The organism is Paenibacillus camelliae, assembly GCF_023715345.1.
In the GTDB taxonomy this organism is placed as follows: domain Bacteria; phylum Bacillota; class Bacilli; order Paenibacillales; family Paenibacillaceae; genus Pristimantibacillus; species Pristimantibacillus camelliae.
Window position 1 is genome coordinate 57,672 of record NZ_JAMBNY010000008.1, and the last position, 115,343, is coordinate 173,014.

At 43.1% G+C, this 115,343-nt stretch carries 97 protein-coding genes, 1 pseudogene, 1 riboswitch and 1 other annotated feature (2 of these 100 cut by a window edge); of the genes and pseudogenes, 81 read left to right on the plus strand and 17 right to left on the minus strand.

The features are described from left to right. From cysT to M3180_RS13920, 3 genes are all read left to right on the plus strand, one after another. On the plus strand, positions 1-366 hold the end of the coding sequence (cysT, locus tag M3180_RS13910) for a sulfate ABC transporter permease subunit CysT (protein ID WP_251668510.1). 462 nt of this gene lie to the left of the window's left edge; the window shows 366 of its 828 coding nt (coding positions 463-828); the start codon falls outside the window, past its left edge; it ends in the stop codon at positions 364-366. A gap of 12 nt (positions 367-378) precedes the next feature. Then, complete coding sequence (gene cysW, locus M3180_RS13915; RefSeq protein ID WP_251668511.1) at positions 379-1,254, plus strand: sulfate ABC transporter permease subunit CysW; 876 nt, start codon at positions 379-381, stop codon at positions 1,252-1,254. Positions 1,255-1,929: 675 nt separating this feature from the next. Further along, positions 1,930-2,148: a YezD family protein gene (locus tag M3180_RS13920; RefSeq protein WP_251668512.1), complete on the plus strand. Its 219-nt coding sequence runs from the start codon at positions 1,930-1,932 to the stop codon at positions 2,146-2,148. 82 nt (positions 2,149-2,230) lie between these two features. Here M3180_RS13920 and M3180_RS13925 read toward each other — a convergent pair whose 3' ends face one another. After that, positions 2,231-2,374: a YqzM family protein gene (locus tag M3180_RS13925; protein ID WP_251668513.1), complete on the minus strand. Its 144-nt coding sequence runs from the start codon at positions 2,372-2,374 to the stop codon at positions 2,231-2,233. 156 nt (positions 2,375-2,530) lie between these two features. On the opposite strand from M3180_RS13925, the gene uvrC reads away from it, so the two are divergent. Further along, the gene (gene uvrC, locus M3180_RS13930; protein ID WP_251668515.1) at positions 2,531-4,372 is read left to right on the plus strand and encodes an excinuclease ABC subunit UvrC; all 1,842 of its coding nucleotides are present in this window, start codon (positions 2,531-2,533) and stop codon (positions 4,370-4,372) included. On the opposite strand, the gene M3180_RS13935 is transcribed toward uvrC, so the two are convergent. Together M3180_RS13935 and M3180_RS13940 are read right to left on the minus strand one after the other, a co-directional pair. Continuing rightward, complete coding sequence (locus M3180_RS13935; protein ID WP_251668517.1) at positions 4,332-6,011, minus strand: CPBP family intramembrane glutamic endopeptidase; 1,680 nt, start codon at positions 6,009-6,011, stop codon at positions 4,332-4,334. The two genes, uvrC and M3180_RS13935, sit on opposite strands and share 41 nt — an antisense overlap. A 148-nt stretch (positions 6,012-6,159) precedes the next feature. Then, positions 6,160-7,056: a LysR family transcriptional regulator gene (locus M3180_RS13940; RefSeq protein WP_251668520.1), complete on the minus strand. Its 897-nt coding sequence runs from the start codon at positions 7,054-7,056 to the stop codon at positions 6,160-6,162. 219 nt (positions 7,057-7,275) lie between these two features. On the opposite strand from M3180_RS13940, the gene M3180_RS13945 reads away from it, so the two are divergent. The 4 genes from M3180_RS13945 to M3180_RS13960 all read left to right on the plus strand — a co-directional run bounded on the left by M3180_RS13945 (position 7,276) and on the right by M3180_RS13960 (position 12,674). Then, positions 7,276-7,947: a succinate dehydrogenase cytochrome b558 subunit gene (locus tag M3180_RS13945; RefSeq protein ID WP_251668522.1), complete on the plus strand. Its 672-nt coding sequence runs from the start codon at positions 7,276-7,278 to the stop codon at positions 7,945-7,947. A gap of 23 nt (positions 7,948-7,970) precedes the next feature. Next, positions 7,971-9,728: a succinate dehydrogenase flavoprotein subunit gene (gene sdhA / locus M3180_RS13950; RefSeq protein ID WP_251668525.1), complete on the plus strand. Its 1,758-nt coding sequence runs from the start codon at positions 7,971-7,973 to the stop codon at positions 9,726-9,728. A 2-nt stretch (positions 9,729-9,730) separates the two neighbouring features. Further along, on the plus strand, positions 9,731-10,495 hold the full coding sequence (sdhB, locus tag M3180_RS13955; protein ID WP_251668527.1) for a succinate dehydrogenase iron-sulfur subunit: 765 nt from the start codon (positions 9,731-9,733) through the stop codon (positions 10,493-10,495). 304 nt (positions 10,496-10,799) lie between these two features. Continuing rightward, on the plus strand, positions 10,800-12,674 hold the full coding sequence (locus M3180_RS13960; RefSeq protein ID WP_432806939.1) for an SLC13 family permease: 1,875 nt from the start codon (positions 10,800-10,802) through the stop codon (positions 12,672-12,674). A 51-nt stretch (positions 12,675-12,725) separates the two neighbouring features. On the opposite strand, the gene M3180_RS13965 is transcribed toward M3180_RS13960, so the two are convergent. Next, positions 12,726-13,037, minus strand: a complete 312-nt coding sequence (locus M3180_RS13965; RefSeq protein ID WP_251668531.1) for a winged helix-turn-helix transcriptional regulator — start codon at positions 13,035-13,037, stop codon at positions 12,726-12,728. A 281-nt stretch (positions 13,038-13,318) separates the two neighbouring features. On the opposite strand from M3180_RS13965, the gene M3180_RS13970 reads away from it, so the two are divergent. The 3 genes from M3180_RS13970 to M3180_RS13980 all read left to right on the plus strand — a co-directional run bounded on the left by M3180_RS13970 (position 13,319) and on the right by M3180_RS13980 (position 18,684). Then, a complete protein-coding gene (locus tag M3180_RS13970; protein WP_251668533.1) occupies positions 13,319-16,381 on the plus strand; it encodes a hybrid sensor histidine kinase/response regulator in 3,063 nt (1,020 codons plus the stop codon). Next, entirely contained in the window at positions 16,362-17,447 is a 1,086-nt protein-coding gene (locus M3180_RS13975; protein WP_251668536.1) for a response regulator, read from the plus strand. The genes M3180_RS13970 and M3180_RS13975 overlap by 20 nt, the downstream gene beginning before the upstream one ends. 301 nt (positions 17,448-17,748) lie before the next feature. Then, positions 17,749-18,684 carry a sensor domain-containing diguanylate cyclase gene (locus tag M3180_RS13980; protein ID WP_251668539.1) on the plus strand — a complete coding sequence of 312 codons (936 nt, stop codon included), beginning with the start codon at positions 17,749-17,751 and terminating at the stop codon, positions 18,682-18,684. 44 nt (positions 18,685-18,728) lie between these two features. Here M3180_RS13980 and M3180_RS13985 read toward each other — a convergent pair whose 3' ends face one another. The 3 genes from M3180_RS13985 to corA form a co-directional block, all read right to left on the minus strand. After that, a complete protein-coding gene (locus M3180_RS13985; RefSeq protein WP_251668542.1) occupies positions 18,729-19,556 on the minus strand; it encodes a histidinol-phosphatase in 828 nt (275 codons plus the stop codon). Positions 19,557-19,573: 17 nt separating this feature from the next. Then, positions 19,574-20,476 (minus strand): LysR family transcriptional regulator, encoded by a 903-nt coding sequence (locus tag M3180_RS13990; protein WP_251668545.1) that lies wholly within the window; start codon positions 20,474-20,476, stop codon positions 19,574-19,576. 133 nt (positions 20,477-20,609) lie between these two features. After that, positions 20,610-21,545 (minus strand): magnesium/cobalt transporter CorA, encoded by a 936-nt coding sequence (gene corA, locus M3180_RS13995; protein WP_251668547.1) that lies wholly within the window; start codon positions 21,543-21,545, stop codon positions 20,610-20,612. A 551-nt stretch (positions 21,546-22,096) separates the two neighbouring features. Next, a riboswitch (SAM riboswitch) is annotated at positions 22,097-22,202 on the plus strand. A gap of 79 nt (positions 22,203-22,281) precedes the next feature. On the opposite strand from corA, the gene metA reads away from it, so the two are divergent. From metA to ytxC, 3 genes are all read left to right on the plus strand, one after another. Beyond that, a complete protein-coding gene (gene metA / locus M3180_RS14000; protein WP_251668549.1) occupies positions 22,282-23,199 on the plus strand; it encodes a homoserine O-acetyltransferase MetA in 918 nt (305 codons plus the stop codon). A 34-nt stretch (positions 23,200-23,233) separates the two neighbouring features. Next, positions 23,234-24,388 carry an aminotransferase class I/II-fold pyridoxal phosphate-dependent enzyme gene (locus tag M3180_RS14005; protein ID WP_251668551.1) on the plus strand — a complete coding sequence of 385 codons (1,155 nt, stop codon included), beginning with the start codon at positions 23,234-23,236 and terminating at the stop codon, positions 24,386-24,388. Between the two features lie 204 nt (positions 24,389-24,592). Then, positions 24,593-25,555 (plus strand): putative sporulation protein YtxC, encoded by a 963-nt coding sequence (gene ytxC, locus M3180_RS14010; RefSeq protein ID WP_251668552.1) that lies wholly within the window; start codon positions 24,593-24,595, stop codon positions 25,553-25,555. 856 nt (positions 25,556-26,411) lie between these two features. Here the strand turns inward: ytxC and M3180_RS14015 are convergent. Continuing rightward, the gene (locus M3180_RS14015) at positions 26,412-27,107 is read right to left on the minus strand and encodes an AIM24 family protein (protein ID WP_251668554.1); all 696 of its coding nucleotides are present in this window, start codon (positions 27,105-27,107) and stop codon (positions 26,412-26,414) included. Positions 27,108-27,614: 507 nt separating this feature from the next. On the opposite strand from M3180_RS14015, the gene thrS reads away from it, so the two are divergent. From thrS to M3180_RS14130, 23 genes are all read left to right on the plus strand, one after another. Beyond that, complete coding sequence (gene thrS / locus M3180_RS14020) at positions 27,615-29,552, plus strand: threonine--tRNA ligase (RefSeq protein WP_251668556.1); 1,938 nt, start codon at positions 27,615-27,617, stop codon at positions 29,550-29,552. Positions 29,553-29,721: 169 nt separating this feature from the next. Further along, complete coding sequence (locus tag M3180_RS14025) at positions 29,722-29,892, plus strand: hypothetical protein (protein WP_251668558.1); 171 nt, start codon at positions 29,722-29,724, stop codon at positions 29,890-29,892. Positions 29,893-30,090: 198 nt separating this feature from the next. Continuing rightward, the gene (locus M3180_RS14030; RefSeq protein ID WP_251668559.1) at positions 30,091-31,416 is read left to right on the plus strand and encodes a uracil/xanthine transporter; all 1,326 of its coding nucleotides are present in this window, start codon (positions 30,091-30,093) and stop codon (positions 31,414-31,416) included. Between the two features lie 187 nt (positions 31,417-31,603). Then, positions 31,604-31,780, plus strand: coding sequence for a hypothetical protein (locus M3180_RS14035; protein ID WP_251668560.1), 177 nt, complete (start codon positions 31,604-31,606; stop codon positions 31,778-31,780). 256 nt (positions 31,781-32,036) lie between these two features. Further along, positions 32,037-33,416, plus strand: coding sequence for a methyl-accepting chemotaxis protein (locus tag M3180_RS14040; protein WP_251668562.1), 1,380 nt, complete (start codon positions 32,037-32,039; stop codon positions 33,414-33,416). 224 nt (positions 33,417-33,640) lie between these two features. Continuing rightward, positions 33,641-33,793, plus strand: coding sequence for a hypothetical protein (locus tag M3180_RS14045; protein WP_251668563.1), 153 nt, complete (start codon positions 33,641-33,643; stop codon positions 33,791-33,793). Between the two features lie 255 nt (positions 33,794-34,048). Beyond that, positions 34,049-34,840, plus strand: coding sequence for a cell wall-active antibiotics response protein LiaF (liaF, locus tag M3180_RS14050; RefSeq protein WP_251668565.1), 792 nt, complete (start codon positions 34,049-34,051; stop codon positions 34,838-34,840). A gap of 2 nt (positions 34,841-34,842) precedes the next feature. Further along, the gene (locus tag M3180_RS14055; protein WP_251668566.1) at positions 34,843-35,880 is read left to right on the plus strand and encodes a sensor histidine kinase; all 1,038 of its coding nucleotides are present in this window, start codon (positions 34,843-34,845) and stop codon (positions 35,878-35,880) included. A gap of 1 nt (position 35,881) precedes the next feature. After that, positions 35,882-36,532, plus strand: coding sequence for a response regulator (locus tag M3180_RS14060; RefSeq protein ID WP_251668567.1), 651 nt, complete (start codon positions 35,882-35,884; stop codon positions 36,530-36,532). Between the two features lie 164 nt (positions 36,533-36,696). Then, entirely contained in the window at positions 36,697-38,334 is a 1,638-nt protein-coding gene (locus tag M3180_RS14065) for a S1C family serine protease (protein WP_251668569.1), read from the plus strand. Positions 38,335-38,428: 94 nt separating this feature from the next. Continuing rightward, positions 38,429-39,121 (plus strand): response regulator transcription factor, encoded by a 693-nt coding sequence (locus M3180_RS14070; protein ID WP_251668715.1) that lies wholly within the window; start codon positions 38,429-38,431, stop codon positions 39,119-39,121. A gap of 4 nt (positions 39,122-39,125) precedes the next feature. Then, positions 39,126-40,595: a sensor histidine kinase gene (locus M3180_RS14075; protein WP_251668571.1), complete on the plus strand. Its 1,470-nt coding sequence runs from the start codon at positions 39,126-39,128 to the stop codon at positions 40,593-40,595. A gap of 367 nt (positions 40,596-40,962) precedes the next feature. Further along, the gene (locus M3180_RS14080) at positions 40,963-41,907 is read left to right on the plus strand and encodes a 4-hydroxy-3-methylbut-2-enyl diphosphate reductase (RefSeq protein ID WP_251668573.1); all 945 of its coding nucleotides are present in this window, start codon (positions 40,963-40,965) and stop codon (positions 41,905-41,907) included. A gap of 239 nt (positions 41,908-42,146) precedes the next feature. Then, complete coding sequence (gene aroF / locus M3180_RS14085; protein ID WP_251668575.1) at positions 42,147-43,211, plus strand: 3-deoxy-7-phosphoheptulonate synthase; 1,065 nt, start codon at positions 42,147-42,149, stop codon at positions 43,209-43,211. Positions 43,212-43,381: 170 nt separating this feature from the next. Beyond that, positions 43,382-43,723, plus strand: a complete 342-nt coding sequence (locus M3180_RS14090) for a zinc ribbon domain-containing protein YjdM (protein WP_251668578.1) — start codon at positions 43,382-43,384, stop codon at positions 43,721-43,723. Positions 43,724-43,933: 210 nt separating this feature from the next. Beyond that, entirely contained in the window at positions 43,934-45,082 is a 1,149-nt protein-coding gene (locus tag M3180_RS14095) for a serine hydrolase domain-containing protein (RefSeq protein ID WP_251668580.1), read from the plus strand. Positions 45,083-45,183: 101 nt separating this feature from the next. Further along, entirely contained in the window at positions 45,184-46,371 is a 1,188-nt protein-coding gene (locus tag M3180_RS14100; RefSeq protein ID WP_251668581.1) for a serine hydrolase domain-containing protein, read from the plus strand. Then, positions 46,362-47,177: an ABC transporter permease gene (locus tag M3180_RS14105; protein WP_251668583.1), complete on the plus strand. Its 816-nt coding sequence runs from the start codon at positions 46,362-46,364 to the stop codon at positions 47,175-47,177. The genes M3180_RS14100 and M3180_RS14105 overlap by 10 nt, the downstream gene beginning before the upstream one ends. Further along, a complete protein-coding gene (locus M3180_RS14110) occupies positions 47,174-47,956 on the plus strand; it encodes an ABC transporter permease (RefSeq protein ID WP_251668585.1) in 783 nt (260 codons plus the stop codon). The genes M3180_RS14105 and M3180_RS14110 overlap by 4 nt, the downstream gene beginning before the upstream one ends. Positions 47,957-47,992: 36 nt before the next feature. Then, entirely contained in the window at positions 47,993-48,985 is a 993-nt protein-coding gene (locus M3180_RS14115; RefSeq protein WP_251668587.1) for an ABC transporter ATP-binding protein, read from the plus strand. 160 nt (positions 48,986-49,145) lie between these two features. Next, positions 49,146-49,721, plus strand: coding sequence for a DUF6434 domain-containing protein (locus M3180_RS14120; RefSeq protein ID WP_251668589.1), 576 nt, complete (start codon positions 49,146-49,148; stop codon positions 49,719-49,721). Between the two features lie 322 nt (positions 49,722-50,043). Further along, positions 50,044-51,810, plus strand: coding sequence for an ABC transporter ATP-binding protein (locus tag M3180_RS14125; RefSeq protein ID WP_251668592.1), 1,767 nt, complete (start codon positions 50,044-50,046; stop codon positions 51,808-51,810). Next, positions 51,810-53,645, plus strand: a complete 1,836-nt coding sequence (locus M3180_RS14130; RefSeq protein WP_251668594.1) for an ABC transporter ATP-binding protein — start codon at positions 51,810-51,812, stop codon at positions 53,643-53,645. Before M3180_RS14125 ends, M3180_RS14130 begins: the two co-directional genes overlap by 1 nt. A gap of 94 nt (positions 53,646-53,739) precedes the next feature. On the opposite strand, the gene M3180_RS14135 is transcribed toward M3180_RS14130, so the two are convergent. Continuing rightward, complete coding sequence (locus M3180_RS14135; protein ID WP_432806944.1) at positions 53,740-55,446, minus strand: sugar-binding protein; 1,707 nt, start codon at positions 55,444-55,446, stop codon at positions 53,740-53,742. Positions 55,447-56,236: 790 nt separating this feature from the next. Between M3180_RS14135 and M3180_RS14140 the strand changes: the two genes are divergently transcribed. The 3 genes from M3180_RS14140 to serC all read left to right on the plus strand — a co-directional run bounded on the left by M3180_RS14140 (position 56,237) and on the right by serC (position 60,567). Next, complete coding sequence (locus M3180_RS14140; RefSeq protein WP_251668599.1) at positions 56,237-57,268, plus strand: LacI family DNA-binding transcriptional regulator; 1,032 nt, start codon at positions 56,237-56,239, stop codon at positions 57,266-57,268. 473 nt (positions 57,269-57,741) lie between these two features. Then, positions 57,742-59,166, plus strand: a complete 1,425-nt coding sequence (gene glnA, locus M3180_RS14145; RefSeq protein ID WP_251668600.1) for a type I glutamate--ammonia ligase — start codon at positions 57,742-57,744, stop codon at positions 59,164-59,166. Between the two features lie 309 nt (positions 59,167-59,475). Next, a complete protein-coding gene (gene serC / locus M3180_RS14150) occupies positions 59,476-60,567 on the plus strand; it encodes a 3-phosphoserine/phosphohydroxythreonine transaminase (RefSeq protein WP_251668602.1) in 1,092 nt (363 codons plus the stop codon). A 49-nt stretch (positions 60,568-60,616) separates the two neighbouring features. Here the strand turns inward: serC and M3180_RS14155 are convergent, their stop codons facing one another. Next, entirely contained in the window at positions 60,617-61,333 is a 717-nt protein-coding gene (locus M3180_RS14155; RefSeq protein ID WP_251668604.1) for a response regulator transcription factor, read from the minus strand. 134 nt (positions 61,334-61,467) lie between these two features. Here M3180_RS14155 and trmL point away from each other — a divergent pair, with 134 nt between their 5' ends. The 3 genes from trmL to M3180_RS14170 all read left to right on the plus strand — a co-directional run bounded on the left by trmL (position 61,468) and on the right by M3180_RS14170 (position 63,172). Continuing rightward, on the plus strand, positions 61,468-61,932 hold the full coding sequence (trmL, locus tag M3180_RS14160) for a tRNA (uridine(34)/cytosine(34)/5-carboxymethylaminomethyluridine(34)-2'-O)-methyltransferase TrmL (RefSeq protein WP_251668606.1): 465 nt from the start codon (positions 61,468-61,470) through the stop codon (positions 61,930-61,932). Positions 61,933-62,057: 125 nt separating this feature from the next. Beyond that, positions 62,058-62,309, plus strand: coding sequence for an AbrB/MazE/SpoVT family DNA-binding domain-containing protein (locus M3180_RS14165; RefSeq protein ID WP_251668716.1), 252 nt, complete (start codon positions 62,058-62,060; stop codon positions 62,307-62,309). Positions 62,310-62,674: 365 nt separating this feature from the next. After that, the gene (locus M3180_RS14170) at positions 62,675-63,172 is read left to right on the plus strand and encodes a hypothetical protein (RefSeq protein ID WP_251668608.1); all 498 of its coding nucleotides are present in this window, start codon (positions 62,675-62,677) and stop codon (positions 63,170-63,172) included. A 38-nt stretch (positions 63,173-63,210) separates the two neighbouring features. On the opposite strand, the gene M3180_RS14175 is transcribed toward M3180_RS14170, so the two are convergent. Next, on the minus strand, positions 63,211-63,915 hold the full coding sequence (locus tag M3180_RS14175; RefSeq protein ID WP_251668610.1) for a DUF2161 family putative PD-(D/E)XK-type phosphodiesterase: 705 nt from the start codon (positions 63,913-63,915) through the stop codon (positions 63,211-63,213). A gap of 220 nt (positions 63,916-64,135) precedes the next feature. On the opposite strand from M3180_RS14175, the gene M3180_RS14180 reads away from it, so the two are divergent. Next, on the plus strand, positions 64,136-66,031 hold the full coding sequence (locus M3180_RS14180) for a PrkA family serine protein kinase (protein ID WP_251668611.1): 1,896 nt from the start codon (positions 64,136-64,138) through the stop codon (positions 66,029-66,031). 272 nt (positions 66,032-66,303) lie between these two features. Here M3180_RS14180 and M3180_RS14185 read toward each other — a convergent pair whose 3' ends face one another. Both M3180_RS14185 and M3180_RS14190 read right to left on the minus strand, forming a co-directional pair. Next, complete coding sequence (locus M3180_RS14185; RefSeq protein ID WP_251668717.1) at positions 66,304-67,581, minus strand: glycoside hydrolase family 27 protein; 1,278 nt, start codon at positions 67,579-67,581, stop codon at positions 66,304-66,306. 133 nt (positions 67,582-67,714) lie between these two features. Next, a complete protein-coding gene (locus M3180_RS14190) occupies positions 67,715-68,608 on the minus strand; it encodes an AraC family transcriptional regulator (RefSeq protein WP_251668613.1) in 894 nt (297 codons plus the stop codon). 279 nt (positions 68,609-68,887) lie between these two features. Here M3180_RS14190 and M3180_RS14195 point away from each other — a divergent pair, with 279 nt between their 5' ends. The 12 genes and pseudogenes from M3180_RS14195 to M3180_RS22930 all read left to right on the plus strand — a co-directional run. After that, a complete protein-coding gene (locus tag M3180_RS14195; protein ID WP_251668615.1) occupies positions 68,888-69,709 on the plus strand; it encodes a polysaccharide deacetylase family protein in 822 nt (273 codons plus the stop codon). Positions 69,710-69,856: 147 nt separating this feature from the next. Further along, positions 69,857-70,162 (plus strand): hypothetical protein, encoded by a 306-nt coding sequence (locus M3180_RS14200; RefSeq protein ID WP_251668617.1) that lies wholly within the window; start codon positions 69,857-69,859, stop codon positions 70,160-70,162. Positions 70,163-70,426: 264 nt separating this feature from the next. Beyond that, positions 70,427-70,675, plus strand: a binding site (T-box leader). Positions 70,676-70,744: 69 nt separating this feature from the next. Further along, a complete protein-coding gene (gene leuA, locus M3180_RS14205; RefSeq protein ID WP_251668619.1) occupies positions 70,745-72,409 on the plus strand; it encodes a 2-isopropylmalate synthase in 1,665 nt (554 codons plus the stop codon). 189 nt (positions 72,410-72,598) lie between these two features. Beyond that, entirely contained in the window at positions 72,599-73,141 is a 543-nt protein-coding gene (locus M3180_RS14210) for a hypothetical protein (protein WP_251668621.1), read from the plus strand. 129 nt (positions 73,142-73,270) lie between these two features. Then, positions 73,271-75,586 carry an AraC family transcriptional regulator gene (locus M3180_RS14215; protein ID WP_251668623.1) on the plus strand — a complete coding sequence of 772 codons (2,316 nt, stop codon included), beginning with the start codon at positions 73,271-73,273 and terminating at the stop codon, positions 75,584-75,586. Positions 75,587-75,827: 241 nt separating this feature from the next. Beyond that, a complete protein-coding gene (locus M3180_RS14220) occupies positions 75,828-76,736 on the plus strand; it encodes an ABC transporter permease (protein ID WP_251668624.1) in 909 nt (302 codons plus the stop codon). Positions 76,737-76,750: 14 nt separating this feature from the next. Then, positions 76,751-77,635 (plus strand): carbohydrate ABC transporter permease, encoded by an 885-nt coding sequence (locus M3180_RS14225; protein ID WP_251668625.1) that lies wholly within the window; start codon positions 76,751-76,753, stop codon positions 77,633-77,635. An 80-nt stretch (positions 77,636-77,715) separates the two neighbouring features. Beyond that, the gene (locus tag M3180_RS14230) at positions 77,716-79,290 is read left to right on the plus strand and encodes an extracellular solute-binding protein (RefSeq protein ID WP_251668626.1); all 1,575 of its coding nucleotides are present in this window, start codon (positions 77,716-77,718) and stop codon (positions 79,288-79,290) included. A gap of 104 nt (positions 79,291-79,394) precedes the next feature. Further along, positions 79,395-80,672 carry a hypothetical protein gene (locus M3180_RS14235; RefSeq protein ID WP_251668627.1) on the plus strand — a complete coding sequence of 426 codons (1,278 nt, stop codon included), beginning with the start codon at positions 79,395-79,397 and terminating at the stop codon, positions 80,670-80,672. Then, positions 80,672-83,029: a glycoside hydrolase family 88/105 protein gene (locus M3180_RS14240; protein ID WP_251668628.1), complete on the plus strand. Its 2,358-nt coding sequence runs from the start codon at positions 80,672-80,674 to the stop codon at positions 83,027-83,029. The genes M3180_RS14235 and M3180_RS14240 overlap by 1 nt, the downstream gene beginning before the upstream one ends. Next, positions 83,026-84,645 (plus strand): exo-rhamnogalacturonan lyase family protein, encoded by a 1,620-nt coding sequence (locus M3180_RS22925; RefSeq protein ID WP_349774486.1) that lies wholly within the window; start codon positions 83,026-83,028, stop codon positions 84,643-84,645. The genes M3180_RS14240 and M3180_RS22925 overlap by 4 nt, the downstream gene beginning before the upstream one ends. Before the next feature lie 15 nt (positions 84,646-84,660). After that, positions 84,661-85,746: pseudogene (locus M3180_RS22930) on the plus strand (exo-rhamnogalacturonan lyase family protein); the annotation flags it as partial. An 891-nt stretch (positions 85,747-86,637) separates the two neighbouring features. Here the strand turns inward: M3180_RS22930 and M3180_RS14250 are convergent. Continuing rightward, positions 86,638-87,072 carry a hypothetical protein gene (locus M3180_RS14250; RefSeq protein ID WP_251668629.1) on the minus strand — a complete coding sequence of 145 codons (435 nt, stop codon included), beginning with the start codon at positions 87,070-87,072 and terminating at the stop codon, positions 86,638-86,640. An 805-nt stretch (positions 87,073-87,877) separates the two neighbouring features. Here M3180_RS14250 and M3180_RS14255 point away from each other — a divergent pair. The 11 genes from M3180_RS14255 to M3180_RS14305 all read left to right on the plus strand — a co-directional run bounded on the left by M3180_RS14255 (position 87,878) and on the right by M3180_RS14305 (position 97,237). Then, positions 87,878-88,333, plus strand: a complete 456-nt coding sequence (locus tag M3180_RS14255; RefSeq protein ID WP_251668630.1) for a LytTR family DNA-binding domain-containing protein — start codon at positions 87,878-87,880, stop codon at positions 88,331-88,333. Between the two features lie 4 nt (positions 88,334-88,337). Continuing rightward, positions 88,338-88,748 (plus strand): DUF3021 domain-containing protein, encoded by a 411-nt coding sequence (locus tag M3180_RS14260; RefSeq protein WP_251668631.1) that lies wholly within the window; start codon positions 88,338-88,340, stop codon positions 88,746-88,748. Positions 88,749-88,753: 5 nt separating this feature from the next. Further along, complete coding sequence (locus M3180_RS14265; RefSeq protein ID WP_251668634.1) at positions 88,754-89,674, plus strand: ABC transporter ATP-binding protein; 921 nt, start codon at positions 88,754-88,756, stop codon at positions 89,672-89,674. Beyond that, positions 89,674-90,558 carry an ABC transporter permease gene (locus tag M3180_RS14270; RefSeq protein WP_251668636.1) on the plus strand — a complete coding sequence of 295 codons (885 nt, stop codon included), beginning with the start codon at positions 89,674-89,676 and terminating at the stop codon, positions 90,556-90,558. The genes M3180_RS14265 and M3180_RS14270 overlap by 1 nt, the downstream gene beginning before the upstream one ends. A 240-nt stretch (positions 90,559-90,798) precedes the next feature. Beyond that, positions 90,799-91,932, plus strand: coding sequence for an ABC transporter substrate-binding protein (locus tag M3180_RS14275; protein WP_251668638.1), 1,134 nt, complete (start codon positions 90,799-90,801; stop codon positions 91,930-91,932). 80 nt (positions 91,933-92,012) lie between these two features. Further along, positions 92,013-92,885: a branched-chain amino acid ABC transporter permease gene (locus M3180_RS14280; protein ID WP_251668640.1), complete on the plus strand. Its 873-nt coding sequence runs from the start codon at positions 92,013-92,015 to the stop codon at positions 92,883-92,885. Positions 92,886-92,894: 9 nt separating this feature from the next. Beyond that, positions 92,895-93,854 (plus strand): branched-chain amino acid ABC transporter permease, encoded by a 960-nt coding sequence (locus tag M3180_RS14285; protein ID WP_251668642.1) that lies wholly within the window; start codon positions 92,895-92,897, stop codon positions 93,852-93,854. Next, on the plus strand, positions 93,854-94,627 hold the full coding sequence (locus M3180_RS14290) for an ABC transporter ATP-binding protein (RefSeq protein ID WP_251668719.1): 774 nt from the start codon (positions 93,854-93,856) through the stop codon (positions 94,625-94,627). The genes M3180_RS14285 and M3180_RS14290 overlap by 1 nt, the downstream gene beginning before the upstream one ends. Then, positions 94,624-95,355 (plus strand): ABC transporter ATP-binding protein, encoded by a 732-nt coding sequence (locus M3180_RS14295; RefSeq protein ID WP_432806940.1) that lies wholly within the window; start codon positions 94,624-94,626, stop codon positions 95,353-95,355. The genes M3180_RS14290 and M3180_RS14295 overlap by 4 nt, the downstream gene beginning before the upstream one ends. A gap of 75 nt (positions 95,356-95,430) precedes the next feature. Continuing rightward, positions 95,431-95,976: an L-2-amino-thiazoline-4-carboxylic acid hydrolase gene (locus M3180_RS14300; RefSeq protein ID WP_251668643.1), complete on the plus strand. Its 546-nt coding sequence runs from the start codon at positions 95,431-95,433 to the stop codon at positions 95,974-95,976. Positions 95,977-95,992: 16 nt separating this feature from the next. After that, on the plus strand, positions 95,993-97,237 hold the full coding sequence (locus M3180_RS14305; protein ID WP_251668722.1) for a Zn-dependent hydrolase: 1,245 nt from the start codon (positions 95,993-95,995) through the stop codon (positions 97,235-97,237). 72 nt (positions 97,238-97,309) lie between these two features. On the opposite strand, the gene M3180_RS14310 is transcribed toward M3180_RS14305, so the two are convergent. Beyond that, positions 97,310-98,101 carry an IclR family transcriptional regulator gene (locus M3180_RS14310; protein ID WP_251668646.1) on the minus strand — a complete coding sequence of 264 codons (792 nt, stop codon included), beginning with the start codon at positions 98,099-98,101 and terminating at the stop codon, positions 97,310-97,312. Between the two features lie 224 nt (positions 98,102-98,325). Here M3180_RS14310 and M3180_RS14315 point away from each other — a divergent pair, with 224 nt between their 5' ends. The 6 genes from M3180_RS14315 to M3180_RS14340 all read left to right on the plus strand — a co-directional run bounded on the left by M3180_RS14315 (position 98,326) and on the right by M3180_RS14340 (position 103,665). After that, on the plus strand, positions 98,326-99,186 hold the full coding sequence (locus M3180_RS14315; protein WP_251668648.1) for a manganese catalase: 861 nt from the start codon (positions 98,326-98,328) through the stop codon (positions 99,184-99,186). A 179-nt stretch (positions 99,187-99,365) separates the two neighbouring features. Beyond that, positions 99,366-99,800, plus strand: a complete 435-nt coding sequence (locus M3180_RS14320; RefSeq protein WP_251668650.1) for a helix-turn-helix domain-containing protein — start codon at positions 99,366-99,368, stop codon at positions 99,798-99,800. Between the two features lie 27 nt (positions 99,801-99,827). Then, positions 99,828-100,562 (plus strand): ABC transporter ATP-binding protein, encoded by a 735-nt coding sequence (locus M3180_RS14325; protein WP_251668652.1) that lies wholly within the window; start codon positions 99,828-99,830, stop codon positions 100,560-100,562. Then, positions 100,559-101,290 carry an ABC transporter permease gene (locus tag M3180_RS14330; RefSeq protein WP_251668654.1) on the plus strand — a complete coding sequence of 244 codons (732 nt, stop codon included), beginning with the start codon at positions 100,559-100,561 and terminating at the stop codon, positions 101,288-101,290. The genes M3180_RS14325 and M3180_RS14330 overlap by 4 nt, the downstream gene beginning before the upstream one ends. A gap of 144 nt (positions 101,291-101,434) precedes the next feature. Beyond that, positions 101,435-102,478: a copper amine oxidase N-terminal domain-containing protein gene (locus tag M3180_RS14335; protein WP_251668655.1), complete on the plus strand. Its 1,044-nt coding sequence runs from the start codon at positions 101,435-101,437 to the stop codon at positions 102,476-102,478. Between the two features lie 143 nt (positions 102,479-102,621). Then, entirely contained in the window at positions 102,622-103,665 is a 1,044-nt protein-coding gene (locus tag M3180_RS14340) for a hypothetical protein (RefSeq protein WP_251668656.1), read from the plus strand. A gap of 207 nt (positions 103,666-103,872) precedes the next feature. Here M3180_RS14340 and M3180_RS14345 read toward each other — a convergent pair whose 3' ends face one another. Both M3180_RS14345 and M3180_RS14350 read right to left on the minus strand, forming a co-directional pair. Further along, on the minus strand, positions 103,873-105,327 hold the full coding sequence (locus M3180_RS14345; RefSeq protein ID WP_251668657.1) for a SpoVR family protein: 1,455 nt from the start codon (positions 105,325-105,327) through the stop codon (positions 103,873-103,875). 80 nt (positions 105,328-105,407) lie between these two features. Beyond that, a complete protein-coding gene (locus M3180_RS14350) occupies positions 105,408-105,839 on the minus strand; it encodes a DUF1878 family protein (RefSeq protein ID WP_251668658.1) in 432 nt (143 codons plus the stop codon). Positions 105,840-106,048: 209 nt separating this feature from the next. On the opposite strand from M3180_RS14350, the gene M3180_RS14355 reads away from it, so the two are divergent. The 8 genes from M3180_RS14355 to M3180_RS14390 form a co-directional block, all read left to right on the plus strand. Continuing rightward, the gene (locus M3180_RS14355) at positions 106,049-106,312 is read left to right on the plus strand and encodes a YfhJ family protein (RefSeq protein WP_251668659.1); all 264 of its coding nucleotides are present in this window, start codon (positions 106,049-106,051) and stop codon (positions 106,310-106,312) included. A 124-nt stretch (positions 106,313-106,436) separates the two neighbouring features. After that, complete coding sequence (locus tag M3180_RS14360) at positions 106,437-106,997, plus strand: LOG family protein (protein ID WP_251668660.1); 561 nt, start codon at positions 106,437-106,439, stop codon at positions 106,995-106,997. Between the two features lie 218 nt (positions 106,998-107,215). Further along, positions 107,216-107,737 (plus strand): zinc ribbon domain-containing protein, encoded by a 522-nt coding sequence (locus M3180_RS14365; protein WP_251668662.1) that lies wholly within the window; start codon positions 107,216-107,218, stop codon positions 107,735-107,737. 20 nt (positions 107,738-107,757) lie between these two features. After that, the gene (locus tag M3180_RS14370) at positions 107,758-108,177 is read left to right on the plus strand and encodes a hypothetical protein (protein ID WP_251668663.1); all 420 of its coding nucleotides are present in this window, start codon (positions 107,758-107,760) and stop codon (positions 108,175-108,177) included. Between the two features lie 86 nt (positions 108,178-108,263). Beyond that, complete coding sequence (locus M3180_RS14375; protein WP_251668665.1) at positions 108,264-109,940, plus strand: hypothetical protein; 1,677 nt, start codon at positions 108,264-108,266, stop codon at positions 109,938-109,940. Then, positions 109,937-113,875 (plus strand): vWA domain-containing protein, encoded by a 3,939-nt coding sequence (locus M3180_RS14380; RefSeq protein ID WP_251668667.1) that lies wholly within the window; start codon positions 109,937-109,939, stop codon positions 113,873-113,875. The genes M3180_RS14375 and M3180_RS14380 overlap by 4 nt, the downstream gene beginning before the upstream one ends. A 12-nt stretch (positions 113,876-113,887) precedes the next feature. After that, positions 113,888-114,628 carry a hypothetical protein gene (locus tag M3180_RS14385; protein ID WP_251668668.1) on the plus strand — a complete coding sequence of 247 codons (741 nt, stop codon included), beginning with the start codon at positions 113,888-113,890 and terminating at the stop codon, positions 114,626-114,628. 18 nt (positions 114,629-114,646) lie between these two features. Next, positions 114,647-115,343, plus strand: partial view of a hypothetical protein gene (locus tag M3180_RS14390; protein WP_251668671.1) — the start only. 887 nt of this gene lie beyond the right edge of the window; only the first 697 of its 1,584 coding nucleotides appear in the window; it begins with the start codon at positions 114,647-114,649; the stop codon falls past the right edge of the window.

Consider the following 115,343-nt stretch of genomic DNA (forward strand, 5'->3'; position numbering starts at 1 on the left):
ACGGTACAGCCTGTAATTGAGGACTTAGAGAAGGAGATGGAGGAAGCAGCCGTCATGCTTGGCGCATACCGTCTTAGAACATTTCTTCGAGTGGTACTGCCAACGCTGTATCCCGCGCTGCTTACAGGCTTTACGTTAGCCTTTGCCCGTGGAATAGGCGAGTACGGATCTGTCGTTTTCATTAGCGGTAATATGCCGCTTGTTACAGAAATATCACCGCTTTTAATTATGACGAAGCTGGAGCAGTATGATTATGCAGGCGCAACGGCCATTGCAGCTGTGATGCTTATTGTATCCTTCCTACTTCTATTGCTCATTAATTTGCTGCAGTGGTCGATGAATCGCCGCATGACGGCTAATTCTTAGGGAGGGGAGCATATGGCTGGAGTCGTTAGATATCATGCTACCACGAAGAAGCAGACCCGAGAAAAGCATATCGATGAATCGCTCGTCGTACGGTGGACGCTGATCTCTATAGCAGTTCTGTTTATTACAATTATGATCATATTACCGTTGACGGTCGTTATGACAGAAGCTTTAAAGAAGGGAGCATCCGTTTATTTTGCGGCAATTGCTCATGAGGATGCGATGTCTGCGCTGAGGCTCACATTAATCACTGCCTTTATCGCCGTACCGCTTAATACCGTATTTGGCGTACTCGTTGCTTGGGCGATTTCAAAGTTTAAGTTTCGCAGAAAACAGCTGCTGCTAACGCTTATTGATTTACCTTTTGCAGTATCACCTGTTATCGCTGGCTTAGTGTTTGTGCTCATGTTTGGCGCGCAGAGCTACCTCGGTCCTTGGCTTTCCGAGCACGACATTAAAATAATATTTGCAGTGCCTGGTATTATCATTGCGACGTTGTTTATTACTGTTCCATTTGTAGCCAGAGAAATTATTCCGCTTATGCAACAGCAAGGAATTACCGAGGAAGAGGCGGCTGTAAGCTTAGGCGCAAAGGGCTTTCAGGTGTTCTGGCGGGTAACCCTTCCCAATATTAAATGGGGCCTGCTATATGGAATTATTCTGTGTAATGCCCGCGCAATGGGCGAGTTTGGGGCTGTATCGGTCGTCTCGGGTCACATACGTGGACGCACCAATACACTGCCGCTGCACGTAGAGATTTTATACAATGAGTATCAATTCTCAGCGGCATTTGCGATTGCTTCCTTGCTTATGGTGCTTGCGATTATTACGTTGATTGTTAAAGCGATTGTGGAGTGGAGAGAGGAAGTTCAAAACATTCACCTTTGATCACGAAGTATTCTGCTGTAGATTATTCGACATCGAATCTTGAATTCAGCCGAGCTTTCCGATGCTCACGTACCAATTGCGTACGCTGCGCTTCTCAATCTCTAGCTTCTTTCAACCTTCTCGGTGCTGAAAGGTGAACATTTTGAACACATATTGGAAGAGGAAGTTCAAAAAGTACACCTTTGATCACGAAGTAACTCGCTGTAGCTTATTCGGCATCGAATCTGAAGTGCTAGCGAAAATTCTGTTGCTCACGTACCAACACCGTACGCTGCGCTACTCATTATCTACTAGCCCATCAGCTTCTCGGTGCTGAAAGCTGAACTTTTTGAACTCATATTGGAAGAGAGGAAGTTCAAAAAGTAAATCTTTGATCACGAAGTAGCCCGCTGTAGCTTATTCGGCATCGAATCCTGAATTCAGCCGAGCTTTCCGATGCTCACGTACCAACACCGTACGCTGCGCTACTCATTATCTACTAGCCCATCACCTTCTCGGTGCTGAAAGCTGAATTTTTGAACACATATTGGAGAGAGGAAGTTCAAAAAGTACATCTTTGATCACGAAGTAGCCCGCTGTAGCTTATTCGGCATTGAATCTTGAATTCAGCGGGGCAATCAGGCGCTGGAAGCTGTACGTTTAACTGCATAATGTATATTTAAGGAGGTATATAAAATGACACAAGAAATGGATAATATTTGGCAGCAGCGCATAACGGAGCAGCTTGCAGGTATGCAATACGGTCAAGTCATTGTAACGGTGCATGATGGTCAAATCGTGCAAATTGATCGCATGGAGCGCACCCGATATCCATTAGCCTCCGCCAAGGAAAGTGAAGGGCCACTATCAGCTTCTAAGAAGAAGTCAGCCAGCCCTAGACTTGCCTCAAGCTAGCTCACGTGGATAACGATGAAAAAGCCCGCAACCATTCTCATGACGAGAAAAGGTTGCGGGCTTTCATGTTGATACCGCCGCATTACATCATTGCTTTCGCAATAACAGCAGCAGCGAACACAACGGTCATAAAGCCAAGCATTACAGCAAAGCCTACAATAACGTCTTTAAGATCGTCACGTGGTTCTTCGTTGATATGTTGACGTGGATCGCGTACATTTTCCATCCTGCAGTCCTCCTTGACAGACCAATTGCTTTTCCTAGTATACCCAATAATTTGCTGTATTGTAAAGCTGCAAGTCAATTATAGATAAAAAGCTAGATAGCCTCAAATTATGCTACAATAATGAGAGGATTGTTTCAAGCAAGAAAAGGGGGAAGAATGGTGACACAACATGATCAAGAGGCTGCTGTTAAAGAGCATATTCGCAATAAGCTGGCACTTCTTCCTGATCGGCCAGGCTGTTACTTAATGAAGAACAGTGAAGATGTGATCATCTATGTTGGAAAAGCGAAGGTGCTTAAAAATCGCGTTCGCTCGTACTTTACAGGAAGTCACAATGCTAAAACTCAAAAGCTCGTCAGTGAAATCGTGGACTTCGAGTTTTTTATAACCGATAGCAATATGGAGGCGCTCATTCTTGAGTGTAATCTGATAAAGCTTCATAATCCTAGATACAATGTATTGCTAAAGGATGATAAAACGTTCCCATACATCAAAATTACGAATGAAAAGCATCCGAAGCTGGAGATCACTCGTCGTGTAACTAAGGATAAAGCGAAGTATTTTGGCCCGTATCCGAATGCATATGCGGCGCAGCAGACGAAAAAGCTGCTGGATCGGCTCTATCCGCTTCGCAAATGCGGCAAGCTGCCGGACAAGGTTTGCTTATATTATCATATCGGGCAATGCTTGGCTCCTTGTGAGTATCCGGTTGAGCAATCACAGTATGAGCAGATGATTCATGAGATTACTAGATTTCTTAACGGTGGTGAGGATTCCGTAAGACAGGAGCTTCAGCGCAAGATGGAAGAAGCAGCAGAAAAGCTGGAGTTTGAGAAAGCGACGGAATATCGTGATCAAATTACGGCGATCGATACGATTATGCAGAAGCAAAAAATAACGCTGAACGATGCAATGGATCGAGATATATTTGGCTATGCAGTCGACAAGGGCTGGATGAGTGTTCAAATTCTATATATGCGCAAAGGGAAGCTCATTGAGCGTCATGGGACGGCCTTTCCGTACTATGGCGAGGAATACGATGATTTCATAAGCTTCGTTACGCAGTATTATAGCGACAATCCAGCGCTGCCACGTCAAATCCTGCTGCCGATTCCTAGCAATGACAGCAGCATGAGTGCTGAAGAGGTTACATCATGGCTGCATGAATGGCTAAAGGTGAAGGTCGTTATTCCGCAGCGCGGACAAAAAAGTGAAATTGTATCGATGGCGACCCAAAATGCGCAAAATGTACTGGATGAGAAGTTCAGGCTTATTGAGCGTGAGCAGGAACGCAGTGTCGTTGCTGCTAGGCAGCTTGGCGCAGCATTAGGGCTTGAGCATTTGCATCGCATTGAAGCGTTTGATAACTCGAATATCCAAGGCAGTAACCCAGTATCTGCGATGGTTGTGTTTACAGATGGGAAGCCGGATCGAAGAGAGTATCGTAAATACAAAGTTAAAGGGATCGAAGGCCCAGACGATTATGGTACGATGCGCGAGGTCGTAAGAAGACGTTACGAGCGTGTATTGAAGGAAGGCTTGCCGCTTCCAGATCTTATCATCGTCGATGGAGGAAAAGGCCAGATCTCAGCGGCAACAGAAATTTTGCAGGATGAGCTTAATTTATATATCCCTGTATGTGGACTTGTTAAAGATGAAAAGCATCGTACGGCAGAGCTGATGGGGGGAGATCCGCCACAAATTGTGCCGCTCATGCGTGATAGTCAGGAGTTTTATTTGCTGCAGCGTATTCAGGATGAGGTGCATCGCTTCGCAATAACGTTCCATCGTCAGCAGAGAGCAAAGTCGATGGTCGAATCGAAGCTGGACAGCATACCTGGCATTGGGGAAAAACGGCGTAATCAGCTGCTTAAACATTTTGGCTCGCTGAAAAAAATAAAAGAGGCTAAAGTCGAAGACTTTAAGCCTCTGTCAATCGGAGAAAAGCTTGCAAGTACTATTCTTGCGGCGCTACAGGAGGATACGGAGGAGCATTAGTCTCCTTCGTGTCCTTTTTTCGTCCATGCAGCCATCTAATAATACCAGCGATAATGACTGGAAGTACAAGGAAGAAGCTAGCTGAGATCATATCTGCAGCTGTGCCGCTCACATACATGGAGATACTAATTAAGATCGTATTGAATACAGCATGCATGAACATGCCTGTAATAAATCCGAATCGAATCATTACCCATGTAAACATATACCCGATGATGAGCAATTCAATGACTCTTGTTGATGCCGGGTATAGCGGATAGAGCGTATGCCCTGCTGCCCAAACCAGAGTAGGAATAAACGCTGCAATCCAAGTGTTTTTGAACCAGCGTCGGAATAAGCCGACACCGAATAGTCGGAAAATAACCTCTTCAGTAATCGCTGCAAACCAAGCGATTAATGGGAACAGCCAGCTATACTCGAAATTAAGCAATGACTGGGAAGTATCGTTAGCTGACCAAGTGCCAAGAAGATTCGTAAGCAACAAGAAGATGATGGTTTGCACGCCAAGTGCAATGATGGCCGTCAAATAGCCCATCTTCATTGAATCCCACACATGCTTGCCATAATTCGCCTCCCTGAATCGAGGCCACAGATTAAAGCCCTGTGCTCGCCATAGACCATCACCAGCTACAAATGAGAAGTAGTAGCTGACTGCACCTAAAATAATCGTTATGATTGTAACAATGATCGTAAAGAATAGTAAGAATCCTGAATCAGACAACATTTGTCCTTCTAGACCCAACTGAGAATTCATCAAGCCGGCATTAACGATGATGCCAATGATTGATGCAATAATCGTCAGTACAATACCATATTTGAATGATGTATGCTGGCGATAGATGATCGCATAGATGATAGCAAGGATGCCGAGTACGAACGACATAAAGGTATAGACCGCGAAGGTCCATATGTTAGCGTACAGATCCTGCTTGTCGATGAGCTCGGTATAATCCCCCGGCAGCATAAACTCAGTTACCATACGGTTAACGATAATAGAACCATTATATTCGATAACGCTGGCATCGAGCTGCATCACCGCATCTTTAATAACAAACTGATCATTAGATACATAATAACCTATCGTCGTTCGATTACCTGCATCGAACAAATCTAGACTTTCAACTTGCTCATAAGTATCAATGTAGGTTTCCTCAGTCAACGGGAAATTTCTCTGCTCAAGCTCAGCATAGATTGCCTGATGGGCTGTCTGCTCATCGACAAGCTGTTGATTAGCGTATGTAAAATCCCAACCGACAACCTCGCCGGTATATAGGTTTAAGAAAACAGAACCTAAGAGCAGCTCATCGCCAACGGTTCTTACATTGACTCGATATTGATCGATCGGTAAAAATTCCTCAAACGTTTTTTTATGCGATTCTTCTAGCTTATATTTCGCTAGATAACCGGTATAGTCCTTATCAGAGTCATGGTAGGCTTCAGCTTTATCAACTAAAAAGCCGGTGCGATCATTTACAAATGCAGTTGCAGTTTCGATTGCTTTCTCTTTGCTAATCGGTCGTTGTGATGTCGTCTCATATGAAAGAGTAGGTAGAAATTGCATAAGTACGAAAACGACCGCAGAGATTAGGGCAGCAATACATGCGACCCGCCAAGCCTTCGAAGAAATTGGATTAATCATACTTCACCTCTTCAATTGATGTCCTTCCTAGTATACCGCACAGACAAAGCCTAAACAACGCTCGCAGATTATGCTAAAGCCGTGCACAAGAGATATGACAGCTCGATGCTGTTCTATATATTGTAATATTAGGAAGCTTTAGTATATATTACGATTGTTTTTGGTAATGGGTTGCAATTTCATATATACAGCTGCGAACGGCAGCATCTAAGCTTTTCGGATCAGCATGAATTAATGATGTCGAGCGCTTTGTTGCTTCCAGCTCTGGTATATGATACGTTACGAGATCATTCACAGTAACAAGCTGAGGACGAAGATAGGATTTGGGTAATAAAGCACCTGCCCGGAATGTATGGAGCAGACGCAGAATGGCTTCAAATGAATCGATCTCCATCCGTATTTCTGGAGACAAATGATATTGCTCGAACAGCTCATCGGTAAGCAGACGATACCAAGTCCCCTTAGAAAACAAGATCATTGGAATATGATTGAGATCACTCAAACTAATATGATGAGCTTCATCCTCTGCAAGCGTACGAGGCAGCGCAAGGATAAGGTGATCATCAAACAATGGCGTACAGTGAACCGAAGGATCGTGTAGCCGAGAGGCGATCACGGCAATATCGACCTTATGCTCCCTTACATAATTAACAATTTCATGTGTCTTTCCTGTGACGGCATTGATATCAATTTCAGGATGTGACTCTCGGAGCAGTGTAATTAAATCAGGAAGTGTCGATTGCAGCGTCGTTAAGCTCGCTCCAATCGTAACCGAGCTCCTGCCTGTTTCCTTGAACTCTGCAACGGTATTCATGAATTGCCGGTGAAGCCGCTCACCTTCAGCCGCGTAATCATAGGTAAGCTGCCCAATGCGGGTAAGCTCCAGGCGTTTACCGACACGCCTGAACAGCGGTGCGCCTATATCCTGCTCAAGCTTAGCAATTTTGCGAGAGAGCGCAGGCTGTGATAAATTTAATAGCTGCGCTGCCTTATTCATGCTTGATTGCTCTACAATACATTTAAAAATGAGGTATGCTTCGTTCATGGCTTCTCCTTATGTTAAAAAGTTATAAGTATTAATAATAAATATGCAGTTCCATTATAAGCGAAAGTGGAGTAGGATTAAAGTATGGTAGAAATGTGTCGACAGTAGTCTGCTCAGCAGAATACAAGTTGACGAGATGTGGTGCGTGGAGTACAATTTGAATGGTTTTATGGAGTTGGATAAGTAAGCACTTACAGTTTGAAAGGAGAAAACAAAAAGATGAAGGGAAATAGCTATTTCTCTCGCAAGCTGCACTCTTTAGTGGGGATTATTCCACTAGGCGGTTTTTTCATCGTGCATGCATTGACGAATTTCCAAGCTTTCGAGCGCGGACCTGAAGGGTTTCAAAATGGGGTTAAATTAATCAATAGCTTGCCGCTATTGCCAGTCCTGGAATTCATCTTGATCTACATCCCATTGCTGTTCCATGGCATATATGGTTTATATGTAGCGTTTCAATCGAATTCTAATCTAGGACGCTTTAAGTATGGACGAAATTGGGCATTTACCGCTCAGCGTATTACCGGTGTCATTACGTTCGTCTTTGTATTCTGGCATGTGTATCAAACTCGATTCCAAGTGTACATCGGCAATATTTCACATGAAGAGCTTGGCTCTACGATGCATAAGATTGCTACCGATCCACTGATTTTTGTGCTTTATCTGATCGGTGTCCTTGCTGCAACCTTCCACTTTGCTAACGGCCTATGGGCATTCCTCATTAGCTGGGGCATTACAGTAGGAGAAAGAGCGCAGCGTATTTCTTCTAAAATTTGTATGGGTGTATTTGTTGTAGTAGCAGTGTTGTTTATTTTGTCCCTTGTTGGGTTTAGAGGCAATGAGTTCAAAGAAGTGGCAGATGCCGTCATGGCAGTGCGCTCAATTCTTTAGTATAGAACAAGGAGCGATTTCTAATGGCTAAAAATAAAATTATTGTTGTCGGAGGCGGACTGGCAGGTCTTATGGCTACTGTTAAAGCTGCCGAAGCCGGTACGCACGTCGACTTGTTTTCACTCGTTCCCGTTAAGCGCTCTCACTCCGTTTGTGCTCAAGGCGGTATTAACGGTGCTGTAAATACGAAGGGTGAAGGCGACTCTCCGTGGGAGCATTTTGATGATACAGTTTATGGAGGCGATTTCCTTGCGAACCAGCCGCCAGTTAAAGCAATGTGTGAAGCAGCACCTGGTATTATCCATCTGATGGACCGTATGGGTGTAATGTTCAGCCGTACATCTGAGGGCTTACTAGACTTCCGCCGCTTTGGAGGAACGAAGCATCACCGTACAGCTTTCGCAGGTGCAACAACAGGGCAACAGCTGCTTTATGCACTAGATGAGCAGGTTCGTCGCTGGGAAGCAGCAGGACTTGTTACAAAGTATGAGCATTGGGAGTTTCTAGGTGCGGTCATCGATGATGATGGCGTATGCCGCGGAATTGCTGCTCAAGATCTACGTTCGATGGAAGTTCAGACGATGCGTGGTGACGCAGTTATTCTAGCTTCCGGTGGTCCTGGTATTATTTTCGGTAAAACAACAAACTCCGTTATTAATACAGGTACGGCAGCAAGTGCTGTGTACCAGCAAGGTGTTAAGTACGCGAATGGTGAATTCATTCAGATCCATCCAACAGCGATCCCAGGGGATGACAAGCTTCGCTTAATGAGTGAGTCAGCACGTGGTGAGGGCGGACGTATCTGGACATATAAAGATGGTAAGCCATGGTACTTCCTAGAGGAAAAATATCCAGCTTACGGAAACCTTGTACCACGCGATATTGCAACGCGTGAAATTTTCAGCGTCTGCGTCGATCAGAAGCTTGGAATTAATGGCGAGAACATGGTCTACCTTGATCTATCTCATAAAGACCCGAAAGAGCTTGATGTTAAGCTTGGCGGTATCATTGAAATCTATGAGAAGTTCATGGGCGATGACCCTCGCAAAATTCCGATGAAAATATTCCCTGCTGTTCATTACTCTATGGGCGGAATGTGGGTTGACTATAATCAGATGACGAACATCCCTGGTCTTTTCGCTGCAGGGGAATGTGATTATCAATATCATGGTGCAAACCGTCTTGGCGCAAACTCCTTGCTATCAGCTATCTATGGAGGAATGGTAGCCGGACCAAAAGCAGTCGAGTACATTAAAGGCTTGAGTAAATCTGCTGAAGATGTTTCATCCTCTGTATTTGAGCGTGCGACTAAAGAGCACCAAGCAAAATACGATCGTATTCTTGGCATGAACGGCACAGAAAATGCGTATGTGCTTCATAAAGAGCTTGGAGAATGGATGACGAACAATATGACGGTTGTTCGCTTTAATGACAAGCTGCAAGAGACGATTCATAAAATTAAAGAGCTGAAGCAGCGTTATAACAATATTAACATTAACGATACAGCGCAATGGAACAACGCAGGTGTTGCGTTCACTCGTCAGCTATGGAATATGCTTGAGCTGTCCGAGGCAATGACGCTTGGCGCGTTAATGCGTGATGAGTCACGCGGTGCGCACTACAAGCCTGACTTCCCTGAGCGTAATGATGAGCAATTCCTAAAAACAACGATTGCAGACTGGACTGCAGAAGGTCCAAAAATTTCTTATGAGGATGTTGACGTTAGCTTAATTCCTCCTCGAAAACGCGATTATACATCGGACAAAAAGAAAGGAGAATAACGATGGCTGAAAGTACAGTAGCAAGCAAAACGGTTACATTTATTATTACCCGTCAAGATAAGCCGGACTCAGAAGCCTATACCGAAACGTTTTCTATTCCGTATCGTCCGAATATGAACGTCATAAGTGCACTGATGGAAATACAGCGAAACCCGGTTACAGCTGAAGGCAAAAAGACAACACCAGTTGTTTGGGATTCTAACTGCCTGGAAGAGGTTTGTGGTGCTTGCTCGATGGTCATTAACGGTAAACCACGCCAAGCGTGTAGCGCGTTGGTCGATCAGCTGGAGCAGCCGATTAGACTTCAACCTATGCGCACTTTCCCAGTCGTTCGCGACCTTGTTATTAATCGTGAGCGTATGTTCGCTGCATTGAAAAAAGTAAAGGCATGGATTCCAATTGACGGAACCTACGATCTTGGCCCTGGACCACGTATGGCAGAATCCAAGCGTCAATGGGCATATGAGTTATCGAAATGCATGACCTGCGGTGTATGCTTAGAAGCATGCCCGAATGTTAATGATCGTAACAGCTTTATCGGTCCGGCAGCAATCTCCCAAGTTCGCTTGTTCAATGCTCATCCAACAGGTGAGATGAATCAGGATGAGCGCTTGGCTGCATTGATGGAGGATGGCGGGATTGAAGGCTGCGGTAACTCACAAAACTGCGTACGCTCTTGCCCGAAAGGCATTCCTCTTACGACTTCGATCGCTGCGATGAATCGCGATACGACGAAGCTATTATTCAAAAAATGGCTTGGTGTCTAAATACGAAATAAGCTATTAGTCAAGATTTTGTTATTGTTAGCGTCAGAGTAGTTACCTATTCTGACGCTTTTTTTATGGACCAGCTCATGATTTTATCAGTTTGTTAATAGTGATAATCATTATCAATTACTTTACAATCAATATTATCGAAAGCTGATGGTTCTGTCAATGGCTTCGAATAAATTTGATTATTCGAGTGTAATGAAAATCACATGCAAAGCTGTAGTGCTATGGTAAGCTAAGCTTTGAATGATGCCAGTTTTAATGAACATACTACAACAATTATATGTCGATGCTTGAGGTGATGCTTGTGAGTTTAGATATGGTGTTAACGCTAGCTATACTAGCGATTGCATCATTACTGTTTGTAAGTGGGCGAGTAAGATCGGATCTAGTTGCAGTCGGTGCCTTAACGCTGCTAGTTATGCTTGGAATATTAACGACCAATGAAGCATTATCAGGCTTCTCAAACTCTGTCGTTATTATGATGATCGGCTTATTTGTCGTGGGAGGAGCTATTTTTCAAACGGGTCTTGCTAAAGTAGTTAGTGGCAAGCTCCTTAGGCTGTCGGGCAATCATGAAACGAGACTGCTGTTAACTGTCATGCTGTCAGCATCGTTCATTGGTGCATTTGTCAGTAACACGGGTACAGTCGCTGTCATGCTGCCTATTGTAGTAAGCTTAGCGGCTAGCACAGGTGTGCATCCTGGCCGATTACTCATGCCACTAGCTTTTGCAAGCAGCCTGGGAGGCATGCTTACACTGATCGGGACACCGCCTAATATGGTCATTAGTGAGACACTAGAGCAGGCGGGCTATGGTGCGCTTACTTTCTTCTCCTTTACTCCCATTGGATTGATTTGTTTAGCTGCGGGCACGATCCTTATCGCATTGTTCAGCAAGCTGCTAAACAGAAAAGATAAGCGCAACAGCTCTAAACGTCCACACCAGCGCTCTCTGGAGGAGCTGGCGAAGCAATATAGTCTAGGTAATAATTTATATCGATTGAAGGTTAATGAGGGTTCTACAATTGTAAATATGACCCTTAAGCAATTATCCGTAGCAAGCCAATTCCATGTACATATCCACGAAGTGAGACGCCGACAATCGAATAAAAATCCTTTCTTGAAGACGATTAATACAGAGCTCGCAGGTCCTAACACTACTTTTCATACAGAGGATGTCATATATGCAGCTGGAGATTACGAGCATATCGTTGAATTCTGTGAAGCTTATCAATTAGCGTTAATGAGTGAGGAGGCAGTAGAGAAGAAGGAAGGTGCGAAGCTGGAGGATCTGGCAAATTCGCAGATCGGCATTGCAGAGGTGCTTATTCCTTCAAACTCTAAGCATATTAACCAGCTCGTTAAGCATTCCGGCTTCCGTGAAAATTATAGCGTGAATATTTTAGGTATTCAGCGTAAAGGCGTTTATTTACTGCGTGAGCTAAAGGAAGAGAGAATGAGGGCAGGTGATGCACTGCTTATTCAAGGGGAATGGAAGCATATATCAAGACTTGCGTTAGAGCATGAGGATGTTGTTGTCGTAGGTCAGCCAGCTGATGCCGCTGCTACGATGCCATTGCGTCATAAAGCACCAATAGCAGCCGCTATTATGGTATTGATGATTGCTGCTATGATTATTAATGTCGTGCCTGCAGTCGTCTGCGTCATGGTTGCAGCGATTCTGATGGTTGCAACAGGCTGCTTGCCTAATATGGAGGCTGCCTATAAAACGGTAAATTGGGAAAGCATCGTTCTCATAGGTGCGATGATCCCCATGTCTACAGCAATCGAAAAAACAGGTGCAGCAGCGATGATCTCTGAGGGACTTGTTCAAAGCATAGGAGGGTTTGGGCCGCTCGCGCTATTGGCTGGGATCTATTTTGCAACCTCGTTTATGACGTTATTCATTAGCAATACGGCATGCGCCGTTTTATTTGCACCTATTGCGTTAGCTGCTGCTATATCTATGGACGTTAGCCCTATTCCATATTTATTTGCGGTATCGATTGGCGCAAGCATGTGCTTTGCAGTGCCATTCTCAACCCCACCTAACGCACTTGTTATGGCAGCAGGGCGCTATAAATTTCTCGATTATGTTAAAGTAGGACTTCCTGTGCAGGTGCTGCTAGGTATTGTAATGGTTATTGCTCTACCCTTTGTATTTCCACTCTAAACAAGTAGAGCGATAGACGGATGCTAAGCATTCATCTATCGCTCTATTGATTTAATCTATCCATTTTTCAGCCCATTCTTGAATTGAGCAGATGACTGGCTCGAGCGCGAGGCCCTTTTCAGTTAGTTCATACTCAATACGCACTGGCATTTCAGGATACACATTACGCTTAACAATTCCTACACATTCCAGCTCTTTCATACGATCAGTGAGCATTTTATCGCTCATTTCTGGAATTTGCTCCTTAATGTCCTTGAAGCGTTTCGATCCACCGAGTAGTACGTGAATGATTTTTCCTGTCCACTTTTTCCCAAGAATATCTGTGGCTGATTCAAATCTTGGACACATAATGGAATAGTCCATTCGAATCACCTTCCTTTGCTTTATTGTACCATAACTACTTAAAAAAAGTAAGTACACATAAAGTTGCAATTTTAATGAATAATCATTCAAGTTCGATAGATCTCAATTTCTAGGAGATAAAAAACATACGTACAGCATCATGTGAATGTATGGAAGCGATTGGTGTTAGACGAACTGGGATACAGCGATTATACTAATACCAAGTACATAGTGCATAAGACCTTCATTCTGTATTAAGCACTTAGTATGGAGTGAAACAGCAGAGCGAAGAGGTGGAAAGTTTGCATGATGCATTAATAAAAAGACATCTTGCTCCACTATTGTTAATGTGTGGGGTGTTTGTTGTCGGGATTTCTGTTCTTATTATGAACTGGATCGAGCCGAAAGATACTTACCCCATCGCAATTAAAGGGGAGCTGGATGCAACAGGCTGGGATTTTTCGCAGCAAGGAGTTATTCCGTTAGCTGGGGAATGGGAATTCTACCCTGATGTCCTGCTCGAGCCTAATCATTTTACTCAATCAAAGACTGGACCAATGCAATGGGTAAAGGTTCCCAGTAATTTTTCTGAGCTGTCGAATAATGGACAGACAGCGGCTGGCACGTATCGACTGTTTATTCAAATCGAAGAAGAGGCCTCTTACAGTCTTCGAATGAAGAAGGTCAGACTCTCTAGTCATATCTTTATCAATGGTGAGGATAAGGGAGGCCACGGTACACCCGCAACTCAAGCAGATTCCTTCCAAGCAAGCAATCAGCCTATCATTGCGATGACTGAAGCTCAACCGGGCTCCATTGAGCTCATTATTCAAGTTGCTAGCTTTAATAATGTAGAGGGCGGAATTGTTCAATCCCCCGAGTTCGGGCTAACAGAGGATGTACTTGTACGACAGGATATTTCTCGCTTGCTAGATATGTCGTTAATTACAGCATTATTTATGTTTGGTTTATATTATGTTGGAATGTTCAGACATTGGCGGAGAGAACCGCACTTAAAATATTTCAGCTATTTTTGTATTACACTAGGACTATTTTTTTGCTTTGATAATGAAATATTGATTCTTAGTTTATTCCCTTCTTTATCGTTTTATTGGCTCCAGAAGATTCTATTTATTGGTCCAGCACTTACGATCTTTTTCTATGGTCAATATGTTCTAAGCTACTTGCACAAAACAAACTTAAAGTTTTCCAAAGTAACGCCATGGATTATTACGGTCTATCTTTTCATTGAACTTCTCATACCTAATCATATGCTAGTTGATTATTTGATCGTACACGTACTGCTCGCTTCAATATATTTATGCACGCTATTAATCGTCATATTTAGAAATCGAGAACGAGGTGTTCAAGGCAAGGGCTTTTTGCTGCTTGGCTTTCTCGCTCTGATTGCGATGTGGGTATTCGCTCAGTTCCGCTATCAAATGGCGCTCGATACTCCGTATTATATGATCTTCTCTCCGCTCATGCTTGTATTGTCTCAAGCGCTTCTAATGGCGGACAGGCTCCATGAATCCTATCTTCATAATGAAAGAATGAATCAACAGCTGGTCGCATTTGATCGTCAAAAGGATGAGTTTTTAGCGAAAACCTCCCACGAGCTCAGAACACCACTGCACGGAATAATTAATTTAACGCAAATTATGCTAGATGACGAGAGTTCTCAGCACATATTGCCACCCAAGCATTTGGAGAATATTCGATTCGTTCATGCGATTGGTAATAGACTTGCCGGATTAGTGCATGATGTGCTTGATCTAAATAAAATTAGATATGGACAATTGAAGCTCAATGTAAAGCCAGTAGATCTGGCAATGACCGTCGATTTCGTTGTTCAGACCTTATCTGTTGTTATTGATAAGCCAGGTGTCACGATTGTTAACGATATGCCTGAGGGAATCCCGTATGTAAGAGCCGATGAGGATCGATTACAGCAGATTCTTTATAATCTAATCGAGAACGGGCTGAAGTTTACAGAGAAAGGGATTATCCGGATTCAAGCAGAAGTGGTCGGTGAAAAGATCAAGGTTTCAGTCTCCGATACCGGAATTGGTATTTCGGAGGAACGACTAATGCATCTGTTCGAACCATTTACAACTTATGATGAGCATGATGGTTGGATTAGTGGACTAGGGTTAGGGTTAACAATTGTCAAGGAGCTCATTGATCAGCAGCAAGGCAGACTAGAGGTAACGTCAACAGCTGGATTAGGCACTACGTTTACATTTACTCTACCACTAGCAACAGCTAATGATAAGCCGCAGATAGATTCAAGTGATAAGCAGCCAGTATTCGTTGATCATGTTGCAGCTGGAGCTGAAGATGCAGTACTTGAGCAAGCTTCCGATATACATGTCTATATCGTTGATGACGAGCCAGTAAATCGCAAAATACTCATACATGTCGTTAGCTCGCTACAATTTCGATATACTGCGCTCAGCAGTGGTGACGAAGTGCTTACATTGTTAAAGGAAGGACCAGTTCCCGATCTAATTTTATTAGATCTAATGATGCCGGGTATATCAGGGCTTGAAGTGTGCAAGGAGATTCGTAAAACACATGGTATGGCTGAGCTGCCAGTATTAATGCTTACGGCATTTGGTCAGAAAAGAGACCTTTCGGCGGCATTTGCAGCAGGAGCTAACGATATTCTTCTGAAGCCGTTTGAAATGACCGAGTTGAAAGCTAGAATGCAATCTCTGCTTGCGATGAAGCAATCCTTTCAATTATCAATTCGCAAGGAAATTGATTTTTTACAGGCACAGATTACGCCGCATTTTTTATACAACAGCTTAAATGCTGTTGTGGGCTTGAGCTATACAGATACAGAGAAGCTGCGTGAATTAATCGTTAACCTAAGCACCTATCTACGTGCAAAATTCATGTTCTTATCGGAGAACGGGGTTATACCGTTTGAGCGTGAATTAGAGCTGATCGAAGCGTACTTAGCGATAGAGGTGGTTCGCTTTAGCGGCCAATTCCGTGTCGACTATGAGATTGAAGAAGGGTTTCATTGCATGCTCCCTCCATTAATATTGCAGCCTATAGTGGAAAACGCAGTGCGCCATGGCTTGGCGACGATAGCGACAGGAGGTCGAATCCTCATAAGTGCTTCTATGACGGAGCAGGGAGCTAAAATTGTCGTAGATGATAATGGAGCTGGGATGGAGACAGATCGCCTACGAGCTTTACAAGAAGGGCGAACGGGAAGAGTTGGCATGCAAAACGTTAATCGTAGACTGTTTATGATATATGGTCAAAAGCTCCAGATTGAGAGTGAGCTGGGAGTAGGAACTCGAGTAACTTTGTTAATAAGGAGGGTGGTACATGAAAGCAATAATCATTGATGATGAACAGATTGCACTTGATGTTATTGAGATTTTTTTAGGTGAAATCGGCGGAGTTGCGGTTGTGGGAAAATATAAACGTGTTCGAGATGCACTAAATGATGCTGTCTCGCTACAGCCAGATCTCATCATTCTAGATATTGAAATGCCTGAGCAGAATGGCTTATCAGCTGCTGAGCGGCTCAAACAGAGCTGCCCAAGTGCGGAAATTATATTTGCAACTGCACATGCTAATTATGCAGTTGAGGCCTTTGACCGTGAAGCGTTGGCTTATCTTCTAAAGCCAGTGGACAAGCAGCGACTGGCAAAAGCGGTTGCGCGTGCTTCCATGCTGCTTACAGGTAAATCAACGGCCCTCGTTCAAGGCACGGAAGCTGCCCAACCTGAACAGCTGAAACATGAAGACTCCACTGTTACCCCATTAAAACTAAAAACATTAGGTAGTCTGGAGCTCTATACAACGGATGGTAAGCTAATAAAGTGGAGAACGAAAAAAACGAAAGAACTATTTGCTTATCTATGGCATCATCAAGGAAATCCAGTATATAAATATGCGATCTTGGATGATTTGTGGCAAGAATACTCGGCTCAACAAGCACAGCGTCTGTTTCATACAACGGTATACTATTTACGCAGTATGTTTAAAGCAGAGGGCTATCCAGAGATTCTATCATACGGAGATGAACGATATTGGCTGAATGTATCCGTGTTATCTAGTGATATTGATCAGCTAGCCACTTTAACCAATGATCACAGCTTAGAGAGCAGAATCACTGATCTAAAATCTATCTTATCGTTGTATGGCGGAGATTACTTTGAAAAAGAGCATTACACCTGGGCTGTCTCTCGAAAAATGACGCTGCATACTGATTATGTGAATGTGTTGCTGCGTCTGAAGAAAATTGCCAGCAAAGAAGATCAAATCATGCTCCTCTATAAATTAATTGAGCTAGATTCGGATAATGAACGTTACTACGATGAGCTTACAAGCTGTCTGGAGGAACAAGGGGAGACGACAGGAGCAAAGCAAGTTCAGCGCATGAAGGAAGAGCTGCAATTAAGTTGAACTAAAAAGTTGATAATCCTCGCATGATGTTCAGAAATTGTTGAGTGGCTACATGCTATGATGTAATATGACAAAACGCAGTATCGTGCAGTGACTGACGTGGAAATATCAATTACTCGGCAGCACTTGATGTTTCTTAGAAGTTAGTAGATCTTATATAAAAACTTTGGATTTATGCTTAAATATGCTTGCAACAGTGGTTTTTATAGAAGTTTAGATGTGGTCTGTCGGAACGATTATCCGGCAGACCTGTTTTTTAAATTTCGTTGAATTGATATGAAATGGCTATTGGAGTGATGAGATGATTTACGGTAAATCAATTGAAGAAGCGGGACAGTACGCAATTGACATGATTAAAGAGTTTATATCTTCTGATCGTATATTCATTATGTCTCATCTTAGAGATACATTCTCTATAATTAACGCGTACCCTCATGATAAAGGTACATCTGAATTTGAACAAATGAACGCGATAGACTCGCTTTGCCGCATAGTCATTGAAAGTAAAAAAGCAGTAAATCTTTCAAGCTTAGATAAAAATAAAGATGCTACACTTACAGGTTTAATGGGAGATAAAGCCATCTATTCATTCGTTGGTGTTCCGATCTTTAGCAAACGAGATATATATGGAGTAATATGCATTATTAGCACCACACCGGTTCAATATAATTATAGAGTTATAAAGCTATTAGAAGGAATGGCATTAATGTTAGGGTATATTGTCGAATTAAAATATGAGACATTGAAGGACGGGTTAACGGGCTTATATCAACGCAGCTATATCGATCATATCAGTCAACAATGGAACCTACGTGAAAAGAAACCACATTTATCGTTGATGTATATTGATATTGATAACTTCAAGCAAATAAATGACAGGTATGGTCATATTACTGGAGATGCAGTGCTTCAGTGCATTGCGAAGCGATTTAAGCAAGTACTAGGCAGCGAGGCTGTTATTATCCGTATGGGTGGAGATGAATTCGTTGTCATGCTTGAAGCAACCGAGAGTGGAGCCGAAAAGCGAGCAGAGGATTTGGCAGAATCGCTGCTGGATGTAATGCGTAAGCCAATTCAGTCCGAGCGAGGCGTGGTTATAGCATCTATTAGCATAGGGATTTGCTGTGGATCTCTAGAGCAACTAACAATCGATGAGCTTATCCAAGAAGCAGATCTTGCTATGTATGGTGTAAAGCATAACGGAAAAGGAGCCTACAAGCTAACTGCCTGTAAGTGACAGGATAGCTTGTAGGCTCCTATAATATTTGTGGATTTAATTAACTATAGAGGTACTACAACTTCTTGACGGTTTTTATAGTACACCCAGCTCTTGTAACCGATGTCACGTAGTGTTTGGGCAACCTTATCAAAATCTTCACCGAATCGACGTGGAGTATGTGCATCAGAGCCAAATGAAATCTTAACACCAAAATGATAAGCACGTGCCAAAATATCATGAGATGGGTACCAACCGCCTGCATCCTTTGTTCCGCCTGACGTATTTACCTCGATCGCCACATTGCAGTCAGCGATAACCTTCAGTGTTTCATCAATTTTACTATGGGCAGGAATGTCAGAAAATTCAGGATAATAGCCTTTCATCGCATCGATATGCCCTAGTATATGGAATAACCCAGTTCGAGCTGACTGTGCAATGAGATCATAATACAGTTCCTTAATTTCGATTTTCTCGGCGTCAGTCTTGCCCTTCCAGCGGTTTTTATTAAATATGCTTACCCCGGAAACCTGATGAACGGAACCGATAATATAATCGAACGGTACGCTATCTAGCGCTTTTTTATAGGTCTCAAAATGCTGTGGAAAGTAATCAGATTCAACGCCAAGCAATACATCAATCTTTCCCTCATATTTTTTCTTTAGCGCAAGAACCTCTTGTACATAATTAGGAAATTCACTCGTTGCCATAGCGATCCCAGGAAATGGCTGGTCCTCCTCATGCGCAAAGTATGGCGTATGATCGGAGATTCCAATAACCTGAAAACCTCTATCTATCGCTTCTTGAATGTATTGCTCAATGACGCCATCTGCATGCCCACAGCGAATATGATGGGTATGTAAATCGAATTTAACTGCGGTTTGGTTAGTCATATTCACTCACTCCTTATTTATTCTGCACTCATAAATTGATACTCGGGCATACCCTTTAGATCGTTTAGAAATTGCTGCATGGCAGAGCTTAAATAACGGCCAGATTTATATACTACACCAACGGGGTGTGTCGCCTGCAGCTCATCAACACGAATGGCCTTCAGCGTTCCTAGCTTTAATTCCTGCTCGATGGACAGCTTAGAAACGAATGCAGCTCCAAGATTGATCTCTACCATACGTTTTACCTCTTCACTGCTTGAGAGCTCCATCACGATATTCGGCTGTATGCGGTGATCTCGAAAGATTTGATCGACGAAGCGTCGACCAAGCGTATCAGGTGCTAGCATAATGATTGGAATATGCTGCAGCTGTTCTATCGTAATAAAATCATATCGACTTAAAGGATTTTCTGGAGCTACGATAAGCTGGAACGTATCATAATATAGGATAGAGGAGCTGATCGTTGTTGATTTTTCATATAGATAGGTTATCCCAATATCAACGTTTCCATGTTCGACGGCAGTCATTACTTGTGCCGATGGCATCGTATGAATTGTTGTCTTAATTAATGGATATTGATTTTGAAAATACGAGAGTACACGAGGCAGGATTTGAACTGCGATAGAGGCAGTTGTTCCTAATACAATATGGCCCTGAGGATTATCGTTGAGATCAGATAGCTTCTGTCTGAGCTCCTCGACGATGGCTAGCATACGTTCCGCATGCTCAAGAAAGACCTTTCCGTGGTCTGTCAGGGTAACAGGTTGATTTCGATCGATCAGAATCGTATTAAACTCTTCTTCCAAGCTTTTGATTTGTGCTGAGACGGCTGGTTGTGTTAAATTAAGCAGCTCGCCAGCTTTACGAAAGCTCATCGTTTTCGAAATTGTAAGTAAGGTTTCTAGCTGACTTATATTCAATTTCGTCAAACCTCCTTTTCGAATGGATTCATCCGATGAAGCTATTATTTATTATAACGAACTTAAAGGATTTGGGCAAAGTACACGCAAAAAGGCAGCGGAGGAGTTTGCATTCCTCTCGCTGCCCATATAGCTATAGCCAGTCTTTTTTTCTGAAAATAAAATAAAGACCTATGCCGATAATTAGCATAATGCCAATCATCAGATCTCCACCATGCTCATAACTTAGTAACGGCAGATCATTAAAGTTCATTCCATAAATACCAGTAATAAAAGTTAGTGGCATGAATATGGTTGTTATGGCTGTAAATATACGCATAATTTCATTGGAACGAGCCGTCAATCCAGATTGATACGCCTCTCTAAGGTTCCCCATCAAATCTCGATACGTATCAAATGATTCTGAGATTTTAATTGCATTTTCGTATACGTCACTAAAATATTTTTGTAGCTGGTCATCTATTAATTTTAATTCTTTTTTAATTAATGTAGCGATGAGCTCCCTTTGAGGACCTAGCACCTTTTTTACCCACATTATTTCACTGCGCAGACCAATTATTTCACTTAAATGAGCTTTCTTTAGATGAACGAGCAATTCCTCTTCAAGCTCATCAATACGCTGTTCGATTCGATCGCCTACAGAAGCATAATTGTCTATAACAAGGTCAATTAAATGGTACAAAAACTGATCAGGTCGACTAGCCTCTTGCTCCCATAAAATAGGCTTGAGCGTTCTTAGCTCATTAATTTTTTGCTTTGTTATGGTAATAATGAAATGGGCGCCTAAAAACATATTTAATGCGCGTAAAAAGAATTCTTCGTCATCAAAACGAATACTGTTAATTACGATAAAATAATGATTTTCATAAATTTCTATTTTAGGACGTTGCTCTTCCTCATTTAAACAATCCTCAACTGCAAGATCATGCATATTGAATAAAGGCTGCAACGTAACAAGGTCATCGATACTGGCATCAATCCAATAGAAGCCTTCTTCAGGTGGAATCAAAGTTTTGTGTACGTCATCAATAATTGTAAAATTTCCAGAAATTACATGTCTAATTTTCATTGCGCTGTCTCCTCTCTCATCTCAGGAGCTGTTGAACAACTTACCTATTGGATGGAAGGCACATAAACAACATAGGAGTGTGTATGTGCAATGAAGAAATTTCCCCAATAAGTGCGCTTAGCTAGCAGCATCCATATGTCTACATCATCGGGGCACGGTCGGTCATCTCCCATTACGCCACACACTCCTTCACAAAAATTTCAATAATTAATTGGTTAGAACAATTAGTACTTGTCTAGTATACGCCCTGTGTACTTTATCATTCAACATCAAAATGCAATTGTCAATGATCCTCATCTGAGGGATGGTATATAGCATCGGATCACTATGTATTAACAGCATATGTTGGCACGTGCACTTCGTTCGTGCCATGGAAGGTAATATTCATATGCAAGTACAATGAAATGTAAAAGTAGCGAACATGTCATGTTAATGTGCTGATTCATAAACACGAAAGTAGGATGGAGGCAATAAGGTGGTAAGCTATCTTGACGATTGACGAAATATGGATTAAAGTAATGATACGAAGACCTACAATTAAATAAACTACTTTCTTATCAAGAGCAGGCGGAGGGACTGGCCCGATGAAGCCCGGCAACCGGCATGTAATGTACGGTGCTAATTCTTGCGGAAACTTTAGTTTCTGAGAGATGAGAGAGAGGTTCCGATAGATAGACCTTTTCTCACATCAGGAAGGTCTTTTTTTGTATTTATTTTGACATAAGGAGTGAACAATATGCCAATTAAAATTCCGGATCATTTGCCAGCTAAGGAAGTATTGATGAGCGAGAATATCTTCGTGATGGATGAGAGCATTGCTTACAAACAGGATATTCGGCCGCTGCGAATTGTGATTCTAAATTTAATGCCAACAAAGGAGACAACGGAGACTCAGCTGCTCAGATTAATTGGTAATACGCCGCTACAGGTAGAGGCAGTTCTATTACATCCCAAAACACATACATCAAAAAACACTTCTGCTGAGCATCTATCTAGCTTCTATAAAACATTCGATGAGATCGAATCTCAATATTTCGATGGTATGATTATTACCGGAGCACCCGTTGAGATGATGGAATTCGAGGAAGTCAATTATTGGGATGAGCTAACGCAAATTATGGATTGGAGCAAATCCCACGTTACTTCGACTTTCCATATCTGTTGGGCGGCACAGGCTGGCTTGTACCATCATTATGGAATTAAAAAGTATACACTGGAAGAAAAAATGTTTGGCGTGTTTCCACATACTTTGAGTCGGCGCAATGTTCCGCTTTTGCGAGGCTTTGATGAGCAGTTTTATGTTCCACAATCCAGACATACAGAAGTACGTCGTGAGGATATAGAAAAGGTTGAAGAGCTAGAGATTTGGTCAGAATCTGAACAAGCTGGAGTGTATATCGTAGCCTCAAAGGGCGGCAAGCAAATTTTTGTAACGGGTCATTCCGAATATGATGCGACAACATTAAAATTCGAATATGATCGTGATCAAGTAAAAGGCCTGCGCGTCAATGTTCCTGTTAATTATTTTCCTAATAATGATCCATCGAAAATTCCTTTATCTACATGGAGAGCACACGGTAATTTATTGTACTCGAACTGGTTGAATTACTACGTATATCAAATTACGCCTTATGAGCTTGGAGCAGGTATATAGCAGTTGGATAGATTAGAATAGGAGTGAGCATGAGATGAAAATTGAAAGTCGTTTAGCACAAATTGGTTCACAGAAGGATCATGTTACTGGAGCGGTTAGCTTTCCGATATATCAAGCAACTGCGTTCCGTCACCCAGCCTTAGGCGAAAGCACAGGCTTTGATTACTCCCGGACGAAAAGCCCGACTCGCTCGGTGCTAGAAGAAGCTGCTGCTGAATTAGAGAGTGGAGATGCGGCGTTTGCCTGTAGCTCTGGAATGGCAGCACTTCAGACGATTTTCGCGTTGTTTAGCTCTGGAGACCATCTAATCGTTTCTCTTGATTTATATGGTGGAACGTACCGCTTATTAGAAAGAATTATGTCTCGTTTCGGTGTGACGGCAACCTATGTTGACACGAATGATCTGGATCAGCTAGGTGCAAGCATTACGCCTAGCACGAAGGCTGTTCTTATCGAAACCCCAACGAATCCACTGATGATGATTACAGATGTTAAGAAGGTAACGACATGGGCGAAAAGCCATGGGCTATTGACAATTGTTGACAATACGCTGCTAACGCCTTATTTTCAACGTCCGATCGAGCTAGGTGCGGATATCGTTATTCATAGTGCGTCGAAATATCTTGGCGGACATAATGACGTGTTAGCCGGTCTTATTGTTACAAAGGGTGAAGAGCTATCTGCGCAAATGGCCGTGCTGCACAACTCCATCGGAGCAGTTTTAGGCCCTCAGGATTCCTTCTTGCTTGCTCGCGGCATGAAAACTTTAGCACTGCGTATGGAGCGTCATCAAAGTAATGCTACCGCAATCGCAAAACACTTGCAGAAGCATCCGGCGATTACTGAGGTTTTTTATCCTGCGCTGCCTGAACATCCTGGTCATGAGATTCAAAACAGACAGTCTTCGGGAAATACAGGAATTTTTTCATTTAAGGTTAAGGATGCCCGATATGTTGCGCCTATCTTAAGAAACGTAAAGCTGATTGCATTCGCTGAAAGTCTTGGCGGTGTTGAATCGTTGATGACTTACCCTGCCGTTCAAACTCATGCTGATATTCCTGAACATATACGCCAAGCAGTAGGGGTAGATGATCGCTTGCTTCGCTTCTCTGTTGGTATTGAGCATGTTGATGATTTAATTGCTGATTTGGATCAGGCATTAGAGAAAGCAATGCAAGAATTTAAATAGTTAATGGTAAATAATATTATTTAATAAAATTAATAATAAAAGAACGAGCTGCACAATCGATTTTAATGAAATTAATCGATTGTACAGCTATTTTTTTGTTTTATTCGTACAAGTTGGGATAATTTATAGCATGTATTCCAATCTCTTCATTGTATATACAGTGTCCATGAACCATATACTTTAGGGGAGAAGGGAGTGAGATCAATGACTATTTTAACGATTAATTTCAATGGGATTGACAATCAAGCCTATATGCAAATAATCGAGCGCTTTGACCAGGCAATCGACGAATTACATAATCAAGATCGTCTGAATCAACAGCAGCTCAGTAAAAACTTAAACACTTCTCTTTGCCCAATTTCGCTGGAGAAGGTAGCTGAGGAGTACAAAGTAAAATTTGTTCCCTTGCTACCACATTTTCAATTGGTTCAGCATGGTCCAATTCTGTTTACGACGGTAGCTCAAGTCATTGCTCAATATATTGTTGAGGAGTGGGAAAGCAGAGTTATTGCAGAGCTGTTGAACCGTAGATGTAAGCATACGAATCTTGATACTAAACGAATTGAGAAGTATTGTCATAACCTGCTAAACAATGATCCATGGGAGCCCTTAGGCAAAAAGTTTTCGGATGAGGATCGCCTGAGACGTAGAAACAAAATTGTCGATGAGCTAGTTGAGTTTCTTGAGGAACAATCGGAGCTGCAGTTAGCAGGGTATATGTCCTTTAGAATGCACAGCTATAAGAAAGAACTAAAAGAAGTCATTGAATATGCGATTGATGAGTACATCCTCGATCAGCAATATGAGGAGTTCATGACACTCTTAAAGTATTTTGTACAGCTGCAGGAGACGAGAACAGAGCTGGTACACCTAGTCCAACAGGAAGGCAGTAGCTTTATAGTCTGCGATCATCAGATGCAGCCTTTAGAGCATAAACATGAGCATGATCGGATCGTAGCAGAAATGCTGGAAACGGAAATTAATATTGAGGACATTGTCATTAGCTCCCTGATCTCGGCATCACCTCAGAAAATCATCGTGCATACAAAGCATGAGGACTATCAGGTCGTTCGTTCCGTAAAATCCATCTTTGGAGATCGCGCTCAAATCTGCAAAACATGCCCGATGTGCAGAACAAAGCATAATGAGCTGCTACCGTTTCAATAGCTAGTTTTTAATTAATATTGAAAATAATAAGAGCTATGCTCTTATCACTATATGAAGTTCAAAAAATCCAACTTTGATGACGATGTAAAATCACTGAAGCTAGTTCGGCGTCGAAGCTTGGACGCTAGCGAAAACTCCGTTGCTCACGTAGTAAGTACCTACGCTGCGCTACTCGTTATCTACTAGCGTCCGATCTTCTTGGTCCTGAAAGCCGAACTTTTTGAACCCTTATTGGAAGAGGAAGTTCAAAAAATCCGACTTTGATGACGATGTAATTTACCAGCGTAGCTTCCAGCTCTAAGCGACCCTCCTTCCGTAGGAAGGTTCGAGCGCAGAGATGGTAAGCGGAGAGCTGAGTGTTCTTAAGCAGCGAAGGATATGCAAACTAAATCATTAGCATGTAACTAGCATCAGCGGAGCTTACCATCTCAATAGCGACCTCCTGACGGAGGAAGGTTCGAGCGTTGAGATGGTTAAGCGGAGCGCTGAGTGTTCATAAACCGCGAAGGATATGCAAACTAAATCATTAGCATGTAATCAGCATCAGCGGAGCTTACCATCTCAATAGCGACCTCCTGACGGAGGAAGGTTCGAGCGTTGAGATGGTTAAGCGGAGCACTGAGTGTTCATAAACCCCGAAGAATAAGCAAACTATGCATTAGCATGTAACTAGCATCAGCGGAGCTTACCATCTCAATAGCGACCTCCTGACGCAGGAAGGTTCGAGCGTTGAGATGGTTAAGCGAAGCGCTGAAGGTTCGAGCGTTGAGATGGTTAAGCGGAGCGCTGAAGGTTCGAGCGTTGAGATGGTTAAGCGGAGCGCTGAAGGTTCGAGCGCTGAGATGGTTAAGCGGAGCTAAGATTGTGATTGCTGAAAATACACTTCCTCATAAGGCTGGATAATAACGAAGCCGGAGCCTTCGAAGCGCATTTGAATTGATTCTCCACTCGCTCTGCCGATAAAGGTCTTAAAAGATATATCGGTTTGAAATTCTGGAGTTAAATTGCCTGACCAAGCAATCGTAGCGTTAGGATCTGTGAATACTGGGTTTCCTGGTGTAACATGCAGCGTCAGTGGTTCATAATGACTCGTAATCGCGACCAGACCGTAGCCCGAGCAACGAATATTAAACAGACCGCCTGCCATCATGCCAGCAACTTTACGCATGAATTTGATTTCATGTTTAACGGTTGGTTCAAACGCTAGCAAGTCGTTGCCATTAACAAAAATGGTTTCATTATTGAGCTCGAGGACAATAATTTTTTTCCCCCGATCTGCCAAGTAAAGTGAACCTGCACCTGTCGCCTTCATCAAGGATGCGCCTTCTCCAGTAAAAGCTTTCTTAAACAGTGTGCCTAGCCCATGCTCTAAAATTCCTTCACGTTCAAATTTAATATTGCCATTGTAGGCAACCATTGAACCTGCTTTTGCCCATACGAAATTTCTTAAGTTCACTTCAAGCATGCGCGGTGTTTCTAATTCAAAGAATTCTTTTTGCTGATCATTTTGTTCCGTTTGCCTAATGAACTCAGTAATTGAATATTTACTCATTTACATCACCCCTTTAGATTAGATTCTAACAAGTTTTACTGGGAATAGCTTCTAATTTCTATTAATCATTCAACTCAGTTATGACAACGGTTGATACAATTGGAGTTAACTACACTTGACTCACATGCATGATGGTTTTATAATGTTGAATATATTAAGAGTTGATCTCTTATCGATATGCTTTAATAGCAATGAGGAAGACACGCAACTATGAACGCACGGGCTCAGAGAGAGGAATCAAGGCTGAAAATTCCTTCCACGCTGCACATAGATGTACCACTTCTAAGCTGTACCGCAGAACTGCGCATGCATAGTAAGCTGTACCGGGTATCTCCGTTAACAGATCGTACGAGGACTGCAATATTGTAGTTGAAGTAGGGTGGAACCACGAGATGACAAGCACTCGTCCCTTTTTTGGGATGCGTGCTTTTTTTGTGTCTCAAGCTTTTGCTTGTCGAATCGCAATCGCTTGTTGATTAGCATAATTCATTGCAGGAGGTAAAAAACATGAGTATTAATATTAAGTTTCCAGATGGCGCAGTTCGTGAATATCCGTCTGGTGTAACAACTGAGGAAATCGCAGCTTCCATTAGCCCAGGTCTTAAAAAGAATGCTATAGCGGGTAAGGTAAATGGAAAAGTAGTTGACGTTTATGCACCTATTGAAGCGGATGCGAGCGTTGAAATCGTAACAGTAGATAGCGAGGATGGACTTGAGGTTTATCGTCATAGCACAGCGCATCTAATGGCACAAGCAATTAAACGCCTGTATAAGGATGCTAACGTGAAGCTTGGCATCGGTCCTGTTATCGAGGATGGCTTCTATTATGATATCGACATGGAACAATCGCTAACTCCAGAGGATCTAGTGAAGATCGAGAAAGAAATGAACCGCATTGTTGGCGAGAATCTTTCTATTCGTCGTCGCGAGGTTTCTCGTGAGGAAGCATTGGCAATTTATACAGAGATCGATGACAATCTGAAGCTTGAGTTGATCAATGATCTGCCAGCAGATTCTGTGATTACGATGTATGATCAGGGAGAGTTTTTTGACCTATGTCGTGGGCCTCACTTGCCTAGCACTGGCCGCATTAAAGCATTCAAGCTGCTTAGCGTAGCGGGCGCTTACTGGCGTGGTGATTCAAAAAATAAAATGCTGCAGCGTATTTATGGAACAGCTTTCCCTAAAAAAGCACAGCTCGATGAGCATCTTCACTTGCTTGAGGAAGCGAAGAAGCGTGACCATCGTAAGCTAGGTAAAGAGCTTAAAATGTTTACGTTCAGCAAAGAGGTTGGCCAAGGATTACCGCTATGGCTGCCAAACGGCTCTAAAGTGCGCCGTACGATGGAGCGTTACATCGTTGATCTAGAGGAGCGTTTAGGCTACCAGCATGTATATACACCTGTACTAGCGAACGTTGAGCTATACAAAATTTCTGGTCACTATGCCCATTACAATGAAGATATGTTCCCGCTTATGCAGATGGACAACGAGGAGCTAGTGCTTCGTCCGATGAACTGTCCGCACCATATGATGGTATATAAGAGTGAAATGCATTCCTATAGAGATCTACCATTTCGTATTGCGGAGATGGGTACAATGCACCGCTATGAAATGTCTGGCGCATTAACAGGCTTGCATCGCGTTCGTGCAATGACATTGAACGATGCACATATATTCTGTCGCCCAGACCAAATTAAGGAAGAGTTCTCTCGTGTAATTAATCTCATCCGTAAGGTTTATGAAGACTTCGGAATTAAAGACTATCGCTTCCGTTTGTCATATCGTGACCCTCAAGATACAGAGAAGTATTTCCAAAACGACGAGATGTGGGAAATGTCTCAACGTATGCTTCGTGAAGTAGTTGAAGAGCTAGGTTTGCCGTTCTTCGAGGCAGAAGGCGAAGCTGCTTTCTATGGTCCGAAGCTCGATGTACAAATTAAAACTGCACTAGGTAAAGAAGAAACGCTGTCGACAGCTCAACTAGACTTCCTGTTGCCTGAGCGTTTTGAGCTTGAATATACTGGTGAAGACGGTAAGAAGCATCGTCCGGTAGTTATTCATCGCGGTATTATTAGTACAATGGAGCGTATGACTGCTTATTTGATCGAAAACTTTGCAGGTGCTTTGCCACTATGGCTGTCACCAGTACACGCTAAAGTCATTCCTGTTTCAACAGCTTTTGATGAATATGCATCTAAAGTTACTGAGCAGCTGCTTGACGCAGGTATTCGCGCAGAAGTTGATCTACGTAATGAAAAGCTTGGCTACAAAATTCGTGAAGCTCAGCTTGAAAAATCACCATATATGCTTGTAGTGGGTGAAAATGAACAAACTGCTGGCTCCGTATCCGTTCGTAAGCGCGGAGAAGGAGATATTGGCTCCATGCCGCTTGCAGAATTTATTGCTTTAGTTCAGAAGGATATTGCAACTAAAGTCCAATAACATTAATTACTTGCAAATTATTAAAGAGACTAACGATTCCAATCAGCGCTGCTGAGTATGGTAATCGTTAGTCTTTTTTTATCTTATACATACTTCCATTTTTAGGTTATTTGGATAATTTGAATAGGAAGCGTGAAATTAACCATACTATCTCTTGGAGGTGATAAACATGGCTAAACGAAACAGAAACCAGCTTAATAACAATAACAATCAAAACCAAAATGCTGAATTTGCACAAGAGCTTAACAACCAGAACAATCAAGAAAACAATCAGCAACAAGTTAACAACCAGCAACAGCAACAAAACAATAAGCTTCACAACAATAATCAACAACGTTAATTAGATCTACTTAGATCTGCCCAGCACTACTTAGCATAGAGGCGACCAATCTTTGTTACACAGAGGCTGGTCGCCTCTTAATCGTTTGATGAACTTATTCATATTCTATGGTACGATAAGAAGATTAACACAAGGGGAAGAGTTATAAGGTCATGTTGTTCTAGCATGTGACTAAGAATAGGGAGAGAGAGAAAACTCATGAATCAAAGTAGCAACAAAGTAACATTCTTTGCATCGATTCAATGGATGTTTTTTATTTTTGTTAATGTTGTTGTCGTGCCCATTTCCATAGGGGCAGCATTTGAATTATCAACTGGTGAGATTGTGTCCATCTTACGAACCTCCTTAGTCGTTACTGGAGCCGCTTGTATATTACAAGGCTGGATTGGTCACCGTTATCCACTGCTGGAGGGTCCATCGGGCATTATTTGGGGGGTCATGCTTACACTGGGAGCTTCTGCACCGAGTCTTGGGTTAAGCTTAAAGGAGGTAGGTGGCGGGATAGCGACTGGTATGCTGCTAGCTGGTGCAGTAACGATATTGCTAGCACTTTTTGGTGCGGTGTCATTTATTAATAAAATATTCAAACCGATGGTCATGAATGTTTTTCTTATGCTGCTATCTATCCAGCTCGCTATCATATTCTTTGACGGAATGATAAGTGTAGCTGAGGATGGATCAATGAACGTCACGATTACATTGTTTTCCCTCGTTATCGTCATATTTGTAGCCTTTCTGAAAATTAAAGGAAATAGGCTAATAAGTAACTTTTCTTTGTTGATAGGGATCGTCGTTGGCTGGCCCATATTTAAGCTATTGTTTCCTGACGCGGGTTCCATTGCATCGATGTCTGAGGGTAGTGGAGGGTTGATACTTTTTCCACTTGGACCGCCTAATCTGCAGCTTAGCATCGTCATCATGACATTTATTGCATGCTTACTTAATATGAGCAATACATTTGCGTCAATACAGGCGGCAGCGGTCATATATAAGGAATCGCCAGAACGTAATCGATATCGCAATTCCATGCTGCTCACAGGCGGATATAGTATGATAGGCTCCCTGTTTGGATTAGTTGCCTATGCGCCATTTGCGTCATCGATCGGTTTCTTAGAAAGCACTCAAATTTATGAGAAGAAGCCGTATTATTGGGGGGGAGTGATGATCATTGCGCTTGGTGTTGTTCCTGGCCTGGCGGTGATGCTTGCACAGCTACCAATTACGGTCGGCAATGCAGTGTTATTTGTTGCTTACTTGCAGCTGTTTGGTACGGCACTGAAAAGTGTACGAAATTATGCTTTTAACTCGGTTACTGTGCATCGCTTCGCTGCACCAGTTTTGTTAGGCGTCAGCATTATGATGGCTGATCCTAAGCTGTTTACTAGCTTGCCCTCAGTCATTCAGCCTTTAGTGAGCAACGGATTTATTATAGGTGTACTTTTGTCCATTGTCCTGGAGCATACGATAAGATGGCAGGAGGATTCAGGGACAGCTGAAAAAACTGAACAACTGAACAGTAAATAATGTAGAAATTTTCGGATGTCTGTAGACATATCAACGAAACGAAATACGAAATAAACGAACTTCGATCTGCACGGTAGGTGCCAGCGTAAGTTCGTTTTTTTCATATAATTATGTGAAAAAAATCACATAATTATATGAATCTACAGTATATACTTAAGACATAACAAAGATATCTGAGGTGAGAAAGATGAAAGCAGATCAAGTAACAACAAATTTACTAATGTATTGCTACCATTGTGAAAACGCCTATCGCTGTGAAACAGAAGAAAAGTGTAAAGATTGCTGGGCTAATGACCAATTTGTAACGAAGCAAGAAACGAGAGAGCTTACGACTGAGGAGCTATTACGAGAATATGCACTCTAGCAGCTTAAAAGAAAAAAATAGCCGGTGGCGGTGTTGGTCGATCTTACAGCAAGAGAAAAATCCACCTTGGTACATGGAACTTGTACAACAGGGGTGGATTTTTTGCGTTATGAAAGCTTTTACGTATTTTACTGCAAAAATTACGTCATATAATATAACATAAATATGACTTACCCTTCTTGTGCACCACTATTATACGGCGTAAAATTGTAGTATAAGACTTATACATAACGCAGGGTGTGGGAGTGAGTGACATATGATTAACGTATTTTCATTGTCAAAAAAGCGTGATACTGAGCAGGATAGCTACATTCACCAGATGAAAGGCTTATATAATGAATCGATCGTGATCTCCGACCAGCTTGTGGCGGCAGTAGATGAAGTGGATCAAGCAATGATACATTTAAGCTCGATCACTGATAAGAGCCAGCAGCAGGAGCGTTTATTAACAAATTGCAGTAAGCAGGCTAATAGTAAAATTACGGAGGTTTTCTCTTCCTTACAGCAGGTATCTGCCGCTGCGGATCAGATCAGCTATGGCGCGATGCATCTAACGAATCAAAGCTCAGAAACTAAGCAAGTAACACTTGATCTGCAGAAGTCTTTAACTGAAATGGAAAGTAGAATGCAGCAGCTGCAAAAGAGTAATCTCGACATGACGCTGCAAATTAATTCGCTTATTGAACATACATCAAAAATATATGAGCTGAACAAGCTAATTCAGCAAATTGTGTCACAAACTTCATTGCTTGCTCTAAATGCTTCGATTGAAGCAGCCCATGCTGGTGAATATGGGAAAGGCTTTGCCGTCGTAGCACAAGAAATTCGTAGACTAGCGGATCAAAGCAATGCAACGGTTAAGCAGTCATCAGAGTTTGTTGCCCATATCGAACAAGGCGTTAAGCTTGTGACAAGTGCAGTCGCACAGGAGCGCACCTTCGTAGAGCAAAGCGTACAGGAAATGGGGATGAGCTGCGAACGAATGGATATGATTGCTGAACGTATCGTTGAGGTCGATCAGCTTGTTTCCGATATGAAGGCATCGAGTGATAGCCAGAAGATTCAAACCGCGTATGTGACAACTCGTTTACAGGAGGCGGTAGAGTACGTCAATGAAACGTTGATTGCAGTAAAGGATACGGTAAGTATGAATGAAGCCCAGCGTAGCCAAATTCATAAGCTCGATCGTATACGTAGTAATATGGGGAAAGCCTCTAACGAATTGAAGCAAGCAATCGAATGTGTAGAGATAGATGTCGTTAAGAAGGCGACTAACGCGAATACAGACGCAATGATCAAGTGGTTGACTGAGGCAGCGAGTCGCAGTTCAATTACATCGCTCGACCCAATAGAGCATTATGAGCAATTGAGCGCTCTGCTAAGCAGTGAACCAGAGGTCGAAGCGATCTGGTCTAATCATGCGGACGGCTCGTTTATCGTATCGATCCCCGATGCAGGCTTGCTAAATGCGAAGGGAAGAGAGTGGTGGAAGCAAGCGATGAGGGGGGAAAGCTATCAATCCACCTATTATGTATCAGCCATTACGAAGCGCTTGTGTCAGACATTGTCAGTCCCTATCTATAAAGACGATAGCATTGTCGGTGTATTAGGTATTGATTTAACGATTGGCAGCTAACTGCAATCGTTTCAACAAATTAGCGATTACAATAGTAGCAATATTTACAAGCTTCCATTAAAATAAAATGAGTCATTGGTTTCACTCCTGCTGGTTTGCTTAACACATACCAATACGGAGGTACCGATGACTTTTTTGTTGAGAATTTGTATCTGATACGAGATTTATTTGGTTTAGCCTTGCACTTGGATGATTAAATTGATCTACAGGTTAGGAGGGAAGCAATGAGAATATTAGGATATATGATTTTGGGCATGGTTATTGTATATATGTCATTATTCCTTGGAGAAATGGGATTGATATTGATGGGAGGAGCAGTCTTTGGCTTGCTTTTATACATTGCCATAATGCTTTCGGATAATAGCAAGAAGGAGTAATATGCTGGGCCAAGCTTGATAGAATTGCGAAAGGATCTCCTTATTTCTCTAGATGCTCCAGATACTCCAGCTGAGCCTTAAAATCTTAACATCTCGGTCTACAGACCGAGACAACTTCAATCCTACGTCGCTTATAGAGAATCGTAAGCTGCGCTATACTTTGAATATAGAAAAGGCTCACTGAATCTAACACTGGTCATGCAGCTAACAGCTAGCTATGGAGCAGTAACGATAAGAATGTAAAGGAGAATTCCGATGAAAAGATCTTTTTTTGATAAGTATGGGGTTGCGGTAATAATTATCGCTGTTGGCGGCTGGTTTATTACGAAACAGCTAGGCATTGTTTCATTTAGCCTTGGCAAGCTAATTCTAGTCTTAGTTGGCGCAGCGATCATTATGCATGGCTTGCAGATGATTCGAAGCTCTAAGAAGCAGGATGAAAAGCAGCAAGAACAGCAATGGGATTATTATAATCCGAATGTAGCTCCGCCTCCACCGCCACCGATGGATGAACCATTTTCGTCTGTTAACGTTGATCAGCAAGCGAAGGCTGAATCGAAGCAAAGCTATACCTACGGCTCATCTACAGCTTCAAGCCATACCGGTCAAAGCTACAGCTACGGTCAAGAAGCGAATACAAGTAAAAAAAGCTATGGCAGTGACTATGATACGATAAATCGTTCAGTTTTTATTGGGGACATTCACTATGGCAGGCAGCACTGGGAGCTTAGACCGATGAATCTGTCTGCATTCATTGGAGATATGACCATCGACTTATCGAAAGCGCATATCCCTTACGGCGAGACTCGTATTCAAATTTCAGCATTTATAGGGGATGTGAAAATCTTCGTCCCGAACGATGTGACATTAGGGGTATCGGTTCAGATGAGTGCATTTTTAGGCGATACGAAGCTTATTGATCAGAAGGAATCAGGCATTCTACGCTCTTCCGAAATGAGCACGCCTCAATATCATGAATGTGAACGCAGAATTCTAATTACAGTATCTACTTTTATTGGCGATGCAAAAGTGAAAAAGGTAGGGTAACAATGAGTAAAAACAGCAGGCTGATTATAGGCAATCTAGGATTAAACCTTCATTCTATTATGGTCGGAGTGCTGACCGCAGTATTCGCTGTTGTATGCTTTGTACTGCTGCAGCCACTAGTGAATTGGCTCACACTTATTATGATTGTATTGTTCCTTTCCGTCATTGTAAGTGCGATTCTTGCAAAGCTACTTATACGTAATGAGCGTGCAGCACTAGAAAAACTAGAGTATACACTTAAAAATGCATATAACGGTGACTATTCTGCGAGAGTACAGTATGATGAAGGCGACCCTTATGAGGCATGGTATCGACAATTCAATGACTTTCTAGAGCAAACCGAGCAGAAGCTTGCCTACATTCAGGTGCTTGGAGAAGCCAAGGTTTTACAGGAGGCCGCGAGTGTAGAGGCTGCAGTGTTCGAAGAGAGAAAAAGGCTGGCGCGTGATCTGCATGACAGCGTCAGTCAGCAGCTGTTTGCTATTCATATGAGCGCCTCCTCGCTGCAAAAGCTACAGGAAGTTAATCCTGAGCATGCGAATGAAGTGATGAAACAGCTCGTAACGATGTCGAGTAATGCACAGCAGCAAATGCGTAAGTTTATTGCGCATCTTCGTCCCATGGAGCTGGAAAATCGAAGCTTGTCCGAAGCGCTGCATTACTGGTATCCTGATTATTGTAGACAGAATAATATACAAGGTAGACTGGACTACCGAATACAGTCGGAGCTGACAGACGCGAAGGAGCACCAGCTGTTTTTAATTATTCAAGAAGCGATGGCCAACGTTGTAAAGCATGCGCAGTGCAAAAGCTGTCAGCTAACGCTTTATGAGACGGAGCATCGAGTAATTGTTACATTAGAGGACGATGGAATCGGCTTTAAGCAAGAAGCACTTACTAGAAAATCATATGGGTTATCAACGATGCAGGAGCGCGCACAGAAGCTGAGCGGTGATACGGATATTATTAGCAAGGAAGGCCGAGGCACGATCGTAAAGGTAACGATTCCGAAATTAATAGAGAAGGAGCCGAAGCTATAGCATGGATCAGGTTGTTAACATAATGATCGTCGATGATCATGATATGGTACGTTTAGGTTTGAAAACTTATTTAATGCTGGAGCAGTCATTCCGCGTCGTAGCAGAAGCGGGCAACGGTGAAGAGGCATTAGCTTATTTAAGCAGCAGTGAGCAGCTGCCAGATCTCATCTTAATGGACTTAATGATGCCGATTATGAATGGAATTGAAGCGACGAAAGCAATTAGTGAGAAGTACCCGAATATAAAAATTGTCATGCTTACTAGCTTTCTGGAAGATGATAAGGTGTATTCCTCAATTGAAGCAGGTGCAATCAGCTATGTGCTGAAAACCGTATCAGCTGAAGAGCTTATCTTTGCTATTAAGGGCGCATTGAAGGGGATGCCCGTTATGTCTGCAGAGGTCTCCCAGTCCTTAACACGTGGGCTTCGCGTACAGCGTAGTCAACAAGGCGACGAAGGCTTTACGGAGCGAGAACGCGAGGTGCTGCTGCTTGTCGCTGACGGCTTGTCCAATAAAGAAATTGCTGATGAGCTCCATATTAGTATTAAGACAGTAAAGACACACGTCAGCAATCTGTTAATGAAATGCGAGCTAGAGGATCGAACACAGCTAGCAGTGCTTGCACATCGTAAAGGATGGGCGAATAAATAATCTAACTAAAATGAGAATCAATCCGTAATTCGCTGAAGGCGCGAAATGCGGATTTTTATTTATATTATTTTTAGATTTTTTTAAGTTTGTTTTAAGGTACATTGTGCAAGATAGAGATATCAAAAACGCGATGATTGCTTGATATAGACAGGAGGAGTTATGCTATGAGCAACGAAAATGATCAATACTATAAAGACGGCCAGTCCTTTAGCAAAGAGCCATTCGAGCATACGGATAGCTCTCATAAAGAGCGTGAATATCGCGCAGGTGACAATAGAACTTCCACAGAGGATGCGCAATTTACACCTATTGTCGATCATAGCAGTGATCAACAAAGACCGAGTGGACCAACCTACTACTCGTATGGGAATACACGGCCGATGGAAGCGGTGCAGCAACCGACTAATCATCAACAGGCTGCAGCTTATCCTCGTAGTAGTGAAACATATGAAGGCAGCGGGATTTACGGCGCTACATCTCCGCAGCCTAACCAATCAGCCTATCGTCCATTTACAACAAGTGGCGGAGGTGATCCATTATCTGCCAAGAAGGAGAAACGAAGCTCTAGTGGATTCGGCAAGATGTTTTTATCCTTTATGGCAGGCGTAGTTGCGGTGGGCTTGCTTATGTATACCGCTGATGTGCAGAACTGGTTCTCGAAGGATGTGATCTCAACGCAGAATAGCTACAAAAGCGATGTAACTAATACTGGTGGAAGCTCAAGCAGTAGTGGTACAACGAATACAGCGACTTCGTTGATGATGGATCGACCAGACAATATCGCAGAACTATTCAACACAGCAAGTCCTGCAGTAGTTAAAATAGAAACGTTCTCCAAACGATCAAGAAGCAGCTCCAATTCGTTATTCAATGATCCTTTCTTCAGACAGTTTTTTGGCAATAATATTCCAGGTACAGAGGATCAAAATTCTAATGAGCTAGAGCAGTCCGGCATGGGAACAGGCTTCTTCTTCGAGGCAGACGGCTATATCTTAACGAATCAGCACGTTATTGCAGATTCTGATGAGATACGAGTTATCGTTGAAGGCTATGATGAGCCGCTTGTTGCAACATTGCTTGGCGAAAGCTATGAGCTTGATCTCGCTGTCTTAAAGGTAGAAAGTGATAAGCCGTTCCCAGTATTGCCGCTTGGTAACTCTGAAAATACGAAAATTGGAGACTGGGTAATTGCAATCGGTAATCCATATGGCTTCGATCATACATTAACAGTCGGTGTCATTAGCGCGAAGGAGCGCCCAATCGATATTCCTGATTCGAACGGAGTGCGAAACTATGAACATCTGCTGCAAACAGATGCTTCAATTAATCCAGGTAACTCTGGCGGCCCGCTGCTTAATATGAATGGTGAAGTTATCGGCATTAATACAGCGGTAAGCTCAACAGCGCAGGGCATTGGCTTTGCCATTCCGACCTCTACCATTACTGAGGTATTGGATGCGCTGAAAAACAATGAGCCGATTCCTGAGAAGCCAGCACCATTTATCGGTGTGGACCTGCAGGATTTAACGGATGGCTTGATCGAGCAGCTCCAGTTGAGCAGCAAGGAAGGTACCATCGTCCGGAGTGTAGCTTACAACTCTCCAGCATATAAGGGTGACTTGAAGCAATATGATGTTATTACCGAAGTAGATGGCAAAAAAATTAGAAATACAGACGAGCTGAAACAAATTATTGTGTCACAAGAGATCGGTGACGTTATAGAGCTAACGGTCATTCGCAATGGTCAGACCTTGCAGCTTCCAATTGAAATTGGCGATAAGAACGAGTTTGGCTTAGAATAGTTTGATAGATATGTAACGAACCGAGAAACGCAGGGAGTGAATCTCTGCGTTTCTTGTTCTAACTAGAGTATGACCGAATAGAGGAGGAACTATGATGAGACAATCGATATTGGTTGTTGATGATGATGATCGGATTACATCAATGCTTCGTCGCTCGTTGGCATTTGAAGGATATGAGGTAACCATTGCTAATAATGGAGCAGATGGCTTGAAGAGCTTTATGCAGAAGGAGCCAGACCTCGTTATTCTTGACGTCATGATGCCTTACATAGATGGGATGGAGGTCTGTCGTCGCATTCGAGAAAGCGGCAGTCAGGTTCCTATTCTGATGCTAACGGCGAAGGACGAAATCTCAGATCGAGTGAAGGGTCTCGATCTTGGAGCGGATGATTATGTTGTAAAGCCCTTTGCGCTGGAGGAGCTGCTTGCTCGAGCAAGAGCACTGTTTAGGCGTAAGGTGGAACGCACGGATAAAGAGGAGAGCGTGTTAGCATTCGAGGATTTGGTGCTGGATCTAGATGCAAGGGAAGCGATTCGCGCAGGCCGACGCATTGAGCTGACCTCGAAGGAATATGAGCTGCTGCTGCTGTTTATGCAAAACCCGAAGCGGGTGTTGACTCGTGATACGATTATGGAAAAGATATGGGGCTTTGATTTTAGCGGTGAATCGAACGTACTTGAGGTATACATTGCGATGCTGCGTCAAAAGCTTGAGGAAGGCGGATTACGACGTATTATTGTAACGGTGCGCGGCACAGGCTATGTGCTTAAAGGAGAGGCAGGTTAGAGCATTGTCACTGCGATTAAGACTAACGCTATGGTATTCTGCAATGCTTGCAGGAGCTTTGTTGATTTTTGGTGGTATTGTTTACTTTTTTATAAGCTGGAATACGTATTCCGAGCTAAAGGATCAGGTTCGTGCGCAAAATGAAAAGCTGAATATTGTTGGGACATCCTTCTTTAATTCGCTTGATCTTAATCTTGATCGGCAGTCACGGATAGAGGGCAAGGATATGTATGTGCAGCTCGTAAATTACAGCAACGGATTGATACGTCGATCAAGTAACCTTATTGAGCAGGATATGCATATTCCCTATCAAGATGCAGCATCATCACCTCAGATTGGTTTTGTTGAGACACAGGTCGTTATCGGATCTAAAAAATACAATATGATTACGTATCAGAGACCACTGCACATTCAAGATGAGCTAGTCGGGCTGCTACAGGTCGGAGCCATTCCATACAATGAGGAGCAATTTCTAAAAGGGCTGTTGAATAGCTTACTGCTTGCTTCGATTGTCACCGTGCTCGTAGCCTTTTCAATCGGAATGATTATTGCGCGCCAAGCACTGCGCCCGATTGAGAAAGTAATCGATGCGACAAGAAGCATCGAGCGCGGCTCCGACCTCAGTGTGCGTATTGCTGACCCGCCTGTAAAGGATGAGATCGGCACCTTGGTCGATACTCTTAATCTGATGCTATCAAGACTAGAGAAGGCCTACAATGAGCTGGATGAAGCATATAAAGCACAACGCCGCTTCGTCTCGGATGCTTCGCACGAGCTGCGTACGCCATTAACTACGATAAGAGGCAATATTGATTTGCTAGAAAAGATGTGGTCGCAAACGAAGGATCAAGCTCAGTTAGATAACGCTGTGAACAGCATCATTCCAATATCGGAGAATCATTTTGCGCTGTCACAGGAAGCGATGACAGACATATCAGCAGAAGCTAAACGCATGTCAACGCTTGTGAATGATTTGCTGGCACTAGCACGTGCTGACGCGGGCTATGTTATGGAAAAGGAGAGAGTTGACGTCTATTCCTTAACGGAAGCGGTTGTCCGACGTGCGCAGCTGTTGCCACGACAAGCAAGCTGGGAGGTTGGCGATCTTAGTCCACTTAAGGATGTAGCGGTACACGGTAATGAGGATTATCTACAGCAGCTGCTGTTCATCTTCATTGAGAATGGATTCAAGTATACGCCAGAGGGTACCGTTACATTGAACGCTGTACGCAAGGATGATTTTATGGCCTGGATAATAAGCGATACGGGTCTAGGTATGAATCCAGAGCAGGTGCCGCATATATTTGACCGCTTCTACCGGGCGGATGAATCACGCGGTGTAACAGCTGGCACAGGGCTCGGTCTTGCCATTGCAAAGTGGATTTTAGATGAGCATCAAGGCAGCATTGAGGTAACGACTGAGGAAGGAAAAGGCTCGACATTCACCATCTGGCTGCCGATAGACTTTTCCTAAGCGATACAATGGGCTATAATGGTTAGAACAGACTGCTTAAGAGGAAGTTCAAAAAGTACAGCTTTGATCACGAAGCAGTAACTGGATGCGTTTTCGACATCGAATATTGAATTCAGCCGAGCCATCCGGTGCTCACGTACCTTTATGTACGCTGCGCTCCTCTGTCTCTAGCTTCTTTCAATCTTCTCGGTGCTGAAAGCTGAATTTTTGAACATCTATTTAAAGAGGAAGTTCAAAATCCAACTTTGATCACAAGTAGCACTGAAAGATTATTCTCGGTGCTGAAAGCTGAACTTTTTGAACACTTATTTTACGTTTTAAGCAGAATGTTGCAAGACAAGCATTGTATAGAGAGTAGGTGCAAAGATTGGAAATCGTTAAAATATCTCCGCGCGGCTATTGCTATGGTGTTGTTGATGCTATGGTACTTGCTCTGCAAACGGCAAAAAATCAAAATTTGCCAAGACCGATTTATATTCTTGGAATGATTGTTCATAATGCTCATGTCACTGAGGCATTCGAGACGGAAGGTGTAATTACACTGGATGGACCGAATCGTCTTGAAATATTAGATCAAATCGAAACAGGTACCGTTATTTTTACAGCTCACGGTGTATCGCCTGAGGTTCGTAAAAAAGCACGTGAAAAGGGCCTGACGGTTATCGATGCAACATGCCCAGACGTCACAAAAACTCATGATATCATTAGAGAGAAAAGTGAAGAGGGCTTCCATACCATTTATATCGGTAAGAAAGGTCATCCCGAGCCAGAGGGCGCAATTGGTGTGGCGCCGGACATGGTTCACTTGATTGAAAAAGAGGATGAAATTGCGAGCTTAAGCTTTAGCTCCGATGTTCCGCTTCTTATTACGAATCAAACGACGATGTCGCAATGGGATATCCGTCATATTATTGAAAAGCTAAAGGAAAAGTTCCCGCATGCTGAAGTGCATAATGAGATATGCTTAGCAACACAGGTGCGTCAGGAAGCAGTTGCTAACCAAGCTGGAGAGGCACAGCTATGTATCGTAGTCGGTGATCCTCGTAGCAACAACTCTAATCGTCTAGCTCAAGTATCAGAGGAGATTGCTGGTGTTAAAGCTTACCGCATTGCTGATCTGTCGGAGCTGAAGCAGGAATGGTTGAAGGGCATTGATCGGGTCGCTGTTACGTCCGGTGCATCGACGCCTACTGCATTAACGAAGGAAGTTATCGATTATTTAGCACAGTATGAGCATGACGATCCATCTACCTGGCCGATTACACGTACGGTTAATATGGAGAAGATTTTACCAAAAATTAAAACGAAATAATATTATTTCCTAAGATTAAGGCATAAGTCTAGAATACAACTAGGCTTATGCTTTTTTTATTGCAGGCCTTTTTATGGTTGACATTTGCAAGGGAAGCGATTATGATTACTTTATTAGATAAAAGCATAAAAGCGTCGAAGCACATAAGCATTAAAGCATATAAGCGTGAAAGTGTTATGTGTTATACACATAGGCTGATATAAGTAAGTACAGTTGCCGAAGTAAAGGAGAGAAATAATATGATCGTTATTACAAAAAATAATGTACCAGAAGAAAGATTGCAGGAAATTGTACAGTTTATCGAGCGTAGAGATGGGATGAAGGCCCATATCTCTAAAGGAACTGATCGGACAGTTATTGGTATTATTGGGCAAGCAGATCCTCAGCTCGGAGAACAATTAAAATCGATGCGCGGCGTTGAGAATGTCATTAAAATCTCAAAATCCTACAAGCTGGCAAGTCGCGATTTTCATCCAAATGATACCGTTATTGAGATTAACGGTGTAAAAATAGGCGGTAGTCATGTCGTAGTGATGGGCGGACCTTGTGCGGTTGAAAGCCCTGAGCAAATCGATGAGATTGCTAGACTAGTAAAAGCTGCTGGTGGCCAAGTGCTGCGTGGTGGTGCTTTCAAGCCAAGAACAGGACCTTACAGCTTCCAAGGAATTGGTGTTGAAGGTTTAGAGATGATGGCAGAAGCAGGGAAAAAGCACGGGCTGCTTACGATCACTGAGGTAATGACGCCAGAATATGTGGATGTATGTGCACAGTATGCTGATATATTGCAGGTTGGTACGCGCAATATGCAAAACTTCGATCTGTTGCGCAAGCTAGGTACGATTCAAACGCCTGTGCTGCTGAAGCGCGGATTTAGTGCTACTTATGATGAGTTTTTGAACGCAGCAGAGTATATTCTAGCTGGTGGCAATCCAAACGTCATGCTGTGTGAGCGTGGTATTCGCACATTCGAAACGTATACTCGAAATACGCTAGATCTATCTGCCATTCCAGTGCTTCAATCATTAAGTCATCTGCCAGTTATCTCTGACCCGAGCCATGGAACAGGTCGACGCGAGCTTGTAGAGCCGATGAGTAAGGCATCACTTGCTGCTGGTGCGAACGGCTTAATTATTGAGATGCATACGGATCCAGACAATTCAATGACTGGGGATGGTGTTCAATCGTTGTTCCCAGATCAATTCGCTGCATTGCTTAAGGATCTGGAGAAGCTAGCACCTATTGTAGGCAAGGAGTTCAATACAGAGAAAGCACCCGCTGAAGCATTTAAAGAATGGATTAAATAGTACTACACAGCTACAGCTGCTTACCTCAAGCTTTGAGGCTAGCAGCTGTATTTTTACATAATTTTGCTATTATGGCTTGAGTTTTGACAATTTGCGATTCATCAGCTACGATAGGGACTTATATCGTCCACTATGCTTTGGACCAATATTGATAGAAATGGAGAATCGCTATGTCAACGAATTTACCAAATTGTCCGAAATGTAATTCCATCTACACGTATGAGGATGGCACACTGTTTATCTGTCCTGAATGTGCACATGAATGGTCGCCTGCTAACGATCAGCAAGCTGGTGATGAGCTAGTCGTGCACGATGCGAATGGCAATCTACTTCAGGATGGAGATACGATCACGATAATAAAAGACTTAAAGGTGAAGGGCAGTTCTTCTACCTTGAAAATTGGTACGAAGGTTAAAAATATTAGATTGATCGACGGTGATCATAATATTGATTGTAAAATCGACGGCTTTGGAGCAATGAAGCTGAAAAGTGAGTTTGTGAAAAAGGCATAACCCAGAAAGATTTTTTAGGACAGCATATTGAAGCTGTCCTTTTTATTTTTACGCAAGCAAGACAACCAAGCGATTGAACCATGCGATACAACCAAGCGTTCTATTCTTACACACGATAAAAAAATGAGCTAGACAGAATAGAAGGATTTACATATAATTTCTAAGTAATTCCAATTTTTATTTTATTATCTTATTTTTAGGGGGGATCATATGCTTCAAGCAATGTATGATGGAAATTTGAATGCTAAGCCTGAGGATGTAGGATATGACAGAAAAAAGCTAGAAGCACTGAATGAGCACTACGAGAAGCTGATTGAACGCGGAACATTGCAAGGAGCGAGCTATCTGATCTCCAAAAACGGACATATCTTCGCCCGCTCTGCGATGGGCAAGCTTCGGTATGCTTCGGACAGCCAAGACCTGCTTCCTCAGTCCATCCGCAAGGTTTATTCCATCACGAAAGCGTTTACGGCAGTGGCTATCGGACAACTCATTGACCGTGGTTTATTGTACCTTCATCAGTCGGCTAGCAGTATATTACCCGAGATGGATAACGATAAGCATCGACAGATTACCATATTTCATTTGCTAACCCATACCTCTGGTTTAAATGGAGACCCAGGGTTTTACAACGAGCCATATGGACTACCTTGGTTCGAGTGGACGGCAGAAGAGATTCGCAAGCAAGATCCATCAATCAACTGGAAGAAAGTGATCTTGGCGGGACCACTACAACGAATGCCTGGTAAGGAGTGGATATATTCAACGAGCGCTTACGCGTTGCTTGGTGCAATTATTGCAGCCGTATCGGGTAAATCCTATGAGCAGTACATTTATGATGAAATTTTGCAGCCGCTTGGCATGAGTCGCACCTTCTTTACGGTGCCAGAGGCAATGCACGATGAAGTGTGTGTAACGAGCAGCTGGCAGGAGGAAGAGCTTTCTCGTTCAAATCTAGCAAGTGACGACGATCCACCGAAAGCTGGTAATGGCTTATACTCAACGCTGGATGATCTGTGGATTTTCGGCCAGATGATGCTGAATGGCGGACAGTATAATGGTAAGCGCATTCTATCTCCCCGTGCAATCCAGCTGCAAACCACCAATCACCTACACAATGTTCCTCATCAAGGCTGGGGCAGCAATCATAAAAACTATCCCTATGGGCTCGGTTGGTCGCTAGAACACTATGATCTTTGCTCGAAAGGCACCTATTCTCACGAAGGCTTTGGACATAGCGGGCTATATATTGATCCTGTTGAACAGCTTGTATTCGTATTTTTCGTTCCTTCTCAGCAAGGCTACACGCATGAATCCGTTTTGCTTCCTCGCTCCATCGTGTGGTCAGGCATCCTCTAGTATCTGGTATCATATGCCGCAAGCTTCATGTCTACTAAATCTATTGAAATCATATGATTGCTTGTATAGATAAACCTATAATCCTATGAAATGGAGGAAAGATGATGTCCTTAACGACAGAACCATCAAGAATGGACTGCAAGGAGGCAGGGTTTTCGGAGGAAGTGTTAGAACGGTTAAACGATCACTTTGCCCAATTAATAAAAGCAGACAAAATTCAGTGCGTATCTTATGTGCTAGCTCGACATGGAAAGGTTTTTGCGGATGGTGCGATGGGGCGTCTGCGCTTTGATCGTCCAGAATCCATCATGAATAAGGATTCTATTCGGCGGATCGCCTCGGTTACGAAGCTGTTTACTGCCGTAGCTATATTTCAGCTCATTGAGGAGGGTAAGCTGTTTCTACGTCAATCTGTAGCGGATTGGATCGAGGAATTTAAGCATCCATTATATGAGTCAATCAATATTATGCATCTGCTTACCCATACATCTGGCCTACGTGCAGACCCGTTTTATTACTTGGAGCCATATCCCGCAGGCTGGGGATCAGTACTGTTCGCTTACCAGCCGGAAACAGAGGGTCCGCATGCGATTACGGATTCTGAGGAGCTTGCAAAGCAGCAGCGTACAGCATGGATTCGTGCACTGCTGTCAGGCAAGCCGCTATCCAAGCCCGGTGAGGAGTGGAATTATTCATCGGCAGGCTATACAGTGCTAGGAGAAGTAATTGCAAGGGTGAGCGGCATGAGGTATGAGGAGTACGTTATGGAACGTATTGTTAAGCCGCTAGGCCTCGAGCGTACATTTTTCGTAGTACCTGAAGAGCTTCAAGATGAAGTGTGCATCATCAATGAGTGGGAAAGCTCCCGTCTAAGCAGTAAGCTTGGTCCGAATGATGCACCAAGAGCAGGCGGCGGCTTGTATTCGACGCTATCGGATCTCAATCGATTTGGTCAAATGCTGTTAAATGGTGGTGCCGTTGATGGCGTAAGAATCTTGTCTCGCAAGTCCGTCGAAAAAATGATCAGCAACTGCTTAGATAAAGGGATCGATGCCTTTAGCTGGGGAGGAAGGCTGAAGGATAAAGCATATGGTCTCGGGCCGCTTCTAATCGCGCCTGGTGAATGGATAGAAGAGGACACTTACGGTCACGAAGGAGCAGGACGCTGTATTCTGCTGCTCGATCAAAAACGACAAGCAGTCATTCTGTTTTTCGTGCCGTCTAACAGTGATTGGTGTCCTGAATCGATGATTGGTACTCAAAATGTGATCGGAGCGGGATGGCTTTGAACAAGCAATGGGCGATCATTCGAGCGATCGGCTTCGTAACCTATAAGGAATGGGCGGCCTTCCGTTCCCATATGCTCGCCTCTCTTTTTGTAGGACCTGTATTGTTCCTCGTACAAGTATTTATATGGCAGGCGATGTTCGTGGGGAAGGAAACGATTAACGGATTAACCTTCGAACAGATGCTGACGTATTACGGAGTCGTAACGTTGATCCACTATATTACATTTGATTTTGCTGATTGGAATTTGCAGATGCTCGTACGCAGTGGCAAATTCGTTACATTCGCCTTGCGTCCTTTGCCGCACTGGGTATTTGCTTTAGCACAAAAGCTAGGTCATCGCACGCTCGCGTTAGGGTTTGAGGTGCTGCCGGTGCTGCTGCTGTTTGTCTTATTGTTTCAGGTGCAGCTTGTCCCAGTTGCCCCGGGCTGGGCAGTGGTATCGATATTACTAAGCTTTCTAATGAGCTTTATGATCAATTATTGTGTTGGCCTCACTGCATTTTGGCTAGTCCGAGCGGAAGGCGTTAGACGCGTATTTCTACTGCTGAAGGATGTAAGTGCAGGGGTGTTTCTGCCCCTGTCCTTCTTCCCAGAAGTGGTGCAGAAAATACTGTTTTTTCTGCCCTTTCAATTTATTACGTATTTGCCGACGCGCGTGTTTATTGGCGACTATGAGCTGGCTGGCATACGCTTGTCCATTGCAGAAGCAGTTGGCTTGCAGGCATTGGCCGTCGCAGTGACCGCGGCCCTGATGCTTCTTATGTATCGCGCGGCACTTAAACGGTTTACGGGGGTTGGCGTATGAAGGGAATACTAGCATGCTGGAGTTCCATGATGAGAGTAAAGCTTGCAGAGATGATGGCATATCGCAGCCACTTTATATTAAGTGTGCTGCTGCTCATCGTAGGTGATCTTGTTGTTCCTCTCGTGACGCTGCTCGTCTATCGTTCTGGAGCATCGTTTCCGGGATGGACATTGCATGAAGCGCTCCTTGTACAGGCAGTATTTGTACTAGCCAAGGGAATTGCCTTCCCATTTTTCTTCGGCATGGTCGGAACGACACTTTCTCAGGTTCGTGAAGGCACCTTCGATCTGCTTCTGTTAAGGCCGAGACCTGTTATGTTTATGTCGATGCTTTCTGGGTTTGATCCTGATGATTTTGGCAGGCTCGTTAGCGGCTCGGTGTTGTTTGCCTTTGCAATGCAAGGCATCGTTATTCCTGGAGGAGCGGCATGGGTTCAATTTAGCTTGTTGTTTATTGCCTCGATTGCGATTTTATTTTCAATGTCATTGTTTTTGTCGGGGATATTGTTTCGCTGGGTAGGCAGCAGTCGAGTATTTGATATTTTTGATGCGGTGTCAGGCTTTGGTATGTATCCGGGTACCATTTTCTCTAAAGCGCTGCAAAATGTGTTTACGTATATATTGCCGATTGGATTAATTGCATTTGTGCCAGCCTCCGCATTGCTTGGCAGAGAGGGCTGGGGCTCGCTATGGACACTAGCTTCAGCCGCAGCGCTGGTGCTGCTCGGAATAGTATATTGGAATCGAATGCTGAAAAATTACACGAGTGCAGGCGGCTAATGATGTGCATAGGAACGGAAAGCGCGGTGTTAATCGATGATAGAAGTAAATGAGCTAAGCAAGAAGTATTATACCTTTGAGCGCGGCCATACGATGCGAGAGGTGATCAAAACACTTGTGCATCGGCCGATGAAGGAAATATGTGCGGTGAATCGCATCTCATTTAAGATAGAGCAGGGTGAGATGGTGGCCTTTCTCGGGCCAAACGGCGCTGGAAAGTCAACAACGCTGAAAATGCTGACCGGGGTTTTACATCCTACCTCCGGTGAAGTTAGAAGCCTTGGTCTTGTGCCATGGAAGCAGCGTAGGGAATATGTACGCCGTATTGGAGCTGTATTTGGCCAGAAGTCGCAGCTCATATGGGATATTCCACCCTCGGATGCATTCTATATGAATAAAGCGATTTATAGTATTTCAGATAAGGATTACGCTGAAACGCTAGATGAATTGGTTGAGCTGCTTCAGGTTGGTGATGTGATGAGAAAGCCGACTCGACAGCTATCTCTTGGTGAACGAATGAAGTGCGAGTTTATTATGGCGATGCTTCATCGCCCTGAGCTTGTGTTTTTGGATGAGCCAACAATTGGTCTAGATATGATCGCCAAGGAGAATATACGAAGCTTTATACGAAGCATGAACAAGCGTAAGGTGACTTTTATTCTTACGACACATGATCTTGAGGATGTCGAGCTTCTGGCGGAGCGAGTAATGGTCATCAATCACGGCCAGATCGTTGTTGATGACAGCTTAAACGGTTTAAGAAACAGACTTGGCAATAAAAAGTCAGTTCGACTAACTACCGAGCAGCCTGTGCCTGATTCGCTGCCTGCTGGCCTGAAGCTGCTAGAGCGTATCGGACCGCTTGAGGTGGAGCTGGAGATAGATACGTCAGCTCTAGCGCTAAAACCGTTTATATCTCAGTTTAACGAGTCCTATGGCATCATAGATATGGCAATTGAGGCTCTACCTATCGAAGCCGTAATGAAGCAATTATACGAGCAATCTCATACTCCCGTTCACAGCGTATAACGGATGTATAATGCAGACCTATGCCCAAGAGGTGTAGGTCTTTTTACAATGGTGCTGTTTTCAGATTCATATAGCTTGATGTAACATTTGTTTTGATTAATAGGAACGTATGTTCTATAATGAATAATAGTGAAACTACATAATAATTGAGGTGTTGTTGTTGAGACCTGCTTTAACGAAAGATATTCATATTCAAAGCTTTAAAGATTACTACTGGCTTAAGGAAGAGCTGCAAGCCTTCTGCAGAGAACACGGACTAAGTGCTAGCGGCTCAAAAACGGAGATTTCTGAAAGGATCGAGTTTTTTCTTCAAACTGGGGAAATAAAAAAGCCTACACGAGCATCGAGCTCCATGAAGAAGGCTGTATCTTCAGCGGAGCTTACACTGGATACGGTCATTACTGAAAATCATCGCTGCAGTCAAGAGGTGAGAGCATTTTTCAAGTCAGTGATCCCGAAGTTTCACTTTTCTACCTATATTCAAAATTATTTTAAAGAAAATGTAGGCAAGACATACCGTGATGCAGTGGATGCGTGGGTTGAGGAAGAAAAACGAAAGAAGGAGCCTACATATAAGAAAAAGATCGCTCCTCAATTTGAATACAATCAATTCATACGTGATTACTTTGCAGATCCGAGTAATCAAGGGAAAAACCGTGAAGCAGCCATTGAAGCTTGGAATGCGATAAAGAAGCTTCCTGGCAGCAACAAATATATTCCAAATCAGCATGGATGATTGAGGGAATAAATGGGTGATCTCATTTATGAGGAATAATCTGCTGAACATTTTAGTATACATGTGCAGGATTGGATAGTTATAGAAGCGAAGGAATATATATGGCAATGAATCGAGCGAAGCGTTGCATAAGGTTTAGAGTGATCTGAGCCTTGTGCAATGCTTCTGTCTGTACTAAGCGCTGTTGAGCCGGAGAGGGGGGACATGAAGGGGAAGATAGATTTCACCGGCGTAAACCTTAAATAGATAATAAGTAAAACGTATAGAGGATGGGACTGGTTGAGACATGGCTGCTCAAAAACAACTAGGAAGTGATGATTAATTGGATTCCCCGAAAATACTATCGCAGTTCTTCAAAAAGACCTGGATTGCTTATGTTATTTCAGTTACCTTGCATGCGATTGCCAACATTATTCAAGTCCAATTTCCTCGCGTTCTTGGTGATTTTACGGACGCGCTGCAGCTGGGACAATTAACTTGGGATGGTGTATTACAATCAGGCTGGGAGCTGTTAGCAATCGGTATTAGCTTTACGGTGCTTGGGGGCATTGCACAGTACCTTGTGATGTATACGGGAAGATACTTTGAATATATGAATCGCTCGCGGCTATATCAGCAATTTTTACAGCTAAGCGAACGATTTTATGCGAGCAATGGCGTTGGCAAGCTGTTAAGCTACTTTATGAACGATGTGACTGCGGTAAGAGAATCGATCTCGATGGGTGTAAATCAGACGGCAGGTGCATCAATGCTGCTGATCTCTACCATTGTTATGCTGCTGCTCTCTAATGTTCCGCTTTATCTTGTTATCGCATGTATTATTCCGCTGTTATTCATTCCTGTTATCGTCGTGTGGATTGGTCCGAAGATTAAGCGTCGATCACTTAAGGTGCAGGAAGCTCTCAGCGCGATGACTGCATCTGCAGAGGAGCAGTTTGCCGGTATCCGCGTAACAAAGAAATTTGCTGTTGAGTCAATTATGATCGAACGATTTGGTGCAACAGTTGATGAGATACGCAAGCGACAGCTGCGATTAGTACGTATTTCCTCATTGTTCCAAGCTACGATTCCATTTCTCGGCGCACTATCGCTTATCGTTGCTATGGTGTATGGAGGATATTTAACGGTACAAGGGACGATTACGCTTGGAACCTTTGTTGCATTGACGCTATATGTACGTATGCTGATGAATCCGTTGCAGCAGCTCGGCAACGTTATCAATGTCGTGCAGCGAGCACGGGCTTCACTCGAGCGATTGAATGATCTGATGAGGCAGAAGCGAGAAATCGTTGAGCTGGAGGATGCTAAGCCACTGGATCCAAACGATGCAGCTATCGAGCTGCGCAACCTTTCATTTAGCTATGAGGCAGCTCACAATGGAGAGTTGGATAAGCAAGGACGTTTGGCGCTGAATAATTTGTCGCTAACTATTCCGCAAGGAACGACCTTAGGCATTATCGGGCGTACAGGCAGCGGGAAAACGACGCTGATGAAGCTGCTATTGCGACTCTATGATGCTCCTGTTAATTGCATTCGATATGGTCGACATGATATACGTTCAATAAAGCTGTCGAGCTTAAGAGAAAGCATCGGCTACGTGCCTCAGGACGGATTTTTATTTAGCACGACCATTCGTGATAATATTGCTTTCTCAGATCGCAGTATGGACGATAAGAAGGTATATGAAGCAGCTCAGCATGCTAGAATTTATGACAACATCATGGATTTTCCTGAGCAGTTTGACACAAAGCTCGGAGAGCGTGGGGTGACGTTGTCTGGTGGACAGCGGCAGCGCACAAGTCTAGCAAGAGGTATGATTAAGGATGCACCTATCTTAATTCTGGATGATAGTGTTAGTGCGGTTGATGCGATTACAGAAACAGAAATATTAAGCAATATTGCAAAGCTTCGCTCCGGTCGAACAACGATTATTATCGCGAATCGAGTAAGTGCGTTGAAGCACGCAGACCATATCATCGTTCTTGAGCAAGGCAGCATTATTCAGCAAGGCAAGCATGAACAATTGCTTAGCGAGGATGGATTATATCGCAGGCTGTATGAGCTGCAGGAGGAGGGGACGCGCGCATAATGGCACAGGCGATACGTAATTGGGAGATGGATCAAAAGTCAGAATCGAATGATCCCAATACTCCAAAGCAAAAGCAAAAATTCAGTTCAAGCTTTCGTGTATTATCTGTTTATATGCTAGAGCATAAAAAAACATTTATTGCATTTATCATTTGTACATTGATTGCAATAAGCGGAGAGTTGCTGCAGCCTTATTTGCTAAAGCTGGCTATTGATGATCATCTAATGATTGGTAATACTGAATATCGAAGTCTACTGCTAATCGGCTGCATGTATTTCGGCTTGTCTGTCACAAGCTTAGTATTTTCATTCTTTCAACATAATCTGCTGCAAAAAGCGGGACAGAGTATTATTGCGAGCATTCGTAAGCGGCTGTTTGAGCATATTTCGAAGCTATCAATGTCCTACTTTGATCGAGTGCCAAGTGGCAGCCTGATCACCCATGTCTCGAGTGACACTGAAGCGGTCAATCAATTTTTTCATCAGGTTGTGCTGAGCATCGTTAGAGATGGCTTTACGCTCATTTTTATACTGGTCATGATGTTTCAGCTTGACGTGACGCTGACGTTGTACAGTTTAATATTGCTTCCGATTATTGCGGCCATTGCCATTGCGTTTCGCACGTATATGAGAAAGACATACCAACTGGCAAGAACACGTCTATCAAGGCTGGTAGCTTTTACAGCGGAGAATCTATCAGGAATGCCTTTAATTCAAGTATTTTACCAGCAAAGGGAACAAAGCAGACAGTTCAATGAAAAGAATGAATCATATTTCCGTGCTAATCTGCGAGAGATCCGGACGAATGTTATTTTCAACCGCACCTTTGAGGTATTAAATAATTTGGCGATCGCTTGTGTCGTTTGGTTTGGAGGCAGAGCGGTGCTAGGTGATACACTTGCATTTGGTGTACTGTACGCCTTTATTACGTATATTCGATTGTTTTTCCAGCCGATCAATACGATTACACAGCAATGGAACACGCTGCAGGCAGCTAATGTCGCGATTCAGCGCATTTGGGGCATTCTATCGATTGAGCCAGAGGTGCAGGATGCGAAGCAGCCTACGAAGCTACCTACTCCTATTCGAGGTGAGATTGAGTTTCGAGATGTAACCTTTGCATATGTAGACAATGAGCCAGTTATTAAAAACTTGAATTTGAACATTCAATCGGGGCAAATGATCGGTGTTGTAGGAACGACGGGAGCTGGCAAAAGCTCTCTCATTAGCCTGCTATGCCGTTTTTATGATATTCAGCAGGGTAATATTACGATCGATGGCATATCCATTAAGGAGCTCCCTCAGCATGATCTGCATCGAACGGTTGGACTTGTGCAGCAGGAGCCGTATTTGTACACAGGCAGTGTGCTTGATAATGTTCGTTTATTCGAACCTTCGATCTCACGTGAAACGGTCATTGAGGCATGCCGATTTATCGGTGCAGACCTTATTATTGAACGCATGCCTGAAGGGTATGATACACGCTTATCAGAGAAGGGAAGCGGGCTTTCGGCAGGTGAACGTCAGCTCATTTCATTTGCTCGCATATTAGTCTTCCAGCCGCGTATCCTCATATTGGATGAAGCGACGGCTAATCTTGATTCTCAGACAGAGCAGCTCATTAATCGTGCACTAGATTATGTTTCGAAGGGAAGAACAACGATTGTTATCGCGCACCGACTGTCAACGATCATCGGAGCTGATCGAATCATAGTGATGAGAAAAGGGGAAATTGTCGAGCAAGGCACGCATCAGGAACTGATTCAGATCAATGGGATTTACAAGGAAATGATTGACTATACACAAGGTAAAGGCCAACCAATCGTATCGTATTGATTCGTAACAGAGTAGAGAATGTAATATAGAAACAGTAAAAGCTCAGGACCTGTTGGTCCTGAGCTTTTGTCGATCATACATCGTTCCATTGCAATTAATCTTTGAACATATCGAATAAAATATCGTAAATGTACTGATTCTGCCAGTTCCATGCATGTGTTCCGCCCTCAGCGTCAATGAAGTAAAAATTCCCCTTCTTCGTATCCGAGGAATAGATAAAGACATCATCGAATTGCTTCATAGCATCGATTTGAGGCTTTAAGTTCGGATAAGCGATGTCTAAGTTGCCAGTTGCACTGAAGATGTAATAGTCGTGAGGGGCATACCCTGAATCTCTAGCTACCTTAGCCAAGTATTCCGCTGTTTGCTTCGGCTGCAGGCCGCCGCCTCTTTGCTCTATGATCCAGCTATCACCGCTTAACGGCATATAGTATTTGAAATAGTCTAACGCATGGATAAACGTATACCAGGTTGTCACTGATCCCATGGAGAAGCCGCCGAATGCTCGATGTGCACGGGATTCCTTCAGGTCTTCTAAGCTTCCTGATTTAGCATAGGTATGATACTTCGTTTCGACGAGTGGAACAATTTGATTGACCAGCTCCTCGTGGAAAAGAGCCACATCATTTTTACCACCGTTGAACGTAGGTGTCACCACGATAAGCGGTTCAATATCGCCGTTTGCTATCATATTGTCTAAGATTTTCTTAAGTTCCTTGCTTTGATCTGGTCCTCCGAAGATGAGATCCTCATTCTCTCCACCGCCATGCATAAGATAGAGAACGTTATACTTCTTACTTTTATCGGCGGAGTCATAGCCATATGGCAGGTAGACATTTAGCTTCTTGTTGTCTTTGCCATTTTCTAAATTCGGAGCGTCATAATGCAAGCTCTCGATTTTCCCAGGTTGATCGCTTTCCACACGATACTCATCGGGAACAGGTGTAAAGTATTTCTCGTTTGCGGCTTCCTCGGTCATCTCTAATTTGCCTACCGCGGCTTTTATGGCAGCATATTGCTCATCAATTTGCTTTTGAGTTACTTGATCGCGGTTGAAGATGCTTTCGGATATGACACTGGTTATCGCGTCCGTAACGACATCTGAATTTTTATAAAGCTTGAAATCAAGCTTCAACGTTTTTTTGATCAAATTCATAAGATCATATGGATTTAGTCCGCTGGTATCATTTTTCTTTTTCCCAGCTAGCAATATTTCACCGAAGGTAGAAGGGTTATTCCAAGCGTTACCCGTTGTATCAAACACATTAATGGTTCCCGCTCGTTCAGTTCCCTTGGCATCATTAATTTGTAATTCGATGCCAAGCACTGACCCATTCTTTGGTTGTGATTTGATAGCTATTCTTGCTTCGACAACATAGCCATCCTTTACTTTTTTTGCTGCTGTATAATACATGTCTGCATTTCCATTGTCTACGGACAATGCATTTTCATAATTGATGCGAATATGTAAATCATCTACGCCGTATTCGCTCGCTTTGTCGTTGTTCTCATCTAAGAAGATTTCAATAGAATCCTGCATGTATGGTGTTCCTGATTCGACAGAGAGATCACGATCCTTCACTTCAGCAAGAATATAAAGTGCTTGATCGTCCCACAGCGCCTTAAATGTGGCGGTTGTATCAAGTTCACCAGTTACATGCTTTTGTAATACGGCCTCTGCCTTATTCCAAACAGGATCAACAGTACCGTCGATTGTTGGAGAACCGAAATAGGCTACCATTCGTCCTTGAGCGTCTAAGCCATTCTTATCGACGGAGATCTTTGATGGTTCTGTATTCATAGGTGCCTCCTTAACGGTAACTTTAGAAGTAATCACGATTGTCTTCTTATTGAATGTAATGCTACAGTAAATTTTTGCTGTACCTGCTCCAATGGCTTGAAGCTGTCCCTTTGCATCGACAGTAACGACCGCCTTTTTGTTGCTGCTCCATTGATACGTAGCATCTGAAGGCTTATTCAGGATATCAAGCATGTAAGAATCACCGACCGTAAGGGTGATTGTATCTTTATGTTTAATTGCCGGCTTAGAAGAAGCTGCAGAAACGTTGGTGACTGGATTGAGAAAGTTTGTCAAAACTAAGGATGTGATGACTAGCATAAGTGAAAGGGTTTTCAAAAAACTTCTTGGTCTTTTTTTCAAATTGCTTTCCTCCTTTTCTCAATGACAACCATGAAATAAACTACAGATTTTAGCTACCACATCCTTCCGATATTTATTTGCTATTTCGTTTTAGCATTCTCTTGCATTTTAATTCCAGTGTTTGACAATGTCAATATATTATTGACGCTTATTATTGTATTAATCTGTATCTAAAATGGGATAAGATGGGGAGAGGGTTAATAGAGCTATTACGTATTAGCAATTTTATAATAATTGATTCGTATTAATGGAATTATTATACTTAGGCATTCATCATTCGCTTATGTCTACATTGCTCTCGCAGCATAGTTGAAACGCTATTCTTTATTGGATGGTAGGGAAGATATGAGAAGTGATGTTTGCGCTTTCTTGACATTACTAATTTGATCTAGTATTAATAGAGTATTATAAGAGGAATGGGCGGATAAGTATGTCTACGATTAGAGAAATAGCCGAACGAACGAAGCTATCAGTAGGGACGGTTTCCATTGTGCTCAATGGGCGTGGTGATGAAATGCGGATTTCAAAAAAAACTCAACAACGAATTTTGGAAGCTGCTCAGGGACTCGGTTATTTGCCTAATCTTTCTGCAAGGCGGCTTAGACAATCGAATGCTCGGAACATACCATCAATTGTTATTTTTTGGCCGTCTGACCTTTCTTCGGATTTGTTAGGTCGATTTTTCGTAGGTGCTCAAAGCTCCATTCTCGAGCAAGAGTTTGAATTCGAAATGACAATTCAGCCTTATAAGAGGAAGCATATTCAGAAAATTAAAGATATTTGCGACCAAGGCGCCTATCATGGTGCGATATTGACGGGCATATCTGCAGAGGATCAGTGTTATCTGGAAGAGCATCCGCTAAATGTGCCTACTGTTTTATTTAACCGTACGAGCAGCATCTATAGCTGTATCTATGTGGATGCGTATGAGATTGGACGAAAGGTTGCAGAGCTTTTCATGCTACGGGGGCATAAGAAGGTAGGTGCAATTGTATCGGACTATCTGATGAAGGCTGATAACAATTTTCGATTCCGTGGTTTTGTTGAGTCATGTGCTAAGTATGGCCTTGAGCTGGAGGATAGACATATTCAGGTTGCTCCTACGACGATGGAGGGGGGCAATATAGCGGCTTCGAAGATCGTAAAAAGCGGCAGAGAGCTGCCAACAGCTATGTTCTTCCCGTTAGGCATTATGGCTGTCGCAGCACTTCCAGTGTTTCATCGCGCAGGCATTCGGATTCCTGACGATATGGAAATATTGACCTATGGTGATCATGATATAGAAAAATATAGTGTCCCTTCGTTATCTACAGTGAAGCTACCTGTTGAAGAAATGGCTGCTGCATGTATACGACTCGTGATGGGTCGAATACTTGATGCGACAGGTGAGCCTAAATCTATCGTGTATGAAACACCGTTTATCTTTCGTGAGTCTTGTGGTGGTTTTAGGCATGAAATATAAGTGAATAAGTTCATTAGGTAACAGATCTTCCGTTAGGAAGGTCTGTTTTTATATATGTGTGAGATGAATTGAATAATAAGTAAAAGCACATAGCTAATAGCAAACCTAAGCAAATAGCTAACATATCCATTGTATTAACTTAAGTTAATGCAAAACAAAATACCCGATTATTGACTGGTTATGAAAATTGTACTAGTATATCCTGTTTTGTTTGTACTATTCAACATAATTTTTGTGGTAAATGGAAGCGAATATAACGCTTACATGGAGGAAAAATCGCTGAAAAGCGTTGATTTTATGCGGTTTTTCATATGTGATAGAACTTGTGAATAAACCTAACATGGTTGCAAGAAATACCTTACATGAGTATTGACGCTAGATTTCCTGAGTTTTATAATTACAACATAAGTTAAATGAGAGTTGAACATTATCAATCAAATTACATCTTATTGTTCGGAAACGGAGGATTTTTTATGTCAGTTGATCAAATTTTCAAAACAATTGAAGAAAAAAACATTATGTTTGTCGATTTTCGTTTTATCGGTCTTAACGGAGGGGTACATCACATTACACTCCCTGTAAGCGAAGTAAGTGAAGAAACTTTTGAATTGGGTGTAGCTTTTGACGGTTCCTCCATTCCTGGTTTCCGCGGTATCGAAGAATCAGATATGGTTATGATGCCAGATCCAGCATCTGCATTCGTAGATCCATTTACATTACATCCAACACTTAACATTATGTGTAATATATATCTTCCGAGTGGTGAGCGTTATGATCGTGACCCTCGTAGTATTGCTCAGAAAGCAGAAGAATATCTACAACAATCCGGTGTAGGCACGGCAGCATTTTTCGCTCCAGAATCCGAGTTCTTCATATTTGACGATGTTCGATTCGAAAACAATATGCATTCTTCCTATTACTCCGTCGATTCCGAAGAAGCAGCATGGAATACTGGCCGTAAAGAAGAAGGCGGTAACCTTGGCTTCAAAATCGGTGTAAAAGGCGGTTATGTACCTGTTGCACCAACAGACGCTCAACAAGATATTCGTTCCGAGATGGTTCGTATTATGGAAGAAACAGGACTAAAAGTAGAACGTCATCACCATGAGGTTGCTACTGCTGGCCAAGCCGAGATCAACTTCCGTTTCGATACATTAACTAAAACAGCTGACAACCTATTAAAATATAAATACATCGTTCAAAACGTAGCTAGACAATGGGGCAAGGTTGCAACCTTTATGCCTAAACCGCTATTCGGAGATAACGGAAGCGGGATGCACGTACACAGCTCAATTTTCAATGGAGACACTCCATTGTTCTACGAAAAAGGTGCATACGGCAACCTAAGCAAGCTAGCTATGAGCTATATCGCAGGTATTCTATACCATGCACCAGCACTTATTGCATTGACTAATCCAAGTACTAACTCCTTCAAGCGTCTTGTACCAGGCTACGAAGCACCGGTAAACCTTGTATTCTCTAAAGGTAACCGTTCTGCAGCAGTAAGAATTCCAATTGCAGCAGTATCTCCAAAAGGCTGCCGCATCGAATTCCGTACGCCGGATACAACAGCTAACCCATATCTTGCGTTTGCAGCTATGCTGCTTGCAGGTCTTGATGGTATTAAAAAAGGACTTGACCCAGTTGCACTTGGCTATGGACCTTTTGACAAAAACATCTACGATCTGTCTGACGAAGATAAAAAAGAAATCCGCAGCGTACCTGGATCTCTTGAAGAGGCACTTGATGCTCTTGAGTCTGATACTGCGTTCTTGACAGAAAGCGGCGTATTCTCTGACGACTTCATTGCTAACTACATTGCGCTAAAACGCAATGAAGCGAAACAAGTAGCTATTCGCATTCATCCACATGAATTTAACCTATACTTCAATGCTTAATTAGCATGTACGTATGGAGCGCTCAACATCATTGAAAAATGAGATTGAGCGCTCTTTTTTATTATATAGACATACTTACAATGTTTATTATATTCTACAATTTAGTGAAAGTTTTCACAATTAACCTGTAGATGAGATTAGTAATGATTTTGATAACGAATACATTTCGGTAGAATCCGAATGATTTTATGAATCTTGTGAATTTCGTTCGATTTTATGCAAAGAACCGAACGATTCCACTTGATGTAGTCTATCAAAATTGATATAGTTTAAGATATTGATGATGGGTAACAGAAAGGATGAAGGTTAATGACACGTGCGTATAATTTTAATGCTGGTCCTGCCGCAATACCATTAGAAGTGTTGGAGCAGGCACAGGCTCAATTCGTTGATTACGAGGGTGCGGGTATGGCACTTATGGAGATGTCACATCGCAGCGCAACGTATGAAAAGGTAAATCAGGAAGCACAGGATTTACTTCGTGAGCTGATGAACATTCCAGACAACTATAAAATCTTGTTTTTACAAGGTGGAGCAAGTACACAATTTGCGATGATCCCAATGAACCTACTAGCTGAAGGTAAAGTAGGCGCATATGTCGATACAGGCGCATGGGCTGGTAAAGCTCTAAAGGAAGCAAAAATCGTTGGTGAGGCCGTTGTAGCTGGATCTTCAAAAGAGGATCAGTACATGCGTGTGCCACAGGCTTCTGAGATCGTTGTTCCAGACCAAGCAGCGTATGTGCATATTACGTCCAATGAAACAATTGGCGGCGTGCAATATAAGAGCTTTCCACAGTTTGGCAATGTTCCGCTAATTGCCGATATGTCCAGTGATATCTTAAGCCGACCTGTTGATGTTAGCAAATTCGGGATGATCTATGCTGGTGCACAAAAGAACCTTGGTCCTTCTGGTGTTACTGTCGTTATCGTACGTGAAGATTTAATTGCAGAAAGCCCGAAACATATTCCTGCTATGCTGCGCTATGATACGCATGCAAAAGCAAATTCCTTATACAATACACCACCTTCCTTCTCTGTTTACATGGTTGGTCTAGTATTAAAATGGATTAAAGGTAAAGGCGGACTTGCTGCACTTGAGCAATTCAATCTTGATAAAACTAAACTGATTTATGATGTAATCGATGAAAGCAATGGCTTCTATCAAGGCTGTGCTAACAAAGAGGACCGTTCTACAATGAATATTACGTTCCGCATTAAAGATCAGAATGAAGAGCTTGAGAAAAAATTCATTAAAGAATCGGAAGCTGCTGGCTTTGTAGGCTTGAAAGGACACCGTGATGTAGGTGGACTACGTGCTTCTACTTACAACGCTGTACCGATGGAAAGCTGCGCAGCTCTTGCTCAGTTTATGAAGGAATTCCAACAACGTAACGCATAAATAACTAGACCGCTCTCTCTTAATCTAAGAGAAGCGGTCTTTTATTGGCTTAACTGATCGAATTCGCGTTGATACGTGGCTGCTGCATTTTGTAACCGACGTTACGGATGGTCGTAATATACTCTGGATTGCGAGCGTTACGTTCGATTTTGTCACGAAGATGGCTAATATGAACGTCAACAATTCTGGTATCACCTAAGAAATGATAGTCCCAAACTCCATGCAATAGCTGTTGACGGCTAAGTACTTTTCCTTCATGCTTACTTAGGAACAAAAGCAGCTCGAATTCCTTTGGGGTTAATTCGATTAATTCACCGTTTAGAAAAACTTGCCGCTGATCAGCTAATATATGCAGCTTACCAATTGTATATTGCTCTTCCTTCGTTGCACCAGGCAGTGCATCAAGTCTGCGAAAGATCGCCGTTATACGAGAGATAAGCTCCTGCGGGCTAAATGGCTTTGTCATATAATCGTCTGCCCCGTTGTCTAAACCGTTAATTTTGTCCGCCACATCGTGAAGTGCAGTAAGCATAATGATTGGAACAGCGTTATTCTGATTGCGTAAAATGCGACAGACCTCAATCCCATTCATTTTGGGCAACATTAAGTCTAAAATAATTAAGTCAGGGCGAAAGCTTCTTAAGGAATGAAAAACAGCCTCTCCATCTTCTACACACATCACTTCAAAGCCAGCAAGCTTTAAGTTGAACTCAATTAATTTGGAGATTGAAGGCTCGTCATCCACGATTAATATTTTTTTCTGCATGGTAGCACTCCTTTACAACCAATCGTTAAAACTATTATGAAGGAGAACATTTTGCTAAGAATTAACGTTCTGTAAAGTCCATGTAAAAACATTCTAAATTGTAAAGACAATATGAACACGTAAGGAGTAGAAAAATGGCTTTTCACATTGTACTAGTAGAACCTGAAATTCCAGCCAATACGGGCAATATCGCACGGACGTGTGCGGCGACCGGTGCTCATCTGCATCTAGTTCGCCCACTGGGCTTCAGTACGGACGATAAGCAGCTGAAGCGAGCAGGTCTTGACTATTGGCAAGCAGTCCATATTGAATATCATGATTCCTTCGCTGAGCTCCAGCAAAAATATTCGGATGCAACCTTTTATTATGCCAGCACGAAGGGGAAAAAATATTATTCTGAATTCACCTATAAGGATGGGGATTTTCTCGTTTTCGGCAAAGAAACAAAAGGACTTCCTGAGGAGCTAATCCAAGAAAATTTGGATACTTGCATTAAGATGCCAATGACAGATGCTGTGCGATCTTTGAATTTATCAAATACGGTATGTGCTATTCTGTATGAAGCTTTAAGACAAAACAGCTTTCCTAACTTATATTGAAAATTTTTAAAGGGAATGTTAAAGGTTCTGAAGGAATTTGTATGTTTTTGTCGAATAGATTATAGTGCAATGTTTTCTCTCAGCAGTAATACTTGCAAAAACAGACATATAAGAGAGGTGACATGATGAAACCAGCTGGTGTTGTTCGAAAAGTAGATCAACTAGGACGTATTGTACTACCTAAATCACTCCGTAAGCGTTATTTAATGAATGAAGGAGATCCAGTAGAAATATTCGTTCAAGGGGATCATATTATTCTGGAGCGCTACCGTCCGAAATGTGTCTTCTGTGGTTCAATGGAAGAAGTGGCGGAATTCAAGGAAAGATATATATGCAATGTTTGCATGACCGAAATGGATCAATTAAAACAAGCATAATATTCTTTGCAATAAAAGCAGCGATTTCTCACAAGTAGTGAAAAATCGCTGCTTTTATCGTTTTAAATATATTAACCTTACTCGTCATTTAATGCACATATACATTGAGAGCCAGGGACGTAAAGCCCTGGCTCTCGATTTGAAGGCTTACAGGCCGCTTGTTTTATCCTCATTATAAGAGCTAGTTAAAATAGCAGTTAGGAATAAAACAAGTACGGTCATCACAATCCAAAATGTCATTGTATTCACACCTCCATAACCTATCCCTATTATAACCAACGAATACCAAAAAGAAAACTTCAAAAAATAAGAACATAATTGATGAAGTTCGGATATGAGTATAGTATAGGAAGGATGGTGGAAAAATGGCTAATAAAAGAATAAATATGAAACGAGCGAAAAAGAAGCGTGCGGCAAAAGGAGAGCTAGCTTTACGTAATAAACGTAAAGCAGGAGCATCTGCAATCTCCGTCGATGAAAAGGTGCAGAACATTAACCCTCACATAGAAGTTGCTGAAGGGCATGAGGAGAAGGCTTCGAGCAAGACGGAAGAGCACAAGCAAGGCACATATCGCAAGCTACTTGATGCGTGCACGAGCAGCAAGCATTTAACGGGACAGCTAACAAGCCAACGTACAGCGTTGCTCATCCAGCTGCCTGCAGCGTTACCAAGCGCCCTTGTTATTCGAGCGTTAAACAAGGATGCGCAGCGATATAAGGTGCTTAGCGTGAACCATATTGCTGCTGTGGACAGCGCTCCTAATCAGCTCGAGCTGATGGTTAACGGGATGAGAGAGGAACAGCTGCCCACGTTGATCGAGGAGCTTGATGAGCTCATCGGAGAATTTACTGCAAGAAGCTAGAGGTTAGAAGCTATAAGCTATAATCTAAATGCTAAAAGCTAAGTCCAGCCAGCGATAACAGCCTCATACTCCTTCAATGCTTGATGGCCTTCTTCAGACAACGCATAGACACCTCGATTCAGCTTCACAAACCATTGATAATGGTTATCACGAATTATGTTTCCTGCTTGGCGTACACCAGTATGTTTTACTAGCTGTGAAGGAGACGCCTGCTCGAGCTGCTGCAAGGCGTTCGCAATACGAAGTGCACGCTCCCGGTAAGCAGTAACCAGCTTACGAGCATGACTGCCGCCTACATTATAATCACCACTGCGTTCCTTGAATTCATAGAGCAGTCTTTTCCCTTTGCTTGGTCGATTGCTCCGTTGTGGCGCTTCGTCCGGCGAGCAGAGCAGTTCAACGACAGGCGCCTTCGTCACATAAAACGTTACCGTAAGTAAGCCGACTCCAAGTCTTCGGCAAAGCTCTGCAAGATCACCGAAGCGTTGATTAATCGCACCTGATTTTTTGCGATTCCGCTCCACAGCCAAATATACTGATGCTCCTAATCTTAGACGTTCCACTCCTTGCAGCAGCAGGGCGAGGTTGAACGTCTTTTTCATTTCCACGATAATGACCTCATTGGTTTCCACATGAACGCCTACGAGATCACAGTGATTAACTTCACCTTTTATTTCATAGCCTTTCGCGGTAAAAAAAGCTTTAATTGGCTCGTATAGCTGTTCTTCCTTATGGACTGCCATAAATTATCACCTACATTGCTATCATATGTATTGATTATAGCAAAGCTTGTCTAGTTACAGAGAAATGAAGCATGATTTCACGAAAAAAAAGGGCAATATCCTACAGCAACAAGCATACACTTTAAACATAGTCAGGAACCAGACACTTTAAAGCTTAGCGGTCTCTCAAGCGGAGATAATAGTATGAATCGCGTCTAATGTGATTGGGAGGAGGCAAACAATGGATATCTTCAAACGCATATCGGAGTATCAGGCGGAAAGTGATCGACTAGCCTGGTCAGGTACTTTTAGAGATTATGTTGAGCTGCTAAAAAGTGATGTCTCTCCAGCCATGACAGCACATGCAAGAGTGTATGAAATGATCGAGTCGCATGGGGTTGAGGTTGAAAACGGAGTTAAGAAGTATAAATTTTTCGAGCAAGAGATTTTTGGCCTTGATCGAGCAATTGAGAAGCTGGTGGAGGAGTATTTTCACTCTGCTGCAAGACGATTGGATGTACGGAAGCGTATATTATTGCTAATGGGGCCAGTCAGCGGTGGTAAATCTACGCTTGTAACGATGCTTAAGCGTGGACTAGAGGGCTACTCGCGCACAAGAAAAGGTGCTGTCTATGCGATAGAGGGCTGCCCAATGCATGAAGAGCCGCTGCATCTCATTCCACAAGAGCTGAGGCGTGAAGTAGAAGAAAGCCTAGGGGTTCGCATTGAAGGCAATCTATGCCCGAGCTGTCAAATGCGCTTGAAGGAGGAGTATGACGGTAATATTGAAGAGGTTCGTGTAGAGAGAGTGTTTATATCTGAGGATAATCGCGTCGGAATTGGTACGTTCAGCCCGTCTGACCCCAAATCACAGGATATTGCCGATCTTACGGGAAGCATCGACTTCTCAACGATCACCGAATATGGCTCAGAGTCCGATCCCCGTGCCTATCGATTTGATGGCGAGCTGAATAAAGCAAACCGCGGTATTATGGAATTTCAAGAAATGCTAAAATGTGATGAAAAGTTTCTATGGAATTTACTGTCGTTAACACAAGAGGGGAATTTTAAGGCAGGAAGATTTGCTTTAATTTCTGCTGATGAGATGATTATCGCCCATACGAATGAGACGGAGTATAAGGCCTTTATTAGTAATAAGAAAAATGAGGCGCTGCAATCGCGGATGATCGTCATGCCGATCCCATATAATCTCAATGTAACGGAAGAGGAAAAAATATACGGTAAACTTATAGCACAAAGCGATATGAAGCATATCCATATTGCACCGCATGCACTGCGGGCAGCCGCGATATTCTCGATACTTACTCGCTTGAAGGAAACGAAAAAGCAAGGCATGGATTTAGTTAAGAAAATGCGCATGTATGATGGGCAAGAGGTTGAGGGCTTTAAGGCTGCCGACTTGAAGGAAATGCAAAACGAGTACGTCGAGGAAGGCATGTCGGGCATCGATCCGAGGTACGTCATTAACCGTATTTCAAGTGCACTTATTAAAGGAGATATGGATTGTATCAATGCACTCGATGTGCTGCGTGCGTTAAAGGATGGCCTAGATCAGCATCCATCGATTACGAAGGAGGAGCGCGAGCGTTACCTCAACTTTATATCGGTGGCACGTAAGGAATATGATGATTTGGCGAAGAAGGAAGTGCAGAAGGCGTTTGTTTATTCATTCGAAGAGTCGGCGAAAACGCTGTTCGAGAACTATTTAGACAATATTGAAGCCTACTGTAATTGGGCGAAAATTAAAGATCCACTTACTGGTGAGGAAATGGATCCAGATGAGCGTCTAATGCGCTCGATTGAAGAGCAAATTGGCATTAGTGAAAATGCGAAAAAGGCTTTCCGTGAGGAAATTCTTATTCGTATCTCCTCCTATTCACGAAAAGGGAAGAAATTTGATTTTACAAGTCATGAACGACTCCGTGAGGCTGTTGAGAAAAAGCTATTTGCTGATTTGAAGGATATTGTAAAAATTACAACCTCAACAAAAACACCTGATGAAAATCAATTAAAGAGAATAAATGAGGTTTCGGCACGTCTCATTGATGAGCACGGCTATTGCTCTACCTGTGCCAATGAGCTGCTGCGTTACGTCGGCAGCTTACTTAATCGGTAGTGAGAACAATTTATAATCGGCTTCATATTGCAATCATCTTATGGTAGTTAGAGTTTAGTGCTGCGGCATGTGTTCTACATAGTGTAGAGCACATGCCTTGTTGTGGTGTAATTGGTTAGCTTGTTAACTTTCATATCTTTTCTCATAGCATCAAAACAGGGTATCTCATCAGTCAGTCGACTGTGGATACCCTGTTTTGCTGTGTATTGAGATTGAGATTGAAATTACCTTACGGAAATGAAGCTCGTAATCTCTTGCTCATTACGTATAGACTACGTTAATTTGTATAAAGCAGCACCGTGAGCAGCGACCTGCCCACTTACAAGCTCATCGCTGATGTCTAGCGACTCGCCACTCCATACATTATAGGCTTTTTGGTAGCTCCATTGATAATGGCCGAGATCGATAGTTGATTCTGAAGTTTGTTCACCAACGTTGAAAAAAGCAACGTAACGAGAGCCATCCTCACCATCAGCTGTCCATATGATCTCATGGCCGCTGCGGCGAAGTAATCTAGCGTTAGATGATGTTTGATGCATATGAATAAGCTCACGATTCGTAATTAGGTTTAATGTCCATTCATCGTTATCACGCAGCTCTCCTCCGAAAAACAGCGGTGAACGGAAAATACTCCATAGCGTCATCATCGTAACTTGCTCATCCTTCGTAAAGCGAGTCCAACGATCAGCTCCTCCGCCATCTACAGATCGGATGCCGATATGTCCAAGCGGAAGCATGTCACAGTCCGGCCAGCAGCCGTTGCCTGATTTGCCCTGCCATTTCTCGCAGCGATCGAACATATCAAGCAATAGATGCCAATGATCCCAGAAATCATCGGTCATGCGCCACATATTGGCATGATTGGTGAAAAACCCGGCATGCTCTAGCGGAGCAGGTCCTGGAGATAAACTAAGCACCATCGGTCTACCACAGTTTTGTATGGCCTGCTGAATGAGTGCGATTTCTGGCAAATGAGCATCGTACAGTCTCGAAGCTGCAATATCGTCTACCTTTACAAAATCTACACCCCATGATGCATAAAGCTCAAACAAGGAGTTGTAATAGGCTGCAGCACCTTCTTTGCTTGCATCGATCCCGTACATATCAGTATTCCATGGGCAGATAGAATTCGTTGAAGCGATATCACGAGCACGCTGCGACGTTCCAAGCAGTGCTGTATTTTGATGAACGGCTTGACGTGGGATACCGCGCATAATATGTATGCCGAATTTTAATCCAAGGCTGTGTACATAGTCAGCAAGCGGCTTGAAGCCTTGACCGTTCGCAGCTGAAGGAAAACGGTTTTCAGCAGGCATTAAGCGAGAGTATTCGTCCATAACTAGCGGCACGAATGGGCGATAATGTGAGGAAACCGCACCAGGCTCACTCCACTGAATATCAACAACGATCGTATCCCAGCCGAAAGCGAGCAGATGCTCAGCCATGTACGCTGCATTGCCTCGAATCTCTTCCTCTCTAACTGCTGCTCCATAGCAGTCCCAGCTATTCCAGCCCATAGGTGGAGTAGGCGCAAATAAACGATGATCCATCATAATCCCTCCAAATTCAATATTCCAATATGATATGAAATAGTTCAAAGCTAATACCATCATCATACTGAAAAGATAACGGGGCTGACTATAATAATTATACGTACGCAATAGTACAAAATTGCTATCTGTTCTAATCAAAGAACAAGCGTTTATAGGCGAGCTGGTGCTTATTAGATCGAAAGGTTGCAGGCGTTTGCCCGATTAGCTTTCGGAATTTTCGGATGTAATAGCTTGCGTTAGAGAAGCCTACAGAACGCGCAATGTGCTCAAGCGACTGATCCGTTGAAAGCAAAAGCTCAAGTGATTGCTCGATACGTTTTCGATTTACATACTCATTTGGCGTCAGACCGACGTATTTGGAAAAGCTGCGCAAAAAATGATACTTTGACAGCCCAACCAGCTCTGCTAGCTGCTCTTGGCCAATCATATTAGCATAGTTCAGATCAATCCATTGTACAGCTTTAGCTATTGCAGCAGGCATCGCCGCTGGAACAGAATGGCTATCAGCAAATTGCCTTAGTGACATAAAAAATGAATAGACATAACTGGAAGCAGTAAACGGGTCGGTAATCTGTCCTTGCTGAGCAGCTACGAAGAGTTGAGTAAGCTTAACAATCGGAGCACTGTCGGGCGGAAGCTTTGGCAATCGCCCCATTAGCTCGGTTATTTCATTCCATAGTGGCATTATGGTATGGGGTCTGACTAGCAGGAACATAAACTGCCAGCCTTGCTGATCCTGCTCCGGTACGTAGTAGTAGCAATGATCACTTGGAATTTCAACCAGAAATGCGTGCTGAGCGGTAGCGAGTAACGTTTCTCCATTAAGCTCAAGCACGCCTTGTCCAGCCAAAGTATATTGAAAAAGCAGCAGTGGTCCGTCGCCTCGCTCCTGCCCATGCCAGCGATAATCGTTATGTGTAATTCGATCATGTCCTACCGCGAACAGATGGCATATCGGTAAATGCAGCTCCTTAGAGCTGTGAAAGCGAAAGCCGTAGGTTTCATTAGGAAGCTTGTTATTCATCTATCGACACCCCATGAGCCAGCAAAACTAGCTGGTTAATTATCGTGAAAGACAGCTTGTATGAAGCCTATCTATAATCTATCAAAATTGCTATCATCCGATTGGAGATGAATCTATCATTAAATCTATCACAATATATAGCTTCGATGCAGCAATAAGCAATTTTTGCATCTATACTTTTAATCTAAATTCTGTAACAATTGCTATATGAGAATCGTCTAATATTAAAGTAACATAATTATTAGAATAATAGATTAAAAGGAAATGGGAGTGGAAGGTTTGTTTCGGAAATCATTTGCTATCGCGATTGGGTTTATTGCAGTTATCGCAATCAGCATAGTAGCTATTTTTGGTATGAATACGCATAAGCCTAGAGGAGTCGTTGTTCTTATGTACCATGACTTCGGGTATAAAGGCAATCCGTCAGTTATTAATGCAGAGGTTTTTGATGATCAGATGAATGCTCTTTATGAAAACGATTTTAATATTATTTCCATTGAACAATACGTTGATTACATGGAAGGAAGAATTGATCTCCCTGAGAAGTCAGTGCTCATCACTTTTGATGACGGATACTTAGATTTTTATGAAATTGCTTATCCAATATTGCAGACGTATCAGTTCCCAGCGACTAACTTTATAATCGTCAAATCATCGGATGAACCGAACCCAGATCACTTGCCGCATTTAACCTGGGACCAAATGCGTGAGATGAAAGCGAATGGAATGAGCTTTTACAACCATACGTACGATTCTCACAAAATGCTGAACATTGATGATAATAAAAGCCCGATGCTAGCTAACCATATGGAAGGCGAAACAACTGAGCAATATAAGGCGCGTGTAAAAGAAGATCTTCTAAAAGCGCATGAAATACTCGTTAGAGAGCTAGGAGAGCAGGACAATATTTTAGCTTTCCCTTACGGCGCATTTAGTGATGAATTGCTAGAAGTGATGGAGGAGATCGGGATCGATCATGCGTTCACGATCCGTCCAGGCTTGAATGAGCGTGGCAAACAAAAGCTATATTACCGCGTTAATGCTGGTTTATCCGCACTAGATGGAGATGCACTCGTTAAGAAAATTACTGAGCAGTATTAATTAGTCATAACTGCGATAATGAGAAAAATAATGGGGTTTGTAGTGAGATCGTTGTAATATATGTATGCCTCAACGAATAGATTGAATTTGTGTCTGAATTGTTTGTTGTTCGAACGCTCAACAATCAAGAAAGGTCGTGATTATTCGTTGGAAACTAACACTCCTCAGGCCCCTCAAGAGCAATATGCATACCAGCAATATCAAAGCAATCAAGCTGTAGCGCCTATTGTTACAGTAAAGGAATGGCTAATTACGATGCTAATTATGATCATTCCGATCGTTAATCTTGTTATGATTTTTGTTTATGCATTCAGCAGTGGTCACAATCCATCGAAATCCAACTTTTTCAAGGCGTATTTGATTATGGCCTGTATCATCATAGGCTTATACCTATTGTTGTTACTGTTATTTGTTGTCATATTTGGCAGCGCATTGGCTTCGTTAAATAGTTAGTTTAGTTCTCTCAATCGGAGGACGCTGCGGAGCAAAGCGTTCTTACACTCGCGATTAAAGCCTGATTCCTTAAGTAATGTATAAGGTGGAATCAGGCTTTAAACGCATTCGAATGCCTTTTTTACTTTGCTTTTTTCCGTTGGTTTAAGTCAGACAACACCAAGGAATGGTATATAATAAATTGGACAAGCTACAATAAATATAAATTTTTTTGAATTGCTACTTGATTACCTGTTACGTTTGTATTAAGATACTAACTAATATTACAATACGTTGAGAAGGAATAGTAAGTGGTTTGAAACACTCAGAGAGCTGCTGGTTGGTGCAAAGCAGCTGTGAAAAACTGCTGAACTCGCCTTGGAGTTGCTCACTGAACATGAATTAGTAGGTGGAGCCGGAGCCTAACCGTTATCAATAGGAGGATCATGATGGCCACATGATCCATTAAGGGCATGCTATATTAGCGTGAACTGGAGTGGTACCGCGTAAGATTACAAGTCTTTCGTCTCTAGAATAGGAGATGAAGGGCTTTTTTTTGTTATCTATAACGTCAAAATTGTTAAATGAAGGATGGTCATGAGCATGAAGAATGTAGAGAAGTACGCAAAAGGTTATTTTATGCCTCCTGTAAGCAGCTTGAAGTGGACACAGAAGGAAAATATTACGGAAGCACCGATCTGGTGCAGTGTTGATTTGCGCGATGGCAATCAAGCACTAGTTGTTCCGATGAACTTAGAGGAAAAAATTGAGTTTTTCCAACTGCTTGTTAAGCTTGGCTTTAAAGAAATTGAGGTTGGATTTCCTGCAGCATCAGAGACAGAGTTTACGTTTTTGCGCACCTTGATTGAGCAGGACATGATTCCTGACGACGTGACAATTCAAGTACTTACTCAATCTCGTGAGCATATTATTCGTAAAACATTCGAATCCTTAAAGGGTGCTAAAAAAGCAGTCGTTCATCTGTATAATTCAACTTCTGTTGCACAGCGTGAGCAAGTATTCAGAAAATCTAAAGAGGAAATCGTTGAGATCGCTGTTAGCGGTGCGAAGCTGTTAAAAGAGTGCGCTGCTGAAACAGAAGGAAACTTCCAGTTCCAATATTCACCAGAATCATTTACGGGCACAGAGGTAGATTTTTCTTTAGAAATTTGTAATGCTGTACTCGATGTATGGCAGCCAACAGAGGATAATAAAGTAATTATCAATCTACCATCAACGGTTCAAATGTCGATGCCGCATGTATACGCTAGTCAGATCGAATATATGAGTGATAATCTAAAGTATCGCGACAGCGTTATTGTATCCCTACATCCGCATAACGACCGCGGTACTGGTGTAGCGGATGCTGAGCTTGGTATGCTGGCTGGTGGACAGCGTGTAGAAGGAACACTTCTAGGAAACGGTGAGCGCACAGGTAATGTTGATATTATTACGCTTGCATTGAATATGTACTCTCATGGTGTAGATCCTGGTCTTAACTTCGAGAACTTGCCTGAGATTGTAGCGGCTTATGAAAAGCTAACGAAAATGAAGGTAAGTGAGCGTCACCCGTATGCGGGCGAGCTTGTATTTACAGCATTTTCTGGCTCCCATCAAGATGCGATTGCAAAAGGTATGAAATGGCGCGAGGAGCAGCAGCGTCAATATTGGACCGTTCCTTACTTGCCGATCGATCCGCTTGATATTGGCAGACAGTATGAGGGCGATATTATCCGGATTAACAGTCAATCTGGTAAAGGTGGGGTTGCCTATCTATTGCAGCAGCGTTATGGCTTGGATCTTCCACAAAAAATGCGCGAGCATTTAGGCTATGCAGTTAAAAATGTATCGGATCGGTTAAATAAAGAAATTTCAACTGAAGAAATTCATCAAATCTTCATGGAAGAGTATGTAAATATTAAATCGCCGATTCAATTTGTATCCTATAGCTTTACACACAACGATGATTATCAAACGATCGTTAAGGTTCGCATGAATGAGGTAGAAAAAGAAATTATTGGCAACGGAAACGGACGCTTAGATGCGATTATCGATGCACTGCAAACGAACCTTGAGGTTAGTTTTTCGAACTTGACCTATTCAGAGCATGCGCTAGAGGTAGGCTCGAAGTCACAGGCCGTTTCGTATATTGGCATCCAATCACCAGATGGCACTAATTTTTGGGGCGTCGGGATCGATCCAGACATTATGACGTCTTCAGTAAAGGGATTATTCAGTGCTATCAACAAAATGATTACAGCAAAATAATCCAATATCACTGTTGAAAGTTAAATAAAAATCACGAAGAACAGGCTTAGATAAACGCACGATAAGTTGCATATTTAAGCCTGTTTTTTTGTTTGGTATCAAGGATTAACACGAGAAAATGAAAGCCTAGAGTACTGTTGAAATCGTTGGTCAGTGCGAGAAAATTATTATATGGAGGTATGTGATGCGATGGTTAAAACGCTAGTAGAACGAAGCCGACAACGTCACAGAATGATTGTGCATGGACTATGTACGCTGCTCGTCATACTTGGAACGATAATCGCGATGATGATATACTCCAACCATTGGCACCAGCAGCAGTATTTTATCAGTCATATTCAGGGGCCTCTTGTCGAGCTGCAAGGTATTCTAGAGTATCAGCAAACCAGTAGCTGGAATGAGCCGCAGCTAGTATCCAATCAGCTATATGTATTGATTGCTTCATTAGACTATGGATTACAGAAGAATAGCTACCCTTCTAAGCTGCTTTCTCGCTCAGAATATGATCAATTTCAACGTTTAGAAGCTTATTTAAGAGCACTGCCTAATCATAAAACATACAGCAGTGCACAATGGGATGAGTTATCCATTCGGCGCGCAGAGCACCTTAAAGATGCATTAAAAGAAGCTGGATTAATGATGAATACGACGATTAGTCCCGCTTGGTCTTCATTTATTGATCAGATTATGATACTTACGAAAGAATTAGATAACGCTGCTAGTCTCCGCTAGCAGCAGCATCTGTGCAACAAACATATGAAAAACTGTAACGCATTTCATAATTTTCTATTGTAAACGCATACATTATATAGATATACTGTATTATGAATGCGATCCAACATTAGAAAGAGGTCGACTGACATGATTTCAAGCATGAAGGTAATGTGGTCTAAGCTGGAAAGTCAACCCAAAGGGGTATTTTACCGTAACAGCCTAGTATATATATTACTGGCCGCAAGCATACCTGGTTTTATGATTGGATTACTCGTCTATCATTTCGCTACTAATCAATTACAGGATGACATTAGTGATTTGCACTATCAACAGATCAATGAGCGGGTGCAAAATATCGATGATCAGTTCAGCTATCTGGAGATGGGACTGTCGAATTGGGCGTTTAATCCGACGTTTGGTTATCGACTACAAACTCTTGACTTCGTTTATTATTTTCAGGAAACATGGGATGTCACTAAGTCGCTTGTTGTAATGGAGGGCTCGCACTCCTTAATTAATAATGTAGAGCTGTATATTGAGCGAGAACAGCAGCCGATCCTATTCAAAACTGAATTTTACCATCTCTATGATAAAAATACGATAGATTACTATAAACAAATTTTACAGCAAGAAAAACGAATGTTTTGGATGCAAGATCAACAGATGGGCGATAGCAAGAACGGTTTGACATTGCTGCATAAAATTCCCGGAGAAAGTCCCATTCCCTTTGGCGTTCTAATTGTAAAGCTGGACAAGGAAAAGCTTATGAATTTGCTAAAAACGATGACGCCATATAATGAAGGAACGACGTTTTTATTGGATAAAAATTATGAGTTAATGCTTTCAGATTCCAGTGAGCTGGACCCGCTGCAGGAGAAGCTCATCGAGCACATTAAGACGAGTGAGCAAACGACGGGTCAATTTGTCACTGACTACGGAAAAGAAAGCTATTCTGTATCCTACGGCGTTTTTAAGAGGTTAGCTGATGAGTGGATCTATGTGTCTGCGTCACCGATGACGCTTATTACAACACCTGTTGTTACGTTTTCCAAGTCATTGCTGTGGATTAGCGCATTTAGTTTAATTACAGCGCTTTTGCTTGCTTTTGTTGTGTCGAATACGATGTATTCACCGATTCAAAAGCTGCTTAACCAAATCGATCCTGAGCGGAGACAAGCTGATCGCAAAAGAAAAAATGAGTTTCAAACGATCCGAGAGCATTGGACGAATATTTCTACGAAAAGTGCGGAGCTGGAGCAAAAAATCGAAACGACGCTGCCTATTCTGCGAAACACCTTTCTTATGCAGCTGCTGCAGGGACATATCGGTAATTTATCCGAGCAGGATCTGGAGCGAAGAATGCGCTCACTTTATTGGGAGGTAGGGACGCACCACTATACGTTTGTGCACATCTACTTAACGGGGCTGCATCGCATTGATCAGCCGATGACGCCGAATGATGAGCGACTAATGACCTTTGCAGCATACAATATGGCGCAGGAGATGGTCTCTGCACAATTTAATCAGGGCTATGCTTTAAATTTCCATGATCTGTCGCTTGGTATTTTTATTATTGAAGCCAATGATAAAATCGTGCAAAATGAACAGCTCCAGCAATTCTGTGAACGGTACACGCATACGATTAATGAGCTGCTCAGGCTTCAGGTGAGTATTACAATTAGCCGTAAAACTGAAGAGCTGCGCAAGGTCCGCAATCTGTATATGGAGGTAGAGCGTGCAGCGAGCTACCGCCAGTTTCTGAATCAGAATCAGCTAATTTGGATGGAGGATTTACCGAAGGAGTTTACGTTTGATGATATCGACTATCCCTTTGACGTGGAGCTGGAAATTTTACAAGCGATGCGCAGCGGGAACCGAGAGCAGGTGCTGGAGCTGCTGAGAAGGTTTATTGAAGCAGGAAGTATGCAGAAGGAGCATGTGGCCCAGCAAAATATGCTGCAGCTGCTGGGAAGCATACAGCATATGATGCTGCAATCCGGTATTAACCCGATTAAGCTGTTTCACGGAGAGAATCTGTACAGACAGCTGTCACATATCCGTGATCCGAAAAAGCTGCTACGCTGGATGCGAGATATCGTCATTCGGCCTTACTTTGACGAGCTGGAAAATCGCGTGAATGCACAGCAAAAAGGGATGATGACCCAGATTATCGCGTATATACATGAGCATTACAAGCAGGATATATCGTTAGATCAGTGTGCAGACCTCGTCGGTGTCAACTCCTATACGTTAAGCAAATGGTTTAAACAAGCAAGCGGAGTTAATTTTATCGATTATTTAACCGAGCTGCGCATAAAAAAGGCACAGGAGCTGCTTCGAAGTACAGATATGCTCATTAACGATATTGCGCAAGAGGTTGGATATCAGCAGCGGTATTTCAATCGGATCTTCAAGAAGCATGTTGGTGTTACACCAAGCGAATATCGCAGCAGTACAGGGTAAAACCAAAAAAGTGATACTCCTTCAAAAAAGTGAAACAGGACGTGAAAAGCCTTGCTAGTCAAGGCTTTTTCTTTTGCAAAAATGTGCAATTGAACTGCTGGCGTATTTCAATAATACTGAGATTGCAACTGGTGAGCAGATACATGATCTGCACCGCCGATCGCACCAACAGACGAGCATATAGACAAGACAATAAACCTGATAACCATTGTGATCGAGAGATGAGAGAAGGAGGAACGCTATGAATGCTGCATGGATTGCCAAGCTGAAAAAGGATCGATTTTTGTATTTGCTGCTGCTACCTGGATTATTGTATTTTCTTGTTTTCAAATACGCCCCAATGTGGGGAGTACTCATATCGTTTCAGAATTTCCAGCCTTTTTTAGGGTTTTGGAAGAGTGAATGGATAGGCTTTACTCATTTTGAAAATTTCTTTGCACATCCAGATTTCTTTCGATTGCTGCGCAACACGTTAATACTGGGCTTCTATGATTTGATATTTTTCTTCCCCGCACCGATTATTATTGCACTTCTACTTAATGAAATTAGACTAGCTTATTTCAAACGATGGATTCAAACGTTAATATACGTGCCGCATTTTATATCGATGGTTATCGTAGCGAGTATGACCTACGTATTTTTAACGACGCAGGACGGGCTTGTTAATGAAATCATATTCAATCTAACCGGTAAGAAGATAAATTTTCTGGCTGATCCTAGCTGGTTCAGGCCAATGATCATTTTGCAAATTATGTGGAAGGAAACGGGCTGGGGGACCATTATATTCCTCGCAGCACTCGCATCAGTTGATGTCGAGCAATATGAGGCAGCTATTGTAGACGGCGCTTCTCGTTTCCAACGACTCATTCATATTACGCTGCCAGCGATAAGCTCAGTGATTGTTATTTTGCTTATTCTGCGTTTGGGTAATTTCTTAGACACTGGCTTTGAGCAAATCTTCCTCATGACCAACTCCTTGAACCGAACGGTTGCCGACGTGTTCGATACGTATGTGTATTTTGTCGGTATTACCCAAGGGGCATTCAGCTACAGTACAGCGATTGGCTTATTCAAATCCTTGGTCGGCATCGTGCTAATATACGGCAGTAACTGGCTTGCCAAACGGTTTGGTCAAGAAGGCATCTACTAAAGGAGGGTGAAAATATGTTAAGTAAACACGACAGCTGGCATGAGCGATTTTTCGATATATTCAATTACTTGTTTCTCATATTGTTCGCTCTCGCTACAGTGCTACCGTTTGTCTACATTATTGCTGGCTCCTTCGCTACGGAGGCTGAGCTTGCTGAGCGCTCATTCTTTATATTCCCAAGAGATATCTCGCTTTCTGCCTACGAATACATCTTTTCATCTTCAACACTGTTTCGTAGCATGGGAGTCTCAATCTATATTACGATCGTTGGAACGATCACGAATCTGTTCTTTACATTGACGATGGCATACGCCTTATCGCGAAAAGATCTGATGGGACGCAACATCGTTATGAATATGGTCATATTCTCGATGCTGTTTAGCGGGGGGATGATTCCAGGCTATCTCGTTGTAAAGGAGTTAGGACTAGTTAACACGTATGCGGCGGTCATTTTGCCGGGGGCCATTAGTGCCTTTAACCTGATCGTTATTCGCAACTTCTTCCAGAACCTCCCTGCTGGTTTAGAGGAGTCAGCACGCATTGATGGCTGTAATGATATAGGCGTACTTTGGAGAATTGTTATTCCGTTGTCTATGCCAATCATCGCGACATTTGGTTTGTTTTACGCCGTTGGTCACTGGAACAATTTCTTCTCGGCCCTGCTTTACTTGAACGATCATAATAAATGGCCGCTGCAGGTTATGCTCCGTGAAATTGTTATGCTGTCACAGCTCGCCATTGGAGACTTGAACAATGTTGACCCTGAGTTTGTTGAGCCACCGGATCAATCGGTCAAAATGGCAGTCATTATTGTAGGTACGATTCCTATTTTGCTTGTGTACCCATTCTTACAAAAGCATTTTGCAAAAGGAGCCTTGCTAGGCTCGATCAAGGGCTAGTGTCATCGACTAGCAATCTCGTTAGAACTCGCTATGAGCGATTCTATATAATGATTGAAACAAAAAAAGGAGGATCAAGTATGAACAAAAAGACAAACAAAGGCAAGCTAAAAGCAGGTTGGCTGCTCGTACTCGCTGTAGCCATGTTATTAACCGCTTGTTCATCAAACAATGGGGGGAACACGCAACCTAGCAATTCCCCAACAACAAATCCACCGACAGAAAATGCGAATGCTAACACGGATGACGTTGAAGTAAAGGAAGATCCGCTTAAGCTAGATATCATGATTGCAGCGTTCAGCACAGATCTGCCCGATGACAATTCTCCTATTATTAAAGCATTAGAAGAGTATACGAATACGGATGTGAACGTTCAATTTGTACCAAACAGTTCTTATCCAGATAAAGTGAATATTACGCTTGTGTCCGGAGAAATTCCTCATATTATGGTCGTTGACCGCAACTCAGCAAGCTTTATTAATGCGGCAAGAGCAGGCGCATTCTGGGATGTAGGACCTTACTTGAAGGATTATCCGAATCTTGCTCAGGCACATGAAGTAACACTAAACAACACGTCAATAGACGGTAAAAATTATGGTATTTATCGTTCACGTGTGCTCGGACGTATGGGGGTAACGCTGAACGTAGACTGGATGAACAATCTTGGTCTTTCTGCTCCAACAACGATTGATGAGTTCTACAACATATTGAAAGCGTTTAAAGAAGATGATCCAGATCAAAACGGTAAAGATGACACCTATGGTATTGTCGTTTCGAAGTATAGCGGCCCGTGGGATATTATGCAGGTTTGGTTCGGCGCACCGAATAAGTGGGGTGAGGATGAAAACGGACAGCTGCTACCTACTCATATGTTCCCTGAGTATCGCGAAGCACTGAAGTTTTTCCGTCAATTATACGAGGAAGGCTTAGTAAATGAAGACTTTGCAGTTATGGACTCCGCTGCATGGAATGATCCGTTCGTAAATGGAAAAGCAGGTGCATTTGTCGATGTAGCAGATAATGCTAGACGACTTGATAACGCTATGCAAGAAAAGGCACCTCGTGACACGCCTTACACCGATGTATTCCAGGCACCAGTAGGACCGAAGGGGCATCGTGATATGCCGACTTCAGGCTATAACGGTATGCTGGCTATCTCAAAAAGCTCAGTGAAAACAGAAGAAGAATTGAAACGAGTGCTTAAGTTTCTTGATCAGTTAAATGATGTAGAGATGAAGCTGCTTCTTGAGCGTGGTGTAGAAGGAAGACATTATGAGATGGTAGATGGTCATATTAAATCTCTCATCAATGACGACCCTGCTCTGCTTAAAGAAATTGAAAGCTTGAACCAAATGCTAATGTATATTGGGCCGGAAGCTCCTAGCATCGAGCAAACGCCGCTAAATGAAAAGATCAATGCTGTTCAAAAAGCGAATGAAGAAATCGTTGTGGGTAACCCAGCTGAGCCGCTTATCTCCGAAGTGTATGCACAGCTTGGTCAACAGATGGACAATATTATCGCTGATGCTCGTATTCAATATATCGTTGGTCAAATCGACGATGCTGGACTTGATGCAGCAATTGAGCTATGGAAGAAAAACGGCGGAGATGATTATATCGCTGAAATCAATGAATTGTATCAACAAATTAAATAGTTTATGAAGTAGTAACAGGAAGGGCTCGCACCTTTGTCCGAACGGGCAAGCTGTGCGGCCTATTCCTGCCTATGGAGCTAATCGGATACGAAGGAGAGATAGGGATGGGAGAGCAAGCTTATGTGGAATGGTCGAGGATCGATGTAAGTGCTGCGGGGCCACGGTGCAAGGTGCTGCTAGGCGATCTTAACAATGACGGGCGAATGGAGCTGTTGTTCGTGCAGGCAGATGGTGGAATTGATGATCGTTATGTTCCTCATCAGGTCATTGCATTAACAGCATTCACGATAGATGGCCAGCTGCTGTGGCAGGTAGGTGAGCCGCGAATGGACGCAGGAGGTCCAGGTTCAGATTATCCAGCACAGATCTATGATTGGGATCAAGATGGCTCCAATGAGGTGCTATGTGTCATGGATAAGGAGCTGCTCGTGCTTAATGGTCATGATGGGAGCGTCAAACGACGCTTGCCGCTGCCGGCTGAGTATGCGCATGACTGTATTATTATTTGTAATCTTAGAGGTACACCAGAAGCGCAGGATATTATACTAAAGGACCGTTATCGCCAGCTGTGGGCCATGGATCAAGACTGGAATTTGCTTTGGTCGTTTAAAGGGAACCCTGGACATTTTCCATATCCCTATGATCTAAATGGCGATGGACGAGATGAGATTATTGCTGGCTATGATGTGCTAGATGCAGATGGCAAGCTGATGTGGTCTACGCAGCCGCTTGAAGATCATGCAGACTGTATATGGGTAGGGGATGTATTAGGTCGTGGCGACAAGCAAATTGTTATTGGAGGCAGTGTGACGGTGATGTATGACCGTGATGGTAACGAGCTGTGGCGCTATGAAGGCTCAATTGAGTCTCAGCATATTGCGTTAGGGCGATTCATGAGCACGGAGCCAGGCCTGCAGATTGCTGGACTTGACCGAATCAAGCGCGGCGATACGGGGGATAAGCTGAAGCTGTCAGGACGTGACGGCATGTTTATGCTCAGTCAGCATGGTGAGGAGCTATGGAAGGAAGACCGCAAAACGAGTGGCTGGTTAACGATCATTCATACGATTCGTCATTGGGATTCGAGCGAATATGATTATATACTGGCTTACCGCCGAGGTGGAGGAGTAAATCCAACGATATATGACGGTCAAATGAATATTGTCGCTCAGTTTACATTAGATGGTTATGCTGTGTTTGGTGATTTGGTACAGAGCGGACTTGAGCAAGTTGTTATCTATAGCGATCAGGAAGCTGCTATCTACGGCAAGCTTGCTCCGCCACCAGAAGCCTTCGAGGCAGGACAGCAAATGGATCGCCGTGCCATTGCTCAAACGAAGAGACTATATAGCTCAACCTTGTATCCGGGAGGGGAGTATTAATGCATTGTGGTGAATTTGTAAAAAGCAGCTGGGATCGCTTTGGAGGTCAGGATAACGATGTACTGAAAACGATGGCGCAACGTTATATGTCCGCTCAGCCTGCTGAATCGTATACGTATCGTGTCTCATCGATGGATGGATTGAAGCGAGGTTTGGATTATCGCTATGACATGGAGATGACTAGCCGCTTTCCTCAGATTCACAATGGACAGTATGTATATGCCTGGGCGAAGCTGTGGAGTGAGGAGGATACGGAGCTGCCGTTTAGCTTGAGCTGCTATGGCCCTGTGACCGTATATGTGAATGGAGCATTAGCTCATCATGCCAATATTGAGCAGGAGGTTTTTCCGCAGCAAAGAAGCTGGTTTCGCTTAAAGCTGAAGGCAGGCTGGAATCAGTTCGTATGGCAGTTTATGAAGACTGGGACGGGCTGCGGTGCGCAGTTTGGCTCAGGCTCGATTAAAGGCTTTCCTCTTCATTTTGTTGTTCCGTTCGGAGCAGCAGAAGGTGCAGAGGGAGTAATCTACACAGCCCCTATTGATGAAAGAAGAGCTGACTTTGCTCATTGCGATATACTTGCGAGCGATAAGCAGTTAATATGGCATCCGCGCATGACATGGCAGAAGGAGGAGCTGCAGCAGACAGCTGCTGAGCGGATCTTCGGGGCTTCCAAGGGGCAAGCGGTGCTGGCATGGACGTCGGTATATGCTAACGAAGATGGAGTATATGAGCTGAGTGGTACGTATAAGGGCAAGCTCATCATTATGTGCAACAATGAGCAGGTCGAGGTAGCTGAAGAGGAACAGCGAGGTGAACCCTCTGACTTGAATTTGTTAGATACAACCGTAGAACCGAGTAGAGCTGCTGTACTAAATTCGCAAAGGGCAGCAAATAAACTTGGTAGTACTGCAGATTTAAGCTCGCTAGAGGGAACGAGTGAATTGTCGTCGCACTTCGCTGTGAAGCTTTCTCTGCAAAAAGGACGCAACGACGTATGGATCTGGATGATTGAGCAAGACGGTATTGGTGTAAATTGGGAACGACTAGTTAGCTTGGAGCAAGGTGCAGCCGTTGATTTAACCGATGAGCTAAGCGCTGATGTGACCCCTGTCGCTCCATTGCAGGTGGAAGGGAATTCGCATGCATTTTTATACAGCGGACCATATGAGCAGCCACTATCCCTGCAGGATACGATAGCCCTGCAATCGATGTCGACCCTTCATACGACAATCGAAGGTCCATCCTATTGGCGGACCGATATGCCTGGTGGCTATGTTCGTCCATTCGCAGAAACCTCTCATTATGGCAGATGGAATTATCCACTCGGCGTGACGCTATACGGCCTGCTAAGACTTGAGGATGAAGAGGCTCTGCAGTATGCTGTCAGTCATATTGAGAGCTGTACCGCATTCCATGATTACTCGTTCTGGGATGCGCAGATGTTCGGAGCGCCGGGCATTAATCATCAGCTCGTTGGTATGGATAGCTTGGATGACTGCGGCTCGTTCGGGGCAACGATGCTGTATGCACATGCGAGACAGCCGCTTGCTGGAGCAGACAGCCTCGCAGCTCGGATCGCTCACTATATTACAAGCGAGCAGAGCCGTCTCTCTGACGGAACGCTCTATCGCATTAAAGGCAGCACGAATTTTATGAAGGATACGATGTGGTGCGATGATCTCTATATGAGTGTGCCGTTTCTCGTTCGCTATAGCCTGCATACGGGCGAGCAGCGCTATATCGATGATGCGATTCATCAGCTGCTGCAGTACAAGGAATATTTATTTGAGCCTTCACTTAACATCATGCATCATGTGTACGACATGAAATTTAATGCTCAGAACGGAGCGTTCTGGGGAAGAGGCAATGGATGGGTGCTTTTTTCGCTTGCTGAGCTGCTGTGTCACATTAAGGCTGATCATCCAAAGCGAGACGAGCTGCTACTCATGTTCCACGAGCTAAGCCGCGGCTATGCTGCGCTTCAAGGGGAGAACGGCCTGTGGCATCAGGTGCTGGATGATCACGAGTCCTATGAGGAAAGCTCCTGCACGTCGATGTTTGCTTACGCATTTGCAATTGGTGTTCAAGAGGGCTGGTATGATGAACCTTCCTCCTATATTGAATGCGTGCGTAAAGCATGGGAAGGATTGAAGAAGCGAGCTATTGATGAGGAAGGGAATGTGTATGGCGTATGTCGCGGCTCAGGCTTTGCACATCATTCTTACTATTATAAGCACGAGCTAATGCCAAGGCTGAATGATACGCATGGCATAGGCATCATTATGCTGGCTGGGATTGAAGCGGGGAAAATGAACAGCTGGCTTGAAGCGCAGACGAGGCTGGAGGTACGGCCATGAATCAAACTACTGGACGACAGCAAGCAGACGAGCAGCAAGTTTCATTAAAATGGCTTGATTCAGCTTCAGCGACTGGTCTAATCACCGGTGTTACTTGGGGTGTTCCATGGCATCGTGGTCAGCTAGCTAGACATGAGCAGCTCGAGCTTCGTAATGAGCAAGGAGAATTACTGCATGTTCAATCCTGGCCTACCGCATACTGGCCCGATGGCAGCGTCAAATGGACCGCACATGCAGCTGAGCTTGCCAATACAGGGAGAGAGCGCTATGTACTGAGCAAGGTGAATCAGCCTCCGTTAGTCATTAAACAACCGAAGCTGCAGCAACAGCTGGAATATCAACAATCAACACAGCCACATCAGGAGGTAGCAGCAATTCAGGGCACACGTTCGAACGATCTCTTTGTCACCGATGAAGGTGATCTCATCAAAGTGAACGGTGATGCGGTCGTATGTCATATCCGCAAGAGTGGCAGCATCTTAATCGATTCCTTGTCACTACGTGATCAGGAGGATGCGCCGATAGCCGAGCAAGGTAAGCTAAAGCTGATCCTATCTGATGCTCCGGGGAGACATGATGGAAAGCGTCAGTCATATGTGAGCGAGATCGAGCAGGTCTCAATAGAAAGTGATGGTCCGCTGCGTGCAGTGATTGCAATTAAGGGATGTCACAGACTGGAAGCATCCGTAGCTGAAAGGACGGCTAATGGTACATATGAGCAGCTTATCCCTTTTACGGTTCGGCTTACATTCTATCGGCATCAAGCTACGATCGGATTAAAGCATACGCTGCTTTATGACGGAGATCCGGCCTTGCATGCCATTGCAGGCATCGGAATCAGCTTTAATGTGCCGATGAAAGGGGCACTGGAGAATCGTCATATTCGGTTTGCTGGAGATACGGGCTGGTTCAGCGAGGCAGCTAGAGGGTTAATGACGGCTAGGTTTCCTGCCTTTATGGAGCAAAAATATCGTGATCAGCTGAGGGGCAAGTTCGTAAGCTGGGATCCGGCGAACGAACGGGAGCAGCAGTATGCGTCACTGCTAGAGGATGCAGCAGTATGGAATGATTTCAAGCTTGTCCAGCTGAGCCCAGATAGCTACAGCATAAGTAAACGCACCTCTGAAGGCTGTGCATGGGTACGTTCGCTGTATGGAGGAAGAGCGCGTGGACTGCTATATGTCGGCTCAGAAGCTGGAGGAATGGCGCTTGCGATGAAGCATTTCTGGCAGCTATGTCCTAGTGGTATGGAGGTAAGTGGATTAGGCAGGGATCAAGCAGAAGCTACATTGTGGCTATGGAGTCCCGAGGCTGCTGCGATGGATTTACGGCATTATGATACGACAACGCATGTTCGCTCCTCCTATGAAGGAGCCGATGAGCTTCGAAGTACCCCGTACGGCATTGGGCATACGACAGAATGTCAGCTTCATCTTGCAGCGACTACGCCTCAGCAAGAGGAGCTGGAACAGCTTGCTCGTGGCAGTGAATATACGCCACTGCTCGTGTGTGAGGAGGAGCGCTATGTCGCAACGCGTGTATTCGGTCGATACAGCTTGCCGCAATACGATACGGAGCGTCATCGGCAGACAGAGGAAGCGCTGGAAAGCATATGACGCTTTTATCTTCAAGAAATTGAGCAGCGCCGTTGGTATGGCTTTTGGGATTATGGTGATGTAATGCATAGCTACGATCCTCTTCGCCACACTTGGAAATATGATATTGGTGGCTGTGCATGGCAGAACACAGAGCTTGTTCCGAACAAATGGCTCTGGTATTCCTTCCTGCGCACAGGCGAGCCGCAGCTGTTCTACATGGCAGAAGCGATGACACGACATACAAGTGAAACCGATCTGTATCATCTCGGACAATACCAAGGGCTTGGCTCGCGCCATAATGTGCTGCATTATGGCTGTGGCTGCAAGGAAGCGAGAATCGGGATGGCAACGCTGCATCGCTTCTATTATTATATGACTGCGGATGAACGGATTGGCGAGATTATGGATGAAGTGAAGGATGCCGACTTTTCGACGGTTACGCTTGATCCGATGCGTGCATATTTTCCGAAGGATGAGCATGCAACTCATGCGAGAAGCGGGCCAGATTGGTCAGCGTTTTGTGCGAACTGGCTCGTACAATGGGAGCGCCATGAAAGTGAGCATTACTTGCATAAGATTAAGACAGGCATCGAGTCGCTAAAACAGTCTCCGCATCGACTGCTTGATGGTCCGACCTTTGGCTATGATCCAGAGACTGGCAAGCTGAGCTATATGGGGCATGAAAACTATGACTACCATCTCATGATCTGCATGGGTGGCACTCAGGTCTGGACTGAGCTGGCTGATTTGCTAGAGGATGAAACATGGCGCGAGATGCTCGCTGAGCTAGGTGAGTTTTATAATTTGCCTCCAGCGGAAAAAAGCAAACGAACGAAAGAAGCGTTTGTCGGCAAACGCTGGGATATTCCAATGCTGTCCACACTTATTATGGCGTATGCCGCTGAATATTATAGAGATGATGCGCTGGGTAAGCAGTCGTGGGATTATTTGCTTACGATCACGAATCACTGGCAGCTGAGTCAGCTGCAGCCACAGCAGGTGGAGCGACTGTACTATCCTTATCCAGTGAGTGAGGTTCAAGGCTTATCAACGAATACGGCAAGCCAGTGGTCGTTGAATGTTATCATGTGCAAGGCATACATCGGACACCTTTTGTAAGGTAGTTCACTAAGCAGAGGCTTGATGACGATGTAACGCTTTGTAGCTTAGTCAACGGCGAATATGGCACGCTACCGAAACTTCCGATGCTCACGTACCAATAACGTACGCTGCGCTTCTCAGTTTCTAGTATCGTGCCATCTTCTTGGTCCTGAAGCCTCAGCTTATTGAACCTTTATTTGAATTGGTAGTTCACTAAGCAGAGGCTTGATGACGATGTGTTTGCGCTGTAGCTTAGTCGACGGCGAATATTGACCGCTAGCGAAAAATCCGGTGCTCACGTACCAATAACGTACGCTGCGCTCCTCTTTTTCTACTAGCGGTCAATCTTCTTGGTCCTGAAGCCCCAGCTTATTGAACCTTATTTAAATTGGTAATTCACGAAGCACAGGCTTGATGACAATGGTCTTCGAAGTATATTCATCGTCCTGAGGTCTCTGCTTGTTGAAGCTTTATTTGAATTGGTAATTCACGAAGCATAGGCTTGATGACAATGGTCTTCGAAGTATATTCATCGTCCTGAGGTCTCTGCTTGTTGAAGCTTTATTTGAATTGGTAGTACACTAAGCTGAGGCTTGATGACAATGGTCTTCGAAGTATATTCATCGTCCTGAGGTCTCTGCTTGTTGAAGCTTTATTTGAATTGGTAGTTCACTAAGCTGAGGCTTGATGACAATGGTCTCCGAAGTATATTCATCGTCCTGAGGTCTCTGCTTGTTGAAGCTTTATTTGAATTGGTAGTTCATTAAGCTGAGGCTTGATGACGATGTAGCGCTCTGCAGCTTAGTCGGCGGCGAATAGAATATGGCACGCTACCGAAACTTTCTATGCTCACGTACCAATAACGTACGCTGCGCTTCTTAGTTTCTAGTAACGTGCCAATCTTCTTGTTTATCTGCTAATGAGCTTGTAAAACACTCCTATTATTAGTCTTGCGAATGGCGTAGTAAGTGGAAGTAATATAAAAGCATAAATTGTACCCCATACTAATGTGCCCTCAATATTTATCGTTTCCATGCCGCCTCTAACAATCGTTTCACCGAAAATTGCACCAATTGTTCCACTATATAACGTTATAAGAAAGGCGCAAATAAGGCTAATAAGCCAAAGTTTTTTATTGGTTGCATTTCTATTGTGAAAGTATCCGCCTAATACTGTAAAAGTGATGACAAAAGGAATAACTACTGAGAAATACAACCAACTTTCACCCCACATAGAGGTTACTCCACCAGCCCACATTTGTCCGATTAACATAAACAGCATTGCAGTAATAAATGAAAATAAAGCGCCGAAGATAAAGCCTTTTAACCGAGAAAGATTGATCATAATCTATTCGCCACCTAATCGTTATGACTTGAAGATAAATTGATCCAGATTCAACATTTATTTGCACTACTATTTTAACAGAGAAGATAACTACCGCGTTAATTAGAATTTCTATTAAAAATAGTAAACCTTAATGACGATGCTAGCTGAAGCGTGCCCTCCGTCAAATTGCCCGCTAGCTGGATATACTTTTATGCTAACTGTCGGTTTAGTGCAACAAATACAATATTCAAAACGTTTACATTGTATGTAATAAGTGGAACGAACAAGAAAGGAGATCGACAATGAAACGGGCATTTAAGCTTATTGCAGTAATATTAGGACTGTATCTTATATATGAAGCTTACACAATTTATACTTTTCCAGCTAGAAGTCCAGACGGCGGTTTGGGACTACGTAAGTTTTTTGATAACCTCTTCATTCCAGCGACAGATTTTCACTTACATACGTATGGAATTTCTTTTTTCATAGCTGGCCTTTTAATCTCATTGGCCCCGTTTATTCGTATTAGACGAATAGCTAATTGGCTGCGATAGCTCAATGAACCGCCAATAAAATAGAATAGATGGATCATCTCAAAAGCATGAGCTCGGTATTCTTTACTGAGTTTATGCTTTTTTACGTTACACATCGATGATGCAAGGCTGCATGACACATCACGAAATGAACCTCTTACCATTAAAATTTAACCACTTACAGAAAAATTACGCTCCGTTAATTTTATCTATGCTACATTATTAGTAACTGATCAGTACTCTCCGCTATAGGAGATAAGGTAGTATTCATTACCGAGGAGGCTTCCACCTTGAAAATTCAACTAACGATTAACCATGCTTTAGAAGAAACAGAGGTCCATATCCTCGCCAAGGAATATAACGAACAAATTGAAAAACTGATGAAGCAGCTACAAGCTTCACAAACGACGCAAGCGACAGTACTTGATGGCTACTTGCAGCAAGAGATTCATCTGCTCAAAATTACCGACATTTATTCCATCTATGCAGAGGAGTCACGCGTATTTTTGCAGACGGATGAGCAGGAATATGAATCGAAGCGCAAATTATATGAGCTGGAAGAGATGCTGTCGAAGGACTTCGTCAGAGTAAATAAATCAACTCTAGTAAATGTACATAAAATCTCATCTATTCAAATGGGTAAAATCGGAACAACGCAATTGCTGCTAGAAAACGATGTTGCTATTCATGTCAGTCGTAAATATTTGAAGGAATTAAAACTACACTTAGGTATTGGGAGGGAGTAGAGCTATGAAAAAAATTATTCAGCTGATCGTTACAAGTATACTCGTCTCACTTAGCTGCTCCTATATTCTAGTAACGGTTAGTGTTGTGTCTGACCCGGCGGCAATCATGACAGGTAAAGAATTATTAGAGCAGGTAGTGATTGCTGCAATACTTGGTGCAGTTATCGGACCGTTGTCCTTAATATTTGAATGGGAACGGATACCGTTTATTGCTCAACTCGGTCTGCATTTAACAGCAGTGACGATAAGCGTTTTAACTGCAGGCTATTTCGGTGGCTGGTTTGTCCACTTCGGTATTAAAAATGTGCTCATTTCAGAGGCCATTATTTATCTATTGATATGGTGTATGATGTTCATCCTGCAGAAAAAGGATATCGCTCAAATTAACGATGCTATTAAAAAACGAAAGGAGTAGTTGTGATGAAGACTGCTATACAGGTAGAGGGGCTTAGTAAGCGATACGGGCAGCACGAGGCAGTAAAAGGGATTTCATTTACAGTGGAACAAGGGACGCTGTTTGCATTTCTTGGTGCAAACGGGGCAGGGAAATCTACGACCATTGAAATACTGTGTACCTTGCTTAAAAAAACAAGCGGTACAGTAAGCATTAACGGGTATACGCTCGATGCAAGCCGTGACAATGCTGAAATTCGCAAATCAATTGGTGTGGTGTTTCAGGAAAGCTTACTTGATGAACGGTTGACGGTACGTGAAAACATATGGCATCGGGGTAAAATGTACGGCTTATCGAAGAAGGAGCTTATGGATAACTATCAATTTGTTTCCTCGTATTTACACTTGGGTGATATTGAGGACAAAAAATACGGTAAATGCTCTGGCGGACAAAAAAGACGCGCAGATATTGCTAGAGCATTGATTCATCGCCCGCAGATTTTATTTTTAGATGAGCCGACGACGGGGCTTGATCCGCAAACACGACAGTTTGTATGGAAGACGATTAAGCAGCTGCAAGCGGAAACGAATATGACGGTGTTTCTAACGACGCATTATATGGAGGAAGCAGCGATGGCGCATCAAATTGTCATCCTAAGACAAGGTGAGATCGTTGCTAAAGGTACGCCAGATATGCTGAAAACTGCCTATGCCTATGATCAGATGGAGCTTGTATTCCATAACGCGCAAGAAGGAGAACAGTGGCTTATGGAGCAAAATATATCTTACACCGAGAAGCAAGGGATATACACGATACGTGTAGAGTCGACGCTGGCTGCACTGTCGATATTAAAGCAAGTTGAACCGTTAATTGCATCCTTTGAAGTGATGAAAGGCACGATGGATGATGTATTTATTCATATTATGGAACAAGGCGGTGCAGCATAATGGAAGCAATCGTTAGCTTAGTTGGACGTAATAGCAAAGTGTTCAGACGAGATAAAACTAGTGTGTTCTTCTCACTGTTGTCCGTCATTATTGTCATTGTGCTGTACGCACTCTTTCTGCAAAAGATGCAGGTTGATTCCATTAAGCAGGTAACCGAAGCAACACCGCAAATGATTACAATGGTAAACGAATGGCTTATAGCTGGACTATTGTCAATGATCGCTGTGACGACAACACTTGCTTCATTCGGTCTTGCGATTAAAGATATCGAAACAAAAGCGAGTGCAGACTTTTTAACGGCACCGGTTTCCCGAGCTGCTATTCAGATGGGGTATGTGCTTAATGCATTTATTATCGGCAGCGTGTTCTCCTTTATAGCATTAATTGGCTGCGAAATATATATTGTAGCAACTGGTGGTGCATGGCTTAGCTTTACATCGTTACTTAAAGTGGTCGGCATATTGTTATTATCTGTGCTGCTTGCTAGCTTATTCAACGTCGTTATCGTTATGATGGTGCACACACTCAATGCATTCTCAACCTTAAGTACGATTGTTGGCACATTGCTCGGATTTTTATGCGGGGTATATGTTCCGATCGGGGCACTGCCAAGCTTTGCGCAAAATATCATTATGTACTTTCCGATTAGTCACACGACGCTGCTGCTGCGTAATGCGTTTATGGAGAGCTCGCTTGCTGACGTTTTTGCAGGTGCTCCTGCTGAGGCTGAGGAGCAATATAAGCTCATGTATGGTGTCACCTACAAGCTACATGACAACGTATTAAGCCTTTCTACTAGCTATATTATTATTGCAGTAACAATTGCTGTGCTTGCTGTTCTATCCATTACTCTTTTTCATAGAAGGGAAAAGCGTTTAGGGTAAGAAAAGAACGAGCTAATTGTATAAGTGGAATGATAGCTTTATAAGGTCTATGTGCATAATCGCGCATAGGCTTTTTTTATATAAAAATATTAAAAAAACTGTATATTTAATTTTACAGTTATGATATTATCGTAATGGATTTGACATTGTTAAAAAAGTAGTTGATTTTTTAATAGACTTACATATAATTAAAGTATACTAATCAGATAGGATTAATTAAAACATACAGGAGTGGAGCAAATGAAACGTCAACTAAAACAGTTATCGATTGGACTTATTGCAATATTATTGATTGGGATTCTAGGCGCATGCTCGAATAACAGCGGCTCTTCAAATAGCGATACGATTCGTATTGGACTAGCAGCACCGATCTCTGGAACTCAGGCTCAATATGGTACAGCATTCAAAAATGGTGCAGAGCTTGCAGCTGCACAAATTAATGAAGCTGGCGGTATTGATGGCAAGCAAGTTGAAATTGTTATCGAGGATGACAAAGGTGATTCTAACGAAGCGGTAAACGTTGCAAATAAATTTGTATCGGATAAAAGCATTCTAGGCGTAGTAGGTCACTTTAACAGCTCTGCAACACTAGCTACTGCACCGGTATACAACAAAAATAAAATTGTTCAAATCTCACCATCTTCTAGTGCTCCAGCTGTTACTAACGCTGGTGAATATACGTATCGCGTTATTACAACAGATGCGTTCCAAGCGGATTATTTGGCAACATGGTCTCAGGAGCTTGGCTATAAAAAGGTAGCACTTATCTATGAGCAATCTGATTTTGGTATTGGCTTACTAGATGTGTATAAACAATCTGCACCAGGCAACAACATTGAAGTTACAGCAACTGAGGCATACAACCCAGGTGAGAAAGACTTCAGCACTGTATTAACAAAGATTAAAACAACTGAACCAGATGCGATTTTCATCGGTGGTTTCTATAACGAAGCAGCATTGATTGCACAACAAGCACAGAAGCTTGGTATGGACGTTGAATTTATCGGTGTAGACAGCCTATACTCTGAAGCATTGCTTGAGCTTGGTCAACAGTCTGTAGAAGACTTTAAGATTATCGGTTTCTTCTATCCAGGCGGCAGCAATGAAAAAGCTACTGAGTTTGCTGAGCAATACCAAACAAAATACAACAGCAAGCCTGATACGTATGCAGCATACTCTTACGTTGCAACGTCTCTAATTATCGATGCAATCAAAGAAAATGGCACAGACCGTGAAGGCATTAAAACCTTCCTTGACCAAGTGAAGGATTACGAAGGTGCTACGGGTGTACTAAGTTTTGACGAGAATGGGGATGTTATTACCGTTCCAACGAAACTGAAAGTTGCAAACGGAGAGTTTGTCAATTTCGAATAACTTGAGATCGAAATATAACATTAAGCGGGATGAATATACTCATCCTGCTTCTTGCTTATTGATTTTGGAAAGGAGTTACTATGCTATTTCAGCAAATCACGAACGGCCTAACGATCGGCATGATCTATGCCTTAATTGCCCTAGGCTACACAATGGTTTACGGCATTCTCAAGATCGTTAACTTTGCGCATGGTGATATCTATATGATAGGCAGCTTTCTAGGGCTGTTCTTTCTTAAGGAGCTGCAAGTACCATTATTTGTGGCCTTTATATTTTCTGCTGTTGTGACGGCTTTGCTTGGGATTACGATCGAACGAGCAGCTTATCGGCCACTGCGCAAGGCGGACCGAATCGTGCCTCTCATAAGCGCATTAGGAGTATCGACATTTTTGATTAGCGTTGCTCAGCTTATATGGGGAACGGAAATGCGTCCATTTCCGACAAGCTTCGGTTCCAAGACGTATGTTGTAGGCAGTGTTACAATCTCGGAAATTCAAATTCTCATATTAGTATTATCTTGCTTACTTATGGTCGGTCTTCATCTTTTTGTGAAGAAGACAAAGATCGGGACAGCGATGCGTGCGACATCCATAAACTTAACGAATGCAGCACTGCTCGGCATTAACACGAACCGAATGATTAGCTTAGCCTTCGCAATTGGCTCTGCTTTAGCAGCATGTGCGGGTATTATGGTAGGTATTTATTACAATGCCGTTTATCCAACGATGGGCTATATGGCAGGGATTAATGCATTTACGGCGGCAGTTCTTGGCGGTATCGGAAGCATTCCTGGTGCGATGCTTGGCGGCGTATTGCTCGGCCTTGTAGAAGCACTTGCTGGTGCATATATTTCCACTCAATATAAAAGTGTTATCTCGTTCGCTATTCTAATTATTGTGCTGCTCATTCGCCCGTCAGGTATTTTAGGTAAGAAAGAAATCAATAAGGTGTAGGTGATAAGCATGAATCGTAAATTATTTGTTCTCATAATCGCTGCACTCTTATTGGCTTTACCTTTATTGCTTGGACAGGTTAGCGAATTTTGGTTGCACGTTATGATTATGATCGGGATTTTCTCGATTTTGTCGATGGGACTAAACGTCATTATCGGCTATGCAGGTCAATTTGCTCTTGGGCATGCAGCTTTTTATGGTATCGGTGCTTACACCGCTGCCCTTCTATTAATTAACTACGATCTTTCATTCTGGCTCGTATTGCCAATATCAGCGATCGTAACAGGCTTTTTTGGATTTTTGCTAGGTACACCCGTCATTAGACTTCGTGGTGATTACCTTGGGATTGTTACCCTTGGCTTTGGAGAAATTGTACGATTAATATTTGTCAATTGGGTCGATGTTACTCGCGGTCCGATGGGACTTCCAGGAATACCTGCCCCTGAGCTGTTTGGCTATTCGTTCAGTGGTAAAATTGAATTCTACTATTTAATCTTAGTGCTTGTTGTGATTACTTATTTCGTCATCAATAGAATTGTACATTCCGGGATCGGGCTCAACATGCTAACGATTCGTGAGGATGAGCGATTAGCGGCCTCGATCGGGATTAGACCGAATAAATACAAAATTATGGCGTTTACGATTGGTGCATTTTTTGCAGGGATTGCAGGAGCATTTTGGGCAGCGTACATCTCGTATGTAAGTCCGGATGCATTTAGATATTTGGATTCCGTTAACATTCTAGCAATGGTCATTCTAGGAGGCTCAGGGAATTTGGCAGGCTCCATTCTTGGTGCTTCGATTCTAGTCGTTACACCGGAGCTGCTGCGCTATGTTAGTGAATACCGTATGTTGCTGCTAGGTCTTGCCATCGTTCTTATGATGATCTTTAAACCGACTGGATTTTGGGGCGAAAAGCATCGCAAGCTCAATTTCTATGGAAAGGTTCAGAAGGGTGAAGGTAAATGATGGAGAATGTATTGGAGCTTGAGCGGGTATCTGTTAAATTCGGTGGGCTTGTTGCGTTGAATGAAGTAGATCTTACGGTCCGCCGTGGTGAGATTTTATCAATAATTGGCCCTAATGGTGCTGGCAAAACGACCTTGTTTAACATTATGACAGGTATTTATACGCCGACCTCAGGACAAATTCGATATAAAAATCAATTAATTAATAAATTGAAGCCGTACAAGCGTGTCGGTCTCGGCATTGCACGTACGTTTCAAAACACAAGATTGCTGAAAAATATGACCGTGCTTGAAAATGTGCTCGTTGCGCATAAGGAAGTTAACACGGAAGGCGTGTTCGCTTCAATTCTAGCACGCTCGTCTCTGAAGCAGAAGCGTCAAGCAATCGTTCAGGAATGTATGGAAAAGCTCGAGATCGTTGGCCTCGCTGACAAGGCGGACCAGCTGGCAGGAAGCTTGCCTTATGGAGAACAACGCTTGCTGGAAATCGCACGTGCACTTGCGACTGGCTGTGAGCTGCTGCTGCTTGATGAGCCTGCAGCGGGAATGAACCAGACGGAAAAGCGCGAGCTTATTAAAAAGATCTTGCAATTATCAAAGCAATATCATATTGAAGTGCTGCTTATCGAGCATGATATTCAAATGATTATGGAAATCTCTGATCGCATTGTCGTTCTAAACTATGGTCAAAAAATAGCTGAAGGCACGCCAAGCGAAATTCAAAACGATCCGCTAGTCATTCAAGCGTATTTGGGCGGGGAGGTTGAAGCATGATGTCGAATCAACAAGCTATATTGGAAATCGAGCAATTGTCGGTATCCTACGATGCAATCAAAGCGGTTAAAGGAATCTCGCTTCATGTAAAGCAAGGTGAAATCGTCGCCCTAATTGGCACGAACGGCTCTGGCAAAACGTCTACGCTGCAAAGTATTTCAGGCTTGCATAAAAATAATCAGGGCACAATCCGCTTCGAAGGCAAGGACATTACGAAGCTTGAGCCGCACAAAATCGTAGCTGCTGGCATCTCGCAAGTACCGGAAGGCCGTGGCGTGCTAGCTGATCTGACGGTGCTTGAAAATTTGTCGCTAGGTGCTTATGTACGTAAAGACAAGAAAAATATCGCACTTGATTTGCAGAGCATGTTTGAGCTATTCCCTCGGCTAGCTGAGCGTAAAAAACAGCTGGCAGGTACGATGAGTGGAGGCGAGCAGCAAATGCTTGCCATCGCTAGAGCACTGATGGCAAGACCGAAGCTATTGCTGCTTGATGAGCCATCCATGGGGCTTGCCCCGATTATCGTTAAAGAGATCTTTCAAGCGATTAAGAAGATCAACAAGGATGGAGTTTCGATTCTGCTTGTCGAGCAAAATGCCAATATGGCACTATCGGCTGCGGATCGTGGCTACGTGATGGAGACAGGCTCGATTGTCGTAGAGGATGTTGCTGAGAACCTGCGCAGCAATGATATTGTCAAGTCAGTTTATCTGGGGATTAGCAATTAACTTATGCGAGAAGCTGAGAGGCTTTTTGCTTTCATAGATGATAGATCTATAAACCATCCAAAGGGAGAGATTACAATGGCTAAACAAGAAGAACAAAAAATTAAACATGATGAAAGCTTGGAACCAGCATCTCCGTATACCATTATGGCAAAGCTATTTGCACATTTGAGTAAATCAGTCGTTGATAAATTTGGTGAAGAAGGTGCTGACGCCATTCGTGAAGGTGTACGCACATTTGGTGAGGAGCGTGGCCGTGATATTGCACGTCGCGCTGCTGCTAACGGACAACCGAATGATATTATGAACTATTTGCCAAACTATGATATGGGTCGTAGTGACTTGTTCGAATATGAGACAGAATATGTGCCTAATGAAATCGAGCAAACATTTACACGCTGCCCTTTCGGCGATACATGGAAAGAAGATGGCATGGAGGAATACGGAATTCTTTACTGCCAAATGATCGACCCATCAATAGCACGTGGCTACAATCCAAACTTCGAGGTTGTGCATGATCAATATTTGGTGAAGGATGGACAATGCCATTTTAGATTCCAAATGAAACAAAAAGAAGAGCAAGCAAACGAGTCTACAGACGAAGCAAAAGCAAAAGGTGAATAAGCTGGTGAATAACACGATGATCGGTACAGTGAATGGTGATCGCCTATGGGCAAGGCTCATGGAGCTTGGCAGAATCGGTGAGGATGAACAGGGAGGAGTAACCCGCTTTTCCTTCACCGAGCTTGAGCGCCAAGCGAAGGAGCAAGTGGCGAGCTATATGTCAGAGGCAGGTATGCAAGTGAGAGAGGATGCTGTTGGCAACTTAATCGGTACTTACGTAGGAACGGACCCAGATGCTGCAGTCGTTATATCGGGCTCTCATATTGATACGGTATTGCATGGCGGTAAATTCGATGGCGCACTTGGTGTGCTAGCAGCGATTGAGGCCATTCATACGATGCATGAAAACAGCATTCAACCAAAGCATACGATCGAGGTCGTTGCATTCACAGATGAAGAAGGCTCTCGGTTTGGCTTCGGTATGATCGGAAGTCGTGCATTAGCCGGCACGTTGAAGCAAGACAATTTGACACAGCGCGATGAGCAAGGTGTTACGATTGCTGAGGCGATGGAAGCTGCCGGATACGTTCCATCACAGCTTGCTTCTGCTGCGAGGAAGTCCGAGGAGATTAAAGGCTATGTCGAGCTGCATATTGAGCAAGGTAGAGTGCTTGAGCAGCTCAATCAGCCGGTAGGCCTCGTTACCGGAATAGCAGGTCCATTATGGCTGCAATTTACTTTAAATGGCCAGGCTGGTCATGCAGGTGCGACACCGATGAACATGAGGCGTGATCCTTTGGAAGCAGCAACGGCTATCTTTGATTATATTTATCGTGAAACTCGTCAATTTAAGCATGCTGTGGCAACGGTAGGCAAGCTCAGGGTGCTGCCTGGAGGAGTAAACGTCATTCCTGGTGAGGTGCAGTTTTCACTGGACCTGCGAGATATTGATGAAGCACAGCGTAACGAGCTTGAGCAGCGCATTCGTAACTTTACTGATCAAGTATGCAAGCAGCAGAGCATCGAGTATTCTATCGAGCTGCTGCAGCGTGTTCCACCTGCACCTAGCTCGCCTGAGATTATGGCAGCGATTGAGGAAGCTGCAAGGCTCAACGGCATGGAGCTGCCGACACTAGTAAGCGGAGCAGGACATGATGGTATGCAATTTCACAGCTTATGTCCGCTCGGCATGATCTTTGTTCGCTCTAAGGATGGCATTAGCCATAACCCTCAGGAATATAGCAGCAAAGAGGATTGTGCAGCTGGCACGCAGGTATTGTATAGCACACTGCTTCAGCTAGCGGCTGTTGAACGTTCATAATGTACAAAAGCTAGACGATTACTTGGATATGGGACTGAGCCCATCCTCCAAGTAGCGTCTAGCTTTTCTCATTTAAAGAGCGGATGTTTGCTTTTGTTTATAGCCTAGCTGTGATGAAATCTCATATGCAGCTTCTATTAGATCCTCCAATATATAGGCTTCTTTTTCCTTCATTCGATTGAGAGAGCCGATTAAACTAATGGTAGCAACAACCTTGCCGTGTGCATCCTTAATAGGCGCTGCAAGACTATACGCATTCTCTTCGATTTCTTCATCCTCAATCCCATAGCCAATTCGTGCGATATGCTGCAGATGCGTCATTAATTCCTCTATCGACGTAATCGTTCGACTTGTTAAAGCTTGAAAGCTGTAGTCCTGTAGAAAATAATCCAGCTCGCTAGTAGACATATGTGCTAAAAATACTTTGCCGGATGCAGAGGCATGCATCGGGAGCTTACTGCCTGCTCTTGAGCTAATAATAAAATAGTTGTTCGGTGATTCTACCTTATCAACACAGAAGATTTGCTCCTGCTGATATACATATAGATGTGATGTTTCACTGTAGGTTGTCGTTAGTTTCTTAAGATAGTTATGTCCAATTTCCTTCAGATCAAGGCTTTGAGTAACGAGGTTGGCCTTCAATATAAACTCAAGACCAAGGCGATATTTCCCATTGTTAGGATTTTTAACGATGTAAGAGTATGCACTCATCGTATTTATTAAGCCGTGTACGGTGCTTATATTCAATTGTAGTTTTTCACTAATTTCCGTAAGTGTCAGCTGTGTGTGCAAAGAATCAAAGCAGTTAATAATATCTAGCGCTCTTTGAACGGATTGAATCATACGAGGATTTTTGTTGTTCAATACATTAACCTCCATTATGACTATCTTAATACTCGTTTATAATATATAACTTATCCCATCATTAATAGGCATCTATCTTCTATTATAGCGAATAAATTCCTTTAATACATGAATTTGTAGAGTATATGCTTTATTTTTATAACATATATCGGGACACATATCACGGTAGCTGCATATCATAATTCGTAACTGAACATAGAAACACATGATATGGAGGAGATGTAATGTTTTATCATATCAAGGAGCTGCAGTACGAGGCTAAACCAGAGCGTCCAGATCCGATCTTTGCGCGTAAGCTGCAAGAGGTGCTAGGTGGTCAATTCGGGGAAATATCTGTAGCAATGCAATATTTGTTCCAAGGCTGGAACATGAGAGGTCCTGAAAACAAATATAAGGATCTACTGATGGATACAGCAACAGAGGAAATTGGTCATGTTGAAATGCTTGCAACGATGATTGCTAGATTGCTTGATGATGCACCCATTGGTGATGTGGAAAATGCTGCGAAGGATCCGGTCGTTGGTGCGATTCTTGGTGGAATGAATCCACAGCATGTCATTGTATCAGGCTTAGGTGCGATGCCTGCAGATAGCAATGGATATCCGTGGAATGGTAAATATATTATTGCGAGCGGTAACCTGCTGGCAGACTTAAGAATGAATGTAACGGCAGAGTCTCAAGGTCGTCTTCAAGTTGCTCGTCTATATAATGAGACCAATGACCGCGGCGTAAGAGATATGCTTGCGTTCCTATTGGCTCGTGATACGATGCATCAGAATCAATGGATTGCAGCGATTAGAGAACTTGAAGAAAAAGAAGGCATTGTCGTACCAAGCACATTCCCAAGAAAGCTAGAGAAACAAGAGGTTTCCCATACGCTGTTTAATTTCTCCAGAGGAGAAGAAAGCGCAACAGGGCCTTGGGCAAGTGGACCGAGCGTGGATGGCTGCGGAACGTTTAACTACGTAAATGCACCTCAGCCTGCAGCACCTGCACCAGTGCTGAAACCAGCTCCGCCATATACGTATGACACGCTGCCTCAGGTGCTTACTGGCAAAGGACCATTTATCGATCCTTGTCAATAAGTCTTGGCATTAGGGTTTGCTTATGCTTGCCCTAATCCAGCTGGACAAGCCTAGTAAACTTAATCCATGAATGAATAATGAAATAGATTAGGCGCAACGAAACGTAACATTGATGTTATACTCAGTTGATAGACGTATTACTACATAACATGAATAATGAAATAGGAGGTATGAAAAATATGATTAGTGAGAACTTAAAAAATTTGCGATTAAGGAATAAGCTTACGCAGGAGCAGGTTGCAGAACAAATACAGGTGTCGAGACAGGCGGTAGCCAAATGGGAAAAGGGAGAATCTGTCCCTGACTTAACAAGTAGCATTGCACTAGCAAATTTATTTCAAGTGACGTTAGATAATTTAGTTCATTATGAGGATGAGGGACTAGGATTGGATCTTCCACCGAAAGGAAAGCATTTCTTCGGAACAGTGAAGCTCGGAGAACGTGGACAGATCGTTATTCCTAAAAAAGCACGCGAGCTGTTTCACCTGCAGCAGGGAGATCGATTGATTATTGTAGGTGATGAAGAAAGAGGATTAGCCATCGTTCCTGAGGAACAAATGTCGCAATTTTTCTCACTTGTAAAAACTCCACTAGATCCACCATCCGATTCATAGCATAGTTCAGATAGGGGAGAATCAACAATGAATTCATCAATTGAAATCAAGCAATTAACGAAGCAATATGGTGCGAAGGTGGCTGTAGATCGTATAACGATCAATATTGCTGACGGAGAGTTATTTGCTTTACTTGGTATGAATGGCGCAGGTAAAACAACGTTAATAAATATGCTGTCCACGATAACACAGCCTACGAGTGGTGATGCTCTGTTGAATGGAAAAAGCATTGTCACCGAAGCTGATCAAGTAAAAAAATTCATCGCTGTATCTCCACAGGAAACAGCCATTGCACCGAATTTGACGGTACGTGAAAATTTAGAGCTAATGGCAGGCTTATATGGCTTTGATAAGCAGACGGTTAAGCAAAAGACCGATCAAATGATTCAGCGATTCTCATTGCAACCATATGAAAAATCAAAAAGCAAGACATTGTCAGGTGGCTGGAAACGGAAGCTCAGTATCGCTATGGCATTGATTAGTGATCCAAAGATCCTTTTTCTAGATGAGCCAACCTTAGGCTTGGATGTGCTTGCTAGAAGAGAGCTGTGGGCAGTAATTGAAAAGCTAAAGGAAAAAACGACGATCATCCTAACGACGCATTATTTAGAGGAAGCAGAGAGCTTGTCTGATCGGATTTGCATTATGCAAGATGGTCGCATTAAAGCAATTGGCACCGTCTCCCAGCTAAATGAGCAGGCAGGCACATCTAAGTTCGAGGATACCTTTATTAAGCTAGTTGAGGATGGTGGACAACAATGAAGATGACGATATTTGCTAAACGTACAACAAAAGAGATTATACGCGACCCATTAGCAGTATTATTTGGAATAGGCTTTCCAGTTGTTTTGCTGCTGCTGCTATCAGCGATCAATCGGAATATACCCAATGATTTGTTTAATATCGAGCGATTAACGCCTGGTGTCGCTGTTTTCGGATTATCGTTCATGTCGCTGTTTTCTGCACAGCTTATTGCTAAGGACAGAGCAAGTTCCTTCTTAACAAGATTATTTACGACACCGATGATAGCAGCAGATTATATATTAGGCTATGCTCTTCCACTTGTACCAATTGCGCTGGCGCAAGGGATAGTGTGCTATGCTGTCGCTTTCTTGCTTGGCATGAAGTTTTCGTTGTCGATTGTGGTTGCCCTTATCATGCTCATTCCCATATCCTTCATCTTTATTGGAATCGGTCTGTTGTGCGGGACTGTGTTTAGTGAGAAGGCGGCTACAGCGATATGTGGTGCATTGCTGACGAATTTAACTGCTTGGCTATCAGGTACATGGTTCGATCTTAATTTGGTTGGCGGCGCATTCAAGGCGGTTGCTTATGTTTTACCTTTCGTGCATGCGGTAGATATGGGCAAAGCTGCTGCGATAGGTGCTTATGCTGACATGCTTCCTCATCTGTGGTGGGTGCTTGCGTATGGCGCTGCCCTAGTAGTGATCGCTGTCGCAACATTTAGACGAGGTATGAAGATTAGTTAATGGGACATCATGAATATATGTTAATACATGTAACTGTAGAGTGTTTTGTAAGTATTCAACTTAAAATTATTGATTGTAGCTGCAACAATTTTAACTGTTATGTCGTAAGTAACAGTGAAGTTAGACATAACAGGAGGCATACATATGAAACAACAGCTTAAGAAACAAGCCGTATCCATCATTGCAGCATCAATGATTTTATCAGGGGGAGCCGTTTACGCTGAATCAGGTACACAAGCAGTCGTGACATCAGCACAGGTCATCAGCACTGAGGCTTCAGAACATTCATTCCGTGTAATTGCTAATGATCAAAACATTGCTACAGCAGGGTTTATGAATAAGGACAAGCATATTATGGTTCCGTTACGTGAGATATCCGAAGCGTTAGGATTCAATGTGACATGGCATCAAGATAAGCAGTCAGCAGAAGTGTCCTTGGCTAACTCACCGATATGGACAATGGTTACGACTGATGTGGATCAATATGCATATAATAAAATGAACGTGCAGTTGGGCGCTAAGCCTACTAAAATAGCAGGAAAGCTATATGTTCCAGCTACATTTTTCTCAGAGATTATGCGAAGTCAAGTCGTTACTGAGGGAAATCAAGTGAATGTTTCTTTTCAAAATGAGGATGTAAAGATGGTAACGGCACAAGGAGTTATAACGAGCGTTAACGATGATGAGAAATATAAATCCATCCAGATTAATGGAACAGGTGTAGAAGGCACGATTCTAAACATTGATGAGGAAACGATTATTCGTAATCGTGCAGGTGAGCAAGTAGACTTTAGTGCGCTGTCCTTAGGCATGAGCATTGAAGTCAAGCATAGCTTAGCGATGACGATGAGCTTGCCAGGTCAAACCTATGCTTACGAAATTACAATCGTGGAAGCTGCTGACGATGCGAATATGCTTGGTACATCTGGCGCGATCGAAGAGGTTCGCCAGGATGATGAAGGCAATTTGAGCATTGTAGTCAAGGGCATGGGGATGAGTGATGTTTCTCCAGAACAAGTCGTGCTTCGTATAGACAGTGAGACGACAATTGTAGATGTAGAAGGTAATGTGATTGATTCAGACCAATTGACAAAAGATGCTAAGGTGCTAGCATACTATGGGCCAATGCTTACTAAAAGCTTGCCTCCAATCGGTCACGCATGGAAAATTGTTTATCTAGGAAGCTAATATAATATGTAAGTAGGGAACAGACGTTGGCAGAGAGAGCTGACGTCTGTTTTTTATTTTATTCGATGTTATACCAACATTTTTTCAATTGTGGTAATCTTACAATTAAAGCAACCTATGATTAATATGGAGATGAGTTCAGCATGTGGATTGATCTAGCGAATTTACTTACAAGCTCTGAAGTCGAATCGAAGCTTCAACAAGCATATCAAGGCGGAGACTTTATCCTTGCAGCTCGAATCAAGAAAACGAATTATATAAGGTCTAATATTTATAATGCTCGTATTAAGCCGCAATATTGGAGAGATTATTCCAATGGGGGAAACATTAGTCTAGTGACAACCGCTTACGATTACAAAGACGGTATACATGAGGAAGTATATCTTAATCAGAAGGACTTCTATCTGTCCTCTACCATTCATCCAGACAGAAATATGGCACCTGGCCAGCGCAAAGCACTATTTATTCAAGCATTCGATGAGCTAGAATGGTATATGGATCATGAAGGGGTATACCTAAGTACAGATGAAAAATATCATAATGGTTTTCATGGCATCATTATAGAACAGGAAAGGCTACCATTGTTGTCCTTCTTAAAGGAGAAAACAAATGTGAAAGCCTATGCAGGGTTGCGTCAATTGGAAGAAGAGACAAATGAGCCGGATGATGTAACCGATGAATTATTAGAGCTTTTTACACGCTGGGATTGTGTGGAGAGTGAAAAAATTCAGGCTTGGTACTATGCGAATAATAGTGAGTATCGAAAACAGTACGATGCAATAAGCGTGAAGTCAGAAGTATATTATGATACATATGACGATGTTTATTTTACGAACATGCCTATAGATAAAGTGAAAGAAGTCGTTAAGGAATACCATTCCACTTTTATGGTTCCACAAGATTACTTCGGCCATAGACAAGTGGATGTGCAATTTTTGCATGGGTATGATTATCTTGACCATGATTCATATTACGAGGATGACAAGGATAGTGATGAGTCAGACCACATCCAGCAAGACCAAGCGCCGATATTCTATGAGCCAACGGATGAGATGAAAGAAAGAATGCATCAGGAGAGCATGGCTCGCTGGGAATATGATAATAAAAGAAAGGCCTTTGAAGCTGACTCCTATGAAGATTATGATGATTACCAGTACTTTGAGCGGCTTCGCAATGGTGAGGAATAACTAAACGCTAGGTAAAATCAAGTGTTTTAAGTAGGATGACGTAAATAGTAGAGAGTAAAGCGATAAGTTACATAGGTACTAAGTAAAATGCCCGCAGCGTTAACATATTCAACGCTGCGGGCATTTATATATTTATATACGATGATCATTCTGTATGTTGTGCGCCACGTGGTTTGAATTCAGGTAATTAGCCAAGATATGATTCAACTACAAAAACTTCCGCGTCGTCTTCGTTCCATTGGAGGTGAATAGAATCTTCTTACCCTCTACAACGGTTTGCAGATGCACGCTTCTTCCCCAGAGGCTCTGCACATGCGGCAGTGTACGCTCCACGTATTTGAGATCGAGCTCATCGCCTTCAAATTGATGCTGGATATATAGCTCACCATTGCCTAGGAAGTCTCCATCGACTACTTGAAGTGTTGGGAAGCCGCCATTAACCTTCGAGTAAACAAGCTGGTCACGAATGTTTTCCCACGATTTATCGGTTATTTTCCACTCTGGCCCTTTTTTCTCGAAAACATATAGATCGAGCTCATCAACGAGCTGCTTCGTTAAGTAGTTGCGCAGGAAGGATTGGTCAGAATCGAGCTCACGTACCTCGAAAATTTTCTCTCGGCCCTTGCCAGGCTTGCGACCAAAGCGTCGCTGCTCTTCCTCCGTTGGATTATCCCATCGCTTTTCGATGTCTTCAAAAATTTTTAAGCCTAAGTAGTATGGGTTTAAGCTGTGGCGTGAAGGGACAACGACCGAGCTGTTCAGCTTGGCGAACTCAATCGTCTCCTCGCTGGTCAGATTCATCTCACGAATAATGCGCTGATGCCAATAGGAAGCCCAGCCTTCGTTCATGATCTTCGTCTCGATCTGTGGCCAGAAGTAAAGCATCTCGTCACGCAGCATCGTAAGGATGTCACGCTGCCAATCCTCTAGAATTGGGGAGTATTCTTCAATAAACCAGACTAGATCCTTCTCGGGGCGAGGTGGGAAGCGCTTGGCATCCTGCAGCGCAGCTTCTCGCTTTGCTCGCTCCGCTTGCTTTGTCTCTTCATCAAGAGACCACAGCTCCTCATAGGGAGAAGGCGTTTCGCTCTTCTGTGGCGCGCGCTCATTTTCTCTCATCGCCATTTCAATATACCGTTTCTTATCCAATTGATACGGCTTAATAACGGTAGGATCAACATGCTCCTGGATAGCTAGAATGGCATCAATAAACTTCTCTACCGTATCGGTTCCATGTATGAGCTCGTATTGATGAATGCGATCTGCAGTAGCCGACATGCTTTCGACCATATCACGATTCGTTAAGCTAAAGCGAACGTTGTTTTTGAAAAAGTCACAGTGTGCGAGTACATGGGCGACAATTAGCTTATTTTGAATCAAGGAGTTGCCCTCAAGCAAGAAGGCATAGCACGGGTTAGAATTGATAACAAGCTCGTAAATCTTACTTAAGCCAAAATCGTATTGCATCTTCATCTTGTGGAAGGACTTCCCGAAGCTCCAATGACTAAACCGCGTCGGCATACCATAGGCACCGAATGTATAAATGATATCCGCAGGGCAAATCTCATAGCGCATATCGTAAAAATCCAACCCAAAGCCTTGCGCAACCTCTGTAATTTCCGCAATTGCTCGTTCCAGCTGCTTGATATCGTCTGATGTCATAGCGAAGCCTCCTTATCCGAACTGTACTACTCTTAATGTATGAGTGGATAAGGTGAGATATGAGATGGGGGAGGCGAGAGTTACTTATCTTCTAGCTGATGAAGCAGGTACTCACACAGCTTTCCATAGTGCTGACTCTGTAAACTCAATAGCAAGTGCTTCGCATTAATGTCATTGTGAGCAAATATACGATGTATGTAATGCTTAAACTCTGTAATGCTAGGGAGCTCATCTTTGTAGATCTCATGGATTTCGATGCCAAACCTATGTAATAGAGATTTAAGCTGATCGTCGTTTTTGTTAAATTCATGATATTCGCGTAGGCTCTCGTCAGCATTTTGGTTCAATCGATAATTCATTGCGAGTAGAACCTTCATCAAAGCATTAACTTGATTCTCCGAAAAATTATGATCCAATGCATACATATAGAAAGGAAAATCATCTGCATTCACCATAAATTTTAGCAGCTTAATCTGATATTTTAATTGCTCGATTTCTTTTTCAACGTTCAACTTCTCACCTCATTGGTATATTAAATCAATACTGATCGTTTGTAGCAACGATAAGTGTAATTGCATTCGTGTATATGCTAATTCTATTGAAATTTCTGACAGTATTCAAATCTCATAAACAACGCTTTGAATTTTAGAAAAAGTCTAGTATGATGATACTTTATGAAAGAAGATAAACTTGAGCGTAAGCTAAGGGAGACTATTACATTATGCTGGACAATATAAAGCGACTAACAGAACTATTAATGGATAAAAATCCGAATCTACCTGAGGAGAAGGCCATGCTATGGGTAGAACTATTATGGAGTGATTATGAAGCAACCTCCGCCAAAGCGGGCTATAAGTTTCAAGGTGCAGATTATACTGAGAATCTTGTGCGACAATTGATTATAAGCTACGGAGATAAGCTGCATCTATTCATTGCGAAAAATTCAAAGTACGCTGATTTGCTAAGTGACCCTGAGCCACAGTAAATGAATAGGTTGGAGTATTATAAAAAAACAGCTTAATAGCTGTTTTTTTATTTTCATTATATTAATAACCAATAGATCTAATCTCATTATGATAAGATTAATATAGCAGAAAGGAGAGAACAGTTTGAATATTACAGTATATTGTGGCGCAAGCGTAGGTAACAATCCCGCTTACGCTGATGCAGCACGATTGATCGGGAATTGGATAGCTAACAACAATCACAAGCTAGTGTATGGTGGTGGTAAAGCGGGTCTTATGGGAATTGTGGCTGACGAAGTATTGAAGCACAATGGTGAAGCTATTGGTATTATTCCTACTTTTTTAGTGGAACGCGAACTAAGTCACCCAAATCTAACTCAGTTAGAAATAGTAGATTCGATGTCTCAACGAAAAAATAGAATGATTGAACTTGGTGAATGTTATGTTGCACTTCCAGGTGGACCAGGTACACTAGAAGAAATTTCAGAAGTTATCTCTTGGGCGAGAATAGGTCAACATAAAAATCCTTGTATACTATTTAATGTGAATGGTTATTACAATAAGCTAAAAGAACTGTTTGATGACATGGCGGATAATGGATTTTTGAGTGAAGCGGATAAATCGATGATGCTATTCACTGATTCGCTTCAAGAGTTAGAGCAGTTTATAGAGAATTTTAAGCCTGTTGCGGTTCGTACGTACTAATTCCTACTTAAATATCGATTCTGTAATACATCGGATCGATATTAATACAATGTAGTATCCCTACATATGATGTACTAACAGCTAAGCTTCTTAGAGGCTTAGCTTATTTATTTTAAGTATAAAGCGATATACAGTCATCGTCTTTTTTCGAAAAGCTAAAGACGAAATGGGAAATTTATCGTATGATAGTAGTAAATACACCTTTATAGGAGGAAAATATGGGATTTTTTGACAAATTAAAGGAAAGCGCGTCGAAGGCTGCGGACAAAGCAAAGGATTCTGTCGAAGTCGTGAGACTTAACTCACAAGTTGCTGCAAAACGAAAAGAAATTGAGAAAATGTATCTTCAAATTGGCGAAGCTGTCTTTGAAGCTTACACCTCCAATGCAGAATCAGCTGCAGAAGAGCTCATTAAAGCGAATAGCGCAACGATTATTACATTAAAGCAGGAAATCGAACAACTAGAAATTAAAATTCGAACACTTAAGGACGAAAAGGATTGTGTTTGCGGGCAAGTATTGCCGCTTGATGCTAAATTCTGTTCTTCTTGCGGTCATAGATTTGAGGAACCAAGCGAAGTGGTGGTTCAAGCGAATGAGCCAGTAGCAATCGAGGCTCCACATGAAGCAGCTGCAACTACAGAACGCATTTCTGTTAAAAGCTGCTCTAATTGTCAGGCTACGCTTCAAGCAGATGATCGTTTCTGTGAGAACTGTGGAACAGCAGTAGAAGGTCAATAATAATATCAAGGAGGATCAGAATGCAGCAGTTTTCTAATGTTTTGAAAGAATTGAATAAATGGTATCAATCATTTAAGTGGTATCCATTGCTTCATTCATTAGAGCTAAAGCTCTTATTCGGTGGTCTTGGTATTGTATTTATTCGTGAGCTGCTTTATACCATTCTTCCTTATCAGGCTTATCGTGCGATGAATGTAATCTTTTATACGATTCCATTAAATTCACTAGGCTATCACGCCTTTTTGCTAGGGGCATGGCTAACGCTAGCTTCTAAGAATGTAAGATACTTGCCCTATGCGTTATGGGGCTATGCATTTTACATCATGTTTCCTTTTACAAGTATTTCATTATCGACGATTATCTCGACAGCCGTTTATGCACTGCTAGGCTACGGGGTGTTCCGTTACTCTGCTTCACCATATGTTGATGAAAACAGATAATTGAACAATGAATCTAGTAAAAGTGTCTTCTTATGGAGGACACTTTTTACTTGTGCTTTAGAAAAGTATCGGAGGACATAGAATACATGAGATGCGGAGCTTGTGGTAACGAAGGAAAAGGAAAGTTTTGTAGACATTGCGGTGCTCCACTTCAGCAAGAACTAGAGCAGGAACCGAGGATTCAACCGAGTGATGGTAGCTCTGCTTTGGAAGAAGACTTAGCAGTACCGATACATAATGATGCTTTGCAAGTAGAACAGCCGGTAGAAGCGGGGCAAGCCGAGCATGAAGTACCGCTAGAACAGGTCGAGCAGGTAGACAGCGAGCAAGAAGATTCATTAGTAGAAGCGGAACAAGTAGAAGTAGAGCATATTGAGGATGATGCCCCTGCTGTAGTTATAGCTCAAGCAGATCAAGCTGAGCAAGAGAAAACGCAAGCAGAGGCTGATCAAGTAGAGGAACAGAGCCAAGCAAGCGATCAACAGACAAGCCCACAGAAAGCCATGATATTAAGCAGCGCCATCGCTGGGATCATGGCAGCCATCGTAGTCATTGGATTAGCCTTTGGGCTAGACTGGGCTGCAAAGCAGGGTGAATTTCAAGAGGATGTACAATATCATCTTCTAAGTCATGTGATCGAAATTCCTCCTGAACAAGCGGCTTATTTTATACATTCCGTTAAGCCAGGCGCTTGGCTGCAGCTTATGCTGATGCATGGCGCAGAAATTAAAGGTCAGTACGGTATAAGCACTGGCAATGATATGAATGAACCATTAATGTTCAGCTTTCAAATGACGTTGCTATTAAGCGCTGCTTGTGCATTTGTATTGATTGCATTAGCAAGCAGATTCATATATTCGATCGTTGCTAAGCGATTGAACCAGCTGTGGAAGCTATGCTGGGTTATCCTATGCAGCTTGTGCTATGCGCTTATTATGGGAATGACGCTATGGCTGTTATCGCCCAAGGTAGAGCTTTTATACGGTAACAGTATTTATAACTTTGAGCTCAATGCCGAGCTGTGGAAGGTTTTTGTGCTAGCGCTGTTGTTGAGCTTTGTAGCTTCCATTGTTGGCGTTGGACGCTGGAGCGTCCCGCAAAAATTGGATCTATCGCAATGGCTTAAAAGCCTCGCAGCATTCGCTCGTACAATGCTTATATTTTTTATCGTTATTATTGCTTTAATGACGCTGAGCTGGTCAACAACGAAGCCTAGTCAGCTTCATAGCACCCATATGACGACAATGGGCGCAGTATGGGACGCATATAAGGACGATGCATCGATGTACGGGATCATTCCGAATGTGCTGATGCAGCAATTTATATATTCATTAGGAGCGACCTGGCATGTCGATGGATATGCGGCAGCCAATCTGCTAAGTATGGATCGGCCAATGCAGCTCAACCTTGTTACAGGTGCGTCAGCAGATGATGCGGATCGAGCATCGCTTAAGACGATTGAGCAGGACTTAAGGCTACATTGGTTTCATGCTGCATTTTTGCTTGCTTTTTTATATGCATTGAGCCGAATCCAGATGAATAAGCTATGGAGCTACGGATGCACCGTACTCATCATCATTATCGGTGTTGCTGCTTTATCTGCATATGCCAATGTATCCCTCACAGCGAGCAATATGGATGAGGCATTGATTGGGTTTCGTTTTACGCAATCGCTGCTTTCTGTAGGGATCATTACAGCTATATATTTGATTGCTTCCTATATTATTCAGCGTTGGTTGGCTAGAAGGGGGGATAAGTCTTGATTACCGGAAACCCTATGCTTCTAGGCATAGTTATTACTTACATCGTATTAGTGTGCTGTTTGCTATCGGTAGTTATCGCAATTAAGCTGTATCGGCCAGCTGTAAAGCTGTCTGGACTTGCTTCATTTACCATTGTACTGCTTGTGATTATTGGCTTGTTTTCTTTTGATTTGCTAAGGAATGATAAGGTAGCCGAGCTACAGGAGCAATCTCAGCTTACTAAGGTGTACAAGCAATTATATGTACAGCAGCATGAGCCGGCCGAGTTACAGCTCTCTGGCGCGATTGAGCTTTGGAATGAAGCGCCGTCTGACAATAGCAAGCTATTGCTAGGCCTAGCATATCTGCAAGCCGGTCAGCCTGAGAAGGGGAGACATGTGCTTCATGAGGTGCTGAGTGAGCCATCGAGTGAGCTTTATCTAAGTAAAGATGATAGAAACGAGCTAGCTGAAGCGATAGGGCTTAGTGGCGCTGAATCAGCAAGCGATGAACAAACGTCCAGTGTTACAGTTGAAACTTATGCAGCGATTGCAGAAAATGCTGTCAAGCAAATACATCAGCATGTAGCAAGCAAGCTAAGTGCTGAAGATGAGCTAATGCTTCAAAGCTATGCTAAGCTGGATCATCAACGATTAGATTATTTAGTTCACGTTGGGATTCCGAATGGACAGATGGAAGCAGCTGCCTTAAATGAGGCTGAAGCTCTCTATGAGCGTTTGACGGAGCAAATGCTGGAGCAGGACATTCAAAGCAAGGAGCAAGCTGAGCTTGCTATGGAGCTTGCCAAAACAGCGTTATATATGAACGATACAGCTATAGCAGAACAATTGCTTATTCAGCTGATTGAGCAATTTCCAGACGCAGAGGAGCCAGCGATTATGTTCAGCGAGCTGCTGCTGAATAACAAGGTAAGCCTAAGCGAGGAGGAGTTGTCTGTTATTCCTTTCTATGCTGATGCCAAGCTGCAGCAGCAAAAGGATGAGAAGCAGCTATTAGAAGCATGGGCTGCTCAGGTTAACCCAAGCGATGAGGAGTCCATGAAAATCGTCGATGACCAGCTGGCTTATATACAAGCCGAGGTCGATATTCATCCGCAGCTAGCCTTTTCATTGCTGCGTGCTCACGAGCATAAGGATATTCCGCAGGTAAAATTTCTGTTAGCCTCCTATTATTATCAGGTACAGCAATTGGAGGAAGCCTCACAGCAAATTGAGGAGCTAACATTAGATCCAGCTCAGCTTACAGTTCCCCAGCAATATTATGTTCAATCACTGCAAAGTCTGCCTGAGCCTGAGCAAATGTCGACTGAGGATTTTCAGCTTCGCAATGAATTAACGAATCAGCTATACACAAGCTTTCAGTCATTAGACGGTAAGCGAGTGCAGGAACTTCAGCCAAGCGATACAGAGAAAAGCTTTGCTGTATATGTAAGTAATGAGTTAATCGCCTTGAATAAATCCTATCTTCGTATTGCATCCATTCAAGCTGACGAATCTGGAGAGGTTGACCTATATGTGACAGCCGGCAATATGAAGGAGCTAACGGCGGAGTCGATCCAGCTGTTCGATAATGCGACAGAAATTACCGACTTTCAATTAGAGAAGATTGGACAATCCGTAAGCTACGAGCGTAACCTGCTTCTGCTTGTTGATCGCAGCGGCTCAATGGGCGGTGAGCGAATCGAAGGAGCTAAGCTAGCCCTTCATAATTTCATTCAATCGATGAAACACAACGAACGCGTTGGTTTGCTCGCCTTTGATGATGGTGCAGAGCTACTTGCGCCGCTGAGCAATCAATTAGGTGACGTTAAGCACATGATTGATGTGCTTGATGGTAATGGCGGAACGAATATTTCAGGTGCATTTGATCAGGGCTTGTCGGTTATGGAGAGTCAGCCAGGCGAACGAATATTATTTATGCTGTCCGATGGAGAGGATGATCATTTTTCTCGTCCTGAAAATCGAGCAGCGATCATTAACCGTGCCAATGCAGCAGGGATTACGATCTTCGCGATAGGCTTTGCATCTGGCTACGAGACACTTCGAGATGTTGCTGAAGCGACTGGAGGCAAATACATTGCGGCTACGGGACTGGATGCTTTACTGGGAAGCTTTGAGGATATTAAAGCTTCACTTGAGCATTCATACAAGATCACCTATACACTTCAGCCGATGGAGAAGGGCTTGCACCGTGTTCGAGCGATTGGACCTGATCAGCGCTCGACAACTAAAACCTACACGATTGGTGAGGATGGAGCAGTGCCAACGTTTGGTGAGCTGGAGGAAGATAACGGTGTTGAGGTGGGCATTTTCGATACGATGCCGAATCGAATTACAGTATCTAAGCTAGGCGTGACACAGCTTCAGATTAATGGTTTTGGCTTTGATCATGTGACCAAGGCGCTGCTTGATGGCAAGGAGCTAGATATTAAAAAATCTAGTGATGATCATATAACGACCGAAGTTAGCAACAATATTGCCATCGGTCTTCATGAGCTGAAGTTAATTACGAAGGATCAGCAGGAGGTCAGCTACCAGCTGTCTGCCTCCAACTCTAGCGAACAAAAGTACCGTGAGTTTGGAGATGCTAGAGTCTACGGTGATTTTATCGAGGATTCTGATGGAGTCTCTGTGCTTAAAGGCAATACATCCGTCGATCGCTTTATGTACGACACGAGAGGGAGTATGACGCTGAAGGGTGGTAAGGAGCTTACATTTAACGGTTTACTTGTCCAAGTAGATCATACAAAGCTAGGCTTGCTGTCAAAAGCTACAGCGTCGTTGGATAACTGGGAGGAGCGGCATTTTCCGGATCATATAACGATGACCGTTAATAACGATCAGAAAACGTTCGATGTTGTGCGCAGCAATGCATACTTCGATGTGATGGATAAGTTTGCACTCGGTAAATTTGGACTTGAAGTACGACTAGTGCCAAAGTTCACCTATACTGCAAAGTATGGTAGTGATGATGGAACCTTGTCAGCGAAGGGCGGAATTGCTGGATTTTCAAATGTGCTAGCATTGAATAATCCGTTGCTTGATAAATGGAAGCGTATGGTGAAATTCCTGCCAACGGACGCAACGCTCGAGATGGGCTACGAAAAAGACAACATCATCGTTCGCGGGGAGATCGGTGCAGAGCTTAATTTCTCTAATATTATTGAAACGGGAGGCGTTCAGCTTAAGGCTGCTTACGAGCATGGACCAGCGAAGTTCGATCTTGGCCTGGAGGCGGCCGATCTCAATATAAGCTATAAAGCCTTTTCCTTTAATTCTACTAACCTGCCTATTAATCGTTACGGTATAGGACTTGGCTGGCAGAAAAGCTTAATGCCAAAAGCAGCAGAGGTGCTAATCGGAAGCAATAAAGGAGTCAACCTCGGAACAACAGGGCTGACCGCAAGAATGCTGAAGGTGGGCATTGATGGAAGAGAAGGCTTTGGCGGGTTGCTTGGGCTCGAGATAGGGACAGCAATCGATGGTCCGGCGCAAAAGGTCATTACATGGGTCAATAAAATTCCAGGTATCGAAATTGATGACTCGGCATGCGTCTTATGTGTAAATGGTGAGATTGGACTAGAAAAAATCGGTACAACAAATTGGGCTGCAAACGGCGCGATTGGATGGCAGCTTATCGGATTTGAGCTTGGGAAGGTTACAAGCTATATCGATAAGCATGAGATTCAAGCGGCTACAGCGATTGATCTCATTAATTTAGATGGGAATACAAGACTGCTATGGAGAGATTCCAAGTATAACAAGGACTTAACGATAACCGTTCGAGGTAATCTAGACGTTATGGGAGCGGAAGGTGACCTGATTATCTTCGTCAATACGAGCCGCTTTTCTCAATCGTATGTTTACCTGTATGCAAAAGCATGGAAATTTGAACCTCATATTCATTTTGGAGCAGATGTTAAAGTGTATCGTTAAAGGAGGAGCAGGATGAAGAAAAGCTTTGTATGTGAAGCGTACGAATGGGAGTTTGCAAGGATGTTTTCATCTGTGAGCGGCTCCTCCAAGGGATACCGCAATATGCCTTATGTTGGCTGTATTGTCGCTCCAATGATATGGCTTGTGCTATTTGGCTTGTACGTTCTGCTCACAGCACTGCTGCCTGAGCAAAAGCAACAGCTTGCTTGGTTGAAGGATTCAGCGATTGGAGTCGGAGTGCTTGTCGGAATCATTATCTTCATTCGTTCCGCGATCATATCCTCCAAAAGTGTACGCATTCCACAGCCAACGGATGACATTCCATGGGTGATGACGAATGAGCAAGGAATCTGGATTAATACGTTCAATCAAGAGGAGGCAGCACAATTACCCTTCTTCAGATGGGAGGATATCCAATCCGTTCATGTCGATATTACGAGGGAGCTGCGTCTCTATATTGGTGGCAGAGAATATCCTTCACGGAGAGAGCAGATGATCGCAGCCTATAATGCGAAATACACAGCCCATCAAGAGCAGGTGCTGACGTGCTATAACGACCGTTTAACACTTATATTGAATAAGGATAGACCACTGAAGCGCGCCATTATCCAAATGCCAAAAAGCTGGCTGCGACAAGGTCAGTTTGTAGAATTGCTTCAGAACATTCAGCAACAAACAAAAAAAACTGCTGCCGTGTATGATGCATCGGCTGAGCCATATGTTCGTCAATGGATCGCGAATAACAGGGAGTAGGGGAGAAGGATCAATACATTGCGAAAAATATTATTAATAGCGGTTGTATGCTCACTGCTCTTCACCGTTCAAGCTGCAACGGCTGCTCCATTGTCCATTACAGAGCAGATAACGATTAGCCAAGAGCAGTATAATGTTCAGATAGTCGTCGTCGGGGATGCGAATAAAGCGTTCGAAGCAGATCTAGAGCTGCCAGACGGAACGAAAATTGAGCATAATAACTATGATGGAAACAAGTATATGTATATTGAGATGGAGGAAGGAGAGCGTCGCTGGCTTATTAATTCCGCCGCACAAGGCACGTATAAGCTGCATATCGAGGGAGCGAATCAAAGCTATAGCATTAGCTTGAAGGAAGAGCTGCGCAGGCCGAATACAACGTGGCGCTCACCTCTCAATACGGAGGTCGTTGTACAAGCATCATCATCGCTTTCCTTAAAATGGGACGTGAATGGAGATGTTGAGCAAACCGATCGTATACGTTTTTACCTTCAATCACGAGCTGGAGGAGCAGCGATGCTCGTTGGCGAAGAGGCATTGGCCGCAGGACAGGCAGAGCTTACGCTGCCTGCTACGATCGAGGATGGACAATATAAGCTCTCCATCATCGCTGATAATAAAACAAGCGAAGGCCAGCAAATTGATCCTGAAGTAACGGTTAAGCTGCAAAGGGGTTATAGTGCTGCACCGTTCAAGTTATTGCGGGTTATTCCTG

Bases quoted from the DNA above. Each gene is read 5' to 3' on its own strand.
- M3180_RS13985 (WP_251668542.1), bottom strand. From the start codon at position 19,556: ATGACTAACCAAACCGCAGTTAAATTCGATTTACATACCCATCATATT.
- M3180_RS13960 (WP_432806939.1), top strand. From the start codon at position 10,800: ATGCTTGTGAGTTTAGATATGGTGTTAACGCTAGCTATACTAGCGATT.
- M3180_RS13920 (WP_251668512.1), top strand. From the start codon at position 1,930: ATGACACAAGAAATGGATAATATTTGGCAGCAGCGCATAACGGAGCAG.
- M3180_RS14090 (WP_251668578.1), top strand. From the start codon at position 43,382: ATGTCAACGAATTTACCAAATTGTCCGAAATGTAATTCCATCTACACG.
- serC (WP_251668602.1), top strand. From the start codon at position 59,476: ATGACACGTGCGTATAATTTTAATGCTGGTCCTGCCGCAATACCATTA.
- M3180_RS14130 (WP_251668594.1), top strand. From the start codon at position 51,810: ATGGCACAGGCGATACGTAATTGGGAGATGGATCAAAAGTCAGAATCG.
- M3180_RS13980 (WP_251668539.1), top strand. From the start codon at position 17,749: ATGATTTACGGTAAATCAATTGAAGAAGCGGGACAGTACGCAATTGAC.
- uvrC (WP_251668515.1), top strand. From the start codon at position 2,531: ATGGTGACACAACATGATCAAGAGGCTGCTGTTAAAGAGCATATTCGC.
- M3180_RS14230 (WP_251668626.1), top strand. From the start codon at position 77,716: ATGAACAAAAAGACAAACAAAGGCAAGCTAAAAGCAGGTTGGCTGCTC.
- M3180_RS13940 (WP_251668520.1), bottom strand. From the start codon at position 7,056: ATGAACGAAGCATACCTCATTTTTAAATGTATTGTAGAGCAATCAAGC.
- M3180_RS14015 (WP_251668554.1), bottom strand. From the start codon at position 27,107: ATGAGTAAATATTCAATTACTGAGTTCATTAGGCAAACGGAACAAAAT.
- M3180_RS14110 (WP_251668585.1), top strand. From the start codon at position 47,174: ATGAAGGGAATACTAGCATGCTGGAGTTCCATGATGAGAGTAAAGCTT.
- M3180_RS14030 (WP_251668559.1), top strand. From the start codon at position 30,091: ATGAATCAAAGTAGCAACAAAGTAACATTCTTTGCATCGATTCAATGG.
- aroF (WP_251668575.1), top strand. From the start codon at position 42,147: ATGATCGTTATTACAAAAAATAATGTACCAGAAGAAAGATTGCAGGAA.
- M3180_RS13975 (WP_251668536.1), top strand. From the start codon at position 16,362: ATGAAAGCAATAATCATTGATGATGAACAGATTGCACTTGATGTTATT.
- M3180_RS14305 (WP_251668722.1), top strand. From the start codon at position 95,993: ATGATCGGTACAGTGAATGGTGATCGCCTATGGGCAAGGCTCATGGAG.
- M3180_RS14215 (WP_251668623.1), top strand. From the start codon at position 73,271: ATGATTTCAAGCATGAAGGTAATGTGGTCTAAGCTGGAAAGTCAACCC.
- M3180_RS14140 (WP_251668599.1), top strand. From the start codon at position 56,237: ATGTCTACGATTAGAGAAATAGCCGAACGAACGAAGCTATCAGTAGGG.
- M3180_RS14315 (WP_251668648.1), top strand. From the start codon at position 98,326: ATGTTTTATCATATCAAGGAGCTGCAGTACGAGGCTAAACCAGAGCGT.
- liaF (WP_251668565.1), top strand. From the start codon at position 34,049: ATGAAAAGATCTTTTTTTGATAAGTATGGGGTTGCGGTAATAATTATC.
- leuA (WP_251668619.1), top strand. From the start codon at position 70,745: ATGAAGAATGTAGAGAAGTACGCAAAAGGTTATTTTATGCCTCCTGTA.
- corA (WP_251668547.1), bottom strand. From the start codon at position 21,545: ATGAAAATTAGACATGTAATTTCTGGAAATTTTACAATTATTGATGAC.
- M3180_RS14295 (WP_432806940.1), top strand. From the start codon at position 94,624: ATGATGTCGAATCAACAAGCTATATTGGAAATCGAGCAATTGTCGGTA.
- M3180_RS14385 (WP_251668668.1), top strand. From the start codon at position 113,888: ATGAAGAAAAGCTTTGTATGTGAAGCGTACGAATGGGAGTTTGCAAGG.
- M3180_RS14375 (WP_251668665.1), top strand. From the start codon at position 108,264: ATGAGATGCGGAGCTTGTGGTAACGAAGGAAAAGGAAAGTTTTGTAGA.
- M3180_RS14250 (WP_251668629.1), bottom strand. From the start codon at position 87,072: ATGATCAATCTTTCTCGGTTAAAAGGCTTTATCTTCGGCGCTTTATTT.
- sdhB (WP_251668527.1), top strand. From the start codon at position 9,731: ATGGCTGAAAGTACAGTAGCAAGCAAAACGGTTACATTTATTATTACC.
- M3180_RS14265 (WP_251668634.1), top strand. From the start codon at position 88,754: ATGAAGACTGCTATACAGGTAGAGGGGCTTAGTAAGCGATACGGGCAG.
- M3180_RS14325 (WP_251668652.1), top strand. From the start codon at position 99,828: ATGAATTCATCAATTGAAATCAAGCAATTAACGAAGCAATATGGTGCG.
- M3180_RS14065 (WP_251668569.1), top strand. From the start codon at position 36,697: ATGAGCAACGAAAATGATCAATACTATAAAGACGGCCAGTCCTTTAGC.
- M3180_RS14300 (WP_251668643.1), top strand. From the start codon at position 95,431: ATGGCTAAACAAGAAGAACAAAAAATTAAACATGATGAAAGCTTGGAA.
- M3180_RS14185 (WP_251668717.1), bottom strand. From the start codon at position 67,581: ATGGATCATCGTTTATTTGCGCCTACTCCACCTATGGGCTGGAATAGC.
- cysW (WP_251668511.1), top strand. From the start codon at position 379: ATGGCTGGAGTCGTTAGATATCATGCTACCACGAAGAAGCAGACCCGA.
- M3180_RS14370 (WP_251668663.1), top strand. From the start codon at position 107,758: ATGCAGCAGTTTTCTAATGTTTTGAAAGAATTGAATAAATGGTATCAA.
- M3180_RS14040 (WP_251668562.1), top strand. From the start codon at position 32,037: ATGATTAACGTATTTTCATTGTCAAAAAAGCGTGATACTGAGCAGGAT.
- M3180_RS14060 (WP_251668567.1), top strand. From the start codon at position 35,882: ATGGATCAGGTTGTTAACATAATGATCGTCGATGATCATGATATGGTA.
- M3180_RS14095 (WP_251668580.1), top strand. From the start codon at position 43,934: ATGCTTCAAGCAATGTATGATGGAAATTTGAATGCTAAGCCTGAGGAT.
- M3180_RS13945 (WP_251668522.1), top strand. From the start codon at position 7,276: ATGAAGGGAAATAGCTATTTCTCTCGCAAGCTGCACTCTTTAGTGGGG.
- M3180_RS14355 (WP_251668659.1), top strand. From the start codon at position 106,049: ATGCTGGACAATATAAAGCGACTAACAGAACTATTAATGGATAAAAAT.
- M3180_RS14240 (WP_251668628.1), top strand. From the start codon at position 80,672: ATGCATTGTGGTGAATTTGTAAAAAGCAGCTGGGATCGCTTTGGAGGT.
- M3180_RS13935 (WP_251668517.1), bottom strand. From the start codon at position 6,011: ATGATTAATCCAATTTCTTCGAAGGCTTGGCGGGTCGCATGTATTGCT.
- M3180_RS14025 (WP_251668558.1), top strand. From the start codon at position 29,722: ATGGCTAAACGAAACAGAAACCAGCTTAATAACAATAACAATCAAAAC.
- M3180_RS14320 (WP_251668650.1), top strand. From the start codon at position 99,366: ATGATTAGTGAGAACTTAAAAAATTTGCGATTAAGGAATAAGCTTACG.
- M3180_RS14220 (WP_251668624.1), top strand. From the start codon at position 75,828: ATGAATGCTGCATGGATTGCCAAGCTGAAAAAGGATCGATTTTTGTAT.
- metA (WP_251668549.1), top strand. From the start codon at position 22,282: ATGCCAATTAAAATTCCGGATCATTTGCCAGCTAAGGAAGTATTGATG.
- M3180_RS14190 (WP_251668613.1), bottom strand. From the start codon at position 68,608: ATGAATAACAAGCTTCCTAATGAAACCTACGGCTTTCGCTTTCACAGC.
- M3180_RS14155 (WP_251668604.1), bottom strand. From the start codon at position 61,333: ATGCAGAAAAAAATATTAATCGTGGATGACGAGCCTTCAATCTCCAAA.
- M3180_RS14340 (WP_251668656.1), top strand. From the start codon at position 102,622: ATGTGGATTGATCTAGCGAATTTACTTACAAGCTCTGAAGTCGAATCG.
- M3180_RS14165 (WP_251668716.1), top strand. From the start codon at position 62,058: ATGAAACCAGCTGGTGTTGTTCGAAAAGTAGATCAACTAGGACGTATT.
- M3180_RS14170 (WP_251668608.1), top strand. From the start codon at position 62,675: ATGGCTAATAAAAGAATAAATATGAAACGAGCGAAAAAGAAGCGTGCG.
- M3180_RS14105 (WP_251668583.1), top strand. From the start codon at position 46,362: ATGGCTTTGAACAAGCAATGGGCGATCATTCGAGCGATCGGCTTCGTA.
- M3180_RS14115 (WP_251668587.1), top strand. From the start codon at position 47,993: ATGATAGAAGTAAATGAGCTAAGCAAGAAGTATTATACCTTTGAGCGC.
- M3180_RS14005 (WP_251668551.1), top strand. From the start codon at position 23,234: ATGAAAATTGAAAGTCGTTTAGCACAAATTGGTTCACAGAAGGATCAT.
- M3180_RS14175 (WP_251668610.1), bottom strand. From the start codon at position 63,915: ATGGCAGTCCATAAGGAAGAACAGCTATACGAGCCAATTAAAGCTTTT.
- M3180_RS14210 (WP_251668621.1), top strand. From the start codon at position 72,599: ATGGTTAAAACGCTAGTAGAACGAAGCCGACAACGTCACAGAATGATT.
- M3180_RS14045 (WP_251668563.1), top strand. From the start codon at position 33,641: ATGAGAATATTAGGATATATGATTTTGGGCATGGTTATTGTATATATG.
- M3180_RS14280 (WP_251668640.1), top strand. From the start codon at position 92,013: ATGCTATTTCAGCAAATCACGAACGGCCTAACGATCGGCATGATCTAT.
- M3180_RS14345 (WP_251668657.1), bottom strand. From the start codon at position 105,327: ATGACATCAGACGATATCAAGCAGCTGGAACGAGCAATTGCGGAAATT.
- M3180_RS13965 (WP_251668531.1), bottom strand. From the start codon at position 13,037: ATGGACTATTCCATTATGTGTCCAAGATTTGAATCAGCCACAGATATT.
- sdhA (WP_251668525.1), top strand. From the start codon at position 7,971: ATGGCTAAAAATAAAATTATTGTTGTCGGAGGCGGACTGGCAGGTCTT.
- glnA (WP_251668600.1), top strand. From the start codon at position 57,742: ATGTCAGTTGATCAAATTTTCAAAACAATTGAAGAAAAAAACATTATG.
- M3180_RS14330 (WP_251668654.1), top strand. From the start codon at position 100,559: ATGAAGATGACGATATTTGCTAAACGTACAACAAAAGAGATTATACGC.
- thrS (WP_251668556.1), top strand. From the start codon at position 27,615: ATGAGTATTAATATTAAGTTTCCAGATGGCGCAGTTCGTGAATATCCG.
- ytxC (WP_251668552.1), top strand. From the start codon at position 24,593: ATGACTATTTTAACGATTAATTTCAATGGGATTGACAATCAAGCCTAT.
- M3180_RS14135 (WP_432806944.1), bottom strand. From the start codon at position 55,446: ATGAATACAGAACCATCAAAGATCTCCGTCGATAAGAATGGCTTAGAC.
- M3180_RS14365 (WP_251668662.1), top strand. From the start codon at position 107,216: ATGGGATTTTTTGACAAATTAAAGGAAAGCGCGTCGAAGGCTGCGGAC.
- M3180_RS22925 (WP_349774486.1), top strand. From the start codon at position 83,026: ATGAATCAAACTACTGGACGACAGCAAGCAGACGAGCAGCAAGTTTCA.
- M3180_RS14285 (WP_251668642.1), top strand. From the start codon at position 92,895: ATGAATCGTAAATTATTTGTTCTCATAATCGCTGCACTCTTATTGGCT.
- M3180_RS14180 (WP_251668611.1), top strand. From the start codon at position 64,136: ATGGATATCTTCAAACGCATATCGGAGTATCAGGCGGAAAGTGATCGA.
- M3180_RS14270 (WP_251668636.1), top strand. From the start codon at position 89,674: ATGGAAGCAATCGTTAGCTTAGTTGGACGTAATAGCAAAGTGTTCAGA.
- M3180_RS14100 (WP_251668581.1), top strand. From the start codon at position 45,184: ATGATGTCCTTAACGACAGAACCATCAAGAATGGACTGCAAGGAGGCA.
- M3180_RS14235 (WP_251668627.1), top strand. From the start codon at position 79,395: ATGGGAGAGCAAGCTTATGTGGAATGGTCGAGGATCGATGTAAGTGCT.
- trmL (WP_251668606.1), top strand. From the start codon at position 61,468: ATGGCTTTTCACATTGTACTAGTAGAACCTGAAATTCCAGCCAATACG.
- M3180_RS14290 (WP_251668719.1), top strand. From the start codon at position 93,854: ATGGAGAATGTATTGGAGCTTGAGCGGGTATCTGTTAAATTCGGTGGG.
- M3180_RS14260 (WP_251668631.1), top strand. From the start codon at position 88,338: ATGAAAAAAATTATTCAGCTGATCGTTACAAGTATACTCGTCTCACTT.
- M3180_RS14335 (WP_251668655.1), top strand. From the start codon at position 101,435: ATGAAACAACAGCTTAAGAAACAAGCCGTATCCATCATTGCAGCATCA.
- M3180_RS14070 (WP_251668715.1), top strand. From the start codon at position 38,429: ATGAGACAATCGATATTGGTTGTTGATGATGATGATCGGATTACATCA.
- M3180_RS13925 (WP_251668513.1), bottom strand. From the start codon at position 2,374: ATGGAAAATGTACGCGATCCACGTCAACATATCAACGAAGAACCACGT.
- M3180_RS14055 (WP_251668566.1), top strand. From the start codon at position 34,843: ATGAGTAAAAACAGCAGGCTGATTATAGGCAATCTAGGATTAAACCTT.
- M3180_RS14035 (WP_251668560.1), top strand. From the start codon at position 31,604: ATGAAAGCAGATCAAGTAACAACAAATTTACTAATGTATTGCTACCAT.
- M3180_RS14225 (WP_251668625.1), top strand. From the start codon at position 76,751: ATGTTAAGTAAACACGACAGCTGGCATGAGCGATTTTTCGATATATTC.
- M3180_RS14275 (WP_251668638.1), top strand. From the start codon at position 90,799: ATGAAACGTCAACTAAAACAGTTATCGATTGGACTTATTGCAATATTA.